Below are 114,659 nucleotides of genomic sequence, written 5' to 3'. Positions count from 1 at the left end.
CGTTTACCGATTTCGCGCCGCCGATTCGGCCGCAAAGCACGCTGCGCCGGGCAATCACCGCCGCCTATCGCCGCCCGGAAACGGAATGCCTGCCGCCCCTTATCGAGGCGGCGACCCTGCCGAAGGAGACCCGGGATGCTGCAGCGAAGACCGCCCGCAGGCTCATTGAGGCGCTGCGCGGCAAGCAGTCGGGTTCCGGCGTCGAGGGGCTCGTGCAGGAATATTCGCTTTCGAGCCAGGAAGGCGTTGCCCTGATGTGTCTTGCGGAGGCGCTCTTGCGCATTCCCGATACCGCGACGCGCGACGCCCTGATCCGCGACAAGATCGCCGACGGAGACTGGAGGTCGCATCTCGGCGGCAGCCGCTCGCTCTTCGTCAACGCCGCGACCTGGGGGCTCGTCGTTACCGGCAAACTGACGTCCACGGTCAATGACCGCAGCCTTGCGGCGGCGCTGACGCGGCTCATTGCCCGCTGCGGCGAGCCGGTGATCCGCCGTGGCGTCGACATGGCGATGCGGATGATGGGCGAGCAGTTCGTCACTGGCGAGACGATCGACGAGGCTCTGCACCGCTCACGGGAGCTCGAACAGAAGGGCTTCCGATATTCCTACGACATGCTCGGCGAAGCGGCGACTACGGCCGCCGACGCGGAGCGCTACTACAAGGACTACGAGGCCGCCATCCACGCCATCGGCAAGGCTTCCGCTGGCCGCGGCATCTATGAAGGTCCCGGCATTTCCATCAAGCTCTCGGCGCTGCATCCACGTTATTCACGGCCGCAGGCGGCGCGCGTGATGGGTGAATTGCTGCCGAAAGTGAAGGCGCTCGCGCTTCTTGCGAAGAAATACGATATCGGCCTCAACGTCGACGCCGAGGAAGCCGACCGGCTCGAACTGTCGCTCGATCTCCTTGAGGAGCTCTGCCTCGATGCCGGCCTCGCCGGCTGGAACGGCATGGGCTTCGTTGTCCAGGCCTATGGCAAACGCTGCCCCTTCGTGCTCGATTTCATCATCGACCTCGCGCGGCGTTCCGGCCGGCGCATCATGGTACGCCTCGTCAAGGGCGCTTATTGGGATGCCGAGATCAAGCGCGCACAGCTCGATGGTCTCGAGGATTTTCCGGTCTTCACCCGCAAGGTCTACACCGACGTTTCCTATGTCGCCTGCGCCCGCAAGCTGCTTTCCGCGACCGACGTGATCTTCCCGCAGTTCGCGACCCACAACGCCCAGACGCTCGCCACCATTTACCACATGGCAGGCAAGGATTTTCAGGTCGGGAAATACGAGTTCCAATGCCTGCACGGCATGGGCGAGCCGCTTTACGAAGAGGTTGTCGGCCGCGGCAAGCTCGACCGCCCCTGCCGCATCTATGCGCCGGTCGGCACGCATGAGACGCTGCTTGCCTATCTCGTCCGCCGCCTGCTCGAGAACGGCGCCAACTCTTCCTTCGTCCATCGCATCAACGACCCCAAGGTCTCCGTCGACGAACTAATCGCCGATCCGGTCGAAATCGTGCGCTCCATGCCGGTCGTCGGCGCCAAGCATGACAAGATTGCGCTGCCGGCCGATCTCTTCGGCCAGGCACGCAGGAATTCGGCCGGCCTCGACCTTTCCAACGAAGAGACGCTTGCTTCCCTGATGGAGGCGATGAAGGCAAGCGCCACGATCGGCTGGACGGCTGCGCCGCAACTCGCAACGGGCGTCGCCGGCGGCGAAACGCGACCTGTCATGAACCCCGGCGACCACCGCGACGTCGTCGGGTCGGTGACCGAAACTTCGGACGAGGATGCGAGGCGCGCCGTGCGCCTTGCCGCAGAAGCGGCGCCCGGCTGGGCCGCAGTTTCCCCGGCCGAACGGGCGGCCTCACTCGAAAGGGCTGCCGATCTGATGCAGGCGCGCATGCCGACGCTTCTCGGGCTGATCATGCGCGAGGCGGGCAAATCGGTGCTGAACGCCATTGCCGAGGTGCGCGAAGCGGTCGATTTTCTGCGCTACTATGCCGAACAGACGCGCCGCACGCTGGGGCCCGCCCATAAGGCGCTCGGCCCCGTCGTCTGCATCAGCCCGTGGAACTTCCCGCTGGCGATCTTCACCGGTCAGGTCGCCGCCGCCCTCGTCGCCGGCAATCCGGTGCTTGCCAAGCCGGCGGAAGAGACGCCGCTGATCGCAGCCGAGGCTGTGCGCATCCTGCACGAGGCCGGCGTTCCGGCAAGCGTGCTGCAGCTTCTCCCCGGCGACGGCCGCGTCGGTGCTGCGCTGGTCGCCGCGCCCGAGACCGCGGGCGTGATGTTCACCGGCTCGACCGAGGTCGCGCGGCTCATCCAGGCGCAGCTCGCTGAGCGGCTGTCGCCCAGCGGGCGGCCGGTCCCGCTCATCGCCGAAACCGGCGGCCAGAACGCAATGATCGTCGATTCCTCGGCGCTCGCCGAGCAGGTCGTCGGCGACGTGATAACTTCGGCCTTCGACAGCGCCGGCCAGCGCTGCTCGGCGCTGCGCGTGCTCTGCCTGCAGGAGGACGTCGCCGATCGTATCCTGACCATGCTCAAGGGGGCGCTCCGCGAACTGAACATCGGCCGCACCGATCGCCTGTCGGTGGATGTCGGCCCGGTCATCACGGCCGAGGCCAAGGAGATCATCGAAAAGCACATCGAGCGGATGCGCGGGCTCGGCCGCAAGGTGGAGCAGATCGGCCTTGCCGCCGAGACCGGCCAGGGCACTTTCGTGCCGCCGACGATCATCGAACTGGAAAAGCTTTCGGATCTGAAACGCGAGGTCTTCGGGCCGGTGCTGCATGTCATCCGCTACCGCCGCGACGATCTCGACCGGCTGATCGACGACATCAATGCCACGGGCTACGGACTGACCTTCGGCCTGCACACGCGCCTCGACGAGACGATCGCGCATGTGACGAGCCGCATCAAAGCCGGCAATCTTTATGTCAACCGTAACATCATCGGCGCGGTCGTCGGCGTACAGCCTTTCGGCGGGCGCGGCCTTTCCGGCACGGGCCCCAAGGCGGGCGGCCCGCTCTATCTCGGTCGCCTGGTGATGACCGCACCCGTGCCGCCGCAGCACAGCTCAGTGCATACCGATCCCACGCTCCTCGACTTCGCAAAGTGGCTCGACGGCAAAGGCGCGCGGGCGGAGGCGGAAGCCGCCCGCAATGCCGGCAGCAACTCGGCGCTCGGTCTCGATTTGGAGCTTCCCGGCCCTGTCGGCGAGCGCAACGTCTATGCGCTTCATCCGCGCGGCCGCATCCTCCTCGTGCCGGCGACCGAAAGCGGCCTCTATCACCAGCTCGCGGCAGCGCTCGCGACCGGCAACAGCGTCGTCGTAGACGCGGCCTCCGGCCTCCAGACTTCGCTGAAGGGCCTGCCGCAGAGCATTGCGCTCCGCGTCTCCTGGTCGAAGGACTGGGCGGCCGACGGCCCCTTTGCCGGCGCCCTCGTCGAAGGCGATGCGGAACGCATCCGCGAGGTCAACAAGGCGATCGCCGCGCTCCCCGGTCCGCTGATGCTCGTCCAGGCCGCATCGGGCGAGGAGCTCGCCCGCAATCCGAACGCCTATTGCCTCAACTGGCTCGTGGAAGAGGTCTCCGCCTCCATCAATACGGCGGCGGCCGGCGGCAATGCCAGCCTGATGGCGATAGGCTGAGAGCAACATCGGCGCTCCGGATGTGCCCCCTCACCCTACCTTCTCCCCGCGCGGGGAGAGGGTCGCACAGCGGATGAGGCGCGACCCCGCATAACGCGCGCACCGCTGGCGCACCCTTGCCCATTCCGCTGTCACCGCTCCAAAACGGAAGAAGCGGATGTTCACCCTCAAAAGCATCGAAACCGCGACACGGGACATCAAGAAAAGCCGGTTTCGGGCGGTCGCCGCCCCGATCGAGGACGAGCAGTCGGCAAAGGCATTCTTCGCCGCGCATTCCGACCCGTCAGCCAATCACAATTGCTGGGCCTGGCGCATCGGCCAGAACTACCGCTTCAGCGACGACGGCGAGCCGAGCGGTACGGCGGGGAGACCGATCCTCGCGGCGATCGACGGCCAGTCCCTCGACCGCGTCGCGGTCATCGTCACCCGCTGGTTCGGCGGCATCCTGCTTGGCAGCGGCGGACTGGTCCGCGCCTATGGCGGCACGCCGCGCTCTGCCTCTAATGCGGCGGACAAGATCGAACTCGTCGAAAGAGTACGTGCCACGATAGCCTGCGACTTTGCCGATCTCGCTCTGATTAAGGCGCGGCTCACCGCTCACGGCGTCATGATCGCCGGCGAGAGCTTCACCGATACCGGTGCGGTGCTGACGATCGACCTGCGGAAGGATGTGGCAGATGAGATGCTTGTCCTCGTCGCGGATATCAGTCGCGGCAAGGCGATCGTATCGATGGAGAACTGAGCCCTGCTTTTCATGAGTGTGACAATCGTCATACAAATGCTCGAGACGACAACCGACACCGGCACGCGAAGGAGATTTGAGATGAAGACGAGGGTTTTGGGGCGGACGGGCGCGACGATTTCGGAGGTCGGTTTCGGTGCCTGGCAGATCGGCGGTTCCTGGGGCGATGTCAGCGAGGAAGACGGCAGGCGCGCGCTCCACGCCGCGCTCGACAGCGGCATCACCTTCATCGACACGGCGGATGTCTACGGCGACGGGCGGTCCGAAAAAATCATCGCAGCGGTGCTGAAGGAACGGGGCGGAGAAAAACCATTCGTCGCTACGAAGGCGGGGCGCCGGCTCAATCCGCACGTGGCGGACGGCTATACCGGCGCCAATATCGAGGCCTTCATCGACCGCAGCCTCGCAAATCTCGGCGTCGAAACGCTCGATCTCGTCCAGCTCCACTGCCCACCGACGGAGGTCTACTACCGGCCCGAGGTCTTCGGCGCGCTCGACCGGCTGGTGACCAAGGGCAAGATCCGCCACTACGGCGTCTCGGTCGAGAAGGTCGAAGAGGCCTTGAAGGCAATCGAATATCCGGGTGTGAGCACGGTCCAGATCATCTACAACATCTTCCGCCAGCGGCCGCACGACCTCTTCTTCGCCGAAGCGAAAAAGAAGAATGTCGGCGTCATCGTGCGCGTGCCGCTCGCCTCTGGGCTGCTTTCGGGCAGGATCGGCAAGGAAACCGTCTTTGCCGCAGACGACCACCGCAACTTCAACCGCCATGGCGACGCCTTCGACGTCGGCGAGACCTTCGCCGGCGTGCCCTTCGAGGTGGCGCTGGAGGCTGTGGACGAGCTGCGCGCGCTCGTGCCCGCCGATATGCCGATGGCGCAGTTCGCGCTTCGGTGGATCCTCGAGCAGGACGCCGTTTCCGTCGTCATCCCCGGCGCCCGCAATGCCGCCCAGGCGCAATCCAACGCCGCCGCCAGCGCGCTGGCGCCGATCGACGACGCCACCATGGGCGCGATCGCCGCGCTTTACGAGCGCCTCATCAAGGTTCATGTTCATCAGCGCTGGTGACACATGAGCGGAGGCCGGACGGGCTTCCGCCAGCCGGCCGGGGAAAACCGATGACGAGCGAGGCCTTCGATCTCGAGCGCTTCGTCCAGGCGCAGGAAAGCACCTATGCGACCGCACTCGCCGAACTGCGTGCCGGCGCCAAGCGGACGCATTGGATGTGGTTCATCTTTCCGCAGATTGCGGGTCTCGGCCATTCGCCGACGGCGCAATATTACGCCCTATCCGGCCTCGACGAGGCGCGCGCCTATCTCGGGCATCCGCTCCTCGGCCGCCGCATCCTCGAATGCACGGAGGCTGTCAATGCAGTCAGCGGAAAAAGCGCGCTCGAGATCTTCGGCCGGCCGGACGATCTGAAATTCCGCTCGTCCATGACGCTGTTCGAGGCGGCCGCGCCGACCGTCGGCGCTTTTGCCAGAGCGCTCGACCTCTATTTCGACGGGGTTCGCGATGCGCGAACCATCGAAATTCTCGGCAGGGTTTGACCTTCGGCGCCTTTCAGCGCGGGATGAGGAAAAGTGTGCGCGGTTTCCGCCCGCATCCCGCGCTAACTTATCAGAGTCGATCACGTTTATGATTTTAGGTCGATCCGACCTAAAATCATCGTGATCTAGAGAGATGCGGCGGGTGCTTGGGAGAGGACGACGAGGAACAGCACCGCGCAGACCGTCAGCCCGGCGATGATGAGCATCAGCTCCTTCATCATGTAACGATACATCGCGAGCCCTCCTCCTGCGGAGACGATTAGCACTCGAATCGATATGGGCATCGGGCCGTGCGGTTTTAAGGCGCGTCCCGAGCACAAGACTGTGAGGTTCGACGGGAGTTGCGATCCGAGGCCTGGGCACTATCTCAGAGGTCGACGCGCCCGCTCGCCGCGGCGCCCTCGAGATCGAGACTAGGCAAGGAGCTCGCTCATGCTCGTCCGACTGATCGTGCAGACCGTCGCCTGGTTCGGGTTCATCGGAGCCGTCCTCTTCCTCTCCGCCGGGACCCTTGCCTGGCCGGCCGCGTGGACCTACCTCGCCATCATGCTTGCGCTTTCGCTGGTCACCGGGCTGTTGCTTGCCCGGCACGATCCGGCGCTCCTGAAAGAAAGACTGTCGCCGCCCATCCAGAAGGGCCAGCCTTTAGCCGACAAGGTGCTTCTTTCCGTGATCCTGCTGTTCCTCTTCGGCGCCTATGTGCTGATGGCGCTCGATGCGGTGCGGTTCAAATGGTCGTCGATGCCCGAATGGGTGCAGGCCGTGGGGGCGCTGCTCGTCATCCTCTCCATTGGATTCAGCTATCGGACGTTGCGCGAAAACAGCTTCGCATCGCCGGTGGTCAAGGTGCAGATGGAGCGTGCGCAAAGGGTAGTCACCAGCGGACCCTACCGCTATGTCCGCCACCCTTTCTATGCCGGCAGCCTTCTCTTCGTCGCCGGCACGTCGTTGCTTCTCGGCTCCTGGTGGGGCCTTATCGCTGCATTCGGACTGGCGGGATTGCTCGCCATCCGCATAGGCATCGAGGAGAAGGCGCTGCGCACCGGCCTTGCCGGCTATGACACCTATGCGGAACGGGTCCGCTACCGGCTCGTTCCCTTCGTGTGGTAGCACGCCAGCGGAGGCCCCGGTTTTCGGCTGTCAAGACTTCAGGCCGATCATCGTTGACTCCGCAGGCGATCAGAGGAGAATGTTTGTCTTCCGCGTCGCTACTCAGCAGAAGGGGCGCCACGATGACGATCGCCAAGAAACTTCAGGATTATATCGACAGCGAAGGTGTGACCTACGACACCGTCGCCCATCACCGCACCGCAACCACCAGCCAGACCGCCGAGGCCGCTCACGTCCCAGGCAACAGGCTTGCCAAGTCCGTGGTCGTGCACCACGAGATGGGCTATGTTTTAGCCGTCGTACCGGCTACGCACCGTGTCGAACTCTCGACATTGCAGGACGTCATGAACCGGCGTCTCGGCCTCGCCTCGGAGGAGGAGGTCAGCGAACTTTTCAACGATTGCGAGGTTGGCGCGGTCCCGCCGATCGGATCGGCCTATGGCGTACCGGTCATTCTCGACGAAAGCCTCGACAGGGCCAGCGACATCTATTTCGAGGGCGGCGACCATAGGACGCTCGTACATATGAGCGGCAGCAATTTCCGCAACCTGACGAAGGATGCGCGAGTCGCGCGGTTCAGCCACCCGTCGTAAGCGGATGCCGGCATGGCTTCCGGCGGCGTGGGAGCGATGCGGCAATCGGAGGGGCGATAGTCTTGTCGCTCACAGCGCCGCGCGTCCAATCGGACGCACGGCGCTGTAGATGCCAGTCAATCTCCACGCGGGCCTGCGCGTCGTAATGCCCAAGGCGCGATGAACGGCCACTGTACGTTCCTTAAATCCTACCCGATTTAAGGATAAAAACGTCCAGCAATTCAAAGTGCCACAGCGACCTTTGTGCGTCTGATAACACGCGCGGCGCTGTAGGTACGCTACGCCATCAATAGTAGGGCGAGACGCACGGCCGCCGCGGACCGTAATAGGGCTGGAACGTGTTGTCATAAGCTCTGTACGAGCGGTAGCGGGCATAGCACCAGCGCGCATGCGCATTGCCGCCATAATAGGTCTGGCGGTAATAACTCGGCGCATAGTAGCGCGGCGCGTAGTAGTAGCGTGGCGCGTAGTAGGCTGGCGCATAGTAGCGCGGCCGGTAATAGGTCGGGCCGTGGTAGTAGCCCTCATCGTAGTAGCTCGGGCCGTAATACCTCGGGCCGTAATATCTCGGCTGCGTCAGCAGTCCCCCTATGATCGTGCCGGCGGCGAGCCCGCCAAGCGCCCAGGCCCAATCGTCGTCACCGTTGCGGTGGCTGACCGGCTGCGCCTGCGGTACCTCGACCTTCAGTGGGACAACGGGGGGAAACGCCATGGCCGGCCCAACGCTCGTCAGCGCCGTCGCCAGCGACAAGGCAACAATTGCTAGCCTCTTCATTGGCTTCACCTTTCCTCTACAGCGCCGCACTTGGAATATGACGCGCAAAGGACGCTGTAGCCTTTTGTACTTGCTGGATAACTTTGTGCTCAAACCGACGTCGGTTCAACAAATTTCAAGTAGTATGAAGGCGTTCCCTTCAAATAATGCCGCCCACGGTGCAGAACCCTCTATTCGGAATAGCGCCGCTTGCTATCCGCTTGCAAGATGCTCGAGGGACCTGTTGAAAAGGGTACTCGATATGTGGAGATCGGCACTGAGTACCGCGGTTTCCTACAGTGCCGTGCGTCTTTTCAGACGCACAAAGGACGCTGTAGCACTTTGAATTACTGCACGTTTTTGTCCTTAACCGGCGACGATTTAAGGAACATGCAGTAACGCAAAGCTCTTCGTAAATAGTAGTTTACCGGTCGACTGACTTGCGGCTTGACCGACGGCGGTCGGCTGTGAACAGAAACGGCGACTTGAAGTGCGCCGTTTCCATGAGAGCTTGGCCGCGCAGGTTAAGGATCAGCCTTCCAGCCAACGCACCTCTTCCGGTGTCAGCGTGACCTGAATGGCAGAGAGGCTATCTTCCAGTTCCGCCACGGTGCGCGGGCCGATAAGCGGGATCACCGGGAATGGCTGGGCGATGACATAGGCGAGCGCGATGTGGATCGGGCTGCAGCCGCGCTTCCCGGCGAGTTCGATTGCGCGGTCTCGGCGTTGGAAATTGCGCTCGGAATACCAGACGCGGACGAGCTCTTCATCGTCATGCTTGTCTCGCCCTGCCCTCTCGGTGAAAAAGCCTCTCCCCTGGCTCGACCAGGCGAAGTTCGGTATCTGGCGCGTCATCAGCCAGTCTTTCCAGCGATCGTCCGACGCCGCGACGCAGCCGGGCCAGATGGGATCGAGCATTTGCGCCAGCGAGAAGTTGTTGGAAAGAGCGGCCGGTGCCGCCTTGCCGTTTTTCTCCGCATAGACGATCGCCTCGTCCATGCGTTCGCGCGTCCAGTTGGATCCGCCGAAAACGCCGCGGATGCGTCCGCGCCGGACCTCGGCGTCCATGGCGTCGACGAATTCGCCGACGGGGACGTCCGGATTGTCGCGATGCATGAAGTAGACATCGACATAATCCGTCTTCAGTCGCTCGAGCGACTGATCCAATTGTTTGGCGATCACATCCGGATAGCAGAGCGGCGAATGGGCCCCCTTGCCGATCAGGACGATGTCCTCGCGATTGAGCTTGCGGCTCGTATGCCAGTCGCCGAAGATGCTCTCGGCCTTGCCGCGCTCGTAGATGAAGGCGGTATCGAACAGGTTTCCGCCCGCCTCGTAGAACGCATCGAGCGTCAGGGAGGCGGAGGCGAAATTGGGGAAGAACTCGAAGCCCAGCGCAACCGTGAAGGCCGGCTTGGTCAGGCCCGGAACCTGCCGTTTGGGTACGTTCTTCCCGGCGACGACTGCCGCGCCCGCGATGTTGACGGTCCGCCTGGAGGCCGTCTCGATTGCGAATTCAAGACCGACGGACGCGCGCCAGAGATCGAGAACACGCAGATTGGCGCAGGTCTCTTCGGCATTCATGCCGGGGAAGGTGAACTCGGTGCGGCCGGCACGGATCGCCTCGCCCACCGCATCGACCTCGAACGAGTAGAGATGGCGTTTTTCCTCCACCTCTACCGCCTGCTGATCGTCGCCCTTGATGATCTCGATGCGACCTGTCCCGCCCTGCTTGCCGGAGGCGAACCAGAAGTCCTTCACCTCGATTCGGCCCTTGGAACCGATGATGCGCAGCACGTTGTCCTGCTCAGCCATGATCGAGCAGGACACCTCCGCGATGATGTCGTTGGGGAATTTGAGGACCGCCGACGCCCACTCGTCGACGCCGGACGGGCCCAGCCGAGCAGCGCCAGACACCGTCAGCGGCTCAAGGAAAGGCTTTCTCTCGGCAGCACCGGCGAGCATGCACACCATCGAGACGGGGTAGCCGCCGACATCGAGAATGCCACCGCCGGCGAGATTATTGGCAAAGAGGCGATGCTCCGGCCGATAACCGCCCATGTCGAAGCCGAAACTCGAGCGGATGATCCGCACTTCGCCGATCGTCCCATGCCGCACCAGCTCGACGAGACGGGCCGTCTGCGGATGGAATCTGTACATATAGGCTTCGCCGGCGAAGACGCCGGCCTTCGTCGCTTCGTGGAAGATCGATCGTGCATCGAAGGCGGAAAGCGCCATCGGCTTCTCGACCAGCACATGCTTGCCGGCGCGCACCGCCTTGATCGCCCATTCGGCATGGCCGGTGTGCGGCGTAGCGATATAAACCGCATCGATCTCCGGATCAGCGAGCAGCGCGTCGTAACCCTTGACGATGCGCGCCCCCGGAAAGCCTTCGCCGAGGCCGGGCTTGTCCGGGTTGCGGGTGGCGATGGCCACCAGGCGCCCGGTTGCGGAATGGGCAATGCCTTCGGCGAATGTCCGCGCGATGGTGCCGGGGCCGATGATACCCCAACGGATCCGCTGTACTGAGCTCATGCAATATCCTTTCGATCAGTCCTGGAATTGGTCAAGCGGAGGGACAGGTCGGCAGCGCCGCCACTGCCTGCGGGAAGGCCATTTCGGGCGATGGAACGAAGCGGGCCGCGAACCGATTTGCCCAAAATCGAGGAGTGCCAACATTTGAAGCACATCGAAACCTCCCTTTTCCGATTGTGGTTCTTCAGCGAACATGGGCAGATTATCGCCGGACGAAAATCTGTCTCGTGCAAAGGGAACGTGGAGTTGTCGGAAAGTAAGATTGTCGAAAGGGCGGTCTACCAGCCCAGCGCCTGCAGCATCGAAGGCATGCCTACGCAGCTGCATTTCTTCCACGCCCACCCCGCGATCATGCTGCACCCGCATTGGCATGCGCAGGTCGAAGTGAACTACGTGGTGCGCGGCTCGGTGCATTACCGCATGGCCGGCCATGATCTCAGGCTCGACGCTGGACAGATGTGTCTCTTCTGGGGCGGACAGCCCCACAGGATGGACGAGTCCTCCGATGATTCCCTTTATGCGGGCGCCCATCTGCCGTTGGTGCATTTCTTCCGCATGCGGCTGCCGCCGGCGATATCGGCAATGCTCATGGGCGGCGCCACGATGCTGACATCCGAAACCGATTGTGCCGACGACCGGAACTTTCCGCGCTGGCGTAGCTGGGCCAATTCCGGAGATGAGGTGAAGGCCCGGCACGCCGTGGAAGAGCTGCTGCTGCGCGTTGAACGAATGTTCCTGGAGCCTTACACGATCATTGCGTTGGGCAAGGAAGGCAATGCCGGAGCTGCTTCGGCTTCGCCTTCGCCCGCCGTCGAGCGCATGTGCGATTTCATCGCTGCCAATTTTCTCGAGGAGATCGATGCGGTTGATATCGCCGCCGCCGCTGGATTGCATCCGAAATACGCCATGAACCTGTTTCGCAAGTCGACAGGCATGACGCTGATCAAGTATGTGACCCTGCTGCGCCTTTCGCGGGCGCAAGCCATGCTGATGAACGGCAATGACAGCATTCTACAGGTGGCGCTCGATAGCGGCTTCGGCTCGGTGAGCGCCTTCAACAAGGCTTTCCGGCAGATCGCCGGCATGCCGCCTTCGGATTTCCGCCGCGACGTCCGCGCCGCGGCAGCTGCATGTGTCCTTAAATCACACCCGATTTGTGGCCGGCGCTCCCAAGAGGAAAACTTCAGTGCAGTCCGAACAGATTGAGCAGCTCCTCGCGGTGTCGGACAAACTCGCGCGCGCTACGGTCGCGCGGACGGGGCATGTCGATCTCGATCAGCCGCGGCTCACCGCCCTTTTCGCGCGGCAGGATCAGAATGCGGTCGGCCAGATAGATCGCCTCCTCGAGGTCATGGGTGACGAGAACGGTCGTCACGTCCTCGTCGCGCCAGATCCGTGCGAGCTCCTGCTGCATGCTGATCTTGGTCATGGCGTCGAGCGCGCCAAGCGGTTCATCGAGCAACAGGATCTCGGGCTGGACGACGAGAGCTCGGGCAATGCCGACGCGTTGCGCCATGCCGCCTGAAAGCTGGCGCGGATAGGCGTTCTCGAACTGCTGCAGGCCGACAAGCTGAACATAGCGCCGCGCACGGGTCTTCGCCTCCTCGCGACTAACGCCACGTGTTTCCAGGCCGAAGGCGACGTTGTCGATCACCGTCAACCAGGGGAGGAGCCGGGGTTCCTGGAAGATGACGGCGCGCTCGGCGCCGACACCTCTGACAGCCTTTCCGTCGATCAGGACCTCTCCGGCATCGGCCTCATCCAGCCCGGCCATAACTCGCAGCAAGGTCGTCTTGCCCGAACCGCTGGCACCGACAATCGCCAGGCTTTCGCCGGAGCGGATGTGGAGATTGACGTCTTTCAAGACGGGCAAGGGTCTGCCATTCAGGGTGAAGGACTTGGAGAGATGACGGATGGTCACCTCTCCACGGCGGATTTCCGGCGCAAAGCTCATCGCGGTTCCTCAGTTGCTCGCTGAAGCGCCGTCGGTGGTGAACAGGACGTCCTTGGCAGCCAACTGCCCTTCCTTCAGCTTGCCCTCGCGGACGAGCACGTCGATCCAGAACTGGACGTCGCGCTCAACCGCGAGGCCGCCGGCTCGTACGCCATAACCGCGGAAGTACTGAGCGATATCCGGATTTTCGCCGCGCTGCTTCAGCGCCTCGGCCAAGAGCTGCTTGGTTTCCTCCGGATGTTCGCGCGCATAGTCGAGAGCGCGCGCCGACTGTTCGACAAAGGTTTTGGCGGCTTCCGGGTGCGCCTTCACGAAATCCCGTCGCAGTACGACGAAACCGCCGACGATTTCGCCGAGCACGTCGGTGTCATCGAAGATCGCGCGCAAGCCACCATTTTTCCTGGCGGCCCCCTCGAAGGTCGTCTGCCAATAACCGAAGGCCGCGATGTCGACCTGGCCGGAGCGGAGAACCTGCTCAAGCTGCGGGCCGGGTACGACGACCTGATTGGCGGCATCCGATGCCAGTCCGACCGAATGCAGCGCTTCGCGAATGGTGTAGTCGAGATGCGCACCGAGCGTGTTGACCGCCACGCTCTTGCCGGCGATGTCCTTGATTTCCTTTATGGGACTGTCTTCCAGAACATAGAAGATCGACTGCACCTCGTCATTGATGCCGTTCGACGGATAGGCGGCGACGAAGTCGTTGCCGCTGATGATCGAGTTCAATACAGCGGAGGTCGCGGCGCTGCCGATTTCGACGTCGCCCGAGGCCAGCGCGATCAACGAGGCCGGGCCGCCCGTCGCATAGCCAACATTCTCGAAGGTGATGCCGGTACCGTCGAAATAGCCGAGTTCGGCGGCAAGCTCATGCGCAGAGAGACCGCCCTGGCTCGCCAGGTAGCGGAGCTTGACGGCATCCGCCGCCGCGGCAGCGCCGGTGAGACCAAGGAAGAGAGCTGCGGACAGCAGCAGCTTGCGGGAATGGAAGGTCATATCGTTATCCTTTCAAGGGAGAAGCATGTCAGGGGCTGGGCTGAGACCAGCGGCAGAGCCTGCGTTGAAGAAGAACGAGCACGGCGTTGGCGGCGAGTCCAAGCAACGCGAGCAGCAGGATCGCCGCGAACATCAGCGGGATCTGGAAGTTGTATTGGGCGTTCATGACCTGGAAGCCGATACCCTTGTTCGCGCCGATCATTTCGGCCGCGATCAGGAGCAGCAGCGCCGTTGTGGCAGAGAGACGCAGACCGACAAAGATCGCCGGCACCGACGCGGGCAGCACCACGCGACGGAAGGTTGTGAGCCGCCCGGCGCCGTAGGTGCGCGCCATCTCGATCAGCTTGGTATCGACCTCTTTGACGCCACCGATCGTCGACAACAAGGTCGGGAAGAGCGTGGCCCAGAAGATCACGAAGACTTTGGAGGTCTCCCCGAGACCGAGCAGCAGGATGAAGACCGGATAGAGCGCCAGCGCAGAAGTCTGCCGGAAGAACTGCAGCAGCGGATCGAGCGCCTGCTCGATGGCCTTGACCTGTCCCATGAAGAGGCCGAGGGGAATGCCGATCGCGACGGCCGATGCGAATGCAATGCCCGAGCGCTGCAGGCTTATCGCGATATCGTCCAGCAGCGCGCCGCTGGCAATACCGTCCCACAAGGCGGCGAGGATCACGTCGAGTGACGGAAACACCGCCGGATTAACCCAGCCTTGGCTGCTCGATACCTGCCACAGGACGAGAAAACTTAGAACCAGGCCATAGCGGGACAGAAGCGGACCGATCAGCGCGCGCAGACGTGGCGCCATGGTCACACCTGTCCGCCCCGCGCTCGCAAGCCGGAAATTCGTTGTCAGCGGTGGGTTGACGTTTTCGAGGGTCATGGTCGCTTCTCACTCGGCGGCCTGGACGGCCGAGCGCGCGGCTGTCCAGCGGTTGACGGGAAAAGGCAGGCCGAGATTTTCCCGGAGCGTCCTGCCTTCATATGCCGTGCGGAACAGACCGCGCCGCTGCAGTTCCGGGATCACAAGATCGACAAAGTCGTCGAGCGCAGTCGGAAGCCAGGGCGGCAAGATGTTGAAGCCGTCGGCGGCTTCGTTTTCGAACCACTCCTGCAGCGTGTCGGCAATCTTCTCGGCCGTGCCGACGATCGTGTAATGGCCACGGGCGGAAGCGACCCACTGATAGAGCTGGCGGATGGTGAAGTTGTTCTCGTCCGCGATCTGGCGGATAAGCGCCTGCCGGCTCTTCATCCCCTCCGTCGGCGGCGCCGGCGGCAGCGGTCCGTCCACGTCGTAGCCACGCAGGTCGAGCGTGCCGCCGGTCAGACCGTTCAGAAGGCCGATGCCATCCTCTTCGACGATCAACGAGGTCAGGCGGTCGTACTTCTCGCGTGCCTCGGCTTCTGTCCTGCCGACGAAAGGAGAGACGCCGGGCATGACGAGGACATGGTCCGGGTTGCGGCCGAGGCCGCGGGCGCGCGCCTTGATGTCGCGATAAAACTCCTGGGCGGTTTCAAGGTGTTGATGCGCAGTGAAGATGACCTCGGCGGTGGCGGCCGCAAGCCCGCGTCCATCCTCGGACTGGCCGGCCTGGACGATGACGGGGTAACCCTGGGGCGATCGCGAGACATTGAGCGGGCCGCGCACCTGGAAGTGCTCGCCGCGATGATGGCTTTCGTGCAGCTTCTGCGAATCGTAGAAGACGCCGCTTCCCTTGTTGCGGATGAAAGCGTCGTCTTCGAAGCTGTCCCAGAGCTTCTTGACGACTTCGACATGTTCGGCGGCGCGACGATAGCGTGCCGCATGAGGAAGCTGCGTGTCGCGATTGAAGTTCTGCGCCGACAGGTCGCCTGTCGTGGTGACGACGTTCCAGCCGGCACGGCCGCCGGAGATCAAATCGAGGGAAGCGAACTTGCGTGCCGTCGTGTAGGGCTCTTCATAAGTCGTCGACGACGTGGCGATAAAGCCGAGATGGGTGGTGAAGGGCGCGAGAGCCGAAAACAGCGTCACCGGCTCGAATCCGGCCACGCGGGCATTGCCGCCCTCGCGCGCACCGCCAAAGCCGACCGCCAGATTGTCTGCGAGGAAATAAGCGTCGAAAAGGCCGCGTTCGGCCGTCTGGGCCAGACGCTTGTGAAACTCGAAGCTCGTTGCCCCATCGGCGGGCTGATCTGGATGCCGCCATGCCGCAATATGTTGCCCGCCACCGGGGAGAAATGCTCCAAGCCTGATCTTGCGTGCCATTTCAATTCCTTCCCTCATCAATTCATCCAAACAAGCCTTGCTGTTTGCCGACGAGCGGCCGCCACCCTCATTCCGCCGCGGCCGCGGGCCGCGCTAGCACCGGAAAGAACGCCTCCAATTCATCCACCGCCTGGACGATCCGCTGACGCAGCGATTCCGCCGTAATGCGGGAGTCGGAAAAGTCACGATCGGAAGCGTAGATCGCGGTCGGCAGCGTATGGGCCATGAAGAACCCGAAGAGCGGCCGCAGCTGGTGCTCGACCATTAGGGCGTGCCGATCGCCGCCACCGGTTGCGGTGACGACGATCGGCTTGCCGCGCAATGCCAGCGGTTCGATCAGGTCGATCAGATGCTTGAACAAGCCCGGATAGCTGCCTTTGTATGTCGGCGATCCGACGACCAGGACATCGGCGGCGATGATGTCTTCTATGAGCTGGCGCCCATTGGGATCCAAGTCTTCAAAGCGCTGGGCCTGGCCCAGAAAAGGACCGGCATCGTGAAGATCATAGATGCGACGGCGAAATCCGTAGCGTTCAGACGCGAGCGCCGAAACCTCCTCGACCAATGTTCGAGATTTGGAGGGCCGGCTATAGCTTCCGGCAAGACCGACAAGTTTAAGAGGGGGCATTTTTTCTCCTTTCGGCAAGCGGAATGGCACACCAGCGCTGATCGGCGGGGCTTAATACATATTATCTACGGTTTTAATCAGCTAAAGGAAAATTCGGGTCGCTCTACCAGGAGTACGGAAAAAGTTTGCCTCCCGAGAGCGCTACTATAACGTTAACGCGTCAGGCGTCGTACTCGTCGATCGGAGCCGAAGGGTATTTGGGCAACCGGATAAAATGAGGAGTTCTGCCATGAAGCCGCGTATTTCCGTACTGACCATCGGCGTCGCCGACCTCGAACAATCCCTCGCCTTCTATCGCGACGGTTTGCAACTGCCAACGGAAGGGATCATCGGCCGCGAGTTCGAGCATGGCGCCGTCGCATTCTTCACGTTGGCTGGCGGGCTAAAGCTCGCGATCTGGGCGCAGGACGACCTCGCCCACGACACCGGCCTACCGAAAACGCCGATCAGCTCCACCTCGTTCACGATCGGGCATAACGTTATGCGCCGGGAAGAAGTCGATGAGGTAATGAATCAAGCAGCTCGCGCTGGAGCCGAGATCGTCAAGCCTGCTCAGGACACGTTCTATGGCGGTTATGCCGGATATTTCCGCGACCCGAACGGACACCTGTGGGAGGTTGTCTGGAACCCAGCCAACTTACCGGCTGACAGTCTCGGATGAGCATGCGGCGTCAGCGAGCGAGCAAACCGTTGATCTTGCCGTCGCAGGGCTTTCCGACAGCAGAAACCGATTCGGCCAGGGGCGGCGCATCAGAGCGCGGCGCTCCTAGAGGGCCGATAAACGGGATCCTTTTTGCCCCTACCCTCTCCTAAATCATTTGAAAGGTATGGATGCAGATTTCAGCGCATGCAGCAAAGTTACCTTTTTTGCCACGCTATTTGCCCCGACGGAATTTTGTATGAACTAAATCAACGGTCACAACAGTCGGGGAAACAGCCATTCGGCTTGCTTCCGCCGAACGGAATAATGGCGGACTTTCCGAATGTTCAGTAAGCAGCATGACCGGTGATGGCCTGGACCATCTCGTCAATGTCCCGATCGTGGATTTCGTGCCCTCCCCCTTCGACCCGGTGCAACCGTACATTTCGGATGACTTTGGTGAAGGCCTCCCCGTGCTCGATAGGAAACAGCGGATCGGCTGTGCCGTGGATCACAAGAACCGGGATTTTGATATCGGATGCCTGCAGCCTTGCAGGCTCCTCCTCACTCACCAGCGCGAAATGGTTCGTGGCGCTGGCAAATGACGGCGCCCGGGCCATGTCGCGGGTGATCAACACGCTTGCAGCCTCGGCATCGTGTGGATGCCTGATGCCGGCGAGCATGGCCGTATCGCGACGCAGGAAATCGGCGATGGCTCTAAGGTCAGACCAGTCGATCCTCTCGGCCGCCATAGAGTGCTCCCGATAGGCCTTGGTCGAGGACGGCAAGCCCTCGACCGCGAGCGGTGACGTGCTGATCAGCGTGAGCGTCCGCACACGCTGGGGATGGCGCAATGCGGCCTCCTGCGCGATGAAGCCGCCCATCGACATGCCGGCCAGATGCGCCGTTTCCAAGCCGTAGCTGTCTAGAATACCCATGGCATCGTCGGCCAAGTCGCTAAACGAGTAACCGGGCTCGCCTTGCGGATAGTGCGTGGAAAGGCCGGTGTCGCGCTGGTCGTATCGGATCACGTAGCGTTCTTGAGCGGCTAGTTCTTCACAGAACCTGTCCGGCCACCACAACATCGAAGACATCATCCCCATGATCAGCAACAAGGGTGGGCTGGAGGGGTCGCCGAAAGCCTGAGTCTGCAGCGCCGCGCCCCCGATCTCAACAATCTTATCGGTGACGGGCAATGATCCGGTCTGCGCCATTGACTGATCCTTCCGATTGCAAATTGAAACCAGATTCTTCTTGCATATCCGCTCCTGTTATGCAACCAGTTTCCTGAGAGAATAGGGACCGCAGCGACGATTCCAGTCATGGCTGCAATAGGAGCATGGAGGGTGCAGGTACCTGCCCGCGACCTGGAGCTCAGCGTTCGGGCAGTTGCTGGAAGGGGCGGGCCAAAGTTATGCGGAACAGGTCATGGGCGAACTGCGCGTCCTGCACCTTACAGCTTCGCCGACGAGCAAATTTTCGGTGCTGCAAAAACTGACCAAGGCTTACCAGGCCACGGTGGAAACGGACGAGGGACGAACTCCATCCGTAGCCAAGAACAGAACGGGGTGATTCTCATGGCGCTGCAGTGTGCTGATTTCTACGACGCAGAGTTGTCACGGCACAACCGGCATTTGCGGGCCGCTGCCAGTGTCGGAATGCGCGACCGAGTGCTCGATGTCGGTTGCGGTGCAGGCCAAACCACCCGTGAAGCCGCCTGCATCGCGGTGGAAGGAGACGTGGTCGGTGTGGATACTTCTGCTGAGATGCTTGAGATTGCGCGGCGTCGTTGCGTAGATGCAGGGCTTCGGAATGTCGCGTTTGAACTGGGCGACGCACAACACCACAACTTTCCGGCTGCCAGCTTCGATCTATGCATTAGCCGGTTCGGAGTAATGTTCTTTGCTGATCCGGCGGCGGCATTTGCCAACATCGCCCGAGCGATGCGCCCAGGCGCGCGTCTTGCGTGGATGGTGTGGCAGAGCCAGGAGCGCAATGAATGGTCTGGTGCCATTAGGCAGGCGTTGGCTCCGGGGCGCGCGATTTCAGAGGATGCCGGCAAGGCGTTTTCACTTAACGATCCCGCCATCGCCGCAGAACTTCTCAGCACTGCCGGCTTCGCCTCAATCGACTTTGTCGAGGTGCAAGAGCCGGTCTTCTATGGGCCGGATGTTGATGCCGCTTTTGATGCTCTCACCGGCCTCTATCTGGTGAAGGACGCGCTTGCGCGCTCCGATGAACCACCGGACCAGCCACAGCAGCGGCTGCGTAATTTGCTGGAGGCGCACATGACTGCCGAAGGTGTGTTTTTCGACTCGCGTGCATGGATCATCAGCGCTGTGCGGGCGACTGATTAGTCGGGTCGACTGTGCAGTGGCAGCAATGGAAGATGGCGCACCCGAAGAGATTCGAACTCCTGACCCCCAGATTCGTAGTCTGGTGCTCTATCCAGCTGAGCTACGGGTGCTTGCCTAGAAAGCGGCGACCACCGCTTGCGTGGCGATCCTCTAAAGGGTCCTTCCGGCGATTGCAAGCGCCTTTCGGCAAAAAATTTCATTTTTGCGACGAGGGTGGACGAAGGCCGGAGTTGCCGGCCCCCGAGGGCGAAGCGACGGAAGATCAGGGGCGCCCCTTCGCGCGGAAGGCGTCGAGCCGCACCGGACGGTCAGGGAGCTCGATGCGGAACAGCGTGCCGGGCGTGGGCTTTTCCACAAGCGCGATCGTGCCTCCATGGGCAAGCACCAGCTCGCGGGCGATCGCGAGCCCGAGGCCCGTACCGCCTGAGCGCGCCGAGCCGCGGAAGGCGGCGAAGAGGTTTTCGCGCGCCTTGGCCGGCATGCCGGGACCGGTGTCGTCGATCGAAATCGTCACCACGCTTCCGGTGCGCACCGCCGAGACGGTAACCCTCCTGGCGCGACCGTCTTCCGGCTCGTGATTGATCAGTGCTTCGACCGCGTTGCGGCAGATATTATGGACGATGCGGAACAGCTGCTCGCCGTCCGCATCGACCTCGACATCGTCGCGGATCTGGATATCGAAATCGATGCCGCTCTGGCGATCGACCGCCAGGAGTTCGGCTACATCCTCGACGAGGGGCTTGAGCGCGACGAAGCGGCGGCGCGGCTCGGCCTCGGCGGTGCGCCCGTAAGAGAGAACTTCGCGCGTATAGCCGACGGCGCGGTCGATGGTTCTGAGCAACGTCGGCGCGAAGCGCTTGACCACGGGATCGTCGACATCCGCGAGCCGGTCGGAAATGAGCTGCGCCGAGGAAAGAATGTTGCGCATGTCGTGGTTGATCTTGGAAACGGCAAGGCCGAGCTCGGCAAGGCTCTTCTGTTGCTTCAGGGTCTTCTGCAGCTCGCGCTGCATGCTGGCGAGATGCTGGCCGGCAACCGCGAGCTCGTCGCTGCCCTCCGGCGGCACGAGGACGCGTTCGGGGCTCGACGGCTCGTCCGAAAACTCCTGCATGCTGGTCGTCAGACGCCGGATCGGGACGATCAGCATGCGATTGATGGCGAGAAAGATCAGCGCCGCGGTAATGAGCGAGATGACGATCGACAGCAGAAAGACGTTGCGCGAATAGACAAGCATGGCCTTGCGCAGGTTGGCGTCCTTCATCACCAGTTCGATCGTCGCGTCGCCTTCGCCGAGCGGGCCGTAGACGCGCACCACCCGATTGCCGCCGAAGATCAGCGTATCGAAGGCGTTGCGGATCGCACCGAGCGCCGTGAAGTTGGCTATGTCGTATTCGCCGTCGATCGCGGGAGGCATGTCGACGGTGGCGATCATCCGCGAGGCATCCTTGCGGCGGATAACGATGGCCTTGGTCCCGGTCGCCATCAAGGTCTCGCGCTGCACGGCGCGCGGGAGCTCGATGTTCTGCAGCCCGTCGACGACGACGGCGGCCGCGGCAACCGTGTTCAGCCGATCCTGCAGCCAGCGGATGCGCATGTTGGCGACGGAGGGCACGAAGATCAGCACCTCCGCCAGCATGACGAAGGTGATGGTCAGCAACAGGAGCTTGCCGGAGAGCCCGCGAAGAAAGCCGACTGCCGCTCTTGGTGCCGCATTCGGGTTGGCCGGACGCGCGTCTTCTACCATAAGTTTTACAACATTCCCTGCCGTCAGCCGAAATAGCGCAGGACCCGGATCGCGGACCGCAAGAGGCGATTTCGTGCCACAGGCGAATAATAGGAGATCGCCGCCTGTTTTCCAATCTCGGCGAGCGTCGGATAGGGTGCAACATAGTTGTGGAAGTGCTTCAATGTCAGCCGGTTGGCAACGGCGAAGGCCCAGATGGCGATCATCTCTCCTGCGCCGGCGCCGGCAATACCGGCTCCGAGAATCCGCCCTCGCCGGCCGACCACGACCTTGATCAACCCGCGGCCGAGCTCATCGGTACGGGCGCGATCGTTTCGGGAATAATCCCAACGGACGACCTCGATCCCGGCGAATCCACAGCGTGCCTGCCGCTCGGTCAGGCCGACCTCTGCCAGTTCCGGATCCGTGAAGATCACGCGCGGAACGACATCAGATTTCTCGCGAGCGGGTAGACGAAAGAGGATCTGCTGCAGCACCAGCCGCGCATGGTAGCTTGCCTGATGGGTGAATTGGCCGCCCGCCGCGTCGCCGATGGCGTAGACGCGGCGGTTGCTCGTCCTCAGATCGGCTCCGACCTCGATGTGCTTGGCGTCGTGGCGAATGCCGGCGAGATCGAGATCGAGCGATGCGTGATTGGCGGCGCGACCGGCGGCAATGAGCAGATCGCTTCCGTCGATCTGGAAAGCTCCGTTTCCATTTTCGCAAAGCAACCGGATGCCGCCGTCCGTCTGCCCGATCGAACGGATCGTCGTGCGCTCATGGAGAACGATGCGCTCCGCGGCGATAGCCTCGAGCACGATCGCCGCCAGTTCCGGATCGACCTGCGACAGGGCGGCCGCATTCTCGACCATCGTGACGCGGGCGCCGAGCCGGCGATGGGCGAGAGCCATCTCGAGGCCGACTGCCCCGGCACCGATCACGACGAGGTGCTGCGGCAAGTGCTTCAGCTCGAAGAGTGTCTCATTGGTGAGAAACGGCGTCTCCGCCAGCCCCGGGATCGGGGGAACGGCGGGAGATGATCCTGTCGCGATCACGAAGCGGCGCGCGCGGATGAGGCGGTCACCGGCGGCCACCGTGCGCTCGTCGATGAAGCGGGCCTTTTCTCCGATCACCTCAACGCCGAGGCGGGTGAAGCGCTCGACCGAATCATGCGGCGCGATGCCCGCGATGACCGAGCGGATGCGTGCCTGCAGCCGCTCATGGTCGACGCCCGGCTCGGAGGCGGTGATGCCGAACTCTGCGGCCCCGCGGATTGCCTCCGCATACTTCGCCGCTGCGATCAGTGCCTTCGACGGCACGCAGCCATAGTTCAGGCAATCCCCGCCCATCCGGCCATGCTCGACAAGAACGACCGGTACGCCGAAGGCGGCGGCGCCTGCGGCCACGGAGAGGCCGGCCGCCCCGCCGCCGATCACACAGATATCGGGAGTGAGTATCTTCGCCACGCCGCACGCCCTTCCCACCGTCAGGCATTCCTATGGCGTAACTGTATTAGCCTGTAGGCCAGAGGCAATGCCGCAATCAGCGCCAGTGCGAGAAGCGCCAACGAAACATCCGTCGTGGCGAAATCCGAAAGGGACAGCGCACGGCCGCTGTGGGCCGCGCCGGCGATCACCTCGTCGAGCCCGCAACCAAGCCAGGCGTAGGCGAAGGTTGCCGGCACGATGCCGATCAGCGTCGCGACGACAAAGGTGCGCAGCTTCACGTCGAAAAAGGCGGGCGCGATATTGACGATGAAAAACGGAAAGATCGGCGCCAGCCGCAGGATCAGGAGGTAGAGAAAAGCGTTTCGCCGAAATCCTTCGGCAAGGCGCTCCAGAAACCGTCCGGCACGCCGACGCAACAGATCGCTGAGGACGCCGCGTGCCGCGAGGAACAGAAGGCTAGACCCCAATGTGGCGGCAAGGACCGTAATGGCTCCCCCGAGAAGCGGACCGAACAGAAATCCCGCGAACATGGTTAGAACCGATGCCGCGGGAATCGAGAAGATCACGACCGCTACATAGACGGCAAAGAAAAGCAGGCCGGAGCGGAGCGGAAAGGCCTCGACGTAGCCACCGAGAGCCTGACGGTGATCGACGAGCGTCGACAGGGAAACATAATGATGCAGCCCGAGCGCGTAGGACGCGAGACCGCCCGCCAGGAGAAACGCAAACGGCAGGAATCGCCAGGGCGAGCGCGGCAGAGGCTTGCGGGCCTGCCGATCGGACGGCGGTGTCACGGTCGCGCCTTCTTCCGCCTTGCCTCTGACGTCATGGCTCATTGAGCTCTGCCTTCCTCGGGGTTCGGCCCTGCATCATATCGCGATGATCCCCGGATCGTATCGGCGCGGACCATCGTGATCGATTCTTTAGCCGTATGCGGGCGCACCTTTCCTCATCCCGCTTTACAGCGCCGCGTGTCCGATCGGACGCGCAAAGGTCGCTGTAGCACTTTGAGCTGCTGCATGATTTTGTCCTTAAATCGATTCCGACTTAAGGAACCATGCAGTAGTGAGAATCGGGACGCGGAACCAATAACGAATGGTCGCGTCCTCCAACGACAGCGTGAACGGACAAGCGTGACAACTCACGTTGCCGTGAGACGAAAGAGCCTACCGGATGGCAGGCTCTTCGCTTACATCGGTAGCGTTCACCGTGAAGGCTCAGAACTCCTCCCACTCGTCCCGGGCGGCGGCCGAGCCTCCGAAAGCACGCGAAACCGTGCCCATCATGCGCCTGGCCGGCGAACCGACCGGGCGGCTCGCCCCCTTGACCGGTGCGACGGCGCGTGCCTGATCGCGTTCGACCTTGAAGTAAGCGATGAGGCTCGCGAGATTGTCCGCTTCGGCGGAGAGCTTGTGCGTCGCCGCATTCGCCTCCTCGACCATCGCGGCATTGCGCTGGGTGACCTGGTCCATCTGGTTGACCGCCGTGCTGACCTCGCCGAGGCCCGTCGACTGCTCGCGTGCGGCGGTCGCGATCGAATGGATGTGGTCGTTGATCTTCAAGACGCGCGTTTCGATCTCGCCGAGTGCCGCTCCGGTCGCCTGCACGAGCTTGACGCCTGTCGCCACCTCGCCGCCGGACTTCGAAATGAGCGCCTTGATGTCCTTGGCGGCGCTGGCGGCGCGCTGCGCGAGCTCGCGGACCTCTTGCGCGACGACGGCGAAGCCCTTGCCGGCGTCACCGGCCCGCGCCGCCTCGACGCCGGCGTTCAACGCCAGCAGGTTTGTCTGGAAGGCGATCTCGTCGATGACGTTGGTGATCTGGCCGATCTCGCTCGAAGCCTGCTCGATGCGGCCCATCGCGTCGATCGCGCTGCGCACCACCGACGCGGACTCGGCGGCATTTTCCTTCGCCTCCGTGACCATCACCGTCGCTTCGTGCGCCCGCTCGGTCGAGCTGCGCACGGCGGCGGTGATCTCGTCGAGGGCGGCGGAAGTCTCCTCGAGCGAGGCGGCCTGCTGCTCGGTGCGCTTAGACAGGTCGTCGGCGGCCGTGCGCAATTCCGAAGCATTGCCGTTGATCGAGTCCGTGGTCAGGCGGATCTCACGGAGCGTCTTCTGCAGGGTCGAAAGCGTGTCGTTGACGTTTTTCTGCAGTTCGGCGAAAGCGCCCTGGAACTGGCCGTTCATGTTTTGCGTCAGATCGCCGGCGGCAAGGCTCGCGATGACGCGGCGCGTCTCGGCAATGCCGCTGTCGACGCTTCCGACGAGTTCGTTCACGCTCGCTGCAAAGCGGTTGAGGTCTTCGTTGTCGTAGTCCTTGCCGATGCGCTTGGTGAAATCGCCGGCGGCCGCGGCCGACACGACGATGGCGATGCTCGATTGCAGATCGGCGCTTTTCTCGCGCAGAGCCGCCTCCTGTGCATTCAGCTCACGCACCGCGAGACCGTTCTGCTTGAAGACCTCGACGGCTGCCGCCATGTCACCGATCTCGTCGTTGCGCCCGGCAAGGGGCACATCGACCGAAAGATCGCCGCCGGCCAGCCGCTTCATCCCGTCCGTGAGGTCAAGGATCGGGCGGCTGAGCTGATTGGTGCCGATGTAGAAGGCCGTGCCGATGCCGGCGGCCATGCCGATCCCGGCGATGCCTAGGACGATGAGGACGATCGAGCGTTCGAATGCGGCGATCTCGGCGGTGATCGCGTCAAGGGATTCGCGATCGGCATCGACCACCACATCGATCTCGGCCTGGAAAGCCTTGCGGTTGGCGCGATTGGCGTCGTTATTGCCCTGCTCGTTGGCGGCCTGGGGCGAAACCTCCAGTCCGAGGCGCGCCGTTTCGGTGCGGAAGGTCTTGAACTCTTCCGCGCGTTTTGCCAGCGCATCGAAGGCCGAAAGCCTGTCGGCCGGAACCAGCGGGCGCCAATCCTTCAAAAGCACGTCGATCTTGTCGAGGTTTTTCCGGAGGCCCTCTGCAAAGGACTTCGCCTTCTCGATGGTCGGCGCGGCGTAGATGCCGCGCGATTCCATGACGACTGCGGTGACCAGACGGTTGAGACGCTCGCCCTTGAATGCCCGCTCGGAAGCGCTCTGGAACTGACGGAGCTTGCCGTTGTACTCGGATACGATCAGCAACGACATGCCGGTGATGGCGATCGCCAGCAGACTCATGATGCCTACGATCAAATATATCTTTCCGCGAATTTTCATTTCCTGCCCCTCCCCCGCGCACTCGCCCAAAACGGGAAGTTGATTGCGGTTTGCACGTATTTGATTAAATTCTAAAATACATGTGGTTAACAAAGGCCTCATCGGCTTCACTAAATTTCAAGCGCGCGTCCCGGCAGGTGCGGGTTCGGGGCTCCTATTGCAGCTGGGTATGGATCCTCGGGTCGAGCCCGAGGATGACTGCTGGAATGGGCTCCGTGCATAGCGAAACCGGCTGCGACGGCGAGATGCCTGCCGCCACAAAGCGACTTCCAACGTCGCTGGTTTGCTTGATCCCCAGTACTTCCGTCATCCTCGGGCTTGACCCGAGGATCCACGCACAAGCACCCCGAGTTCTGTCCTTCGGCGCGAAGCCGTCGAGCAGCAATTGACTTTCTCGGACTTTTATTCTTATAAGCCGCGCACGTCCGGTCAGCCCGCGTAAAGGCGGAGCCGTGCCCGGTCGCGTAAACGCTCTTGCACTATGCAAACTCAAGAAGGGCCGCACACCGCGGTATTTAAATAAATGAAGCGTACCTACCAACCGTCCAAGCTTGTTCGCAAGCGCCGTCACGGCTTCCGTGCACGCATGTCCACCAAGGGTGGACGCAAGGTTCTCGCAGCCCGCCGGGCTCGTGGCCGCAAGCGTCTCTCGGCCTGAGCCGAGCTTGCCCGAAATATGTGTCCGGGCAAATGACGTCAGACAAAGACAAAACGACTGTCGGACGGCTGAAAAGCCGTCCGCAGTTTTTGGCCGTTCGGGCTGGAGAAAGCCGCAAAGGACCGCTATTTCTCCTCGAAGTGCTTGACCGGAACGATCCGGAAAGCGAGGCGCGAGTCGGCTTCACAGTTACCAAGAAACACGGCAATGCCGTCGAGCGAAATCGAATGCGCCGACGCCTCAAAGAAGCCGTGCGGCTGTCCGCCGGGTTTGCAATGAAACCCGGACACGACTATGTGATTGTCGCCCGACGCGATCTCCTCAACGCTCCCTTTGACGCATTGATCCGGGCGCTTCGGGATCGCATCGAAAACAAGCCGAAACAGAAGCGGCCGTCGGCCGGTTCCAGGAAACCATGATGGAAAACAACCGCAATTATTTCGTGGCGATTGCCCTATCCGTGCTGATCCTCGTCGCCTGGCAGTTCTTCTATGTCAATCCGAGGATGGAGAAGGACCGCATCGCCGCGGAAAAGGCCCAGCAGACACAGCAAGTCCAGCCGCAGCCGGGCGCTCAGCCAGCGGCACCGGGACAGGCGCTGCCGGGCAGCGGGACGATCCCCGGCGCGGGCGAAAACCGAGAACAGGCCGTCGCCAAGTCTGCACGCGTCGCCATCGACACGCCGGCGCTCTCGGGCTCCATCAACCTGACCGGCGCACGCTTCGACGACCTGAAGCTCAAGGAATATCGCGAAACGGTCGATCCGAAGAGCCCGGTCATCACGCTCTTTAGCCCGGCGGAGACCGCCGACGGCTACTTTACCGAACTCGGCTATATCGGCAATGAGGCAACGGGCACCGTGCCTGGCCCGCAGACCGTCTGGACGCTGGCCAGTGGCGACAAGCTGACCGCGGCCACTCCGGTAACGCTCACCTACACGAACGACAAGGGCATCACCTTCAACCGGACGATCTCGGTCGACGAGCACTACATGTTCCAGGTCGTCGACAGCATCAAGAACGAGACCTCCGCCCCGTTAGCGCTTTCCTCCTACGGCCGCGTCACCCGCTTCAACAAACCGACGACGCCGAGCATCTACGTCCTGCACGAGGGCTTCGTCGGCGTCACCGGCGGCAGCCTGCAGGAGGTCGGCTATTCCGACGCGGAGGATGAAAAGACGGTCGAACCGGGCAAGTCGACCGGCGGCTGGCTCGGCATCACCGACAAGTACTGGGCCGCGACGATCATCCCGCCGCAGGGCACACCGTTCGACACCCGCTTCTCGCATTTCACCGATGGCCGCGCGCGCTACCAGAGCGACTACAGGAGCGAAGCGATCACCGTCGCTCCCGGTCAGACGGTGGAGGTCAAGAACCTGGTCTTCGCCGGCGCCAAGGAAGTCCCGGTCGTCGACAATTACGAGATTGCCTATTCGATCCCCAATTTCGACAAGCTGATCGACTGGGGCTGGTTCTACTTCATCACCAAGCCGATGTTCAAAATGATGGATTTCTTCTTCCGTCTCTTCGGCAATTTCGGTGTCGCGATCCTGATCACCACGATCGTCGTCAAGCTCATCTTCTTCCCGCTCGCCAACAGGCAATATGCCTCGATGGCGAACATGAAGAAGGTTCAGCCGAAGATGGAGGAACTGAAGAAGAAGTTCGGCGACGACCGCATGGGCCTGCAGCAGGCGATGATGCAGCTCTACAAGGACGAGAAGATCAATCCGCTGGCGGGCTGCTGGCCGATCCTCATCCAGATTCCGGTATTCTTCGCTCTCTACAAGGTGATCTACATCACCATCGAGATGCGCCATGCCCCGTTCTTCGGCTGGATCAAGGATCTCTCCGCACCCGATCCGACGACGATCGTCAACCTCTTCGGGCTGCTTCCCTTCGATGCGCCGGCCTTCCTGCATCTCGGCGTCTGGCCAATCATCATGGGCATCACCATGTTCCTGCAGATGCGCATGAACCCGACGCCGCCGGATCCGACGCAGGCGATGCTGTTTACCTGGATGCCGGTGGTCTTCACCTTCATGCTGGCGTCGTTCCCGGCCGGTCTCGTGATCTACTGGGCCTGGAACAACACGCTGTCGATCCTCCAGCAGGGGATCATCATGAAGCGCCAGGGCGTGAAGATCGAACTCTTCGACAATCTGAAGGGGCTGTTCACGAAGAAACCCAAGCCTGCGGAATAGCCGGCAGCGAGCTTCACGCAGAAGCCCCGGATCGAGGATCGTCCGGGGCTTTTTCTTTTTACGCCTCGCGTCGCGGAAGATCACCGCCAGACGCCGCCGCGCTTGACAAGCGGCCACAAAAGCCGGATGCGGACCCGGCAAGAAGGAACGTCGCGATATGTCCGGGAAGAACAACCAGAATGCCTCGAGCGTCTTCGGTCGGCCGTGGATCTTCATCCGCGGTGTTCCGGCGATGAAGTTCCTGCCGCCGGAAGGCCCGACGGAGATCGCCTTTGCCGGCCGCTCGAATGTCGGCAAGTCGTCGCTGATCAACGCTCTCGTGGGGCAGAAGGGCCTCGCGCGCACCTCCAACACACCCGGACGCACGCAGGAGCTCAACTACTTCGTGCCGGACGGCTATTCCGGGGAGGCCGACGACCTGCCGCCAATGGCGCTCGTCGACATGCCGGGCTACGGCTATGCCCAGGCGCCCAAGGAACAGGTCGATGCCTGGACGAAACTCGTCTTCGACTATCTGCGCGGCCGCTCGACGCTGAAGCGCGTCTATGTGCTGATCGACGCCCGTCATGGCATCAAGAAGAACGACGAGGAGGTGCTCTCGCTTCTCGACAAGGCCGCAGTTTCCTATCAGATCGTGCTGACCAAGACCGACAAGATCAAGGCGGCCGGCGTGCCGCGGCTGATCGCCGAGACGCTCGAGAAGATCAAGAAGCGCCCGGCCGCCTATCCGGAGGTGCTTTCGACCTCGTCGGAAAAAGGCGACGGCATCGAAGAGCTTCGGGCGGCGATCGAGCTCGCCGTCACGCGCTGAGCGCCAAATGAAAACTCTTTGATCTCAGTCACTACCCTGACACGCAAACCGCTCTATTTCTACCTCGCAGGTTTTGTCTGCTCTACAGCGCCGCGTGTCCAATGAGATGCGGACGCTCGCTGTAGCCCTTTGAAATCGCCGCATGACTCCGCCCTCGAATCCCCATTCGAGGCATCGTGCGGGAGGATCAGGAGAAAGACATGTCCGATTTGATCGTCGTGGGTTTCGATTCGCCGGAAGAGGCCGACAAGGTCCTCTTGAAGCTCCACAGCCTTAAGAAGGAATATCTGATCGATCTGGAAGACGCCGTCGTCGTCATACGGGACGCCGATGGCAAGGCACATCTGAAACAGAGTCTCAATCTCACCACCGTCGGTGCGGCGTCGGGCCTGCTTTCAGGCTCGCTTTGGGGCGGCCTCGTGGGCCTGCTGTTCCTGAACCCACTCGCGGGCTTCGCGATCGGCGGCGCTCTTGGTGCCGGCGCCGGAGCGCTGTCCGGCTCGTTTGCCGATTACGGCATTGACGACGATTTCATCAAGTCGCTCGGCAGCACGATCCCGAACAATTCGTCGGCTCTCTTCATTCTGGTGCGCAAGGCGCAGCCGGAGAAGGTGCTGGCCGAGCTCTCGGGACTTCGCGGTCGCGTGCTCAAGACTTCGCTTTCACCCGAGCAGGAGCAGAGGCTGCAAGCCGCGCTGACGGACGCGCAGACGCCCTCGCCGCAGGCAGGCACGTTCGGACCATAGGTGCAGCGCGGCAGCGGCATTTGCTCCGGGCGCGTCCGGCCCGCCTCAGCGATACCGAGTGGTGCCGCGTGCAATGATCGGCCCGGTGGGAGAACCGGTTGGCGAGCCGCCCAACGGCTCTACACTGACGGCAAGCGTGGAGCCGGGGGCGAATTTCGCTCGCATTCCCGGGGAGAGCAGAATCTCCCCCTGCCCGGATTGAGGCAGTACGCCGAGCGAAGTGGCAGAGTCGCTGCCCTTGATCAGCCAAAGCTCGAGAGATCTTTCCTCCCCTTGGTCCGCCGCGGTAGGCGTCAGCCTTACGCGCCCGGAACCGGTATTGAACTCGGCGACAAGGCTCACGGGAGTGCCTTGCCCGGCTAATTCTGCAACAAGCGGCGCGCCCGAGCCACCGCCGAAAACGCCGAGCATGGATATCACGAGTGCGGCGACGGCTGTAAGCGACGCGACGGCAAGGCTGCGCCAGAGCGGCAGAGAGCTCCACAGGCCGGAGGTTTCGCCGGCAGCTCCCGACGATTCGGAAATCCGCTCGATCGCGGCCAAACCGCGCGACGGAGCCGCCGGCTCGTTGGCACGATCGCGAGAGGCGAGATTTTTCCGCCAGCGCACGACCATGGCCGCGAAATTGCGATCGGTGGCGATGCGCGCCTCGACCCTTCGACGGTCCTCGGCGGACAGAACTCCCAGCACGTATTCCCCCGCGATCACTTCGTCACGGCGAGAATCCCCGCTCTCGGGCTTCTGCGGCGTCATCGTTCCATGCACTCTCTCGACATCAGGAGGCGCCCGATCTTTCCGGATCGATAACAGGATCAGCCAAATCGTCAGTCTCGTCAATCAGGTTGACGGTGGGTTTCCTGCCCTCGGGATCGATCGCGCGATTACGCGAAGGCGCTGCCGATATCCGCAACCGAGCGCCGGCCGAGCCGGGGATGGTGCACCCGTCATGATGCTCTTATGTTGCGCAGGGATCATTCCATCTGCCGGAAACTTGGGCTAAACAGCAGCCGGTATTTTTCGAGGGTCCGCCATGTCCGCATCAGAAAGTGAAATCCAGGCACGTCTGCTCACCCAGGCCCTGCCTTACATGCAGCGTTACGAGAACAAGACGATCGTCGTCAAATATGGCGGCCACGCGATGGGCAATTCTGAACTCGGGCGCGCCTTCGCAAGCGACATCGCGCTCCTCAAGCAGTCCGGCGTCAACCCCATCGTCGTGCATGGCGGTGGCCCGCAGATCGGCGCCATGCTCAACAAGATGGGTATCGAATCGAAATTCGAAGGCGGGCTGCGCGTCACCGACGAGAAGACGGTCGAGATCGTCGAAATGGTGCTCGCCGGATCGATCAACAAGGAGATCGTTGCCCTCATCAACCAGACGGGCGAGTGGGCGATCGGCCTTTGCGGCAAGGACGGCAACATGGTTTTCGCCGAAAAGGCGAAAAAGACCATTCGCGATCCGGATTCCAACATCGAACGGGTACTCGACCTCGGCTTCGTCGGCGAGGTCGTCGAAGTGGACCGCACGCTTATCGACCTGCTGGCGCGCTCGGAAATGATTCCGGTCATCGCGCCAGTGGCGCCCGGGCGCGACGGCCACACCTACAACATCAACGCCGACACTTTCGCCGGCGCCATCGCCGGCGCGCTCAACGCGACGCGCCTTTTGTTTCTGACGGACGTTCCGGGGGTTCTGGACAAACAGGGCAACCTGCTCAAGGAGCTTTCGGTCGCGCAGGCACGCGCGCTGATAGCCGACGGCACGATTTCCGGCGGCATGATCCCGAAGGTCGAGACGTGCATCGACGCGATCAAGGCCGGCGTACAGGGTGTCGTCATCCTCAACGGCAAGACGGCTCATTCTGTGCTGCTCGAAATCTTCACCGAGCACGGCGCCGGCACGCTGATCGTGCCGTAGGAGCGGCGCGACGGGCGTGATTTGCCCTCACCCTAACCCTCTCCCCGCGCGCGGGGAGAGCGGAGTGCCTGGGCTGGGTGCTCCCATCCACGGCAACGTTCGTGAGAAGCGAGGCGCCGCCCCCAATTCCTTCTCCCCGTATGTGCGGGGAGAAGGTGCCGGCAGGCGGATGAGGGCAACCGCCCTACTTACCCGCACCTCCGTACACCTTCTCCGCCTCTCCCCGCAGCCACGCGATCATCGCCCGGTAGGGGAATGGTCCGTAGCTTACCCGGCCGACACCGGCGGCGGCGAGCGTATCAAGATCCGGCGCGCCCGGCTTCATCATTACATTCACCGGCAGAGGTGATGCTGCACAGAGCCTGGCGATGAGCTCTTTGTCGGCGAGCCCCGGGGCGAAGAAGCCGCTTGCTCCCGCCTCGGCATAAGCCGCAGCTCTGGCAATCGCCTTGTCCATGAGACCTGCATGGCGTGCCGCGTCGTTCTCCTGCAGGAACAGGTCTGTGCGGGCGTTGATGAACAGCGGAACGCCTTGACGCTCCGCCATTTCGCGGATGGCGCGAATGCGCGCCGTCTGCTTGTCGATCGCATGGACACCGGCCTTGCCGACGATCTGGTCTTCGAAATTGATGCCGATCGCGCCGGCATCGATGAGCTCAGCCGCATTGGCGGCGCCCTGGGCCGGGTCCTCCGAATAGGCGCCTTCGAAATCGACCGAAAGCGGAAGCTCGGTCGCAGCAACGATCTCGCGGACGATCTCGATCAGCAGCGCCAGCGGTATTTTTTGCCCGTCGGCAAAGCCATGGGCGGCCGCGACCGACCAGCTTCCGGTCGCGAGCGCCTTGGCGCCGGCCTCGGCGACGCAGCGGGCGCTGCCCGCGTCCCAGATGTTGTAGAAAATCACCGGATCGCCCTTGCGGTGCAGCGCCGTGAAGGCGATCGCCCTTTCCTCCTGGTTCATCGCATCTCCTCCCAAACATGGATGTGAATGTGAACGACTCTTGTAGGCAAAGTGGGACGCGGACGGAAGGCCGGCCACCTTTTCCTCATCCCGCCCTGAAAAGTCCGACAGGCCTCATCTTTCCCTCGTGCCGAAGCAGCCATTGCTTACGCGCAATGCCGCCGCCATAACCGGTCAAGGATCCGTCCGCGCCGATGCAGCGGTGGCAGGGGACGACGATCGCAATGCGGTTGGAGCCATTGGCCCTGGCGACCGCACGGACCGCCTCCATGGTAGCGACCTCCCGCGCGATGTCGCCATAGGACCGCGTCTCGCCCAGAGGTATTTCAATGAGCTTCGCCCATACTTGGCGCTCGAAGGCACTGCCGTCGAGAGCCAGGGGAGTGCAAAAGTCGCCCGAGCGACCCTCGAAATAGGCCTTGAGTTCGGCCTCGATCTGCTCAATCGGCGGCGTCCTGCCCGGAACGACCGCCGATCGCACCTTTCGCTTCAGGCTTTCCAGCTCGGCCGGCAACGCCTTGCGATCGTGGAACTCGAGGAGATGAAGATGGGTCCGGTCGGCTACCGCCACCATGGGCCCGAGTGGCGTTTCTATCCAGTCGGCAAAGAGCAGTGCGCGCCCCTGCGATCTTGCCGGCGCCTCGCCGATCAGCTTCGCGAAGGCGGCGCGGAAGCCGCTAGGCGATTCATAGCCTGCGTCGATCTGCGCCTCGATGACGCTGGCGCCAGTCGAAAGCTGACGCGCCGCCTCGGCCATTCGCCTCTGTCGGGCGAGATCGAGAAAGGTCACGCCGAGGGCCCGCTTGAAGGCGCGCCGCACGGTCGACGGATCGAAGCCGCGCTCTACGAGATCCTGCTCCGTCCAGCGACGGTCCGGCTGACGGTCGAGCAGCTCCATGAGGCTCTTGACCAGCGGCTCCTTCTCGGCTGCCTGCTCCAGCGGACGGCATCGCTCGCAGGGCCGGAAGCCGGAATCGATGCAGGCGGCGATGCTATCGAAGAACAGGGTGTTTTCCCGCTTCGGCTTGCGGGCAGGACAGGAGAGCCGGCAGAAGATGCCGGTGCTCTTCACGCCTGCGAAGGCTTGGCCCTCATAGTCGGAACTGCGGGCCAGCAGCGCATCGTAAAGGACATCGTCGTTGGGCAAATCGAAAAGCATGCCGCTTTGTAGCATCCGCCGACTGCGCCGTCCGCCGAAAATCGGGCGCGTATTTCTCTTTGGACGTCCGCTTACAGCACGACGAGCATGACGACGCCGAGCACGATCAGGAGACAGCCCAGGAGTTCAAGACGATTGATCCATTCGCGGAAGATGAAGAAGGATGAGGCGAAGGTGAAGAGCATCTCCACCTGCGCCACCACCTTGACGATCGCGGCCTGCTGCAGCGTCATCGCCGCGAACCAGCCGAAGGAGGCCGACGCACCGACGAGGCCCACGACGAAGGCGGGCTTCCAGGCGGCACTGATGCGCTTCAACTCGTCCGGCTCCCGCGCGACGATCCAGGCGAGCATGATGACGGTCTGGACCAGAATGACGATGCCGAGAGTGAAGCTCGCCTGCATCAGGTAATCCGGTGCCGGCAGGCTGGGGGCGAGCGCCAGCGAGGCGGAGCGATAGGACACGGCGGAGAGCCCGAAGCAGGTGCCCGAGAGCAGGCCGATGCCGGCGGTGCGACTGAAGACCGATGTCACCAACGACCGCGCGCTGAGCGCCGTTCGAGCGACCGAGATCAGCATGACGCCGATCACCGAGATCGCGATCGCGATGAGCGCGCCCTGGCTCGCCTTCTCCCCAAGGAAGATCAGTCCGAAGAGCGCCGCCTGTGCGGGCTCGGTGCGCGAATAGGCGGTGCCGACCGCGAAATTGCGAAAGGAGAAGAGATGCACGAGCAGGAATGTCGCGGCGATCTGCGCCAATCCGCCGACGACCGCCCAGAGGAAGAAGGTCGCGTTCGGTATCGGCAGCGGATGCCCGGCGACGCGCCAGAGCATTACGAGATAGAAAAGCGCGAAGGGCAGGCCGAAACCGAAGCGCACGAATGTCGCGCCGGTCGTGCCCATGACGCCTTTCAGGTGTTTCTGCATGGCGGAGCGGACATTCTGAAGGAAGGCCGCTGCGACGGTGATGAGAACCCAGGTTTCCATATCCGCCGGCTAGCATGCGGGAGGGAGACAATCCAGCACTGCGGCGAATAATCCGTTTTCCTTCGTCGGCCCGCCATGCCATAACCCGGGCCATGAAGAAGCTCGACCGTCTCCCGTCCCATGCCGAATTCGCCCATGTCACCGACTGGGTCTTCGATCTCGACAACACGCTCTATCCGCACCACGTCAATCTCTTCGCGCAGATCGACCGCAACATGACGGCCTACGTCGCCGAGCTCCTGTCAATGGACCCGGCTGAAGCGAAGAAGCTGCAGAAGGAATATTACCGCGACCATGGCACCACGCTTCAGGGGCTGATGATCCATCACGGCGTCGATCCGAACGACTTCCTGGAACGGGCACACGCGATCGACTACAGCGTCGTTCCGGCGGATCCGGCCCTCGGCGAGGCGATCAAGGCATTGCCCGGGCGCAAGTTCATCTTCACCAACGGCAGCGTTTCCCATGCCGAGATGACGGCGCGCGCACTCGGCATCCTCGAACATTTCGACGACATATTCGACATCGTCGCCGCCGATTTCGTGCCAAAGCCCGCCGGCGACACCTACGACAAGTTCATGGGTCTTCACCGGATCGACACGCGCAATGCGGTGATGTTCGAAGATCTGCCGCGCAATCTTCTGGTGCCGAAGGCGCTCGGCATGACGACCGTGCTCCTGGTGCCGCGCAACCTCGAATACGAGTTCGCCGAAGCCTGGGAAACATCGAGCGACGCAGACGAGCAGATCGACTACGTCACCGAGGATCTCGCCGGTTTCCTGCGCCGGGTCGTTTTGCCGGTGTAATCCGAGACCTGCCGATCATCGCCGGCCGGATGCCATCGGCACCGAACGCGGGTCGATCGACTCATAGAAGCGGGCGATGATCTCCCAGGCCTCTTCGGCCGTCTCGACGAAATGCACGAGGTCGATATCGTTCGGCGAAATGGTGCCGAACTCGGCGAGCGCCTCGAAATTGATGATCGAGCGCCAGAACTTCTCGCCGAACAGAATGAGCGGCACCAGGGCGAGCCGGCCGGTCTGCATCAGCGTCACCGTCTCAAACAGCTCGTCGAGCGTTCCGAAACCGCCCGGGAACACCGTCACCGCCTTGGCGCGCAGCAGGAAGTGCATTTTGCGGATGGCGAAGTAATGGAAATTGAACGACAGATCCGGCGTGACGAAGCGGTTCGGCGCCTGCTCGTGCGGAAGCACGATATTCAGCCCGATTGAGGGTGCGCCGGCATCGGCGGCGCCGCGGTTTCCCGCCTCCATGACGCCCGGGCCGCCGCCCGTCACGATGACATATTCCTTGTAGCCAAGCTTTGCCGACTGTTCCGAGCACAGGCGAGCGAATTTGCGCGCCTCGTCGTAGTAGATTGAAGCGGCTTCCAGATTCTTGCGCTGGACATCGTTCTTGGCCGCCCAGGCCTCGCCGCCTGGCTCGGGAATGCGCGCGCCGCCGAACATGACGACGGTGGAGTTGATGCCGCGCTCCTCAAGCATCATCTCCGTCTTCAAAAGCTCAAGCTGCAGGCGGACCGGTCTCAGTTCCTCGCGGCAGAGAAAGTCGTCGTCGATATAGGCGAGGCGGTAGGTCGGCGAGGCCGACTGCGGCGTCAACGGCACGGTCGATGCGCGCTGTCTGCTCTGCGCGCTGTCTGCCAACGGATCCCAGACCCCATCCCTGCGGCGCAGATTGCGCTTTCTCATGCGTGCCATTTTCATCTTCCCGTCGCGTTTCGAACAGCCGAGACCTCGTCCGGACGCTTCCTTTCGCGGTTCCTCGGCCATAGAGGCGTCCTACTGCCGGAAACCTCGAAGCTTGCCAAGTCTTGTTGAAGGAGGGAAGGCGAAAAGGCCTTCAACTTTTCAGCATGGTAGCTCAGGGCATCGCGCGCTTTCCTGAACGCGCGAGGGCGCAGTGAGACCTTGAATCGCAGCATAATCCCTTAGGACCGGTTCCGATTCGGGGAATTATGCAGTAGAGCTTGCAGCACAACCGCCGAACCCTGCCGAACCCTAAGGAATTCCGATGACGCACTACGACCTCGCCTCCCTGTCGCAGACGATCGAGACCGCATTTGAAGATCGCGAAACCGTCAATACCGGCACCCGCAGCGCGGTTCGCGATGCCGTCGAAGCGGCGCTCAACCTGCTCGACAGCGGCAAGGTGCGCGTTGCCGAGCGCGGCGAGGACGGAACCTGGACCGTCAATCAGTGGCTCAAGAAGGCGGTCCTCCTCTCCTTCCGCCTGAACCCGATGGAGCTCGTCAAGGGCGGCCCCGGCGACTCGGTCTGGTGGGACAAGGTCCCGTCGAAATTCGACGGCTGGAGCGTGAACGAATTCGAGAAGGCCGGCTTTCGCGCCGTGCCGAACTGCGTCGTCCGTCGCTCGGCCTATATCGCCCCCAACGCGATCCTGATGCCCTCCTTCGTCAATCTCGGCGCCTATGTCGGTGAAGGAACGATGGTCGACACCTGGGCGACCGTCGGCTCCTGTGCCCAGATCGGCAAGAACGTCCATCTTTCCGGCGGCGTCGGTATCGGCGGCGTGCTGGAGCCGATGCAGGCGGGGCCGACGATCATCGAGGACAATTGCTTCATCGGCGCGCGCTCGGAGGTCGTCGAAGGCTGCATCGTCCGCGAGGGCTCGGTGCTCGGCATGGGCGTCTTCATCGGCAAGTCCACCAAGATCGTCGATCGCGCAACGGGCGAAGTGATGTATGGCGAAGTCCCGCCCTATTCCGTCGTCGTCGCCGGCTCGATGGCGTCGGGCGCGACCATGGCCAACGGCCAGCCGGCGCCGAACCTTTATTGCGCCGTCATCGTCAAGCGGGTCGACGAGAAGACCCGCGCCAAGACCGGCATCAACGAACTGCTCCGGGATTGATCATGGCCGAGGAAGGGCGGCAGCCGAGCATGACCTGGCTGTTCTTCAGCCCCTCGGGCCGCATCGGCCGCCTGCCCTTCCTATTCTCCTGGCTGTTCTGGTTCGTCGTCGGCTCGATCTTTCTCATGCAGGTGCTGAAGAATGAGGCTGAGGAGACAGCACTCGCGCTCTGGACCCTGGCGCTGATCGTCTCCGGCGTGCTTTCCACCGTCTCCATCGCCATGCTGGCGATCAAGCGCCTGCATGACATCGGCTATCCCGGGCCTTTGGCGCTCTGTCTCTTCATCCCGGTGCTGAGCCCGATCGTCTTCATCGCGCTCTGCCTCTGGCCGGGCGCGGACGGAGCAAACGAATATGGCAGCCGCCGCAACGCCCCGCGGCTGTAGCGATTCCGCCTGTACATTCTCCTTAACGCCCGGTATGTAGCGCGGCAACGAACAGGGCCGCGACATGTTGGCCGCGGCAATCGACGCCTGATGAGGACCCGATCCGAGGTCCGCTCCTCTGCCGGCGTGAAAACCGAAATCCGAAAGACGAGAGATGACAGAGTTTGAAGGGATCGCGCCTGCGATCGCCGAGGCGTTGGCAAAACGCGGTTACGATGCGCTGACCCCGGTTCAAAAGGCAATGCTCGACCCGGCGCTCGATGGCGCCGACGCACTGGTTTCGGCCCAGACCGGTTCCGGTAAGACGGTGGCCTTCGGCCTCGCGCTCGCGCCGACGCTTATCGGCACGAGTGGACGGTTCGATGCGGCCGAAGCGCCGCTGGCGCTCATCATCGCGCCGACGCGCGAACTGGCGCTGCAGGTCAAGCGCGAGCTCGAATGGCTTTACGACATCGGGGGCGCCACCATCGCCTCCTGCGTCGGCGGCATGGACATGCGCCGCGAGCGGCGGGCGCTCGAACGCGGCGCCCACATCGTCGTCGGTACGCCGGGGCGGATCTGCGATCACATCCGACGGGGCTCGCTCGATATCGCGGCGCTGCGCGCCGTCGTGCTCGACGAGGCGGACGAGATGCTCGATCTCGGCTTCCGCGAGGATCTGGAATTCATTCTCGAGGCGGCGCCGACCGAACGCCGTACGTTGATGTTCTCGGCGACGGTGCCGCGCTCGATCGCGACGCTCGCGAAGAACTATCAGCGCGACGCCGTCCGCATCGGCATCGCGTCGGAACAGAAGCAGCATGGCGACATCGAATACCGTGCCCTCGTCGTTGCGCCGAGCGATCGCGAGAACGCCATCATCAACGTGCTTCGCTATTACGAGGCGAAGAACGCGATCGTCTTCTGCTCGACCCGCGCGGCCGTCAACCACCTGACCGCGCGGTTCAACAATCGCGGCTTTTCCGTCGTCGCGCTTTCGGGCGAGCTCAGCCAAAACGAACGCACCCATGCGCTGCAGGCCATGCGCGACGGCCGCGCCCGGGTCTGCATCGCGACCGATGTCGCGGCCCGTGGGATCGACCTGCCGGGCCTGGAGCTCGTGATCCACGCCGATCTGCCGACCAATTCGGAAACGCTGCTGCATCGTAGCGGCCGCACCGGCCGCGCGGGCCGGAAAGGCGTCAGCGCACTGATCGTGCCGGTCAATCAACGACGGAAGGCCGAGCGACTGCTCGATGGCGCCCGCATCACCGCTGCCTGGGCAAAGCCGCCCTCGGCAGACGAGGTGACGCGCCGCGACGACGAGCGGCTGCTGGCCGATCCGGCATTCGACGAACCTCTCGCCGATGACGAGCGGCCAATCGTAGAGATGCTGATCGAGCGGCACGGGTTGGAGAAGGTCGCTGCCGCCTTTGTGCGGCAGTTCCGCGCCGGCCGCTCGGCGCCTGAAGATCTGTCGGATGTTGCAATTGCCGGCGATCGCGGGACGCGGCGCGACCGCCCGGTCACCGAACGCGAAACAGCCGCCGTGCCGCGAGCCGACTTCACCGACGGCAGCTGGTTTTCGCTTTCCGTCGGGCGCAAGCAGAGTGCCGAACCACGCTGGCTCATTCCCATGCTCTGCCGCCACGGCAAGCTCACCAAACGCGATATCGGCGCAATCCGCATGCAGGCGGAAGAGACCTATGTCGAATTGACCTCCGAGGGGGCGGAACGCTTTCTGTCGGCGATCGGACCCAACCGGATGCTGGAAAAGGGCATTCGCATCAAGGCGCTTTCAGGCGCGCCCGACCTTTCGCAGCCACGGCAGGAGAAGCCGGACTTGGAAAAGAAGCGGCCGCGGTCCGATGACACCGGACCGGTGCGCGAGAAAAAGGATTTCGGGCCGAAGCGCAAGTTCGAAAAGAAGCCTGCCTTTGCTCAGGACTCCGACGTTGCAAAGCGCGACGAGAAGCCGTGGACCAAGAAGAAGGGAAAATCCGAGGCGAAGAAAGAGGGCGGCGGCATCAAGCCGAAGGGCAAGCGCAACAATGCCAAGAGCCGGCAGGCCTGAGCTCTTTGCTAGACCGCCGGGGCGGAAACCCCGTTTCCGCGAGCGCGACGCCGCGGGCGCGTTACGACGCCGAACGGACAAGTGAGACGTCCGCCTGATCGGCGTCGATTTGCGCCACCACCTTCACCACCCAATCGGCAAAGACGCGGAGCCGGCTGCTCAGATGCCGGTTCGGCGGATAGACCAGATAGATCGGCATCGGATCGACCTGCCAATCGGGCAGCACCGGAACCATTGTGCCGGCGCGAATATCCTCGCGCACCATGAAGAGCGGCGCCTGGATGATGCCGAGGCCTGCCCGTGCGGCGGCGATATAGGTCGTCGACTCGTTTGCCGCCACCGTGTAGCGGCCGTTGACCTCGATCTCCTCGTTTCCGCGCCGGAAATGGAACGGCATCTGTTGCCCCGATTTCGGCAGGAAATAGCCGACGACGTAGCAATTCTTCTCGAGATCGGAAGGGTGCTGCGGCACCGGATGCCGCTCGAGAAAATCCCGCGAGGCGCAGGCGATGAACCTCATCTCCGTGATACGGCGGGCAATCAGCGACTGGTCCGTCAGCGTCCCGGCGCGGATGGCGCAATCGACGTTCTCGGCGAGATAGTCGATCGTCCGGTCGGAAACGCCGAGATCGACCTGTATGTCCGGGTATTTCTTGTGAAATTCCGGCAGCGCCGGAATGATGATCAAGTTTGCGAAAGCGCTCGCCGTTTCGACGCGCAGCCGCCCCTTCGGCAGGCTCTGGGCGCTCGATAGGCTGCCGTCCAGTTCGTCGAGATCGGAGAGCAGGCGAGCAGCGCGTTCATAGTAGAGCGCGCCGTCCGGCGTCACCAGCACCCGTCGCGTCGTGCGGTTCAGGAGCTTCGTCCTCAGATGCGCCTCCAAGCCCTGAATGAGATTGGTGACGGTCGCCTTCGGCATGTTGAGAGAGGCGGAAGCGCGCGTGAAATTGCCGGTCTCCACCACCCGGAGAAACACGCGCATGGCCGTGAGCTGGTCCATTTTCAATAACCGAATTGTTCGAGATACCGAATAGTGTAGTCAGGACCCGCAGACTATTCCAGACGAAAGACAATGTTATATTGCAAACATGGCGGGTTGTCCCTCATCTAGGGATTCACCCCCAGTAGAGGCAAGAGATGGATATGCATTTTACGGAAGAGACGATGCAGACGAGCCACGGCTCGTGCCGCGCGCGCGTCTACCGGGGTGCATCGCTGCTCTCCCCGCCGCCGGTGGTGCTGCATCTTCACGGCGGGAGCTTCGTCGAGGATTCGATCGCGGCGGGGGAAAAGGTGGCCAATGCACTGGCAGCCGCGGGCGCTGTCGTCATTTCGCCGGAGTACCCGTCCGCGTGCCTCAACCCCTTCCCGGCGGCGCTCGAGGCCGCCTATGCCATGCTTTCTTCAATGCGCAGCCGCTGTCCGCAGTTTGCGCACAAGAAGTCCATGCTGTTCGTCGCCGGCGAGGAGGCGGGCGGAAACCTTGCGGCCGGCCTGGCGCTGATGGCGCGCGACCAGTACCTCACCGACCTCAAGGGCCAGATCCTGCTCTCGCCGATGCTCGACCCTTGTCTCGCGACGCCGTCGTTCCGAAAGTTCTGTCCGCAGAGCTCGGCGCAGTCGATCGCCGACGGTTGGCAGCAATATCTCGGCGAGCGCAGCGGGCTGACGCATCCCTATGCGGCGCCCGGCCATTGTACGCGGCTTGGCGGCCTCGTTCCGGCACTCGTCATCACCAGTGACGAATGTCCTATGCGCGACGAGACCCAGGCCTACGCCGAGCGGCTGCGCAAGGCCGGCGTTCCGGTGGAAATACACGTACTGCCAGGTCGCGCCGCCTGGCTGCCCGCCAATGCCGCGGCTGAGCAAAACTGGCCGTCGCAAGAAAAGACCATATCCGGCATCTTCGCCCGCTTCTTTGAGCAGGCGGGCGCGAAGCCGACAAAGCAGTAAACAGACAAAGCAGTATTGAAGCCGGACTCCCAACCGGCGAGGAGAGAAAAACATGACGTCGACCGTAACCCGCCGGGTCCTGTGGGGCGCCGGCCTCAGCATCCTGTTGTCCGTCGCCGGTGGAGCAGCCGTGTTCCTCGGCGTTCCAAGCCATTTCAAAGCGGACGCAGCGACTGAAGCGCCGGCAGCGGCACCTGCCGTTCCCGTCTCCGTAGCCAAGGCGGAAGCGCGCCGCATCACCACCTGGGAAAGCTTCTCGGGCCGTCTCGAGGCGATCGAGCGGGTCGAGGTTCGCCCCCGCGTTGGCGGCGCAATCCTGAGTGCGCATTTCCGCGAGGGTGCCGTGGTGCAGAAGGGCGACCTGCTCGTCACCATCGATCCCGAACCCTATGCCGCCGCAGTGGAGCGCGCGGAAGCCGACGTCGCGGCGGCCGAAGCGCGCGTCGCTCTGGCAAAGACGGAACTCGAGCGCGGCCGCAAGCTGGTCACCACCAGCGCGATCCCGCAAAGCGGCGTCGACCAGCGGCTCGCCGCCTTCGACGAAGCGCAGGCGAACGTCCGCTCGGCAAAGGCGGCGCTGCGCTCGGCCCGCCTAGACCTGCAATATACCGAGGTACGCGCACCGATCACCGGGCGCGTCGGCAGGCTGGAGGTGACGGCCGGCAACCTGGTCGCCTCTGGCTCGGCTTCGCCCATCCTGACCACGCTCGTCTCGGTCGATCCGATCTATGCGAGCTTCAACGTCAGCGAGGAAGTGGTGGCGGCAGCGCTCGCCAAGCTTTCCGCCTCCGCCGGCACCGATGCGATCGAACGCATCCCCCGTCGAGATCGGCACCGCCGCCGACGAGGGCACGCCGATCAGCGGCCATATCCAGCTCATCAACAACGAGGTGGATGCGGCGACCGGCACGATCCGTGTACGCGCGGCGCTCACCAATGCCGACGGCCGGCTGATCCCGGGCCAATTCGTGCGCATCCGGATCGGCGATCCGCAGCCTGAGGAAAAGCTGGTGATCAGCGATCGCGCCATCGGCTCGGATCAGGACAAGAAATTCGTCCTGGTCGTCGGATCGGACAACAAGGTGGAGTACCGGCATGTGACGCTCGGCCCCGTCGCCGACGGCCTCCGGATCGTCGAGAGCGGCCTCAAACCGGGCGAGAGCATCGTCGTCAACGGTCTGCAGCGCGTGCGTCCCGGCGTCGTGGTCGCCCCGCAGCCGGTCGAGCAGGCGACCGCCTCGATCGCCAAACCATAGCAAGAGAGCCCTCCTCGCCTAGAGGCGGGCGCTCAAAAAGATATTGCAACGGCATGCATCGGCGCGTGCGGCGACAAGTCTTCGCCGCAGACGCCCTGCCCTTGCCTGAAGTTCCCAAAGGGGGATCGTTATGAACTTCTCACGCTTCTTCGTCGACCGCCCGGTCTTCGCGGGCGTTCTATCCGTGCTCATCTTCGTGGCGGGGCTCATCGGCATGACCGGTCTCCCGATTTCCGAATATCCGGAAGTTGTGCCGCCGCAGATCGTCGTGCGCGCCCAATACCCTGGCGCCAACCCGGCCGTCATTGCCGAAACCGTCGCGACTCCGCTCGAAGAGCAGATCAACGGCGTCGAAGGCATGCTCTATATGCAGAGCCAGGCGACCGCCGACGGGTTGATGACGCTCACCGTCACCTTCGAGCTCGGGACCGACCCGGACCAGGCCCAGCAACTGGTGCAGAACCGCGTCTCACAGGCCGAGCCGCGGCTGCCGGAAGAGGTGCGCCGTCTTGGCGTCACGACCGTCAAGAGCTCACCCGACCTGACGCTCGTCGTGCATCTGCTTTCACCGAACGGGCAATACGATATCAACTATCTGCGCAATTACGGCGTCCTGAACGTCAAGGATCGCCTGGCGCGTGTCGAAGGCGTCGGTCAAGTGCAGATCTTCGGCGGCGGCGACTATTCGATGCGCATATGGATCGACCCGCAAAAGGCGGCCGAGCGCGGACTTGCCGCAAGTGACATCGCCAATGCCGTCCGCGGACAGAACGTCCAGGCGGCCGCCGGCGTCATCGGCGCCTCGCCGTCCGTTCCCGGCCTCGACCTGCAGCTTTCGGTCAATGCACAAGGGCGGCTCAGGACGCCGGAAGACTTCGCCGAGATCGTCGTCAAGTCCGGCGAGAACGGCGAGATCACGCGCCTCGGCGACATCGCCCGCGTCGAAATGGGCGCGGCGGACTATTCGCTGCGGTCGCTCCTCGACAACAAGGCCGCCGTCGGCATGGGCGTCTTCCAGGCGCCGGGCTCCAACGCCATCCAGATCTCCGAAAACGTCCACAAGGTCATGGCCGAGCTGAAGCAGACCATGCCGGAAGGCGTGGACTACGAGATCGTCTACGACACGACGCAGTTCGTCAGAGCGTCGATCGAATCGGTGATCCATACGCTGCTCGAAGCGATCGCGCTCGTGGTCGTCGTCGTCATCGTCTTCCTGCAGACCTGGCGGGCCTCGATCATTCCGCTCGTCGCCGTGCCGGTTTCGATCGTCGGCACCTTCGCGGTGATGTATGTCTTCGGCTTCTCGATCAATGCGCTGAGCCTCTTCGGCCTGGTGCTGGCGATCGGCATCGTCGTCGATGACGCCATCGTCGTCGTCGAGAACGTCGAACGCAACATCGAGCAAGGGCTGTCGCCGATCCAGGCGACCTATCGCGCAATGTCGGAGGTTTCCGGTCCGATCATCGCGATCGCGCTGGTGCTCGTCGCGGTCTTCGTGCCGCTCGCCTTCATCACCGGGCTTACCGGCCAGTTCTACCGCCAGTTCGCACTGACCATCGCGATTTCGACGGTGATCTCGGCCTTCAACTCGCTGACGCTGTCGCCGGCACTCGCCGCCCTGCTTCTGAAGGACCACCACGCGCCGAAGGATAGGCTGACGCGGATCATGGACGCCCTGTTCGGCTGGTTCTTCCGTGGCTTCAACCGCTTCTTCGGAGCGAGTTCCGAAGCCTATGGCCGCGGCGTCGGCGGCATTCTCACGCGCAAGTCGTTGATCATGGGCCTCTATGTCGTCCTCCTCGGCGTCACTTTCGCATTGTTCCGCGCGGTGCCCGGCGGCTTCGTTCCGGCGCAGGACAAGCAGTATCTGATCGGTTTCGCGCAGCTGCCGGACGCAGCGACGCTTGACCGCTCGGAGGACGTCATCCGGCGCATGAGCGAGATAGCGCTCAAGCACCCGGGCGTCGAGCACGCCATCGCCTTCCCCGGCCTGTCGATCAACGGCTTCACCAACTCGTCAAACTCGGGCATCGTCTTCGTGTCGCTGAAGCCCTTCGAGGAGCGCAAGACGCCGGAACTCTCAGGTGGCGCGATCGCGATGCAGCTGAACCAGGAGTTCGGCGCGATCCAGGATGCGTTCATCGCCATGTTCCCGCCGCCGCCCGTACAGGGCCTCGGCACGACGGGCGGCTTCAAGCTGCAGATCGAGGACCGGAACGGCCTCGGCTATCGTACGCTCGACGACGCGGCCAAGGCCTTCCTCGAGAAGGCGATGGCAACACCGGAGCTCGCCGGGCTTTATTCGAGCTTCCAGATCAACGTGCCGCAGCTCTATGCCGACCTCGACCGCGTCAAGGCGCGCCAGCTCGGCGTAGCGGTGACGGACGTGTTCGAGACGCTGCAGATCTATCTGGGTTCGCTCTACGTCAACGACTTCAACGCCTTCGGCCGCACTTACAGCGTGCGCATCCAGGCCGATGCGAACTACCGGGCGCATGCCGACGACATCGGCAAGCTGAAGGTCCGTTCGCAATCGGGCGAGATGATCCCGCTCTCGGCGCTGCTCAAGGTGGAACAGACGGTGGGTACCGAACGGGCGATCCGCTACAACGGCTTCCTCGCCGCCGACATCAATGGCGGGCCGGCCCCGGGCTTCTCCTCCGGCCAGGCGCAGGCCGCAATAGAGCGGATCGCCGCCGAGACGCTGCCGCCCGGCATTTCCTACGAGTGGACGGACCTGACCTATCAACAGATCCTCGCCGGCAATTCGGGCATCCTCGTCTTCCCGCTGGCGCTGCTGCTCGTCTATCTCGTGCTTGCGGCCCAATATGAAAGCCTGATGCTGCCGATCGCGATCATCATGATCGTACCGATGGGCATCATGGCGGCGCTTACGGGCCTTTGGCTGACGGGTGGCGACAACAACGTGTTCACGCAGATCGGTCTCATCGTGCTCGTCGGTCTTTCGGCCAAGAACGCGATCCTGATCGTCGAGTTCGCCCGCGAACTCGAGCTTTCCGGCAAGAATGCGGTCAGCGCCGCGATCGAGGCGAGCCGGCTGCGCCTTCGGCCGATCCTGATGACCTCGATGGCCTTCATCATGGGTGTCGTGCCGCTGGTTCTGTCGACGGGCGCCGGCGCGGAGATGCGCTCGGCGATGGGCATTGCCGTGTTCGCCGGCATGATCGGCGTCACAGCCTTCGGCATCTTCATGACGCCGGTCTTCTACGTGCTGATCCGCAAGCTTTCCGGCGAGCGGCCCCTGAAGCATGCCGGCGGGCACATCGAGGCGCCGCATCTCGCCCCCGGCGAATAGCCTTCCCTGCCCAACAACGGGTATTCCCACAGGCCGGACACTTGTCCGGCCTGTGTCTTTTCGAGCCGCGCCAAAGATCCGGCCTCCCTCATCGCGCGTGACAGCCGGTGATCGATCGGATAAACCGGCAACTTCAGTTCCTTGGCCCACCGGCTTCGCAGGCATTCCGCTCGATGTTCCCGACCGATCCCGTTTCCAATCTCGCTGCCCTCATCCGCTGCCCGTCCGTCACCCCGGCCGAGGGTGGTGCGCTTTCGGCCCTGGAGGCCATGCTCGGGCCGCTCGGCTTCAAGGTCGACCGCGTGGTGGCGAAGGAGGCAGGGACACCCGACATCGAGAATCTCTATGCCCGGATCGGGACCGACGGTCCCCATCTGATGTTCGCCGGCCATACCGACGTCGTGCCGGTCGGCGACGAGGCTGCCTGGAGCCATCCCCCGTTTTCTGCGGCAATCGCCGACGGCGAAATGTACGGCCGTGGCGCCGTCGACATGAAGGGCGGCATCGCCTGCTTCGTCGCGGCCGTCGGCCGCCACATCGCAAAGCATGGCGCCCCGAAAGGGTCGATCTCCTTTCTCATCACCGGCGACGAGGAAGGCCCGGCGATCAACGGCACGGTGAAGCTCCTCGACTGGGCGGCGGAAAGCGGCGAGCGCTGGGACGCCTGTCTCGTCGGCGAGCCGACCAATCCGGAGAGTCTCGGCGACATGATCAAGATCGGCCGCCGCGGATCGCTCTCTGGCCGCATCACAGTGCACGGCGTCCAAGGCCATGCGGCCTATCCGCATCTCGCCGACAATCCGGTGCGCGGCATCCTGCAGCTTACGCGGGCGCTGATGGACCCGCCCTTCGACAACGGTACGGAGAATTTCCAGCCGTCGAACCTTGAGGTCACGACGATCGATGTCGGCAATGCCGCGGTCAACGTCATTCCAGCCAAGGCGAGCGCCGCTTTCAACATCCGCTTCAACGACCGCTGGACGGCCGAGAGCCTGATGGCCGAGATCGTAGCTCGCCTCGACCGCGCCGCGGCGGACGGGGCGCTCAGGCCCGGCCGTGCGCCGGTGAAATACGACATCGTCTGGAATGAGCGTCCGAGCCACGTCTTTCTGACGCGCAACAACGCCCTCATCGATTCTCTCTCCGGCGCGGTCGAAGCCGTGACGGGGCGCCGGCCGCAGCTTTCGACCACCGGCGGCACCTCGGACGCGCGCTTCATCAAGGACTATTGCCCGGTGGTCGAGTTCGGCCTGGTCGGAAAGACGATGCATATGGTCGACGAGCGCGTCGCGCTTGCCGATCTCGATACCCTGACCGGCATCTACGAAACCTTCATCGCCCGCTGGTTCGGCCATGTCACGGCTTGAGGAGGTCCTTGTCTATATCAAGGGACTATCGCTGTTGATCCAGGGCAACCGCGAAGGGTTTCGCTGGCTGGACATCAGCGAGGCCGGTCTCTGGCGCTCGTTCACGGCCATACTCTGGTCGCTGCCGGCGCTCGCCGTCGGCTGGGCGTCATGGCGGCTCTATTATCTTTCGGCGATGCCGAGCGGCACGACGGTCGGTCTCGGCTTCGTCGTCAAGCTTTTCGTCGTCGATCTCGCGGCCTGGCTGTTGCCGGTCGCGCTGACACTCATCCTCTCGCGCCCGCTCGACTTCACGGCCTTCGTGGTGCCGGTGATCGTCACCACCAATTGGCTCCAGGTGCCGCTGTCCTATGCCATGGCGGTGCCGGCGGCGATCCTGCTGCTGGTGCCCGGTGGCGAGGACGTCGCCGTCCTGCTGTCATTTCTTCTGCTCTTCGTTAATGTCGCCCTGCTCTTCCGCCTCTTGCGCACCGTAACCGCCAACCAGAACCTGCTCGCCGCGGCACTGGCTGCGCTCTTCCTGCTGTCCCCATTGATGATCGTGCAGTCTCTGCAGCGCCTCCTGGGAGTAATGCCGGGCTGAGCCTCTTTGTTTCGATGCATGCCGTTGTCCCAGAACCGCTACGCACTTCTGGGCGACATGCATGAGGTCAGTAGTCGACCTGCAGGAAATAGAGGCCCTCCGGCGGAGCGACGGGCCCGCAGGCCTTGCGGTCGCGCGCTTCGAGTGCGGCCTGAAGATCGTCCGGCGTCCATTTGCCCTCGCCGACGAGCTTCAGGGAGCCCGCGAAGGAGCGTATCTGGTTGTGCAGGAAGCTCTGCGCCGACGCGCGGATCTCGATCCGCTCACCGCTGCGCGTCACATCCAACCTATCGAGCGTGCGCACCGGGCTCGTGGCCTGGCAATGGGCCGAGCGGAATGTCGTAAAATCGTGATGACCGACAAGCCGCTGTGCCGCCTCGTGCATCGCCTCATGGTCCAGCGCCTTCGGCACCCACCAGGCGCGCTTTGCCTCCAGCGCCAGGGGCGAGCGCCGGGAAATGATGCGGTAGAGGTAATGCCGCCGGATCGCCGAAAAACGCGCGTCGAAATCCGCCGGCGCTTCCGCGGCCTCGAGAATCGAGACGCGCTCGCCGGCGAGCGTCAGATGCGCGTTCAACGCATTGCGCAGCGTATGCGTCTTCCACTCGCGCGTAAGGTCGAGATGCGCCACCTGCCCCACCGCGTGCACGCCGGAATCGGTGCGTCCGGCGCCGCGGATCGAGACCGTCTCGCCGGTCAGCGACAAGACCGCCTTCTCGATCGCGCCCTGAACGGAAGGACCGTTCTCCTGCCGCTGCCAGCCGACATAATCGGAGCCGTCATATTCCACGGTCAAGCGATAGCGCGGCATCAGGCGATCCTCGTGCCGGGGGCGACCGGCGTGCCGCGCAGGAAGTCGGTGGCCGCGAGCACCTTGCCGCCCGCCCTCTGGAGCCTTGTCGGCCGCACCGCGCCCTTGCCGCAGGCAATGGTCAAGGCATCGTCCAGAACCAGGCCGGCCGCACCGGTCCCTTCGACGCGCTCCGAGCCCAAGGCCTTGATGCGCTCCAGCCGCCCCGCGATTTCGAGCTCGAACCAGGCGCCCGGAAAAGGCGAGAGGCCGCGGATGTGGTTGTGCACTTCCTCAGCGACCCGTGTGAAATCGATCCGTGTCTCGTCCTTGCTGATCTTGGCGGCGTAGACAACGCCCTCGTCGGACTGCGGCGTCAGTGTCAGCTCGCCCGCCTCAAGCTTGGTCATCGCTTGCGTCATCAGTTCCGCCCCGACTTGCATCAGCCGGTCGTGCAATTCGCCTGCCGTCATCGTCTCGTCGATCGCAACGGTTCGCGCAAGCGCAACCGGGCCGGTATCGAGGCCCTTGTCCATCTTCATGATCATCATCCCGGTCTTGCGGTCGCCGGCCATGATGGCGCGCTGGATCGGCGCCGCACCGCGCCAACGCGGCAGGAGCGAGGCGTGGCCGTTATAGCAGCCGTGGCGCGTTCCCGAGAGGATCTCCTCCGGCAGGAGCAGGCCGTAGGCCACGACCACCGCCACATCGGCCTTAAAGTCGCGGAAGACCTGGCGATCCGCAGCGCCCTTGAAATTGACGGGTGTCAAAACCGGAACGCCGAGACGCTCGGCAGCCTCATGCACCGGCGACTTCTTGAGGTCGAGGCCGCGACGCCCGCCGGGACGCGGCGGTTGCGTGTAGACGGCGACGATCTCGTGACCCGCCCCGGCAAGTGCCAGAAGCGTCGGCACGGAAAATTCCGGCGTGCCCATGAAGATGATGCGAAGCGGCAAAGCGGCGGACTCCGTCTTTACTCAATTGCCCGCAAGCGGGCGGCGGCTCCAGCCCAAGCGCCGATCAGATCGCCTTGGCGCCGCGCGTCTTGGCCGCCTTGGTGAACTTGCGGATCACCATATCGCGCTTGAGCTTGGAGATATGGTCGATGAAGAGGACTCCATTCAGATGGTCGATCTCGTGCTGCAGGCAAGTGGCGAGCAGGCCGTCGGCCCCGATCGCCTGTTCCTTGCCCTCGCGATCGAGATATTCCACCGTGATCGCTGCCGGCCGCTCGACCTCGGCGTAGTAGTCCGGGATCGACAGGCAGCCCTCCTCGTAGACCGAGCGCTCCTCGGACGAGCGGACGATCTTCGGATTGATGAAGACGAGCGGCCTCTTCTCCTCGCCCTCCTTCGTCACATCCAGAACCAGGAGGCGCTTCGGCACGCCGATCTGGATCGCCGCCAAACCGATGCCCGGCGCGTCGTACATGGTTTCGAGCATATCGTCGGCAAGCCGGCGAATGTCGGCGTCGATGGTCTCCACCGGTGTCGACACCTGGCGCAGGACCGGATCGGGAAGGATGATGAGCGGCTTGATCGTCATGCTCGTCCCATAGCCGATCTTTCGGTTCGCGTGCAAGAAAATTGCCGACCGGTGGTGCTCAACCGGAACGGCTCATTTGTTCTTGTTTTGATCTGGTCTTCGGAGGCGAATCTGTTTAGGCTCATGGCCATGGAGCCCATAACCTTTTCCTTCGACGAGCCGCTGTTCCTCATCGGCACCCTGCCCGTCACGGCCGGCCATCTCGCCGCCGCGGCGCTGCTGATGGCGGTGCTCTCTGCCGTCCTCGCACGTCGCGCCCGTTCGCGTCGGGCGGTCGAGCAAGGTGAACAGATGTCGGCGCTGCTTGCCGCGCAGACGGAAATGCAGGGCCGCATCGCCGCCATGTCCGAGGTTTTCGGGGCGCGGCAGGCGGAACTCAACCAGGCGATCAGCCAGCGCATCGACGGCATGACGCACCGGATCGGCGCCTCGCTCAGTGAACAGACGAAGGCGACGCATGAGAATCTCAGGCGCCTGCAAGAGCGGCTCGCCGTGATCGACAACGCGCAAAGCAACATCCAGTCGCTCGCCAAGGACATGGCCGGGCTGCAGAACATCCTCGCCAACAAGCAGACGCGCGGCGCCTTCGGCCAGTCGCGGATGGAGGCGATCGTCGCCGACGGCCTGCCGATGGGCGCCTTCGCCTTTCAGGCGACACTCTCCAATGGCGCGCGGCCGGACTGCACGATCCGCATGCCGAACGGCCAGCCGCCACTGGTCATCGATGCGAAGTTTCCGCTCGAAGCTTGGAACGCGATGCGCGACGCCGAGAGTGCCGAGCGGAGGCAACAGGCCGCGCAAGCCTTTCGCCGCGACTTAGAAGTGCATATCCGCGATATCGCCAGCAAATACCTGCTGCCCGGCGAAACGCAGGACACGGCCTTCCTCTTCGTTCCCTCCGAATCGATCTTCGCCGAAATCCACGAGCATTTCGAAGCGATCGTACAGAAGGCACACCGCCAACGCATCGTCATCGTCTCGCCTTCGCTTCTGCTTCTGTCGATCCAGGTGATCCAGGCGATCCTGAAAGACGCCCGCATGCGCGAACAGGCCCATCTTATCCAAGGCGAGGTCGTGCGGCTGATGGAGGATCTTTCGCGGCTCGACGAACGCGTGCGCAAGCTCCAAGGCCATTTCGCCATGACCCAGAAGGACGTCGAGGAGATCCTGATCTCATCGGAGAAGCTTACCCGGCGCGGTGCCAAGATCGAGGCGCTCGAACTGCAGGGCGAAGCCGATCCCAGCCAGGGCGACAAGATCGGGCGCGCCAAGGACAGCCGCGTGGGCCAATTGAAGCTCATGGTGGTTGACGAGGACTGACGCCGTCGGGCACTCTCCGGCGAAATCACGAAGCCGACGGGACTTTCCACATGATCACTGTTTTTGGATCCATCAACATGGACCTGATCGCCACGACCGCACGCCTTCCGAAACCCGGTGAGACGGTCGCCGGGACGGGCTTTTCGACCGCAGCCGGAGGTAAGGGCGCCAACCAGGCGCTCGCCGCGCGCCGCGCCGGCGCTCAGGTAGGCATGGCGGGTGCGGTCGGATCCGACAGTTTCGCCGACGGCGCGCTCGCCCTGCTCAGGGAGGCGGGCGCCAATCTCAGCCTCACGAAGACCGTGGAGGAGCCGACCGGCACGGCGCATATCATCGTCGGTGGAGACGGCGAGAACGTCATCGTCGTCGTCGCCAGCGCCAACGGAACGGTCGGCGAGGAAGACGCCGTTTCGGCAGTCGCGGGAATGGCTCCCGGCGATACGCTGATGCTGCAGCTCGAAATCCCCGCCGCCTCGGTCGAGAAAGCGCTTTCCGAGGCCAAGCGGCAAGGCGTCCGCTCGATCATCAACATCGCACCGCTGACAGCGGATGCGGCAAGGCTCGGCCGCATGGCCGATATCGTCATTGCCAACGAGACCGAGTTCGAACTGCTTGCCGGCAAGAGCGGCATCGACGGGGCCGAGCGGGAAGCGGCGATGCGGCAGCTTCACGCCGAGACGGGCCAGACTGTCATCGTGACGCTTGGCGCCGAGGGCGTCGTCGCCGTTCACGAAGGCGAAGTCCATCGCGCCAGAGGGCTCAAGATCGAGCCCGTCGACACGGTGGGCGCAGGCGACACCTTCTGCGGTTATCTCGCGGCGAGCCTCGACGCCGGCCTCGCCTTCCCCGATGCGCTCAGGCGCGCCGCGGTCGCCGGGTCGCTCGCCTGCCTCAAGCCCGGCGCGCAGCCGGCGATCCCCACTGCCGCGGAAGTCGCCGCCCGGCTTTAGATCATGCGTCCTGAAGCGCGGTGCATTCAACCGAACTCGATGCGCCGCGTTTTAGGTCTTCGTTGCTGTGCAATGTCGCTCGTTCAAAGCCGCTGCACACTTGGCGACCGGCATTGAAGGGTCGGGGCGGTTGCGGGCGGAAACCGCTTGTTACTCCCGCTCTGACATCCCATTTCCGCGCTTTTCGCAATCTGAACAGTATAGGTCGCGGTAACGACGCTTGCGGTGTGAATTTTACTTGGGCGGCGCATGAATCGGCTTACGTGTTGGCCGTATTTTAATCTTTGATCGTCTAATCAGTTGGACGAGAAGTCCGATTACTTCGGGCCACCTCCTTCGTGCCGGTCGGCATCTGGGCTCCATGACGGGGCTTTCACCCAAACATCGGAATGCGTGACGTCGCAGGTGACACCTGCGGACCTCCAAATACGTGAGGATTTCATGTTCAAGTTCCAAGCCAAATCGCTGGCGACCAAGCTGATTGCGGTGACGGGCGGCACGATCGCCCTCGTGCTGCTCGCATCGAATTTCGTTCTCATCTCCCAGACTCAGGATCGCGTCGAGACGTTGGTCTTCGACGGCGCGCAGACGGAGGCACGCGCCATCGCTTCCGACATCGCCGGAAGCGTGGGCGAGCTGGCCGCCGCTGCTCGCACCATGTCGGGCGTGCTGGGACGCGGTCACGCCGGGCAGTCCACCGACCGGGCCGGCGCCATCAACCTCTTGAAGGCCAATCTCGACCAGCACGACTTCGCCTTCGGAAGCTGGTTCGCCGAGGAATCGAAAGCCTTCGACGGGAAGGACGTCGTCAACAATACGGAACTTGGCGGTAATGCGGAGGGCGTCTTCACGCCCTACTGGTCGAAGGATCGCAACGGCAAGGCGCAGCTCTCGACATTCAAGGCCGACTATGCGGCCGAATGGTATGCTCTCGCGGCCAAGAGCGGCAAGGGCGCCATCACCCAGCCTTACCTGGCCGAGGGGACCGACGTTCCGACAACGATGACCTCGATCGCCTATCCGGTGATGTCGAACGGCAAGATGATCGGCGTCTCGGGCGCCGACATCTCGCTTGCCTCGCTCGCCGATCGGCTCGGCAAGCTCAAGCCTTTCGGGACGGGGCGCGTCTACCTGCTTTCGCAGGGCGGCAAATGGCTCGCCGCGCCGATCCCCGAGCTTCTGATGAAGGATTACGACGGCGAAGGTGCCGACACCGTGAAGAACGCCCTCACCACGGGTGCGTCCGGCATGGTCAAGAACCTGACCTATGACAGAAACGAGCCTTTCGACCGCCTCGTCTATCCTTTCAAGCTGCCCAATGTGAATGCTAGCTGGGTCGTGCTGGTCGACGTTCCGCGCACTGCCATCAACGCGCCGGTCCGCGATCAAACCTACATGATGATCGTCGGCGGTCTGGTGGTACTCGGTGCGGTGCTCGCCGGCCTCTACTTCGCCGTACGCCGGTTCGTGCAGAAGCCGCTTGCCGGTCTTGTTCGCGATGTCGAGACGCTCAGCAACGGCGAATACACGCTGCCGATCTCCGGCCAGGACCGTGCCGACGAAACCGGCGCCGTCGCCAAGGCACTCGAAGGCTTCCGCCACCAGCTCGCCGACAACCGGCGCCTGGAAAGCGAGGCCCGCCATGAGCGCGAGCAGGCGGAACGCGAGCGCAGCCGGTCGGAAAACGAACGCGCCGAAAGCAATGCGCTCCAGCGCGACATCGTCGCGCGCCTCGGCAAGGGGTTGTCGCATCTTGCTTCCGGCGATCTCGCCTTCCGGATCACCGACGACTTTCCGGGCGAATATGCGCAGTTGAAGCGCGACTTCAACGCGACGATGGAGAGCCTCGAAGAAACGATCCGCACCGTGAACCACTCGGTCGTGAATATCGGCAGCGGCACCGGCGAGATCTCGAGCGCCGCCAACGATCTGTCGCACCGGACGGAACAGCAGGCCGCAAGCCTCGAAGAAACCGCCGCCGCACTCGACCAGTTGACCTCGCAGGTGAACGCCAGCGCCGAAAACGCCAAGGTCGCAGCGAAATCGGTCGAGGTCGCAAGCAACGATGCCGAACAATCCGGCGAAGTCGTCCAGAAGGCGATCGCTGCCATGCGGGGCATCGAGCAATCGTCGCATGAGGTCAGCCGCATCATCGGCGTCATCGACGAGATCGCCTTCCAGACCAATCTGTTGGCGCTCAATGCGGGGGTCGAGGCAGCGCGCGCCGGCGATGCCGGCAAGGGCTTCGCGGTCGTCGCACAGGAAGTCCGCGAACTCGCGCAGCGCTCGGCCAATGCCGCCAAGGAGATCAAGACGCTGATCAACACCTCGGCCGGCCAGGTACGCGAAGGCGTCGATCTCGTCGGCAAGGCGGGCGGCGCGCTCGAGAAGATCGCCGAGCAGGTGGTTGAGATCAACGGCCTCATCCGCCAGATCTCCAGCTCCGCATCGGAACAGGCCGTCGGTCTCAAGGAGATCAACTCGGCGGTCAACCAGATGGACCAGGTGACGCAGCAGAACGCCGCCATGGTGGAGGAAACGACGGCGGCGAGCATGGCGCTGAACGACGAGGCACGGGCGCTGAGTGCGCTCGTCTCCCGCTTCCGCGTCGCCGCGCAGGCGCCTGCCCAGTCCTCGGCCGAGATGCTGCGTGGCGCCGCCGACCGGATGCGGGCCGCGGAAAGCCCTGCCCCTCGCCCGGCAGCGACGGCAAAGGCGGCGCCGCGCAGCGGCGCCTATTCGGCTCCGACGCAGCGCGTACTCGCCAAGACGTCCGGCGCCAATGCGTTGGCCGAGGATAATTGGGAAGAGTTCTGACCCGGCGACATGGCGAAACGCGAAACGGCGCCCGATGCGGCGCCGTTTTGGTTTTGACGGCTTGGACCCGGATCGATCCGGATCGGGAGATTGCAATCAGCTTAAATGCGCGCCAGCCGGTCGGTCAGGAGATCGAAGAAGCCCTCGTCGTCGATGTGCCGCATGACCTTGGCATTGTGCTTGCGTCCGGTCACCTGCCACCAGTCGACCACCGTCATGCCCGCGGTCAGGGCGGAAGCCGTTTCGATCTCGACATTGCAGTCGCGGCCGGTGAAGAGTTCCGGTCGCAACAGATAGGCGATCACCGTCGGATCGTGCAGCGGGCCGCCGTCGGTACCGTATTTTTCGATGTCGAATCGCTCGAAGAATTCCAGCATCTCCGCAAGCGCAACAGCCGCCGGACTACCGATGGCGCGGATCTTCTCGACGCGGGCCTTGCGTGTAAGAACGCGGTGCGTCACGTCGAGCGGCATCATCACGATCGGAATTCCGGAGCGGAAGACGATCTCGGCGGCCTCCGGATCGACATAGATGTTGAATTCCGCCGCGGGCGTAATATTGCCGCCCTCGAAGAAGCCGCCGCCCATCAGTACGAGCTCGCGTACCGCCGGTGCGATCTCGGGCGCCTTGGTGAGGGCCAGCGCGATATTCGTCAAGGGGCCCAGCGTGCAAAGCGTGACCGCGCCTGGCGCCTCGGTGCGCAAAGTCTCGACGATGAAATCGACGGCGTGCTGCTCCTGGAGCGGCATCGTCGGCTCGGAGAGTTCGGGGCCATCGAGCCCCGTCTTGCCGTGTACGTGCTCGGCGGTAATCAGCGGGCGGGCGACCGGCCGCTCGGCGCCGGCAAAGACCTTCACGTCGGTCCTGTTGCAAAGCTCGCAGACGATCCGCGCGTTGCGCGCCGTCAGCGTGAGCGGGACATTGCCGGCGACGGTGGTGATGCCGAGGACCTCGATCTCCTCCGGGCTGCCGAAGGCCAGCATGATCGCCGCTGCATCGTCCTGCCCCGGGTCGGTGTCGATGATGATCTTTCTCGCGCTTGACACTTTACGTCTCCTGCCGGACCACGGCCGCTCGCCGGATCGAAATCACGTGGTCGCCCTTCACGGGCCGAATATCCGAGAAGCGACTATGATTTGCGTGGGCTGCGGAGGCAAGCGGCTTGCACTCGTTGCACACAGCTACCATATTGCTGCCAGGATGCTGCATGGCAGGTCCGACAAGATGGTCGCTTGAGCTGCAAGGACTTTGGGAATGAGCAGAATAACGCCATTTACGAGCCCGCTTCTCGTGGGTTTCGACAGTATGGAGAAGACCCTTGAGCGCATCGCCAAGGGCAATGATGGCTATCCACCCTACAATATCGAGCGCATTCGCGGCGACGCTTCCGGCGCGCCGGAACGCCTGCGGATAACGCTCGCGGTCGCCGGCTTCTCCGAGGAAGACCTCGACGTGACGACCGAGGAAAATCAGCTTGTCATTCGCGGCCGTCAGGTCGACACCGGCGAGCGGGAATATCTGCATCGTGGCATCGCCGCTCGGCAGTTCCAGCGCACCTTCGTGCTTGCCGACGGCATGCAGGTTCTCGGCGCGGAGCTGCGCAACGGGCTCCTTTCGGTCGATCTCGTGCGCCCGGAGCCGGTCCGCATGGTAAAGAAAATTAACATTTCGGTCCCAGAATAGGATAACCGGCGGGATTTTTCCTTGAAAGCCGGCGACCACGGAGCATCACCATGGGACTGAAAACCATCAACACATCGCTGTCGAAAAGCGACCTTGCGCATCTTGGCGCAGGCGAAGTCGGCTATATCCGCAAGATGCGTTCGGAGGAGGTCTCCCGCTGCTTTCCCGAGGCGCCCGAAATGGGTCCCGGAATCGACCTGTGGGCCCTATTCGGCGCCGACGGCACTCCGATTCTCCTGACGGATAACCGTTCCAGCACCTTCTTCAAGGCGGCCGAGGACGACCTGCGCACCGTCAGCCTGCATTGATCGGCTGGCGCGTATTAACTTGAATTTGGCCCCTCGTCCGCCCTACCGGCCACCCTCTCTCCCTCTCCGCGTGCGGGGAGAGGGTTAGTCCTCGGGTTAAACCCGAGGAGAGGGACAAATCCAAAGCATTCTAAGCGCGGCGGAAGGTGAGATAGGCCGAGCTTCGCCCTTCCCGGCGGGCCTTGGCCTCATAGCGCGTGCTCGGCCAGCCGGCAAAGGGCGTCAGCCAGTCGGCCGCCTTTTCCGCCGTCCATTCGAATGCGGCGTGGTCACGGCAATGGATGAGCGTCCAATTGACATAGCTGTCGATATCGGATGCGAAACAGAAGAGGCCGCCCGGCTTCAGAATGCGCGCGAAGCGGTCGAGATTGACCTTGGAGACGAAGCGCCGTTTCCAGTGCTTCCGTTTCGGCCAGGGATCGGGATAGAGCAGGTCGATCTGATCGACCGAGGCTGCGGGCAGCCAGTCGAGCACCTGGGTCGCATCGTCGTCGTAGAGGCGGACGTTCCTGATCCCCTTCGCCTCGATCTGACCGAGCAGCTTCGCCATCGAATTGACGAAGGGCTCCACGCCGATGAACCCGGTCGAAGAATCCTCCGCGGCACGGTGGATGAGGTGCTCGCCGCCGCCGAAGCCGATCTCCAGGCGGATTCGCTTGACGGGTTCGGGAAAAAGCGACGCCAGATGTTGCGGCGCAGCCTCAGTCAGATCGAGCTTCAGAGCAGGCAGCAGGTTTTCTAGGTGCGCGGCCTGGCGCTCCCGCAGGGGCTTGCCTTTGCGGCGGCCGAAGAAAGCCTCCGTTGCTCTTGCACGGCGCGGTTCGGTCATATCGTCCTTCCTGGATCACAATGATTTCGCGTCGGACCGGCCCGAAATCACAATGAACGAGGCGGACGCCCCTCACCGGAGCGCCCGCCCTGATTTTTTGCAGCGCCTGATAGCAGGCCGCTGCGCTATCTTCAATGCGCGGCTTCTCCGAAGCCGCATCAGCGGCGCTTACGCCGCGCGGCTGGCCGCCCTTCCGTTGACGGCCGTGGTGTCGTGCTCGATCGCTTCCTTGAGCGGCTTGACGAGGTCGAGCTTCTCCCAGGAGAAGGAACCATCGCGACCGGCCTTGCGGCCGAAGTGGCCATAGGCAGACGTCTTGGCATAGATGGGCCGGTTGAGGTCGAGATGGCGGCGGATGCCGGTCGGCGAGAGGTCCATCGTCTTGCGGATGGCCTTTTCGACCTGATCTTCCGAGACTTTGCCGGTGCCGTGCAGGTCGACATAGATCGACAGCGGCTGGGCAACGCCGATAGCGTAGGAAAGCTGGATCGTGCAGCGATCGGCGAGGCCGGCGGCAACGACATTCTTGGCGAGGTAACGGGCGGCATAGGCGGCCGAACGGTCGACCTTGGTCGTGTCCTTGCCCGAGAAGGCACCGCCGCCATGCGGCGCGGCACCGCCATAGGTGTCGACGATGATCTTGCGGCCGGTGAGGCCGGCATCGCCGTCCGGTCCACCGATGACGAACTTGCCGGTCGGGTTGATGTACCAGGTGCAGTCGTCGGCGATCTTCAGATCGGCCAGCGCCTCACGAATATAGGGTTCGACCACGGAGCGTACCTTGGCGGAATCCCAGCTGTCGTCGAGATGCTGCGTGGAAAGAACGATCGAGGTGGCCTCGGCCGGCTTGCCGTCGACATAGCGTACCGTCACCTGGCTCTTGGCATCCGGGCCGAGCTTGGCGACCTCGCCTTCGCCCTTCTTGCGGGCGGCGGCAAGCAGATTCAGGATGCGGTGCGAATAATAGATCGGCGCCGGCATGAGCTCGGCGGTCTCGCGGCAGGCATAGCCGAACATGATGCCCTGGTCGCCGGCACCTTCCTCGCCCTGCTTGTCGGCGGCACTGTCGACGCCCTGCGCGATGTGCGCGGACTGGAAGTGCAACAGCACGTCGATCTTCGCCGTCTTCCAGTGGAAGCCATCCTGTTCGTAGCCGATGTCGCGGATCGCCTTGCGGGCAGCCGACTTGAACTTCGACGGATTGATGACGTCGTTGCCGTTCTTGTCCTTCTTCAGGAGGCTCGGCGGCAGGCGGACCTCGCCGGCAATGACAACGCGATTGGTCGTAGCCAAGGTTTCACAGGCGATGCGCACGCTCCACGGGTCGACGCCGGACTTCGCCGCTTCGCGGTAAACCAGATCGACAATCTCGTCGGAGATACGGTCACACACCTTGTCCGGATGACCTTCGGCAACGGATTCACTTGTGAACAGGTAGTTTGCGCGCATGCGGGAAGTCCCCTCAATGAAAAAGCGGTGCGAACGTGTTAGTGGTTTTGCCGGCGAAAAACAAGCACACAACGACATAAATATATCTTTATATCGACATTGCTGCCACGCCCGACCTTGGCGAAATTGCCTCGTTTCGTGGAAAAATTTTCGCGTCGAGGGGCGGCTACAGTGCCGCGCATCTTATCGGACGCGCAAATGTCGCTGTGGCACTTTGAATTGCCGCATGTCTTTGTCCTTAAAGCGAGGTCGATTTAAGGAGACATGCATTCGGGGTTGCAGCGCGCAAATCGACCGCTGCCCGAAATACGAAAAAAGCGGCCGACGGCCGCTTTTTCGACACGGGGAGTGTTCCCGCTTATTCCGCCTCCGCCTCGGCAGCAAGCGCCTTGACGAGGTCCACCAGCTTGCGCCGGACCTTCGGGTCGGCGATCTTGACGAAAGCGCGGTTGAGTTGCAGCCCTTCCGACGACGACAGGAAATCGACCACGTAGTTGGAGCTCGATGCCTCGGCCATGCCGGTGCCGGCGCCCTCGCCCGGCGCGTCTTCGAAGAAGAACGACACCGGCACATTGAGAATCTGCGCAATGTTCTGCAACCGGCTCGCGCCGACGCGATTCGTTCCCTTTTCGTACTTCTGAATCTGCTGGAATGTGATCCCCAGACTCTCGCCGAGCTTCTCCTGGCTCATGCCAAGCATCGTCCGACGAAGGCGAATCCTGCTACCGACATGGATGTCGATCGGGTTCGGCTTCTTCTTGTTTTCAATCATATTCGCCTTCCTAAACTCGCTGTTCCGGTTGCCGACAACCTGGCATTGCTGCTCTTCGCGTAATGGCAACCTGTCACTCGCTCGCGGCAGGTGAAAGTTGCCGGCAAATACCACTATGCAATTTTAGGGGTTTTACGTCAATTCTTCCTAATATTAAAACCTAAGCGAGAGATTGCCGCAACCAAAAGGAGAAAACTCGCCGTCAACCAGAAGATTTTGCTTCTCATGGCGGCGTCCGTGACGCTAGGCATTTTTCCCGGCAGAATTGTGTCTACAACTCCCTTGTAATTGTACCCCAATCCTACCACTAAAACACCGCGTGCATCAACAATTGCTGATATACCGGTATTGGCAGCGCGAATCATCGGCGTCCCGGTTTCGACTGCGCGAAGCTGGGCCTGACGAAAATGTTGCCGCGGACCGGGCGTGTCGCCGAACCAGGCATCGTTGGTGATGTTCAAGAGCGCGTCGGCCAGGCGGGCGTTACCGTCGACCTCATCGGCGAAGATCGCCTCGTAGCAGATCAGCGGATACACCGTTCTTCCGCCCGGTAAGGTCAGCAGCGGACGGATCTTGGCCGCCGAGAAGCCGCCCGGCATGGAAGCGGCGACGGAACTCAGGCCCCAGGAGGAGAGCAGGTCCTCGAACGGTAGGTATTCGCCGAACGGCACCAGATGTATCTTGTCGGCCGCCCCGACGATTTGTCCGCGGTCATCGATGACGTAGATCGAATTGTAGTAGCGCGGCGGCAGGCCGGCGCCGGCGTCCTCGGCCCTGACCGCGCCGGCGACGAGAATCTGCCCCTCCTCGAGCACTTCGGCGATCCGCGCCAGTGCATCGGGGTTGTCGGTGAGGATGAAGGGGATCGACGTTTCCGGCCAGACGACGATATCCGGCCGCTTGCCACGCTCCTCCGCCGGAGCGGCGGTCAGGGAGAGATGATTCTCGAAGATCGACGAGCGCTCGCGATCGTCCATTTTCTTGGCCTGGTCGATCACCGGCTGGACGAGGCGGACGGTCATCTGCGGCGCGGGTGGCTGCGGCGCCGGCTGGCCGAGCCGGTAGAAGCCGAAGGCGACATGCGTCGCGAAGAGCGCCACGGCGATGGCGAGGCCGGGGCGCGCGCCCTTGCCCGTCCAGATGAGTGCGGGCGCGGCAAAGACGAAGACGGCGAGCATGTTGATCGTCGCGAGATTGACGACGCTCGCCGATTGCATCATCAGCGGCATCGGCATGGCCGCATAGCCTATGGCGTTCCAGGGAAAGCCGGTGAACAGGAACCCGCGCAGCCATTCCGCAAGCCCGAATCCGAGGGCAAGAGCGGCGATCCGGCCCATGCCGTCGGACCAAAGACAGCGGGCGATGACAACCGCCACGGCATAGAATAGCGCGAGCAGGGCGGGAAGGCCGACGACCGTCAATGGCAAGGCCCAGGCGAAGGCATCCGCCTCGACAAGCAGCGCATTGCCGAGCCACCAGAGCCCGCCAAGGAAATATCCGAAACCGAAAGACCAGCCGATCGACGCGGCCGGCAGAAGCCGCTTCAACAGGCCGTCGTTCGGATTGGTCGCGATCCCGTCTATCAGCCAGACCAATATCGGAAAGGAAACGAAGGCCGCCGCGAAAATGCCAAAGGGCGGCTGCGTAAGCACCGCCACGAGCCCGGCCGCGAAGCCGACGAGTGCCCGGGACACTCCGGAAAGAAGTATGATCCTGCCTGCCAGTCTCTCCATAGAGCCTCCAGTCGGCGCGGGCCTTCGACAGCCTGCGCGGGAAGAAAACCGAATCAGTCGGCGGCAGTCTTCCAAAAAAGTGGCGGCTTGTCCCGCCGCCGCGTAACCCCTCCTTTCAGAGGGTTGACAAGCTCGGGGCTCAGTTGAGAATTGTCTACTGTATGTTTCCTTAAATCCTAGCCGATTTAAGGATAAAAACATGCAGCGATTCAAAGTGCTACAGCGACCTTTGGGCGTCTGATGAGACGCGCGCGGCGCTGTAATGCATATTAACCACAGTTGCTAAATTGATGACCGAGCCGCTCCCAGTCACCCTATCTTGGCGTACGATGGAGGAAGCGGGTTCACCTCCGCCGCCTCCTGAGTGAGGAACCCCCGTAAAGATAGTCCGGACCCGTGAATGAGGAGGCCTCATTGTTCGATCCCCGCGAGAAGATCGCGCTTTTCATCGATGGCGCCAATCTCTACGCCACATCCAAGAGCTTGGGCTTCGACATCGACTACCGCAAATTGCTCGCCGCGTTCCAGAAACGGGCGTACCTCCTGCGAGCCTACTATTACACCGCGCTTATCGAAGACTTGGAGTTTTCCTCGATCCGCCCCTTGATCGACTGGCTGGACTATAACGGCTACACGGTCGTGACAAAGCCTGCCAAGGAATACACGGATGCCCAAGGTCGCCGCAAGATCAAGGGCAATATGGACATAGAACTCGCCATTGATGCAATGCAACAGGCCGAAGTGCTCGATCATTTGGTGATCTTCTCCGGCGACGGCGATTACACTACCCTGGTGGAGGCGCTGCAACGAAAAGGCCGCAAGGTTTCCGTTGTCTCGACAATGTCGACGCAGCCGCCGATGATTGCCGACGAACTACGCCGGCAGGCCGACTGTTTCATCGACCTGATCAGCCTGCGTAAGGAGATCGACCGCCATCCGCCGGATTCAGCGACACGCCCGGTGGCCCCGGCCAATGTGGACGTAAACTCATAAATTGGATTGGAAAGGATGCGTGCGATTCTTCGCCCGCATCCAGCTTAACCTTAGAAAGACAAAGCTGTTCATTCAGCCGAGGGCGGGGCCGGGAGCGCAGGAAGCTCGCCTGCCGGCGGCAACATTTCCTTTTCCTTCGGCGGGCGGCGTCGTGCAGGCGGACGTTTGCGCATGATCCGCACGCGTTTGACGCGGCGCGGATCGGCATCGAGAATTTGGAACTCGAAACCGGGGATCGCCTGAACCACTTCGCCGCGCACCGGAATCCGGCCGAGCGAGGCGAAGACGAGCCCGCCGAGCGTATCGACATCCTCCAGTTGCTCGCGCACGTCGAAATCCGGACCGATCGCGCTGGCGATCTCCTCGAGTTCCACGCGGGCATCGGCGACAAAGATGTCGTCTGACGTACGGGCGAACATCACTTCCTCGTCGTCATGCTCGTCCTCGATGTCGCCGACGACCATCTCGACGATATCCTCGAGCGATACGAGGCCGTCCGTGCCCCCATATTCATCGATGACGAGGGCCATCTGAATGCGCGCCGCCTGCATCCGCTGCATGAGATCGGAAGCTAGCATCGACGGCGGCACGAACAGGAGCTGACGGATGATGCCGGCCTCCTCCAGTGTTTTGTCGAGATCGACGCGGGAAAGATCGAAGCCCGGCTTCTGCTGGCGGGGCGCCTTCTCGCCGTTCGTCGCCGTGTGGGCCCTGCCGTTACGGCGGCGGTTGCGTGCCTGCTTGGTCACATAGGCGAGCAGGTCGCGGATATGCACCATGCCGCGCGGGTCGTCGAGGCCCTCGCTATAGACCGGCATGCGCGAGCGTCCCGATTCCTCGAAGAGGACCATGAGTTCGCCGATGGTGATGCTCTGGTCCACGGCCTCGATGTCGGCGCGCGGCACCATCACGTCCTCGACGCGGACCTCGCGGAAGCGGAGAATATTATTGAGCATCGCCCGTTCCTCGGGCGAGAAGGCCGCATTGCTGTCGGCATCCGCCGTCAGCGCGTCGGCAAGGTCCTCGCGCAGGCTCGACGGGCTGACGCCACGCAACAGGCGTGCGGCACGGCTCCAAAAGGATGAGGTGGATTTGCTGCCCTCTGTTCGGGCGGCGGTACTACTACTGCCCGCCTCGGCCTCGCCGGAAGCCTCGGCCTCCTCGGTCGCGGCCACGGCCGGCTGTGTCTTGAAGTCGCTCATCGTTCCAATCTGTCAAATCGGAGACCTGTCCCCGTAGGGATCAGATAGGCCAAGACGCGCCAAAATGCGAGTCTCCAACCCCTCCATTCTTTCCGCTTCTTCATCTTCGATATGATCATACCCGAAAAGATGCAGGAATCCATGGATGAGAAGATGCGTCAAATGGGCCTCGAACGGCTTTCCGAGCTCCTCCGCTTCACGTTTCAGCGTCTCATGGGCGACGACGATATCGCCAAGCATCGGGCCCGGCATCTTGCCCGGCGTCACCGGAAAGGCAGGAAAGGAGAGCACATTGGTCGGCTTGTCCTGGCCGCGCCATTCGGCGTTGATCGCCCTGATCGACCGATCGTCGGTGAAGAGGAGCGACAGCTCCGCCGCTTCGCCGGGAAACGGCTGCCCCTCTTCGCGGGCGAGAAAATCGGCAGCCGCATCGAGAACACTTGCCGAGAAGGACTGAAGCTCGTCCTCCGGCGGCCAATCTCCCGCATCGACGCTGACCTGAATGTCCAAAGCCGTCATGATCCACCGCGAACGCGCGTTAGCGATCGCTCTGCTCGCTCTCGTCATGGACCGCCGTGTGGCCCTCATAGGCTCGGACGATCCGCGCTACCAGCGGGTGGCGCACGACATCGGCGTCCTTGAAGCGGATGACCGAGACACCCTCCACGCCCCTGAGGATCTGCAGCGCTTCCACGAGACCCGACTTGACCCCACGCGGCAGGTCGACCTGGCTCGGATCGCCGGTGACGATCATCCGGCCGTTTTCGCCGAGGCGGGTCAGGAACATCTTCATCTGCATCGATGTCGTGTTCTGAGCCTCGTCGAGGATCACCGCGGCATTGGCAAGCGTGCGGCCACGCATGAAGGCGAGCGGGGCAATCTCGATCACGCCTGCCGTAATCGCCCGCTCGACCTTGTCTCCGGGCATCATGTCGTAGAGCGCGTCATAGAGCGGCCGCAGATAGGGATCGACCTTTTCCTTCATGTCGCCGGGCAGGAAGCCGAGACGCTCACCCGCCTCGACCGCCGGGCGCGACAGGATGATGCGATCGACCGCACCGCGCTCCAGAAGTTGGGCGGCGTGCGCGACGGCGAGATAGGTCTTGCCGGTGCCTGCCGGCCCGACGCCGAAGACGAGCTCCGCGCGCTCCATCGCCCGGATATAGGCGTCCTGCATCGGCGTGCGCGCAGCAATCGTCTTTTTGCGCGTCGAAATCTGCGCCATCGTCAGCTTGGCTTTGCGCTCCATCGTCGGCAACTGTAACTGATCGTCCGCGGCGACCGCCATACGGATCGCACCCTCGACGTCGGACGTATCGATCGAGGCACCACTCTGCAGTCTTCCATAGAGATAGTCGAGGGCGCGGCGTGCCTGGTTGGTCGCCACGACGTCACCGGAAATGGCGACGGAATTGCCGCGCGGCCGGGCGTCGATGCGCAGCCGCTCTTCAAGCAATTTCAGGTTCTGATCGAACTGACCAAAGAGTTCGCTGGCAAAGCGATTGTTCTCGAAAGTGAGCACGAAATGATTGGCGTCTGTCGCGGATGTTTTCGACTGGCGCGATGAGGAAGAAATCAGTTCGTGTCCGTTCAAGCGGTCAAGCTCCTCGCCCTCGGTTCCTCGATCATCTCGGCAAACAAGCTGTTCGGGCCGGCCTTGGTGATTCGTACTTTGATAATGTCACCGATTTGCGATGCTTTTGCATCAACATTCACGGGCTGCAGCCACGGCGAGCGTCCGACGAGTTGGCCCGGCAGACGGCCCGGCTTTTCGAGAAGCACGTCGATCTCCCGCCCGACGCAGGCCTCGGCGAAGCCGCGCTGCTGCTTCGTGAGCAGAGCCTGCAATCTTTCCAGGCGCTTGGCCTTCACGTCCTCGGGGACCTGATCCTTGAGCTCGGCGCCGGGTGTACCGGGGCGCGTCGAATATTTGAAGGAGAACGCCTGTGCATAATTCACCGCCTCGACGAGACGCAGGGTGTCCTCGAAGTCCGCCTCGGTCTCGCCGGGGAAGCCGACGATGAAATCGCCGGAGAGCGCAAGGTCAGGCTGCGCGGTGCGGATGCGTTCGACGAGCGCCAGGTATTCGGCGGCCGTGTGACGCCGGTTCATGGCTTTCAGGATACGGTCGGAGCCGGACTGCACCGGCAGGTGCAGATAGGGCATCAGCTTTGCCATCGACCGGTGCGCCTCGATCAGGCTGTCGTCCATGTCGCGCGGATGGCTGGTCGTGTAGCGCAGGCGTGCAACGCCCTCGACCTCGCCGAGGCGCCGCAAGAGATCACCGAGGCCCCACTCGCGCTCGTCCGCACCCACACCGTGCCAGGCATTGACGTTCTGCCCGAGCAGCGTGATTTCGCGCACACCCGCCTCGACCAGCTTTTCCGCCTCGGCAATGATCTGCGCCACCGGGCGGGAAACTTCCGCTCCACGGGTATAAGGCACGACGCAGAAGGTGCAGAACTTGTCGCAACCTTCCTGCACCGTCAGGAAGGCGGTGACGCCGCGTGAACGGGTCTTCGCCTTGTCCGGCGCGGGCAGATAGTCGAACTTGTCCTCGATCGCGTATTCCGTCTCGACGATGCGCTCGCCGGTTCGCGCCCGCTTCAGCGCCTCGGGAAGGCGGTGATAGGTCTGCGGACCGATGACGAGGTCGACCGCCGGAGCGCGGCGTAGGATCTCGTTGCCTTCGGCCTGCGCAACGCAGCCGGCGACGCCGATCAGCATCTCGCGGCCCTCGCGCGCCTTCTCCTTCTTCAATTCGCGCAGGCGGCCGAGCTCGGAATAGACCTTTTCGGCCGCCTTCTCGCGGATATGGCAGGTGTTGAGCAGGACGAAATCGGCCTCTTCCAGGACGTCGGTCGCGACATAGCCGTCGCGCGAGAGCGCATCCGACATGCGGTCGGAATCGTAAACGTTCATCTGGCAGCCGTAGGTCTTGACGAAAACCTTGCGTACCGGGGCGTTCATCTCGCCCGTCACGGGCGACGTCGACAGAAGAGCTGTTTCCTGGGTCATGCGGGTTCTTTAGTGCAAACCGCCCCAAAGTTGAAGCGTTTTCGGGGCGCAGCCAAGGCGCCTGTCGGGATCACAATGATCCCGAAATAAGGCAATTCAGGTTCGCTGCGGCCCTTTCTGCGAGAGAAGAGCGGGAGCGGCCGCGCTCGTCCCGCCCGTTGCCGCCCGCCCCCGCAGCCGATCCGACAGCATCTTGCGGATCCGCTGCTCGATGGTGCGGCTCACTTCCTTGCGGTTCGACTGACGATCGTAATCCAACGCCTCGCCGAAATCGACGTCCACATCGAGGGCTCCTTCCCGCAACACGCCGATGAGATGCGGAAGAAGACCGATGTCGCCCGGCCAGGCGGCGATGGGTCGATAGTAGCGCCCCATCGGCATGCCGTGGATCCCGGTGTAGGAGATCGCCAGGGGCTGGACGTGAACCACGCCCGTCGGCGATTGCGGAATGGCCGAGGCGGCGGCACCGAACAGCGATGTCTTGATATCGAGCAGGCGGTTGCCGTCGGAGGTCGTGCCTTCGGGGAAAAGCACGACGATCTCGCCATCGGCAAGGCGCCGGCCGATTTCATTGACCTGTTGGCCCGTGGTGCGCTTCTGCCCGCGCTCCACGAAGATCGAGGCCTGAAGCCTCGCGAGAACCCCGAAGATCGGCCAGGATTTGACATCCGATTTGGCGACGAAGACGACGTCGGCGACCGACGAAAGCACCAGTATGTCCTTCCAGGAGACGTGATTGGCGCTCAGGAGCAAAGGACGCCGGTGATCGAGCTCGCCATGGACGCGAACGCGGAGGCCGAGCAGCAGGCACGCCACGCGGTGCCAATAGCGCGGCAACCATCGCCGCGGCCTCAGATCCAGCCACAGGCAGATGATCTGGATCGGCATCAGCGCCAGCGAGACCAGGATGAGCAGCATGACGCAGAGCGCGACCCGCACCCAGTTGATCATCCGCAGGCACCTTCCAAGCTCGTCATTCGTCGCTCCGCCGTGGGCATCCTCAGGCGCCGGATCGGACTAGTGAAGATCAAGCCGCATGACAAGCGCCGCCGTACGCTCCCCGGGCTGCGCCTGATAATAGGCCTTGCGCTCGCCGACCTTCACAAAGCCGAGTTTCTTGTAGAGCCCGATCGCGGCCTCGTTCGTCTCGTCGACTTCCAGGAAGAGCGCCTCGGCCCCCTTGACGAGGGCCTCCCGCATCGCCGCCTGCATCAGCCGCCAGCCGAGCCCGGAGCGCGTGAAGCGCGGATCCACGCCGATCGTCAGGATCTCAGCCTCGCCCGCCACGGCGCGAGACAGCACGAAACCGCCGAAAGCAGGGCGGAACATGCCGTTGGTCTGGCGCGCCACGAAACCGAAGACCGTATCCTGGGTAAGAAGCGCGTGAATCTCGCCGTCGCTCCAGGAGGCGGCAAAGCGCTGGCGATGCAGCGCCGCGGCCGCGCCGAGGTCAGTCTCCTCGAGCGGAAAGATGTCGAATTCGGTGCGGCGGGTGATGTAATCGGTGAAGCTCATCGACGTCGATCTGGGAATTGATAAAAGTGCTCGCGGTTTCCGGCCCTTGTCTGATGCATTTCGTTTGGCGACATGCATCAGGCTCGAGTGACCGCGAAACCGGCCTGTGGTTTGGCATCCGGCCCGCGCAGATAGAGCGGTTTCGGCTTGGCTGCGGCCGGATCGGCGACACCGCCGAGCCGACCGACGACGCCGATGTCGATCTCGTCCGGCTTGCCGCCCGCCGCGTTGGCGGTGACCAAATGGGCGCCTGAACCCGAGACGATGCCGGAAAAGCCGGAAAAGCGTTCGTGCGCCTCGCCCGCGGACAGGATCTCCGGCGCGCCCTCGGCCCAGCCGCGGGCGTCGAACGACTGAACATAGACCTCGTCCCGTTTTGCGTCGATGACGGCGAGTACAGGCCGGCCGGGCTCTTTGAGCCGCGCGCTTTCGGCGATGACCTGAAGCGTCGTGACGCCTACCGCCGGCTTGCCAAGCGCCAGCGCGAGGCCCCGCGCGGCGGCAACGCCGACGCGGATGCCGGTAAACGACCCAGGGCCTATGGTCACCGCAATCCGCTCGATATCCGCGAGCTGTCTGTCGGCGGCAATCAAGGCCTCGTCGACGAAGTCCATGAGGCGCTCGGCATGGCCGCGGCCGATCTCCGCGCCGGCGCGCGCCAGAACCTCCTCCGCCCTGCCGTCATAGACCGCCGCGGAGCAGCCGGTCCCGGATGTGTCGATGGCAAGCACTAACATTTCCGCTGCGATCTCCTCCCTCGATTGCCTCGCAAGCGAGCTCACTGCGACGTGCGCACAGCCGCCGCACCTGCGTCCGAGGCCGCTGGCGCTTTGGAATCGCACACGATTCTAGCCCCAAACCAAATCCGATTTAAGAAATATGGAGCCGAACGGAAAGCGAAACATGCGCGGGGCCCCCACACATGTTTCCGCGTTTCGATCTGCTCCGGGTCAGACGGATTCGACCGCCTCGACTTCCGGAACGAAATGGCGCAACAGGTTCTGAACGCCGTGCCTCAAGGTCGCCGTCGAAGACGGGCAGCCGGAGCACGCCCCCTTCATATTCAGGAACACGGTACCATCCTTGAAGCCCCTGAACGTGATGTCGCCGCCGTCCTGGGCTACGGCCGGCCGTACCCGCGTTTCCAGCAATTCCTTGATCGTGGCAACGATCGCCTCGTCGCCCTCGTCATAGAATTCGCCTTCCTGATCCGTTTCTTCGGCGCGGCCCGCTCCCGACATGATCGGCTGGCCGGACATGAAATGTTCCATGATCGAGCCGAGAATGGCGGGCTTCAGATGCTGCCACTCCTGCCCTTCCTTGCTCACGGTAATGAAGTCATAGCCGAAATAGACGCCGGTAACGCCGGGGATCGAAAAGAGCCGCGCTGCAAGCGGCGATCCCGCACGTGCCTCTTCCTCGCTCCGGAATTCGGCCGTGCCGTTCTCCATCACGACCTTGCCGGGCAGGAACTTCAGGGTTGCCGGGTTCGGTGTGGCTTCGGTCTGGATGAACATGTCTCTCTCCGTTCTGCCGGGAGCGACCTCGACCGGCACTTTAGAATTGTTCAAAAATATAGGAGCCCTGCAGTGAACCCGCAAGAGCGTAATGGCGCTTCTAGCTCAGGTCAGTGCGTCGATTTCCTCGTCCGTCAGAAGGTCGGGGATGACGGTGACGGGGATTGGGAAGGCCGCAGCTTTCCCGGCGATGGACGACACGAGGGGGCCTGGTCCTTCCTTGGCCGATCCGGCCGCGAGCACCAGGATCGCGATGTCGCGATCCTCCTCGATCACGGCATGGATCTGTTCGGTCGCGATGCCTTCGCGGATAACGATTTCCGGTTCGATGCCGATTCTTTCGCGCACAGTCTGAGCGACCTTGGCGAGCGTCGCCTCGGCCTCCTCACGCGCTTCCGCGCGCATGATCTCCTCGACCCCCAACCATTGCTGGAAATCGGCGTCTGAGATCACGTAGAGCAGCACGAGGCCGCCATTGGAATTCTTCGCGCGCATGCCGGCGTAATGCACGGCACGGCCACATTCGGGCGTGTCGTCGATCACCGCCATGAACTTGCGGCGATGACCTTCCAGTCGTGAGAGTCGGGTCGAAACCATGCCGCGAACATGACATCGCCGCCGGGCGCCCGCAAGCGCTGTTTTTTACGGGTGGAGCGGGATCATGGAAATGTGTGTGCGGTTTCCCGCCCACGCCCCGCTCCAACTTTTGTCTACTGCAAGAAACCGATGATTTCGCGGACTTCGCGCATCGTCTTTTCGGCCCTTGCCCGGGCGCGCTCGCCGCCCTTGCGCAGGATGGTGTCGATATGCGTCGGGTCGTCCATCAGGTGGCGCATCTCGCCGGTGATCGGCGAAAGAACGCTGACAGCGAGGTCGGCAAGCGCCGGCTTGAACACCGAGAATTGCTGCCCGCCGAACTCCGCCAGCACCTTTTCCTTCGACGTGTCGGAGAGTGCCGCATAGATGCCGACGAGGTTCTCGGCCTCCGGGCGGCCCGCAAGGCCGTCCACTTCGCTCGGCAGCGCGTCCGGGTCGGTCTTGGCCTTGCGGATCTTCTTCGAGATCGTGTCGGCATCGTCCATCAAGTTGATGCGCGACAGATCGGAAGGATCGGATTTCGACATCTTCTTCGTGCCGTCGCGCAGCGACATCACGCGCGGCGCCGGCCCGCCGATCAGAGGCTCCACCGGCGGGAAATAGGCGTGAATGGGTTCTTCGCCAACGATGATGTCGACGCCGTAGCCGTGCCGCCGGATCTGCTCCATGAAGTCGATATTGAACTTCTGGGCAATGTCGCGCGTGAGTTCCAGGTGCTGTTTCTGGTCATCGCCGACGGGAACGTGCGTGGCGCGATAGACGAGGATGTCGGCCGCCATCAGGCTCGGATAGGCAAGCAGGCCTAGAGAGGCGTTTTCGCGGTCCTTGCCGGCCTTGTCCTTGAACTGGGTCATCCGGTTCATCCAGCCGATGCGGGCGACGCAGTTGAAGATCCAGGCGAGCTCGGCGTGCTGCGGCACGGCCGACTGATTGAAGACGATGTGTTTCTCCGGATCGATGCCGGAGGCGATGAAGGCGGCTGCGATCGAGCGTATCTGGCCCGGCAGATCCTCATGCACGAGTTGCGCCGTGATCGAGTGGAGATCGACCACGCAATAGATGCAGTCGTTGTTCTCCTGCAGGGCGACGAACTTGCGGATCGCGCCGAGATAGTTGCCGAGATGCAGGTTGCCGGTCGGTTGAACGCCGGAAAATACGAGCGGCTTGAATTCGTTCATGTCGTTCCCAATCGGGCTTGTGGAGGGCCCGGCTCCAGTTGATGTCCGCCGCGCTTATGCACGGTGGGGCAGATGCAATCAAGAGGCAGGATCAAGCGGGCTGCAGGAGGTCCCAGCGGTTGCCGAAGGGATCGGCGAAGACGGCAACCGTCCCATAGGCCTCGTGGCGCGGCTCTTCGAGAAACGCGATTCCGGCGGCAAGCATCGCCGCATGGTCGCGGGCGAAATCGTCGGTGAAGAGGAAGAAGCCGACCCGCCCGCCGGTCTGGTTGCCGATGGCGGCCCGCTGGCGTTCGCCGTCGGCGTTGGCGAGCAGAAGGGCGGTTTCCGTCGCGCCTTTCGGACGAACCAGCACCCAGCGCTTGCCGTCGCCGAGTTCCGTGTCCTCGACGAGATCGAAACCGAGCCTGCCGCAGTAGAAGGCGATGGCCGCGTCGTAGTCCGGCACGACGAGGGCCACATGGGCGATCACCTGCTTCATGGCGCGTCCGCCCCATCGCCCGAGGCGGGTTCCGCCGCCGACGCGGCCTTCCGCCTCAGATTGCGGCGGATCATCGACAAGCTGGCGCCGCCGAGGCCGAAGGCGAGTGCGAAATAAATCACCATCGCCGCGGCGATGAGCCCGCACAAAGCGACGGCACGCATTGCGAGCGGCGCGGCCGAGGAAAGCGGAACTGCCAGCCATTGAACAGCGAAATGCAATGCGAGCGCCATGATCGCAGCCGCGATGACGAGGCGCGGGATTCTGGTCAGCAACGGAATATCGCGCCCCCAATGCCCCCGCCAGACGAGCGTCGCGAAGAGTAGGACCGCATTCACCCAGCCGGCAACGATCTCGGCGGTGGCGATGCCGCTTGCGGCAAGCGAGGGAAACAACGCCAGCGCAAGAGAGACGTTCACCGCCACCGAAATGCCGGCGAAGACCATAGGCGTGCGCGTGTCTTCGCGCGCGAAAAAGCCCGGAATGAAGGCCTTGATCAGCACGAAAGCCGGCAGCCCGAGACCGTAGATCGCCAGGATCTGGCCGACGATGACGGTGGACTCCGGCGAAAACTTGCCGCGTTCGAAGAGAAGCCGGACGATCGGCTCGGACATGACGAGGAGTGCTGCCGCCGCAGGCAGAGTCAGAAACAGCGTGAACTCGACGGAGCGGTTCTGCAGGTTCCCAGCCTCATTAAGGTTGCCGGCGCGCAATGCGCGCGAGAGCTCCGGCAGAAGCACGGTCGCGACCGCAATGCCAACGACGCCGAGCGGAAGCTGGTAGATACGGTCGGCATAGACGAGCGAGGAGACCGCCCCTTCCTTGGCTGAGGCGATATTGGTGTTGATCAGGAGGTTGATCTGAGTGATGCCGCCGGTGATCGCCGCCGGCAGCGCGAGCACCAGCAGCCGTTTGACGTTCGCCGTCAGCCGCGGGCGACGGAAGCCGATCCTCATTCCGGCGTTGCGCACGGCGAACCAGACGATCGCGAGCTGCACCAACCCTGCGACCAGCACGCCCCAGGAGAGGTCGTAGCCGACGGCAACGGCATCCTGGCCGCTCAGCCAGGCATAGACCAGTACGCCGATCAGAATGATGTTCAGGAAGACCGGAGCGATCGCTGCCGCGAAGTAGCGATGCAGCGAATTGAGCATGCCCGCCATCATCGCCGCCAGCGACATGCAGGCGAGATAGGGGAACATGATCGTCGCGAAGGTCACGGTGCTTGCGAATTTCGCGGGATCGTCAGCGAAACCGGGGGCGATCAGTTCCCTGACGATGAAGGGCATCGCCAGTTCCATGCCGATCGTCAGAAGAAGGAGGACGGTGAAGAGCACGCCGAAGACCTCTTCCGAGAAGCGGCGGGCCCCATCCATGCCATGCGCCTCGATCTCCTTGGCGAAGAGCGGAACGAAGGCCGAATTGAAGGCGCCTTCGGCGAAGAGCCGGCGAAAGGTGTTCGGCAGGCGGAAGGCGGTGTTGAAGGCGTCGGCCACCGGCCCGGTGCCAAGTGCAGCCGCCATGAAGGTTTCCCGGATGAAACCGAAAACACGGCTGCCGAGCGTCGCGCCGCCGACGGTGGCGAATTTCTTGACCAGGCTCATGTTTCAGCTTTTGTCGTCTTGGCGCCGTGCGATGTCCGCGGCGCTGGAACCGGGGCGATGATGCCGGAGGGCATGCGCTCGCGCGCCTCGTCGACCTCGCCCGCCAACACCGCCTTCAGGCGCGCGGCAATGTTTACCTGCCGGTTCTCGTTGGTGATCTTCGCGCCGACCAGGTCGGTCACATAGAAGGTGTCGATCACCTTCTCTCCGAAGGTGGTGATATGGGCCGACGCGATATCGAGCGACAGGTCGGACAGCACCGCCGTGATCTCCGAAAGCAGACCCGTGCGGTCGAGGCCCTCGACCTCGATGACGGTGAACTTGTTCGACAGCGTGTTGCTGATCGTCACTTCCGGCGTCACGGTGAAGGCCTTGCTGCGCTTCTTCACCCGGGTTCGGCTGGCAATCACCTCCGGCAGCCGCTTGCGGCCGGAAAGCACGTCTTCAATCAGCCGGCCGATGCTTGCGGCCCGGCGCATCTCGTCCTCGTCCACCGAGAACTCGCGGTTGACGAGGATCGTATCCAGCGCCCGGCCGTCGGCGGTGGTGTGGATTTGCGCATCGACGATGTTGGCGCCCGCTGCGGCGCAGGCGCCGGCGATGACTGTCAAAAGGCGCGGATGGTCCGGCGAAAGCACCGTGATCTCGGTAATGGCGTGGAAATGGTGGGTGCGGACCATCGTCGCCAAGGTCTTGCCGGCGCGATCCGCCTCGCGAATGAACGCGGCGTGCCGGACCTGATCCTCGACCGCTACCGTCAGCAGGTAGGGCTGATAGTGCAGCCGCACATAGGCCTCCCGCTCCTTGCGCGGCCAGTCTTTAAGTGCCTCCTCCAGCATATGAGCGGCGTGCTTGGCGCGCTCCTTGCGCGACAGTTCCGAGAAGCCGCCCGAGAGCAGAAGCTCGGTCTCGTAATAGAGCGTGCGCAGCAACTGGCCCTTCCAGCCGTTCCAGACGCCCGGGCCGACGGCGCGGATGTCGCATACCGTCAGGATGAGCAGCATCTTCAGCCGTTCGAGCGATTGCACGTGCTCGGCGAAGTCGACGATGGTCTTGCGGTCGTTCAAGTCGCGGGTCTGCGCCACCATCGACATCACCAGGTGTTCCTCGACCAGCCAGACCACCGTTTCCGTCTGCTTCGGCGAAAGCCCCAGGCGCGGGCAAAGCTTGCGGGCGACCTTTGCGCCGGCGACCGAATGATCCTCCGGACGGCCTTTGGCGATATCGTGCAGCAGCACGGCGACGTAGAGCGCTTCGCGATCCTCGATGCCCGGCATCAGCATCGCCGTAAGTGGATGCGCCTCCTCCTCCAGGCCCCGCTCGATCCGCGAGAGGACGTCGACCGTGCGCAGGAGATGCTCGTCCACCGTGTAGTGGTGGTACATGTTGAACTGCATCATCGAGACGATCTTGCCGAAATCCGGAATGAACCGTCCGAGAACGCCCGATTCATTCATGCGTCTTAGGATCAGCTCCGGATTGCGCCTCGAGGTCAGAATCGAGAGGAAAAGCCGGTTGGCTTCCTCGTTTTCGCGCAAGTGCGGCGTGATCAGGCTGAGCGAGCGCGTCACCTGCTTCAGCGCGGCCGGATGGAACTCCAGGCCGTTGATATCGGCGATATGGAACAGGCGAAGCAGATTGACCGGGTCGCGCCTGAAGACGTCGGGACTTGCGAGCGCGATGCGCCCGCCATCATCGACAAAGTCGAGCGTGCCGGCGATCTTGCGGGTGCGATTGCGGAAGCGGCTGAAGACGCCGGAGATACCGGGCGTGTCCTTGGCCTGCTGGTCCTCGAGCGCCGCGCAGAAGATGCGGGTGAGATCACCGACGTCCTTCGCGACGAGGAAGTAATGCTTCATGAAGCGTTCGACGGCCGAGAGGCCGGGATGGTCGTGATAGCCGAGCGCTTCGGCGATCTCGCGCTGGATGTCGAAGGAAAGCCGTTCCTCCGCCTTGCCGGTCAAGAAATGCATGTGGCAGCGCACTGCCCAGAGGAAATCCTCCGACTTCTGGAACAGTTTGTATTCCTGCTTCGAAAGCACGCCGAGCTTCACGAGGTCGGCCGGATCCTTGACCCGGTAGAAATATTTGGCGATCCAGAACAGCGTGTGCAGGTCACGCAAGCCCCCCTTGCCTTCTTTGATATTCGGCTCGACGAGGTAGCGTGTGTCGCCCGCCTTTCGATGGCGCTCGTCCCGCTCAGCGAGCTTGGCAGCGATGAAATCGGGACCGGTGTTGCGGATGATCTCGCGGTCGAAGCGCGCTTCCAGCTCGTTCGCCAGGGCTTCGGAGCCGCAGATGTAACGGCATTCGAGAATCGCCGTGCGGATCGTCATATCGGCGCGCGACAGCCGGATGCATTCCTCGATCGTCCGTGTCGCGTGGCCGACCTTAAAGCCCAGATCCCAAAGGATATAGAGCATGAACTCGATTGCCGGCTCCGCCCAGACCGCCTTCTTTGCCGGCAGCAGGAAGAGGAGATCGATGTCCGAGCCCGGCGCCAGCGTCCCGCGACCGTAGCCGCCGACGGCGGTCACGGCTATACGGGCGGCCTCCGGCGCATTGGCCGCATCGAACACCTGGTTCAGCACGAAGTCGTGCAGCACCGTGATGAGTTGATCCTGCAGCCAAGATATACGCTCGGCACATCTTATCCCCGCACCGTCGACGCCAAGCAGTTCGCGCGCCTTGGCGCGGCCCGCCACATTCGCCTCCTTGAAGGCGGCGAGCAAGGCCCGGCGCATCGGTTCGCGCTGCTCGGCGTGGGCGGAGGCGATGAAATCGCACTTCGCCCGGAGGCCAGCGATGTCGAGAATTTCGGGAAAGGAAGTTTCGTGTCTGGCCATGAAGTGCCGAGGGGCGTCCTGGTGATCTCGCGTGCCGGATGGAGAGGCACGCGGCGCTGTATAGCCTTTTTGCCCGTCGATTGACAGGAAAAATCCGCCGGAATGGAGCGACGAAAACGTGCGATTTGCGGTCGCATCCCGACCGCATCGGTCAGCGGCCGGCAAGTTCCTTCTTCAGCGCGTATAGCGCTTCGAGCGCCTCGCGCGGCGTCATGTCGTCCGGGTTCAGGGCCTTCAGCGCCTCCTCCACCTTGGAGGGGCCGGAGGCCCTCGCCGCCTCCTCGCGTCTCACCGCGACCTGGAAGAGCGGCAGGTCGTCGATAAGCTGGCTGGCCGGGTTCTTGCGGTCGGCATCCTCAAGCTTGGCGAGCACGTCCCTCGCCCGGGCGACAACCGACGCCGGGAGGCCGGCGAGACGGGCGACCTGGATGCCGTAAGAACGATCGGCGGCGCCGGGGCCGACCTCGTGCAGGAAGATCACGTCGCCGTCCCATTCCTTGACGCGCATCGTCGCGTTGGAGAGCCGGCCGAGCTTTTCCGAAAGCACCGTCAATTCGTGGAAATGCGTGGCGAAAAGCCCGCGGCAGCGATTGACCTCGTGCAGATGCTCGACCGCCGCCCAGGCGATCGAGAGACCGTCGAAGGTCGCCGTGCCGCGGCCGATCTCGTCGAGGATCACCAGCGAGCGGTCGGTCGCCTGATTGAGGATCGCCGCCGTCTCGACCATCTCGACCATGAAGGTTGAGCGGCCGCGCGCCAGATCGTCCGAAGCCCCGACACGAGAGAAGAGCCGGTCGACGACGCCGATATGCGCGGCGGCCGCTGGCACGAAGGAGCCCATCTGCGCCATGATCGCGATCAACGCGTTCTGGCGAAGGAAGGTCGACTTACCGCCCATGTTCGGACCGGTAAGCAACCAGATCGAGCCGCCTTCCTGACCGTCGGGCGGAGACAGGTCGCAGCCATTGGCGACGAAGGGATTGGCAGCCTGGCGCCTCAGCGCCTGCTCGACGACGGGATGGCGGCCGCCGTCGATCGCAAACATCCGCGACCGATCGACCATCGGGCGAGCATAGTTCTGCTCTTCCGCAAGCACCGCCAGCCCGGCCGAAACGTCGATGGTGGCGAGCGCCAGCGCCGCCGCCTTAATCGCCTCGGCATGCGCGACGACCTCGCGCGTCATCGCTTCGAAGGCCTCGAGCTCGAGCGCCAGCGCCCGGTCGGCGGCATTGGCGATCTTGGTTTCGAGCGCGGCGAGTTCGGTAGTGGTGAAGCGCATGGCGTTCGCCATGGTCTGGCGGTGGATGAAACGGGCGCGACCGGGATCCGTGTCGGTCATCGCGCCGGCATTGCCGGCGGTCACCTCAATGAAGTAGCCCAGTACATTGTTGTGCTTGATCTTCAGCGACTTGATGCCGGTCTCTTCGCAATATTGAAGTTGCAGGCCGGCGATGACACGGCGCGACTGGTCGCGCAGCGCCCGCATCTCGTCGAGTTCGGCACTCGCGCCTTCGCGCAGAAAGCCGCCGTCTCGCTTCAGAAGCGGCAGTTCCTCGGCGAGCGTCGAATCGAGACGCGCGAGCAAGTCCGCCGGCAATGCGGCGATCGCGTCCCGCGCTTCGGTCAGTTCCGCCGAAAGAGGCGCGCTCGAAAGCAGCGCCGAGATTGCCGCCGCTGCGCGCAGACCCGCCTGAATCGCGCCGAGGTCGCGCGGGCCGCCGCGGCCGAGCGCCAGCCGCGACAGAGCCCGCGGCATATCCGGCGCACGCCGGAGCGCATCGCGGACGTCCGCGGCAAAACTCGGCTGGTCGACCAGGACCTCGATGGAATCGAGCCGTTCATTGATCCGCTCGGGGTCGGTCAGCGGCGACATCAGCCGCTCGGCAAGGAGCCGGGCGCCGCCGCTGGTGACGGTCCGGTCGAGGGCTCTCAGCAGGCTTCCTTCGCGGGAGCCGGAGAGCGTCTTGACCAATTCCAGATTGGCGCGGGTCGCCGGATCGATGAAGAGCGTCGAGGCGACGCTTTCCCTTTCGGGAGTGCCGAGCGCCGGACGCTCCTGAAGCTGCGTCTTCTCAACGTAAGAGATCGCCGCCGACGCCGCCGCGAGCTCGGCGCGCGAGAAGCTGCCGAAGCCGTCGAGCGTCTTCACGCCGTAGTAGCGGGAAATGCGTCCCTCCGCCGTCGCGCTGTCGAAGAGGACGGCGGGTTGAGGCACGGCGACGCGGCCGAGAACGTCGAAGACCGGGCGCAGCTCCGGATCGTGGAAGACGGTATCCGGCAGGATCAGTTCGCTCGGCTCTATCCGCAATATGTCGGCAAGCAAACGGCTCTGCGCTGTCTCGGCGAGGCGGAAGATGCCGGTCGAAATGTCGATCCATGCCAGGGCATAGGCGGGTTCGGCGCCGCTGCTGCGGATGCGTGCGAGCGCCATAAGATAGTTCGATTCCGAGGGCGAAAGCAGCTTGTCCTCGGTGATCGTCCCGGGCGTCACCAGCCGCACCACATCGCGACGCACGACCGACTTGCCGCCGCGCTTCTTGGCTTCCGCCGGATCTTCCACCTGCTCGCAGACGGCGACCCGATAGCCGAGCGCAATCAGCTTCTGCAGATAGTCGTCGGCGGCATGGACCGGCACGCCGCACATCGGGATTTCCTGGCCTAAGTGCTGGCCGCGCTTCGTCAGCGTGATCCCGAGGGCGCGCGAGGCTTCGACCGCGTCCTGGAAAAACAGCTCGTAGAAATCGCCCATGCGGTAGAACAGCAGCGAATCCGGGTTGTTCGCCTTGATCTCGATGAACTGCTCCATCATCGGCGTGGCGGCGGAGCGGCTCACCTCGCTGGCGAGGTCGGACACGGAAAGGACGTCGCCCGTGGGGTTCGATGCATCCATCAGGAAATTCATGATTGTTCCAAAAAAAGAGATGTCACACTATCCGCAAGCATTTATAGACGACAACACCAAAGAGGCGGACCGGAGGGGTCGCCCACAGGAGGTTGAGGAAACATGCCGGCTACCGACAAGTCCGACCGCACGATGACGAGCGTCACCGCGCAGGAGGCGCTCGATTTTCACTCTCAGGGACGCCCCGGAAAGCTGGAGATCTCGCCGACGAAGCCGATGGCAACGCAGCGCGACCTGTCACTCGCCTATTCCCCCGGCGTCGCCGTTCCCGTCAAAGCGATCGCCGAGGATCCGGCGACGGCCTACGACTACACCTCGCGCGGCAACATGGTGGCGGTGATCTCCAACGGCACCGCGATCCTCGGCCTCGGCAATCTCGGTGCGCTCGCCTCGAAGCCGGTGATGGAAGGCAAATCCGTCCTCTTCAAGCGCTTCGCCGATGTCGATTCGATCGACCTCGAAGTGGATACCGAGAATGTCGACGAATTCGTCAATTGCGTCCGCTTCCTCGGTCCCTCCTTCGGCGGCATCAATCTCGAGGATATCAAGGCGCCGGACTGCTTCATCATCGAGCAGCGGCTGCGCGAGGTGATGGACATCCCGGTCTTCCATGACGACCAGCACGGCACCGCGATCATCGCGGCCGCCGGCCTCATCAACGCGCTGACGCTGACGGGCCGCGACTTCAAGACGACGAAGCTCGTCTGCAACGGCGCGGGTGCTGCGGCGATCGCCTGCGTCGAGCTCATCAAGGCCATGGGCTTCAACCCGGAAAACGTCATCCTCTGCGACACCAAGGGCGTGATCTACAAGGGTCGCACCGAAGGCATGAACCAGTGGAAGTCTGCTCATGCGGTCGAGACCGATCGCCGGACGCTCGCCGAGGCGCTAGAGGGCTCGGATGTGTTCTTCGGCCTTTCGGCGAAGGGCGCGCTCTCCGCGGACATGGTGCGCTCCATGGCTGCGAGACCGATCATCTTCGCCATGGCCAATCCGGACCCGGAAATCACGCCGGAGGAAGTCGCCCAGATCCGCGACGACGCTATCGTCGCGACCGGCCGCTCGGATTATCCGAACCAAGTGAACAATGTGCTTGGCTTCCCCTATATCTTCCGAGGCGCGCTCGACGTGCGCGCCTCGACGATCAACGACGCTATGAAGATCGCCGCGGCCGAAGCGCTCGCTAACCTCGCGAAGGAAGATGTGCCGGACGATGTCGCCGCCGCCTACCAGGGCAACCGGCCGCGCTTCGGGCCGCAATACATCATTCCGGTTCCCTTCGATCCGCGCCTCATATCGGCCATTCCGATGGCCGTCGCCAAGGCGGCGATGGAGAGCGGCGTCGCCCGCAAGCCAATCGAGGACATCAATGCCTATGGGCAGCAGCTTTCCGCACGGCGCGACCCGATCGCCTCGACGCTGCAGCGCATTTACGAGCGCGTCCGCCGCCAGCCGAAGCGCATCGTCTTTGCCGAAGGCGAGGAAGTGCAGATGATGCGCTCCGCCATCGCCTACGCCAACCAGCAGCTCGGCACGGCGATCCTGCTCGGCCGCGAGGAGCAGATGCGCGAAACTGCGGAGCAGGAGGGCATCGACCTCGACCGCCCGGGAATCCAGATCGTCAATGCGCGGCTTTCGAAGCGCGTGGCGGCCTACACGGATTACCTCTATGCGCGGCTCCAGCGCAAAGGTTACCTGTACCGCGACGTGCAGCGGCTGATCAACAACGACCGCAACCACTTCGCCGCCTCGATGGTGGCGCTCGGCGACGCCGACGGCATGGTGACCGGTCTTACGCGAAACTATTCGACCGCGCTTGAAGACGTTCGCCGCTGCATCGACGCCAAGCCCGGCCATCGGGTGATCGGCGTGACGATCGCGCTTTGCCGCGGCCGCACCGTGCTCGTTGCCGACACGGCGGTGCACGACATGCCGACGGCCGAGGAGCTGGCCGACATCGCCGAGGAGGCCGCCGGTCTTGCAAAGCGGCTCGGTTACATGCCGCGTGTGGCGATGCTTGCCTATTCCACCTTCGGCCACCCCTCCGGTGAACGCTCTGAGCGGGTACGTGAGGCCGTCAAGATCCTCGACAAGCGCCGCGTCGATTTCGAATATGACGGCGAAATGGCTGCAGACGTGGCACTCAATCACCGGGTGATGGAGCAATATCCGTTCTGCCGGCTGTCCGGCACCGCCAATGTCCTGGTGATGCCCGCCTTCCACTCGGCTTCGATTTCGACCAAGATGCTCCAGGAACTGGGCGGCTCGACGGTTATCGGCCCGCTGCTCGTCGGCCTCGACAAGTCGGTACAGATCGCCTCCATGTCGGCAAAGGACTCCGATCTCGTCAACATGGCGGCGATCGCAGCCTATAATGCGGGCACCTGAATCCCGCTTTACTGCATGTTTCCTTAAATCGTACCCGATTTAAAGACAAAACCTGCAGCAACTCAAAGCGCTACAGCGTCCTTTGTGCGTCTGGAAAGACGCATGGCACTGTAGATGTCCCTTTTCCGAACACAATCGCGTCGCGGCTGAACATTCTTGCTGAGAGCCGTACAGTAACGACACACATACTCCAAACAAAATAAGAGCCCGCCTTCCTGTGAATGGAAGCGGGCTCAATACATAATGGCCGACCCATCTCCTACGTGATGAAAAATCCCGGGATTTGATAGCGTCGTCGACTCCCTCCAGTCGGCTAGCCCATCTTTCCCTTTATCTTTTTACATTTCTTCGTCATGAAATCCAGATCAACCACGAAGATACACTTCGCTCTTTCAAAATCGAAAGTCAAATACATCATTAACAACTGGTTAATACTACTACAGACCAAGACATGTAGCCGCGGTCGCCCTGCTGCGCGCCCTTTGTCAGAAAACGCGAAATCGAATGCCGTTCAGGCTCTCGAATTGTTTCGCTCGAGGTCGCCCGTTCAGAAGAGGACTAGGATACCGACGAGGAAAACCGCCCTGCGTCGGCACCGTAATAGTTGAGATATCGGCCGGAGATATTGCTGATCGGCAGAACGATCAGAACATCGGTCGTGCGGAAGGCGTGATCGACCACCGCGCCGTCGCCGACCATCGCGCCCAGCCGCATGTAGCCCTTGATCAGGGGCGGAAGCGCTGCAAGCGCCTTCTTGGGATTGATCGCCTCCGAGGGCATCAGATCCATCGTCCGGTGAAGTTCAGGTCGGGCGGAAACGGCCCACTCGTCCTTCGTCCGAATGTTGTGATGGAGGAAAGAAAGCGCCAGTGCATGCTCTTCGGGAACGACGCCCGGAAAGGAGCCGCAGCCGAACATGGCGTCGACACCATGCCTCAGGGCATAAGCCCAATTGCCCTGCCAGAGGAGCTCGACCGTACGCTTGGTCCGGTATTCCGGCAGCACGCAGGAGCGGCCGAGCTCCATGAAGCGTTTACCGGGGTGTCGCGCGAGCAGTTCATCGATCGCGAATTCCGAGGCGGAGTAGAAGCCAGCCGCCCGTTCGGCGACTTCCTGGCGCAGCAGGCGGTAAGTGCCGACGATCTGCTCTTCCGGATCGCCCTCGATGGATGTGTCGAGCACGAGCAGATGGTCGCAGATCGCGTCCCAGCCGTCGATGTCGCGCTTGCGTCGCTCAGCCTCGGGCGCCACCTGCGCTTTCATCTCCTCGACGAAGACCCTGTAGCGCACGGCCTGCGCCGCATCGATCTCGGCGGCCGTACGGGCAAGCCGCGTCTCGAGATTGGCGATGCGGCCGAGAACATCGGTTGCCGGCGCCGCGATCGTCTTGCGGACGCAAGGCTGTGCAGCATCAGCCACGCCTGTCGAATCCAGAAGTTCGATTGTCATACCGTGTCATCCCGAATCGCTTTCCTGCCGGGCTTAGACCACGTTTCTGCAACAAGATAGTGACACGAACAGACTATGCAACCCCGGTACGGCGCGATGCTGGTTGTGCGCCATTATAAGCTGCTGTTAATCTATATTACAACCATCAAGCGTAAGCCTGATCCAAGCCGTTGAGATGCGGGAGTGTGGGGGGACCGCTCGCGTTTTTCTCACCGCGCTTCAATGAAGCGAGCGACTTCCGCAAGGAGCCGCGCCGGTTCGGCGGGCTTGGCGAGCACCGCGTCCGCGCCGGCGGCGATGAGGCGCTGATGCAGGTCGCCGCGGACGTCCGAGGTCAGGACAACGACCGGTACGCGCCGTCGCTGGCCGATCGCCTCCATTTCGCGAAGGCGCCCGAGCATGGCGAAACCGTCGCCGCCCGGCATGTTGAGGTCTGTGACGATGAGGGCGGGCGGCGCGCCGGTGGCGTCGCCACGAAGCGCAGTCTCGAGGGCCGCAAAGTCCTCGACGTGATCGACGGCATGGCCGGCGCGTTCGAGGACCGTGCGCAAAACGAGCGCATTGACCGGGTCGTCCTCCGCAAGCAGGATGCCGGGAGCCGCTTTCGAGGAGGCGGAAGCAGCAGCCGGCACATCCCGCAGCACCGGCCCGTTGTCGTTGATCGCGTCGCGTTTCTCGATGCCACGCCGGCGGCCGAGCAGCACCTCGACCAACGACTTCTCGCGCAAGGGCCGGATCAACCAGGCCTCGTAGCCCCCCATTCGGCTGACGGGATGGTTTGCGCGCTCCTCGGGGCTGATGAGACAGGTCCTGCGCAAGCGGAGGCCTCCCGTCGCTGGCTCCGATGCGAGAAGCTCCCGAAACTCGCCCGCGTAGCGGTGGTCGACGATGATATCCGTCAGCGGCAGACGATCGGTCGCCGCACGCGCGATCACGCCCCGGGCGACGGCGACCGTCGTCGCCCGATGGCATCGGCCGCCGAGCGTCTCGATGGTCGCGGCAAGCGCGACGGAGGCTGGGCCATCCGGCGCGAGAACAAGCACGTCCGCGCCCGAAAGCACCCGGTCACGTGACGGAGCAGAGGAGAGATCGGCCCCCTCCAGCGGAAAGCGGACCTCGAAACGGCTTCCTGTTCCGGCGACGCTCGAAGCCGTCAGACTGCCGCCGAAGGCCTCCATGATCCGGCGCGATATCGCGAGCCCGAGGCCAGTACCCTTGGCGCGCTGAGCGTCGTCGCCGGCCTGCTCAAACTCCTCGAAGACGCGGGCGAGTTCGTCGGCGGACATACCCGGGCCGCTGTCGTCGATGCGGATGCACACGAAGCCCTTGCCGATATCGGCGGCGACAAGAACGCCGCCCGCTTCCGTGAATTTGACCGCATTGCCGATTACGTTGAACAGCACCTGGCGAAGGCGCGCCGCATCGAAGGCCATCAGCGAGGGCACGTCCGCGGCAACCGTCGCGCCGATTTCGATGCCCTTCTCGTGCGCGCGGGGAGACAGCATTTCCACGACGTTCTCGATCACCTGGCGCAAGTCCTGAGGCGAGGGGTGCAACAGGAATCGTCCGGCCGAGAGCGACGAAAAGTCGATCAGATCCTCGACGAGTTGCACCAGCGCGTGGCCGGACTGCTGCATGCCGGCGAGATAATTCTCTTGCTCGCTGGACAGTCGCGTCTCGGCAAGCAGGCGGCTCATGCCGAGGATGCCGGAGAGCGGCGTGCGGATCTCGTGGCTGACGGTCGCGAGCAGGCGCGATTTCGCCCTGCTTGCCTCCTCCGCGCGGCGGCGCGCCTCCTCCCTCTGGCTCGCAGCCAATGCCTCCTCGGTGATGTCGCGGGCGATGCTGTGACGCATCAGCCGGCCGCGTATCGGCTCGCGCACCACCACATCGTGCCAATCGTAAAGGCGGGTGCCCGAGGGCGTCGCGATGCGCACGAGATAGCGGTCGGGACGCGACCCCGGTTCGAAGCGCAATCCCAGCTCGGCGCAGGTCGATCCTCTGGCGTCGGCACGGCCGCTGACTTGCCGAAAGATGCCGTTGGCCTCGACGATCCTGCCGTCCATGTCGCGGACGATGGCGAGATCGCCCAGCGCGTCATGGATGGTCGAAAACAGCGCCGCAGTTTCCGAGCACTGCCACGCCGCGTCATGCGCGTCTTCGTCCCTCTTTGCCCGCTTCGGCGCCGGCGGCCCCCTATCCTCGGCAAAAAGCAGGAACGCCCCGGCAAGGCCACCGACGGCGACGAGCGCCGGCAGCAGATGGATGCCGGCGCTTGCGCCGATGGCAAGGACCAACGTTGCCGCGATGATGCTCACAAGGGCAAAGGCGGTCCGGATAACGGAAGGGCATGGAATGGTGCCGGTCGCCGAAAGGCGCAGCGGCAGGAGCGCGGCGGCGTTCCGCATCAAAGCGGCGGGCGCACGCTCTCTTGCGCGGGGAGCCGTGCCCCCGCCCGTCGCTATCGATTGCTGAATTCGTGACGGGTCGCTCATGCCCTTGGGCTAGCATGGCGAGCGTTCCGAATGCCTTCAGCGCATTTCTAAAGTTTTAGCGATCGCGCCTTTTTCGCCTGCTGCAGCTCGTCGAGGATGATTGCGCCCGCTCCGACCGTGATGAAGCTGTCCGCCAGGTTGAAGACCGCGAAGGACCATGTGGCGGTATGGAACAGGATATAGTCGATGACGTAGCCGAAGAGCAGCCGGTCGACGAGATTGCCGAGCGCGCCGGCGATGATCATGGCATAGCCGAGATGAGCGAAGAAGCGATCCTTCGGCGTGCGGCGCCACAGCCAGAGGACGAAGGCGACGACGGCCAGCCGGATGCCGACGATGAACCAGCCCTCCATTCCGGAGAGCATCGAGAAGGCGACGCCGTAATTATAGGTCCGGTAGAGGGCGAGCATCGGAATGACCGGCACCGCCTCCTGGAACGGCAGGAAGGCTTCCACCAGGTACTTGAGGAGCTGGTCGGAAGCGAGCGCGACGAGGATGAAGATCGCGATCGGCAGCGGCCGCGAGAACAGGGTCTTGCTTTCAATCATCAGCCGGCATCCAGAGACAGAAGATGACGCCGCGCCTCGAACAGCATGATGCCGGTGGCGATGGCGAGGTTGAGCGAGTCGGCGCGTCCCGCCTGCGGGATGCGCGCGAGCGCGCCCGCCTCGCGCGCGAGCTCCACCGGAAGGCCCGCCTGCTCGTTGCCCATCAAGAGCACGACCGGCTTCGACTTGTAGTCGATCGTCCGATAGTCGACAGAGCCCGCCAAATGAGTCGCCACGACCCGAACGCCGGCGGCTCTCTGCCATGCGATGAAATCCTCCGCGCTCGCCCGCGCGATCGGCACGGCGAAAACCGAGCCCATGGTCGCGCGTACCGACTCGAGCGAAAAGGGATCGGTGGTCTCGCCGACAAGGATGATGCCGGAAGCGCCGGCCGCGTCAGCCGTGCGGATGATCGTGCCGAGATTGCCGGGATCGCGCACGCGGTCGAGCGCCACATAGGTCTCGCCCTCCTGCGGGCGGATGTCCTTGAGCACCCGGTAGCGTTGTTCGAAGATGCCGACGACCATCTGCGGATTGTCGCGCCGGGTGACCGTCGAGATCACCTTCTCGCTCACCTCAAGCACGAGCCCGCCCTTGGCTACGGTCCTCGCCGCCACCTGCTCGACCTGGGGCTTGCCCTTCGCCGCCTGGGCATAGACGAGCGTCTTGATCCTCCAGCCGAGATCGAGCGCGTCGATGACGAGCTTCAGGCCTTCCGCCATGAAGGAACGCGTATCGTCCCGATGCTTCTTCTGGGCGAGCGCGCGGATATCCTTGATGATCGGATTGGTGAGACTGGTGACATCCTTCACCTGGCCGACGCGCGGCGTGCCGTGATCGTTTCTCTCATGCGTCATTTCGGTACCCAGCGGCTGAAGAGTGAGGTGGAGAGCGCCCGGCCCGGCGTGGAGCCATCGAGACCGCCCTCACGGATAATGAGCTCGCCCGATTCCACCCGGCCGCCACGCCCGCGCATCGTCTCGCGCATGAGTTCGTGGATCGAGTAGAAGCTTGCCCGGATGGAATAGGCCGTCAGCACGAGACCCCGCGCTTCAAGCGTCAGGATCTCGCGACAGATGTCCAGCATCGCCGGCAGGTGGTCGAAGAGCTGCCAGACCTCGCCATTCGGGCCGCGGCCGAACTTGGGCGGGTCGGTCAGAATGATATCGTAGCGGCTGCCGCGCCGCTCCTCGCGCTGGATGAATTTCATCGCGTCGTCGCAGATCCAGCGGATTGGCAGTTTTTCGGCGCGCGCCAGTGCCTGGTTTTCGCGCGCCCAACCGATCGCCTTCTTGGACGCGTCCACATGGGTTACCTCTGCGCCCGCCTTGGCAGCGATCAGCGAGGCGACGCCGGTATATCCGAACAGATTGAGGACCTTCAGCGGTCGGCCGGCCTCCACCTCATCCTTCATCCACGACCAATGGGCGAGCTGCTCAGGAAAGACGCCGACATGGCGAAAGGAGGTGAAACGACCGAGGAAGTCCGCGTCGAGGAGCTGCATCGGCCAGGTCTCGCCGAGCACCTCGCGCGGGAAGCGCCACCGCCCCATGCCGTCCTCGTCGGTATCGCCGGTGAAGACGGCGTCGGCCTTGTCCCAAACCGATGCCGGCAGGGCCTTCGGCCATAGCGCCTGGGCCTCGGGCCGGACGATGCGGTAAGGGCCGTACTGCTCCAGCTTCTCGCCGTCGCCGCTGTCGATCAGATGATAGCCGGCGGTTGCCGCAGTCTCCAGGATCAGCGGCACTCTCTCGGCCGGTTTCTCGCCGGTTCTGAGCTCGATGCGGCGCACGGATGCGCTCTCCTGCGTGGACGGCCGCCCGGTCTCCTGCGCCACCGCCTTCCGCGGAAGTGTTTTCGGGGGTGGCGGTCCGCCGGCCTTGCCTCTTGGCCCGGCACCCTTTGACGGCGGATGCCGCAGCTCCTGACGGCCGCCGCGTGCCTCCGCGCCTCGGCCTTTTGCCGTTGTGACGGAGGCGTTTTTCGATCGCCGATCTTTTTCCTTCACGCGCTGACCCTTGGATTTTGCTCAAACCAACCGAGCGTGTGCACTCCTGAACCGTGCAACTGCGCCTTCACGCGTCCGGATTCGACGCGTACCATGCTCAAGCGTGCAAATAGCACCGCCGACGCTCTTGGCAAAGCCGTTTCCGGTTTGCGAAGATTGCGGCGAGGAGCGGACGGGAGGAAACGGCATGGAGATGAACGGCGAGGAACGCATCGCGGCCGGCCGCGATGCGGTGTGGCAATGCTTGAACGACCCGGACATTCTGCGGCGATGCATTCCGGGTTGCCAGTCTCTCGAGATGAGATCGCCGACGGAGCTCGCCGCGGTCGTCAAGGTCAAGATCGGCCCGGTCTCTGCGACGTTCAACGGCAGCGTCACCCTCTCCAATCTGAGCCCGCCTGCGAGTTACACGATATCGGGCGAGGGAAAGGGCGGAATCGCCGGTTTCGCCAAGGGCGGCGCGGACGTCACGCTTTCCGAGGAGGGCGACGAAACGGTGCTGCGTTACGACGTCAAGGCCGAAGTCGGTGGCAAGCTGGCCCAGCTCGGTTCGCGCCTGATCGATTCGACCGCGCGCAAGCTCGCCCAGCAATTCTTCGCGGATTTTAATCTCATCGTCAGCGGCGCGGCTGAAGCGGCGAGCTGAGGCGCCCCTTCAGTTCTGCGGTGACGGCAGGCTCGCCTGCGCCGCCAGCTTCTCTGCCTGGCTGCGCTGCTTTTCGGCCTCGCGATGCCACTTCAGCGCCTCGCTGGCCTCGTTGCGTGCGCGACGGCGATATTTTCCTTGGGCGAACCAAGTCGCCGCAGCCCCGAGAACGAGGCCGAGAATGACGGCGAGAAACAGGAAGACGAAGAAGGGTGCCGAGACCGAAAGTACGCGGTCGGCAGTGTTGAAGGGATTGAGCGCGAATGTCACCGTCTGGCGATTGGCAACGCTCAAGAGGACGAGGATGATGCCCAGCGGCACAAGGACGACGATGTTGATCACTTTCTTGAGCATGCACCCGCTCCGATCGTAAGAACTAGAGGGGGATGAGGAAAAGCGCAGGCGATTTTCCGCCCTCATCCCGCTGCCGCGTCTGCTTCAGATGATTTCGGCAAAGCACGACGCGTAGATTTGAAAGAGATGCAGAGTGCCCTGCATCCGGGGAGGCCATGTGCTCCTACAGGGCTGCACAGCGCGTCAATCGTCGTCGTTGTTCTTGCCGTTCATACCGGGATTAAGCCGCTCGCGCAGTTCCTTGCCGGTCTTGAAAAACGGCACCCATTTTTCCTCGACGAAAACGGAATCGCCCGTTCGCGGGTTGCGACCGGAGCGTGAAGGCCGATTCTTGACCGAGAAGGCGCCGAAGCCGCGCAGTTCAACCCGGTTTCCAGCCGCGAGCGCATCGGTGATCTCATCGAGGACCGCATTGACGATATTCTCGACATCGCGGTGATAGAGATGCGGATTGCGCGCCGCCACAATCTGCACCAGTTCTGACTTGATCACTTTCGCCCCCTTGGTTTTTTGCTTGTTCTGTCTGCGTTTGTGAATTCGGAAGTCTCGCCTGACGCCGGCCTGCGGTTACGGCCCCAGGGGCGCAGGGCAGCACACCTTCCTCACTGCCCATCAACCTGCCAAACGGAGACAAGACCGTCAAGAAACAACTTGTCCAGGCCCATTTTTTCGAGGCCCTTCGCGCCCGGAAAAGCTTCATATCCCAACGCCTTGACCCATTCGGCGACGAGCGCTCCGAGGCCGAAGGGTAACGTGCTGCTCGGCGCCTCCCAATCGACCACCGGGAGGTCGCTCGATACTTTGCGCTCGGCCAGAAAGGCCCTGATCTCGTCGTCGCCGCCAAGCGTGTCGACAAGCTTGCCCTCGAGCGCCTGGCGCCCGGTGAATATGCGGCCGTCCGCAAGGGCGAGCGCGTCCGCTCGCGGCAGCTTACGTCGCTCGGCCACGAGGTCGACGAACCAGTCGTAGCTGTCGTCGATCATCGTCTGGATCATTGCCCTCGCCTCGGGGCTCGGGGGGTGAAACGGAGACGGTTCGGCCTTGAGCGGCCTCGATTTGATCGACTCAAGCGACACGCCGAGCTTGTCCATCAAATCCTTGACCTGCGGATACTGGAAGATGACCCCGATCGAGCCGGTGATGGATGTCTCGCCGGCGACGATCCGATCGCCGGCGAGCGCGATTAGATAACCGGCGGAGGCGGCAAGCGTCCGCACGTTCGAGACGACCGGCTTCTTCGCGGCAACCTTGCGGATCGCCTTGTAAATGATTTCGCCGCCATAGGTGGTCCCGCCCGGCGAGGATATCGTCACGATCAGGGCCTTGACGGATGGGTTGTCGGCGATCCTCTCCAGCCGCTGCACCAGTTCCCGGTCGTCCTGGATGAGGCCCGAAACGGTCACGCGGGCAACATGATCGCGGGCGCGCTCCGTCACTTCGCTCCAGCCGGAAAAGACAAACAGCGCGAGGCCGCCGGCGGCGAGGATGGCCGCCGCCGCCCAGCGCCAGAAGCTCAGCTTTCTGCGCAAGTTGCGACGGTCGACAATGGCGAGTTCGTCCATCAGCTTCTCCCGATTTTTTGGTTCCGGTCCTGTCAGTTTCCCGGGAAACATGCTATCTGCGCGAGCTGCGGCAAGCTAGCCCTACCAACAGCACCATGCGTCCTTTCGGAGGCAGAAGGCTCGCCGTAGCACTTTGAGGAAGCATGCAGTAGATAGTCGCGCGTGGCGGCGGCTCACGCCGAAGCCGGTACCATCCGCCGTCATGCAAAGTTTTGCCGCTCCATTGTCGGGCGGCAACAAAATAACCATATTCGCCGTGACTTACGCCAGTGTATGTAAATGCGGATCCTTCGGATTCGCGAAGCCCCAACGAAACTGACAGGCCCCGCATGCTGAACGAAGCGCGATCCCCCGGGATCTTTACCGACTATGGCACGAGCTCCGCCGATGCCTACGCTTCGGCCGCGCGGCACTCGGCGCGTGTCAAGCGCCTGAAAGTCATCCTGCCGGTGGCGGCTGGCGCGATCGCGCTGATCTTCGCGGCGGTTTCCTTCGTGCGTGCCTTCCTTCCCGAAGATTTGCAGCTCGAAACGGCGACGATCGAGAACGGCAAGATCGTGATGCAGAAGCCGGCGATCTCCGGCCGCAACAGGCAGGATATCAGCTATTCGATGAAGGCGGAGCGCGCGCTCCAGGATATCGCCAATCCGAACATCATCACGCTCGAGACGATACATGCCGAGATGCCGGTCAACGATACGCTGATCGCGACCGTGGATGCGGCAAGCGGCATCTACGATCGCGGCGCCAACACGCTCGACATGAACGCCCCGTTCACTATTTCCATGAATAATGGCGTCAATGCCGACTTCCAGTCGGCCTATCTGGATATCAATGCCGGCGAAATGGAAACGAAAAAGCCGATTGCCATCAGCATGAAGGGCGGATCGATCGTTGCGCAGAAGCTGCGAATGACAGATAAGGGACGTATTGTAACATTCGAAGGCATGGTAAGGGTCAATATCGAACCCACCGCCATACGCAAGAACGCAAAATAACAGGACCCGGTGCAGCCATGTCGGTCAAACCTGCCGTTTTTTTTAGAATTTCCGCCGCTCTGGCCGCTGCCGGAATTGGCGCTTTGTTGATTGCTTCGACCGCTTCGGCGCAGGCCACGTCCAGCCGCATGCAGGGGATCCAGCTCTCGAACGACAAGCCGATCCAAATCGAAAGCGACAAGCTCGAGATCAAGGATCCGGAAAGCAAGGCGATCTTTACCGGCAACGTGAAAGTTGTGCAGGGCACGACGACGCTTCAGGCCGGCAACATGACCGTCTTCTACAAGGCGGGCGGCGGCTCGGTCACCAGCGGCAATGCCGACATCGATCGGATCGAGGTCAGCAACAAGGTGTTCCTGAGCTCCGGCACGCAGCAGGCGACGGGCGACAGCGGCCTTGTCAACCTGACCGACCAGACGATCGTGCTCAAGGGTCAGAAGGTGGTCCTTTCCGAGGGCAAGAACGTCTTCGTCGGCTGCCAGTTGAACGTGCAGATGGACACGGGCGAAGCACAACTCGAGGCCTGTGGCGGCCGCGTGCAGATCCAACTCGACCCGCAGTCCCGCAAGCAGCAGCAGAATTGACACAAGATCCGCTCGTGCAGCTACCCTTTCTTCACAAACGCAAACGGGTCAAGAAACCGTCGGCGGCGGCGGCCCCTGTCCGCACGGTCGACAAGGCGCGCTATGACGGCACGCTGATCGCCCGCGGACTAACGAAAACGTACCGTTCGCGCCGTGTCGTGAACGGTGTCTCGCTCGTCGTGCGGCGCGGCGAGGCCGTCGGCCTGCTCGGCCCGAACGGCGCCGGCAAGACGACCTGCTTCTACATGATCACCGGCCTGGTGCCGGTTGACGAGGGCTCGATCGAGATCAACGGCAATGATGTTACGACGATGCCGATGTACCGCCGGGCGCGCCTCGGCGTCGGCTACCTGCCGCAGGAGGCCTCGATCTTCCGCGGGCTGACGGTCGAGGAGAATATCCGCGCCGTTCTCGAGGTGCACGACAAGAACATCGAGCGCCGCGAGAGCAAGCTCAACGACCTGCTTGGCGAATTTTCGATCACGCACCTGCGCAAATCCCCGGCCATAGCGCTTTCCGGCGGCGAGAGGCGACGCCTGGAGATCGCCCGGGCTCTCGCGACCGATCCGACCTTCATGCTGCTCGACGAGCCTTTTGCGGGGGTCGACCCGATCTCGGTCGCGGACATCCAGGCTCTCGTTCGCCACCTGACCTCGCGCGGCATCGGCGTCCTCATCACCGACCACAATGTGCGTGAGACGCTGGGGCTGATCGACCGCGCCTATATCATCCATGCCGGTGAAGTGCTGACGCATGGACGCGCCAACGACATCGTCACCAATCCGGATGTGCGCAGGCTCTATCTCGGCGATAACTTCAGCCTGTAGCTTAAGCAGAAGGGTGTTCGGCCTTCCGCCCCCTTGCCGTTCATTCGAATCGCCGTCAGACCGCCTTCACGACGACGACGTGCATGCACAGAAGATGCGACCGGCGGCTGAATCGGCGTCTCTGCTGCCGTCTGCGCTTGACCAAATCTCAGTAATAAGCAATTTTTGGGCCAATTAATAATGGCCTGTCCAACGGAAGACATGGCCAAGGAGATTTGACGGGAGCTTCAACGTCAGCATGGCCTTGTCTGCCAGCCTTCATTTGCGACAGTCACAGTCGCTGGTCATGACGCCGCAACTGATGCAGTCGATCCAGCTGCTTCAGATGACTCATTTGGAGCTTACCCAATTCATCGCGCAGGAAGTCGAGAAGAACCCGCTGCTCGAGCTTCAGTCCGGCGACGAAATGATGGTCGCGTCGGAGCGCGCCGGCGGCGAGGACCTGGGCCCGCCTTCGGTGGAGAGCGGCTTCGACGAGCCCGCCGGCCAAGGCGACCTTTACGACAATGCCATCTCGGGTCCAGGCGAGAGGCTGAGCGAAGGGCTCGATGCCGACTTCGCCAACGTCTTTCAGGACGACACGACGCCGCAGCGGGCCGATGCCCCCGAATTGCTCGGCCAATGGAAATCGATGCCGGGAGCCGGAGACGGCGACCACGGCGAGGGATACGATCTCGACGATTTCGTCGCCTGCCGGAAGACCCTCACGGAAGCGCTCGTCGAGCAGCTTCCCTTCGCCTTCCATGCGCACGCCGACCGTTTGATAGCTCAGCATCTCATCGACCAGCTCGACGACGCCGGCTATCTGCATGCCGATCTTGAGGAGACGGCGGCAAGGCTCGGGACGACAAGCGAGGACGTGATGCGCGTGCTCCTGGTCCTGCAGCAGTTCGATCCGCCGGGCGTCTTCGCGCGCTCGCTCGGCGAATGCCTCGCCATTCAACTGCGCGCCCGCGATCGGCTCGATCCGGCGATGGAGGCGCTCGTCGCCAATCTCGAGCTGCTCGCGCGCCGCGACTTCGCAAGTCTCAAGAAGATCTGCGGCGTCGACGAGGAAGATCTCGTCGAAATGCTCGCGGAGATCCGCAAGCTCGATCCGAAACCCGGCACCAGCTTCGAAACGGGCGTTACCGAGGCGATCATCCCGGACGTTGTCGTGCGCGCCGCGCCCGACGGCGGCTGGCTGGTCGAGCTCAATCCCGACGCGCTGCCCCGGGTTCTCGTCAATCACGACTATTTCGCCGAGATATCGCGCAGCAGCCAGAAGAGCAGCAGCGATCAGGCCTTCCTCAGCGAGTGCCTGCAGAATGCAAACTGGCTGACGCGCAGCCTCGACCAGCGCGCCAAGACGATCATGAAGGTGGCGAGCGAAATCGTCAGACAGCAGGACGCTTTTCTCCTCCACGGCGTCGACCATTTGCGGCCGCTGAACCTCAGGATCATTGCCGATGCGATCAAGATGCATGAATCGACGGTGAGCCGCGTCACCTCCAACAAATACATGCTGACCCCGCGTGGGCTTTTCGAGTTGAAGTACTTCTTCACGGTCTCGATCGGCTCGGCGGAAAACGGCGACGCCCATTCGGCCGAGTCCGTCCGTCATCGCATCCGCACGATGATCAGTCAGGAACGCGTCGACGCGGTGCTGTCCGACGACGACATCGTCGATATTCTCAAGCAGGCCGGCGTCGACATTGCACGGCGCACCGTCGCCAAATATCGTGAGGCAATGAATATCCCCTCCTCGGTCCAGCGCCGCCGCGAGAAGCGCGCACTCGCCAAGGCTGCCGGCTTCTGATCGGCAAAGGGGGCAGCTTTGCCTCCATGCCGCCTGCCGGCCATCTTTTCGCCGCGGGCAACGCGAAGGAGGCTCGCTGCGCCTCCCGATCTGTGCCTGTCTTGGGGATAGGGTAAGGCCGAGCCAGCTCAGATTTGCGACCGCAATGTGGAACCCCACAGACCCCACAACCGTTTATTTTCGCGGCCCGCGATTGACTCTCTGCGACACAGCGGATATGAGCCCGCCGCAATTTCCGGAGGTCGACAACTCCGCTCCGGCGATGCTTCCGCGCGGCCTTGCTGAAAAGCTTGGATGACGGAAGCGCTTGGAATAGACTGGATACGCAAGTCACGAACGAGAGAGGAAACTCCATGAGTGTGCGTGTATCCGGTAAACATATGGAAATCGGCGATTCGTTTCGCTCGCGCATCGGCGAGCAGATCCGACAGGCCGTAACCAAATATTTCGACGGAGGATATTCAAGCCAGGTCACTGTGGAAAAGTCGGGCTCGCGCTTCAGCGCCGACTGCAAGCTTCATCTCGATACGGGCGTCGTCTTGCAGGCGAATGGCCAAGCGAACGAACCGCAGGCGGCCTTCGATACGGCTGCGGACCGAATTGAGAAGCGGCTCCGGCGCTATAAGCGCAAGCTCAAGGACCATCACAACGGCAATGGTCAGAATACCGCCGAAGTGGCCTATCGGGTGATGGACTCCGTTCCCTTCGAGGACGAGGAAGTTCCCGAGGATTACGCGCCGACAATCGTCGCCGAAACCACGAAACAGTTGCGAACGATGTCCGTCGCCAACGCCGTCATGGCTTTGGACATGACGGACGAGCCGGTGCTGATGTTTCGTAGCCCCGGCAAGGAAGACCTGAACATCGTCTATCGGCGCAACGATGGAAATATTGGCTGGATCGACGCCGCCAATATCAAGGCATGAGTGGCACGAGGGGAAGGCCGGCATACCCGGACTTCCCCGCGCTCCGATCGGTGGGAAGGCGGAAAAGTTTGACTTTTCTGTGCATCAGACCCGCCCAGACAAAGATGGGTAGAGCCAGCACGACACATTTGTGCTGAGATTATCAGGCTCTAACCGGCGAACGAGGATAAAAGAATGGCATTGGCAGGCTTGCTGCATCAAAATGCGATCATCCCGGCCATGAGGGCCAACTCGAAAAAGCAACTCCTACAGGAACTGGCGGCAAAAGCAGCGAAACTCACCGGTCTGCCGGAGCGGGAAATCTTCGACGTCATCCTGCAGCGGGAGCGGCTCGGGTCGACCGGTGTGGGCAACGGCATCGCCATCCCGCACGGCAAGCTGGGCAAGCTTCCATCGATCGTCGGAATTTTCGCGCGGCTCGATACGCCGGTCGATTTCGAGGCGCTCGACGATCAGCCGGTTGACCTCGTCTTCCTTCTACTGGCTCCGGAAGGCGCCGGCGCCGACCACCTGAAGGCCCTGTCACGCATCGCGCGCGTGCTGCGTGACCACGACATGGTAACGCGGATCCGGGCGAGCGATTCTGCGAGCGCGATCTACACGCTCCTTAACGACGACGCCACCTCCCACGCCGCCTGAACGCCTACCTCGGATAGATTGCGGCGCCGTCAGTAAAGCTGGCGACGGTCGAGACGATCGATGAACGGGTGGAACAGCGCGTTCTGACCGGGAAATGCCGAGCCGTCAATTCTCTTGCCAGTACCGAATTGATGCCTGCCGCAGCCATTTTTGCGCCTCGGGAGGGAGGCGCGGGTGGCGCCGACCCGTATCTCCTATGGGATCTCGACAGGCCTCCCTTCGTCAATAATAATTCCGACGTGCAACGTGGCCGCCCGTCAAACCTTTCGGGGAGAGCGGGACGCGGAAGGAGTGAGGCGATGACGGGCAGGCTTTCGGGGAAGGTTGCGTTGATCAGCGGCGGTGCGGGTGGCTGTGGGCTCGCGGCCTCCCAACTCTTCGCCCGCGAGGGCGCCAAGGTCGGCATCGTCGACCTGCCGAAGAGCAAGGGCGAAGAGGTCGCCGCCGCCATTCGCGCCCAAGGCGGAGAGGCGGTCTTTGCGGCCGCGGACGTCTCGGTTTCGACCGAGGTCACCACCGCCGTCCAAACTGTCGAGCGTGCCTTCGGGCCGATAACGGTGCTCTTCAACCACGCGGGGATTCTCGCCGTCTGCCCCTTCCTCGAAACCGAGGAGGAGGAATGGGACCGGCTGATGGCGGTGAACGTAAAGAGCATGTTCCTGATGACCAAGGCGGTGCTTCCCGGCATGCTTCAGGCGGGCGGCGGCAGCATCATCTGCACCTCCTCGATCTCCGCGGTCGCCGCGACACCCATGGAAGTGCTCTACGACACGACCAAGGGCGCCTGCCACATGTTCGCCCGCGCGATCGCCGTCGAGTTCCGCGACCGCGGCATTCGCTGTAACGCCGTCTGCCCGGGCTTCATCGCGACCGACCATGGCAAGCGCGAAATCGCGGGCCTGACGAAATACGGCGTCGATGTTTCGGAGGCGGCGATCGCCGCCCAGCAGGGGCGGATGTGTGACCCGAAGGAGGTCGCCCATGCCGCATTGTTCCTGGCGAGCGACGAGGCGAGCTTCATCAGCGGCACGCATCTTTTCGTCGACAATTGCTTCACTGCGGTCTGAGGGGAGACAAGAATGCTGCAAGCGGGCGGCCACTGGCGAAACTGGGTCGGAAACCAATCGTGTATCGTCCGTCACAGGGGCGCGCCGGAGAGCGAAGCCATCCTCGCCGAGATGGTGCGAGAGGCAACGAGCGCCGGGCTCAACGTGCGCTGCGCCGGGTCCGGTCATTCCTTCACCCCCATCGCCCTGACGAGCGGCCTCATGCTGACGCTTTCAAGCATGCAGGGCGTGGTCAAGATCGATGAGGCGCGCAAACGGGTTTCGGTCAAGGCCGGGACGACCATCAACCGGCTCGGCAAGGCGCTGAAGGCGAACGGCCTGTCGCTGATCAACCAGGGTGACATCGACAGCCAGGCGCTTGCCGGCGCGCTCACCACCGGCACGCACGGAACCGGCGCGGCGCTTGGCAACATGGCCTCGCAGATCGTCGGCATGCGTCTCGTCCAGCCCGACGGCTCGATTCTGGTCGTCGACGAGACGACGCCGGATCTGCTGGAGGCCGCGCGGGTCTCCGTTGGCATGCTAGGCGTCATCTCGGAAATCACGCTTCAGGTGATGGACAGCTATAACCTCTATGAAAAGCTGTGGCGCTGCGATTTCGACGAATGCATGGAACAGCACGATGAGCTTGCGGCCAGGCACCGGCATTTCGGCTTCTTCTGGTGCCCCGTTCCCGAAAGCCGCCATTGCTACTGCCTTCCGGATACATCCTCTGTCTCGACGACGGAGAAGACCGCCGATGTCTGCGAAATGAAGGTGATCGACATCACCGACCGGCCGCCGATGGAAAGTGCCTTCGAAAGGATCGCCTATTCGTCGGAAATCTATCCGATCGAATACGTGCCCAACTTCCACGAATTGGAATATGCCGTGCCGGTCGCCCACGGAAAGGAAGCCGTCAAGGCGGTGCGCAGGCTCATGCTCGATAAGCATCCGACCTGCATCTATCCGATCGAATACCGCTTCACCGCCGGCGACTCCGGTTGGATCAGCCCTTTTTACAAGCAGGACTCGATAACCCTCTCCGTCTCCGGCGAGCCGGGTACCGACTACTGGGAATATCTGAAGGACGTCGACACGATCCTCAGGCAATACGGCTCGCGCCCGCACTGGGGCAAACTGCACTTCCTCGGCGCAGAGGACGTGGCGGCGCTTTACCCGCGCTCGGGGGACTTTCGCGCGCTGAGAGCCAAAGTCGATCCGGAAGGCCGGTTTCTAAACGACCACCTCCGGCAGCTGTTTGGGTAGCTCGCGGTGAAGAGAATGGTGAGAGTGGCTCACCGGCCTGCCGCATTCTCTAAGGCGATTCCAGGAAAGTGTCGTCATCCTCGGGCTTGACCCGAGGATCCACGCCGCACGCATGCACCCCCCCCGCGATATGCGAGCACCAGGTCGCGTATTCTGGGGTGGCTGGCCATGCCTTCGAATTTCCCTGCTCCTCGTGAATGGATCCTCGGGTCAAGCCCCGAGGATGACGATGACGTGAGGTGCACGGGCGATCAAAAAGCAGCTTAGAATGGGACGACGAACATTCGACGCACCGTCTAATTCCGCACAAAACAGCAAGCTCCGCGCATTCACAAGAACGCGCGGAGCTTCGACGTGATCAAGCCATCCGCGATCAGGCGGCCGGCGACTCGTTCTCGGCAGCAGCGACCTTCGGGCCGCCCTTGGCGACGCCGACCATTGCCGGGCGCAGGACCCGCTCGCCGATCGTGTAGCCGGCCTGGACGACCTGCACGACCGTGTTGTTCGGAACCTCGGTGTTGGGAACCTCGAACATCGCCTGATGGAAATTCGGATCGAACTTCTGGCCGGTCGGCTCCAGCTTCTTCACGCCATGGCGTTCGAGCGCTGCGAGCATCGAGCGTTCGGTCATCTCGACGCCTTCGATCAGCGCAGTAAGGCCGGCATCGCCGGATTCCCTCGCCTCGGCCGGAATGGCCTCCAGCGCGCGGCGTAGATTATCGGAGACCGCCAGCATGTCGCGCGCGAAACCGGCGACGGAATAGGACTTTGCATCCTTCACTTCACGCTCGGTGCGCCGGCGTAGATTGTCCATCTCGGCGGCGAGGCGAAGATATTTGTCACGCAGCTCCGCGTTTTCCGCCTTGGCGAGCTCCAGCGGGTCTGGCGCGGCCGTGGAAGCGTCGGCTTCCGTCTGTTCCGCCGCCTCCGGCGCGGCAGCCTTTTGATTTTCTTCCGGCGCCGCGGCCTCAGGTCCGTTCTTGTTCGTTTCGTCGGTCATGACGTTCTCCGAATGTGTTTTCCTTGGTGTGTTCGGCATCATCAAACCAGCGGAAGTCGCTTTGCTTGAACGTTCTGCTGCCTGGATTTGAAGCCGATATCGAGGTTTGAGCCCGAAAAATCAAGGGTCCATCGGTTCATCGGCCGAAAGGATTGTCTGAAGCGAGGAAAACGGCGGGCCGCGCTACCTGAGTAAATTCCATGCATGTCGTTATCCCAAAACCGCTCCACACTTTTGGGCGACATGCATTAGCGCGACAGCCGCGACATGAGCTGCGCGGTGTAATCCACCATGGGAACGATGCGGGAATAATTGAGCCGCGTCGGGCCGATGACACCGACGGCGCCGACGATGCGGTCGTCCTCGTCGCGGTAGGGCGCGACGATCAGCGACGACCCGGAGAGCGAAAACAGCTTGTTTTCGGAGCCGATGAAGATACGCACACCCGGGCCGCTCTCCGCAAGATTGAGGAGCTCGATCAGGCTGTCCTTCTTCTCGAGGTCGTCGAACAACATGCGCAGCCGTTCGATGTCCTCCGTCCCTTCCAATCCTTCGAGCAAATTGGCGCGGCCGCGTACAATGAGCCGCGCCGGCTGGCCGTCGCCCTCGCTGCCGGACCAGATAGCCAGCCCGCGCTCGACCAGATCCTGCGACAGGGCGTCGAGTTCGCCGCGGACCGTCTCCTTGACCTTTTCCAACTGCGTGCGCAGTTCGGCGATCGTCTGCCCGGCAAGATGAGCGTTGACGAAATTGGCGGCTTCCGTGAGCTGTGCACTGGTGATCCCGGCGGGCAGCTCGATGATGCGGTTCTCCACCTGGTCATGATCGCCGACGAGGACGGCGAGCGCCTTGGTCGGCGCCAGGCGGATGAACTCGACGTGCTTGAGGACGGGATCGCTCTTGCTGGTGATGACGAGACCGGCGCCGCGGGACATGCCGGACAGCATCTGGCTCGCCTCCGCAAGAAGGTTTTCGACCGGTTGGTTCCGATTTCCCGGGCGCACCTGCCGCTCGATCGAGGCACGCTCCTCGGCGGAGAGGTTGCCGACCTGCATGAAAGCGTCGACGAAGAAGCGCAGGCCCGTTTGCGTCGGAAGTCGGCCGGCACTGACATGGGGCGAATAGATGAGGCCCAGATCCTCGAGATCGCTCATCACGTTGCGCACTGAGGCGGGCGACAGCGACATCGGCAGGAGCCGCGAAAGGTTGCGCGAGCCGAGCGGCTCGCCGCTTTCCAGATAGCTCTCGACGATGCGGCGGAAGATCTCGCCGGAGCGCTCGTCCAGCGTCGATGCGATCCCCTTGGTTTCCGGGTTGCGCAGTACCATGTCACTCCATGCGAACGACCATACCCATGCCGCAGAATATAGTAATCCGCACCGGCTATGGCAAAAGGGAAAAAACCCTCCCGCCCTGATATCCGTTTGAGCCAACAGAATTGTTTCCATTTCGCCGGGAAACGCTCTAGAAGGCTCAGCAGAGACGATAGGAGTTGAAGATGCGGCCATCCGGCAGAAAAACCGACCAAATGCGCAAGGTGTCGTTCGAGCGCAATTTCTCCAAGCACGCGGAGGGCTCTTGCCTCGTGCGCTTCGGCGACACGCATGTCTTGTGCACGGCGAGCCTCGAAGAGAAGGTTCCCGCCTGGCTGCGCAATGGCGGCAAAGGATGGATCACCGCGGAATACGGCATGCTGCCGCGTGCAACCGGCGAGCGCATGAAGCGCGAGGCGGCGGCCGGCAAGCAAAGCGGCCGCACACAGGAGATCCAGCGGCTGATCGGACGGTCGCTGCGCGCCGTCGTCGATCTGCCGGCGCTCGGCGAGCGCCAGATTTCGATCGACTGCGACGTGATCCAGGCGGACGGCGGCACCCGTACCGCCTCGATTACCGGCGCCTGGGTCGCCCTTCACGATTGCCTGAAATGGATGGAAGCGCGCAACATGATCAAGGTGGAGCGGGTGCTGAAGGATCATGTCGCCGCTGTTTCCTGTGGCATCTTCGCCAGTCAGCCGGTGCTCGATCTCGATTATCTCGAAGACTCGGCTGCCGAAACCGATGCCAATTTCGTCATGACCGGCAGCGGCGGGCTCGTGGAAATCCAGGGAACGGCAGAAGGCCAGCCCTTCACCGAGGAAGAATTCGCAAACCTGATGCAGCTTGCAAAGAACGGCATCGCCGAGCTGATCGAGCTGCAGAGGCAGGCGATCGCCGGTTGAGTTTCCGCGGGGTTTCCCGCACAGACGCGCACAAAAGGAGCGGACTTGGCCCCGGCATTCGAAGGCATTCTGGAAACCGCGCTTTACGCAGACGATCTCGACTGTGCCGAGGCTTTCTATGGTGGCGTGCTCGGTCTGGAGCGGATCACGCGCGCGGGCAACCGGCATGTCTTCTTTCGTTGCGGCGAGGGCGTGCTTCTGATCTTCAACCCCCACGAAACGGTGAAGCCCCCGCCGGTCGGTGCCCTACCGGTGCCGCCGCACGGCACGAAAGGCAACGGGCACATGTGCTTCCGCGTCGCGGCGGAGGCGCTCGACGGCTGGAAGGCGAAACTGGAGGGCGCCGGCATTTCGATCGAGGCGGATATCCGCTGGCCGAACGGTGCCCGCTCCTTCTACTTCCGCGATCCGGCCGGGAACAGCCTCGAATGCGCGGAACCAGGCCTCTGGGCCAAAGACTGAATGCGCTTGAACGGAACGGAACAGCATGCGCAAACTGGTTGATAAGACGCTCGTAGTCGCGAGCCACAATGCCGGCAAGATCCGGGAGATCCGCGATCTCATCGGCCCGCTCGGCTTCGAGGCAAAGTCGGCGGCCGACCTCAACTTTGTCGAGCCGGACGAGACCGGTACGACCTTCGAGGAAAACGCCAGGATCAAGGCCCTCGCCTCGGCGAGGGCCTCCGGCCTGCCGGCGCTATCGGATGACTCCGGTCTTGCCGTCGACGCGCTCGATGGCGCTCCTGGCGTCTACACGGCCAATTGGGCCGAGCGCGAGGACGGCAGCCGGGACTTCGCCATGGCGATGGAGAAGGTCGAGAAGGCCTTGCGCGAGAAGGGAGCTACAACGCCCGAAAGCCGCGCCGCGCGCTTCGTTTCCGTGCTCTGCCTCGCCTGGCCAGACGGCCATGTGGAGCTTTTTCGCGGCGAGGTCGAAGGCCACGTGGTCTGGCCGCCGCGTGGAACGAGCGGTTTCGGCTATGATCCGGTCTTCCAGCCCAAGGGCTATAAGACCACATTCGGTGAAATGAGCGCGGAAGAAAAGCACGGCTGGAAGCCGGGCGACGCGAAAGCGCTCTCGCACCGCGCTCGCGCCTTCAAGCTGTTCGCCGAGACCTGCCTCGGCGCGTGAGAAAACGATGATCTTGCAGACGGCCCCGCTTTCGGTGATCGGTGACGGCATGGATCCCGGCTTCGGAGTCTATGTGCATTGGCCGTTCTGCGCGGCCAAATGCCCCTATTGCGACTTCAACAGCCATGTGCGCCACCAGCCGGTGGACCAGCCGCGCTTCGTCGCGGCGTTCCTGAAAGAGATGGCCGCGGTGCGCGCGCTTTCCGGCCAGAGAACCGTGACCAGCATATTCATGGGCGGCGGCACGCCGTCGCTGATGGAGCCACAGACGGTGGAAGCGATCCTCGATGGCATAGCCCGGCAATGGCATGTGCCGGGCGGTATCGAGATCACCATGGAGGCCAACCCGTCGAGCGTGGAGGCGACGCGCTTCCGCGGCTATCGGGCGGCCGGCGTCAATCGCGTCTCGCTCGGCGTCCAGGCGCTGAACGACCGCGACCTCAAATTTCTCGGCCGGTTGCACGATGTCGAGGACGCGCTGAAGGCCGTCAGGCTGGCGCGCGAGATTTTTCCGCGCATGTCTTTCGACCTGATCTATGCTCGGCCGAAGCAGACTGTGGAGGACTGGGAGCGCGAGCTAAAGGAAGCGGTTTCCTACGCCGTCGACCATCTGTCGCTCTACCAGCTCACGATCGAGGAAGGCACGCCCTTCTACGGGCTGCACAAGGCCGGCAAGCTGATTGTGCCGGACGGCGAGCAGTCGGCTCTGCTCTATGAGGCGACGCAGGAGATCACCGCGGCGATCGGCATGCCGGCCTATGAGGTCTCGAACCACGCGCGGTCGGGGGCGGAAAGCCGGCACAATCTTACCTATTGGCGCTATGGCGACTATGCGGGAATCGGCCCCGGCGCGCATGGGCGGCTCACGATCGGCGGCTCCAAGGTCGCGACTGCAACGGAACGCAATCCCGAGACATGGCTCAGTCTCGTCGAGGAGCGCGGCGACGGCATCGTCGAGCGGGAATTGCTCGACCGCGAGGCGCAGGCCGACGAGCTCCTGCTGATGGGCCTCAGGCTTCGGGAGGGCGTGGACCTGGCCCGCTGGCAGAGCCTGTCGGGCCGCGATCCCGATCCCGCCCGGGAAGAGTTCCTGATCGAGCATGGCTTCGTCGAACGCATCGGCAATTCGCGGCTGCGCTGCACGCCCGCCGGCATGCTGATCCTCGACGCGGTGGTGGCCGACCTCGCCTGCTGAGATCTCTTCTTCTTCAATCGTTCTTCTTCACCGGCGCGACGATCCCCCAGGTGATACCGAAGGGATCTCGGAGCTGGCCGTAATAGTCGCCCCAGAAGGCGATTTCGAGCGGCATCGTCACTTGCGCCCCCGCCTCCACCGCGCGCTTCCACCAGAAGTCGGCATCGTCGACGATGAGGTGCAGCACAAAGCCTTCCGGCGGCTTCCAAGGATAGCCGAATTCCGGGAAGGGGTCGTTGAGCATCAGCGCGCCGCCATTGATTGTCAGATGGCAATGGATGAGCCGCTTGCCGTCCTCGGCATATTTGCGGTCCTCCTCCTTGGCGCCGAAGGCGCGGCGGTAGAATTCCGCGGTGGCATTCGCGTCCTGCACGTTGAGATAGGCGACGACGCCGGCCATCGGCGGATGCGAGGGCGCCTGCCAGTCGACTTCGGACTTCGGGTCGAGATCGACGGCCGCCTTGAGGCTTCCATCCATGTAGAAGGGAACGGATTCGTGCTGATGGGCGATCTTCCATCCCCTGTCGGTGCGCTTCAAGCCCAAGGTCAGACGGTACCAGAGTGCCGGCTTCTGCCCGTCGTGCTTCTCGCCGGACAGATGCGCCAATGCCGTCACGAAAGCGACGTTGCCGCTTGCGGATATGTCGAGGTCCTGAAACGTGAAGCCGAGCGGTCCCTTCCACGTCGAAAACCATTGTTCGAGGCCATCGGGATCCGAGTCCGACGCCTTCAGGGGCGGCGCAAGCGAAAAGATGACCGAATCCTCCGTCCCATGGGCGAGGACACGGGAAGCATCCTTCCGGCGAATGGCTTCAGCCCAATCTTCGATTACCGCCTTGATCTCTGCCACGGCTGCAGTCCTGCTTTCGGTACCGGACATGATCGATCCTCCTCTCAGAGTTTTGCGACAAGGGCCGCAAGCTGATCGGCGCACTGGCCCCAGCCCTCATGGAATCCCATTTTCTCATGCGCTTCCCGGTCCTCGACGCTCCAGTGCAGAGCCCGGGCAGTGTAGCGGGTCTTGCCGCCCTCATCGTCGAAGGTCATGACGGCCGTCATGAACGGCTTCTCCGACGGCTTCCAGGCTTCGGTATAGGCATCGGTGACGACGATTTTCTCGTTCGGCACAACCTCGAGATAGACGCCCTGATTGGGATAGAGCTCGCCCTCCGGCGAGCGCATGACGAAACGGTTGGTGCCGCCCGGCCTGACATCGAGCTCGGCTTCCGTGATCGTCCACGGCAAGGGCGCGAACCATTGCTTCAGGAGTTCGGGATCGGTGAAGGCGCGATAGACCTTTTCGCGCGGGGCATCGATCAGGCGGGTCAGAACCAGTTCGCGTTCGCCGCCGGGCTTGGTGTCAGTCGCTGCAGTCATTTTCGAATTCCTCCATATGGTTTCGACCCAAGGACGAAGGAGGAGGCCGGTTGCCGACAGCCGCCGGAAGTTTTTTATTGTTCTTCTTCTGCGACAACCGCCGGAGCCGCTTCGCCATCCAGACGGTCGAGCTGCATGCGAATATAGGCGGCCTCCGCCGCATTGGTCGCCAAAGCGATCGCCCGATCGAAGGCGACGCGCGCTTCGCTCCTTCGCCCTATCTGCTTGAGCAGTGCGCCACGCAGGCCGTGATAGTAGAAATAGCCGGAGAGCCTGTCGCCAAGCGGCTCGACGAGCGCGAGCGCCGCCTCAGGCCCCTCGCGCTTCGATACGGCGACGGCGCGATTGAGCGTCACGACGGGCGAGGGCTGGAGGCGCTCGAGCGCCCGGTAAAGCAGGTCGATCTCCTGCCAGTCCGTCTCTTCGGGGCTCTTGGCGCGCGCGTGCAACGCGGCGATAGCCGCTTGAATCTGATAGGGACCGGGGCGGCGATGACGCATCGCCTTGTCGATCATCGCCAGCGCCTCGGTGATCTTCGGCCGACTCCACAATCTCCGGTCCTGATCATCGAGTAGGACGATGGCGCCGTCGGCGTCGAAGCGGGCTCGGGCGCGCGAATGCTGGAGGAGAAGCAGCGCCGTCAGGCCCATGATCTCGGGCTCCGCCGGAAACAGCCGCAGCAGCAGCCGGGAGAGCCGGATCGCCTCGTCGCAAAGATCGGCGGAGACGCCCTCCGGCCCGTTCATCGCCGAATAGCCCTCATTGAAGACGAGATAGATCATGGTCGCGACAGCCGCGAGCCGCTCGGCGCGATCGGCGGCATCGGGCGTCTCGAACGGAATGCCGGCGGCCGCGACCCGCGCCTTGGCGCGGGTGATGCGCTGTTCCATCGCGGCTTCGCTCACGAGAAAGGCGCGGGCGATCTGCCTGACGGAAAGGCCCGAAACGATCCGGAGCGCGAGAGCGATCTGCTGAGTTGCCGGCAAGGCCGGATTGCTGCAGACGAAGAGCAGCCGCAGGATGTCGTCGCGATAATGCGACCCGTCGAGGCGGTCGGCGAGCTCGCCTTCCCTGTCCTCGAGATCCGAGAGCAGCTCCTCCGGAGGCAGTGCGGTCTCGCGCGATCGGCGGCGCACCTGGTCGATGCCGCTGTTGCGACCGACGAAGATCAGCCATGCGGCCGCATCGCGCGGCGGCCCTGTACGCGGCCAGGTCTTCAATGCCCGGATGCAGGCCTCCTGGAAAGCTTCCTCGGCCTGGTCGAGATTGCGGAAATAGCGCAGAAGCGCGCCCATTGCCTGCGGCCGCGCTGAAACCAGGGCGAGATCGATCCAGGCTGTCTCGGTCATGAGGGAAACTCACCGGGTTTATAAAGAGCGAGGGGGCGGATTTCATAAGAGCCCGCGCTCGGATTGGCGATGCTCAGCTCGCGGGCGAAGTCGAGGGCCTCGTCGAGCGATCCGCAATCGATCAGATAGAAGCCGAGCAGTTGCTCCTTGGTTTCGGCGAAGGGCCCGTCGATCACGATCGTCTCGCCGGCACCGTGGCGCAGTGTCGTCGCTGCGGTCGTCGGCAGGAGGCGCGCCACCGGACCGAGCTTGCCGGCTTCGACGTATTTGCGTTGGACGGCAGTAAGATCACGCATGACCTTGTCGTCCTCCTCCTTGCTCCAGGCACTGGTGACGCTTTCATCGTTGTAGCAAAGCACCGCATAAAGCATTGGGAACTCTCCGCTCTGGTCTGAAGACGAATGGAGCAAGTGATAGCCGACAAGCGAGACGAAAAAAATGCCTGGACGCTCTTTGTCTGAAATTGACGAGCGGCGGCGGGCCTTCTCCGCAGCCAGGCTTGCGCCGCGCTCAAGCGCCTGCGCAACAAAAAGCCCGGCGGAGCCGGGCCTTCGTAACCTTCTGCTTACCTACCGATCACGCTATTCGTTGATCAGACGCTTCAGGAGCTCGATCTCGTGACTGAGCTTCGTGTCCGCGGCGATCAGCTCCTCGATCTTGCGCACCGCGTGGAGCACGGTCGTGTGATCGCGGCCGCCGAAGCGGCGGCCGATCTCCGGGAAGGAGCGCGGCGTCAGCGTCTTCGACAGGTACATGGCAATCTGGCGCGGCTTGACGATAACGCGGGTGCGCCGGTTCGAGACCAGTTCCTGGCGCGAGACGTTGTAATGCTTGGCGACGACGCGCTGAATGTCCTCGATGCGGACGCGGCGCGGCTCGCCGGCATTGACGAGATGGCCGAGCAATTCGTCGACCCGTTCGATCGAGAGCTGCGGCTCGAAGGAGCGGCGGAAGAGAAGCTGATTGAAGGCCCCCTCCAACTCGCGGCCGCTTGCCGTGACGTTACGGGCGACATGGCACAGGATCTCCTGCGGAATCTCGAGCGAGGCGTCGTCCTGGCGCGCCGCTTCGAGCCGGCGCTTCAGCATCTCGAGACGCATTTCATAGTCGGGCCCTTCCATCTCGATCGCCACACCGCCCTGGAGGCGCGAGCGAACGCGGCTGTCGAGCGATTCCAGCTCCCAGGGAGCCCGGTCGGCGGCGACGACGACCTGCTTGGCGGAGTCGAGCAGCATGTTCAGCAGATGGCAGAACTCGTGCTGGATCGACTTGCCCTGAAGGAACTGCATGTCGTCGATGACGAGCAGATCGATGTTGCGCAGCGATTCCTTGAGCGACAGCGCGTCGTTGTCGCGGATCGCGGTTGCGAAGCGCCACATGAAATACTCCGCCGTCAGATAGACGACACGCGGTGACCGCGCGCTCTGAAGCGCCGCAAGCGCGATCGCCTGCAGGAGATGCGTCTTGCCGAGGCCTACGCTCGAATGGATGAAGAGCGGATTGAAGCGCACCGCCCCGGCACCAGCCTCGGCGATCGTGCGCGCTGCCGCGAGCGCCACCCGGTTCGACGAGCCCTCGACGAAGCTGTCGAAGGTGTAGCGCTGGTCGAGCGGTGAGCCGAAAAGCGGCGCCTGCGCCGGTTTCTGGACCGTCGCCATCGTTGCCGCCGCGGCGGCGGCGATCGGTTGCGCGGCCATGGGGCGGCGGGTTGGCGCCGGCGGAGCTTCGACGGTCGCCGGCAGCGGCTCTTCCTGGGCGGCCGCCGGGCGCTGACTGCGGGTTGCGGTGCGCACGAGGATCTCCACCTTCAGGATCTCGCCGTCCTCCTGCTGGAAGAGCGTGGTGATCAGATCGAGATAACGGTTGTTGATCCAGGACTTGAGAAAGGTCGTCGGCACCGAAAGGCGCACGACGCTCTTCGATACAGAATGGAGCTTGAGGCGTCCAAACCAGCTTGCGAAGACATCCGGACCGACCTGGGCTTTCAAACGCGCACTTACCCGCTCAAAAAGTGCGTCATGCCGCATGTCGTGTTTTTCCCCCGCCGCCTGAGACTGATTGCTTCCGGCCTGAAATCCTTCAGGTGCCGTCGCCAAATTCATCTGCATGTTGCCGCCTTCCAAATATCATTCTCCGATGCCGTCATCGCTGCCGGCCTCATCTCTTATGCCCGCCTGCCACGGCTGCCTTGAAAGGCCATGCCGCGTCCGACGAACGCCCTGTCGCACCGAAACCGGGCTCCTCATATCCCGGTCGCGGTGCGCGCTACGCGCATCCGCCCGCCTTCGCTTGGTCGGATGTCCCCTCGCGCCTCGCCTTATCGATTCCGTGCGGCTGCTTTCAAGCCTTGCGGAATCATTTTCCTCGTCATCGGCCAGTCCGCACCCTCGTACGAAACGGACGGCCGCAGTCTCCTTCATCCTCCGACGCTTTACACAAACCCACGAAGGCCCCGCCCCGACAACCACAAGACGAAAGATCCTCGTTCCGGAGCGAAGGCTCGCCCGGATTTATCATCTCGACTTGTCTGATTGAACGACGTGGAGATCCCCGCCACAGGAAACGGAAAGCCCAAAGCCATCTCGTTGAAATGACCTCAAAACTTCCTCGTACAGATATGATCCGTGTCCCCTGTGGGAGCCATTTAGGCAGGATCGCTCGGCAAGATCAATCGCGATTTTTGCTCGTCTTCAAACGCTGCCAGTTGACTCTCGCGCCGCGTTTTGCATGCCGCTTTCCGAGTCCCTGAAGAATCCCTGTCGAATCAAGGGTTTTGTTTTTTGTGTTCTTGCTTAGCTGGCGAAAAAGAAAAAAATAAAAAATTCTCTTGACTCGTTTTCGACGGGAACCATCCACGCCGCGAGATGGCCCCTCGGGTGCAACCTCTCGCAAGTTGTTGATACATCACCATAAATTTTGTCACGGCATTGACACAACCGCCGCAACACGAAGCAACCGGGACGATGAATCCGAAAAGCCCGGCACTTACGCCGGGCTTTTCGTTAACAGATTTTTGTTTAGCCGGGTTAGACCGAAAGGGCCTTGACGCGCTGTGCGAGGCGGGAAACCTTGCGCGAGGCCGTGTTGGCATGCAGCACGCCCTTGGTAGCGGCGCGCATCAGTTCCGGCTGTGCTGCCTTGAGCGCTTCGGCTGCGACTGCCTGATCGCCGGAAGCGATCGCCTCTTCAACCTTGCGGACGAAGCTGCGGATACGCGAACGGCGAGCTTTGTTCACTGCGGTACGGCGTGCGATCTTGCGGGTCGCCTTTTTCGCCGAAGTTGTATTGGCCATGGATGCCTCTCTTCGAAAACTGACATGAACTCCGCCTTCGCCGTGCCGGGTCACTGCGACCTGTCATCCAAGCAAATTTGGGAGCATTATCGGAAAGCCTCGCGTGAGGGCGTTCCAAACTGAGGGCGGCGTATAGCGGGAAACCGACCTCGCGTCAACGCGCAATTTGCGAAAACCGCGCCCCGCCCACGCTCGCGGGTGCCTTGCTCACTTGTGCTTGAAGTCCGCTTTGCGCTTCGCGACGAAGGCGGCCATTCCCTCCTTCTGGTCCTCGGTCGCAAAAAGCGACTGGAAAAGCCGCCGCTCGAAGCGAAGTCCTTCGGCAAGCGTCAGCTCCAGGGCACGATTGACCGCCTCCTTGGCCATCATCGCCGCCGGCAGCGAGAAGGATGCGATCTTCTCGGCGGCGCCGAGCGCCTCGTCCAAAAGCTTCTCCGGCGGCACCACACGCGAAACGAGTCCCGAGCGCTCTGCCTCCGCCGCGTCCATCATCCGGCCGGTCAAGATGAGGTCCATCGCCTTCGCCTTGCCGACGGCGCGGATGAGTCGCTGCGACCCGCCCATGCCGGGCATGACGCCGAGCGTGATTTCCGGCTGACCGAACTTCGCCGTTTCCGACGCGATGATGAAGTCGCACATCATGGCGAGCTCGCAGCCGCCGCCGAGCGCGAAGCCGGAAACGGCTGCGATCATCGGCTTGCGGGCGCCCGCCACGTGCTCCCAGCCGCCGAGGAAGTCGCCGAGATAACTGTCGACGAAATCGAGCGCCTGCATTTCCTTGATGTCGGCGCCGGCGGCAAAGGCCTTCTCGGAGCCGGTGATGACGATCGCGCCCACCGCCTTGTCGGCATCGAAGGCCTTCAAAGCCGCGTCGAGTTCGCGCATCAGGACCGAATTCAAGGCGTTCAGCGCCTGCGGCCGATTGAGCGTGATCAGGCCCACGCGCCCGCGCGTTTCGACCAGCAGCGTCTCGTAACTCATTCCCGTCTCCTCCACTTGCGACTCTATTGCCATCAGGCGAGAGCAAATGCGCCGGCAAACGGCACGCATCCTTCCTCATGCCGCCCTATTTCTGGCAGCGCGGACAATAAAAGGTCGAGCGCCCCGCCTGAACGATGCGGGCGACCGTACCGCGACAGCCGGGCGTGCGGCAAGCCTCGCCTTCCCGATCGTAGACGGAGAAGCTGTGCTGGAAATAGCCGAGGCTGCCGTCAGCCCGGATGTGATCCTTCAAGGAGGAGCCGCCGGCCACGATCGCATCGGCGATCACCGCGCGGATCGCCTCCGTTAGCGTGAACAAGGCTTGCCTTGCGCGACCACGCTTGTCGACGAGCGTGCCGGCCGCCCTTTTCGGCGACAGGCCTGAGCGCCAAAGCGCCTCGCAGACATAGATATTGCCGAGCCCGGCGATCGTCTTCTGATCGAGAAGGGCGGCTTTCAGCGGCTGCGCCTTGCCGGCAAAGCGGGCGGCGAGATAGGCGGCGTCGAGTGCGTTGCCCGTCGGCTCAGCCCCGAGATCGCGGAAGAAGACGTGCTCGGTAATCGACTCACGCCGCGCGAGATCCATGAAGCCGAAGCGGCGCGGATCGTTGTAGATCACCCGTGCCGGGCCCGACCGCGCATCGAGATGAAAGACCACGTGATCGTGCTTCTCGTCCTTGCCGCGCGGATGGTGGAAAACACCGGGCGTCGCGGGACCAACGCCGGACTCAATCCGGAAAGAGCCGGACATGCCGAGATGCGCGACGATCACGTCGCCGCCTTCCAGATCGATCATCAGATATTTGGCTCGGCGCGAGAGCGCGAGGATCCGGCGGCCGGAAACGGCGGCGGCGAAATTCTCAGGAAACGGAAAGCGCAGATCCGGCCGGCGCAGTTCCGCCCGCACCAGAAGCGCCCCCTCCATCGTCGGCGCCAATCCTCGTTTGACCGTCTCGACCTCAGGCAATTCCGGCATCGGCCGTCTTCCCTTTATCCTTTATTCATTCCACCGCCGCGCATGCATTCCCATCTCAGGGTTGATGACCTATAGGGATGCAGCGATTCAAAGTGTCATAGCCGCCCTCGTGCGTCCGAAAGACGCACGGTGCGTGGGCCGCGGCGATATCCCTGCCGCTGAGATAGCGTGTG

At 63.1% G+C, this 114,659-nt stretch carries 102 protein-coding genes, 1 tRNA gene and 1 pseudogene (1 of these 104 running past the window's edge); 45 read left to right on the top strand and 59 right to left on the bottom strand.

Annotated features, from left to right (window positions below):
- The 6 genes from putA to AYK65_RS02330 form a co-directional block, all read left to right on the top strand.
- On the top strand, positions 1-3,653 hold the 3' portion of the coding sequence (gene putA / locus AYK65_RS02355; protein ID WP_139793110.1) for a trifunctional transcriptional regulator/proline dehydrogenase/L-glutamate gamma-semialdehyde dehydrogenase. The gene continues 49 nt to the left of window position 1, outside the view; only the last 3,653 of its 3,702 coding nucleotides appear in the window; its start codon lies beyond the left edge, outside the window; it ends in the stop codon at positions 3,651-3,653.
- Between the two features lie 157 nt (positions 3,654-3,810).
- Complete coding sequence (locus tag AYK65_RS02350; RefSeq protein ID WP_081157875.1) at positions 3,811-4,395, top strand: IMPACT family protein; 585 nt, start codon at positions 3,811-3,813, stop codon at positions 4,393-4,395.
- 81 nt (positions 4,396-4,476) lie between these two features.
- The gene (locus tag AYK65_RS02345; protein ID WP_046120095.1) at positions 4,477-5,463 is read left to right on the top strand and encodes an aldo/keto reductase; all 987 of its coding nucleotides are present in this window, start codon (positions 4,477-4,479) and stop codon (positions 5,461-5,463) included.
- 50 nt (positions 5,464-5,513) lie between these two features.
- Entirely contained in the window at positions 5,514-5,945 is a 432-nt protein-coding gene (locus tag AYK65_RS02340; RefSeq protein WP_026613386.1) for a DUF1810 domain-containing protein, read from the top strand.
- A 432-nt stretch (positions 5,946-6,377) separates the two neighbouring features.
- Complete coding sequence (locus AYK65_RS02335) at positions 6,378-7,055, top strand: methyltransferase family protein (protein ID WP_046119953.1); 678 nt, start codon at positions 6,378-6,380, stop codon at positions 7,053-7,055.
- A gap of 122 nt (positions 7,056-7,177) precedes the next feature.
- The gene (locus AYK65_RS02330; protein ID WP_026613389.1) at positions 7,178-7,648 is read left to right on the top strand and encodes an aminoacyl-tRNA deacylase; all 471 of its coding nucleotides are present in this window, start codon (positions 7,178-7,180) and stop codon (positions 7,646-7,648) included.
- Positions 7,649-7,934: 286 nt separating this feature from the next.
- Here the strand turns inward: AYK65_RS02330 and AYK65_RS02325 are convergent, their stop codons facing one another.
- Both AYK65_RS02325 and AYK65_RS02320 read right to left on the bottom strand, forming a co-directional pair.
- Positions 7,935-8,423: a BA14K family protein gene (locus tag AYK65_RS02325; RefSeq protein WP_046119955.1), complete on the bottom strand. Its 489-nt coding sequence runs from the start codon at positions 8,421-8,423 to the stop codon at positions 7,935-7,937.
- A 510-nt stretch (positions 8,424-8,933) separates the two neighbouring features.
- The gene (locus AYK65_RS02320; protein WP_081157874.1) at positions 8,934-10,937 is read right to left on the bottom strand and encodes an aldo/keto reductase; all 2,004 of its coding nucleotides are present in this window, start codon (positions 10,935-10,937) and stop codon (positions 8,934-8,936) included.
- A 240-nt stretch (positions 10,938-11,177) separates the two neighbouring features.
- Here AYK65_RS02320 and AYK65_RS02315 point away from each other — a divergent pair, with 240 nt between their 5' ends.
- Positions 11,178-12,143, top strand: coding sequence for a helix-turn-helix domain-containing protein (locus tag AYK65_RS02315; RefSeq protein WP_234706798.1), 966 nt, complete (start codon positions 11,178-11,180; stop codon positions 12,141-12,143).
- On the opposite strand, the gene AYK65_RS02310 is transcribed toward AYK65_RS02315, so the two are convergent.
- From AYK65_RS02310 to msuE, 5 genes are all read right to left on the bottom strand, one after another.
- On the bottom strand, positions 12,121-12,891 hold the full coding sequence (locus AYK65_RS02310) for an ABC transporter ATP-binding protein (protein WP_046119957.1): 771 nt from the start codon (positions 12,889-12,891) through the stop codon (positions 12,121-12,123). The genes AYK65_RS02315 and AYK65_RS02310 overlap by 23 nt on opposite strands.
- 9 nt (positions 12,892-12,900) lie before the next feature.
- On the bottom strand, positions 12,901-13,884 hold the full coding sequence (locus AYK65_RS02305) for an ABC transporter substrate-binding protein (protein ID WP_081157873.1): 984 nt from the start codon (positions 13,882-13,884) through the stop codon (positions 12,901-12,903).
- 28 nt (positions 13,885-13,912) lie between these two features.
- Positions 13,913-14,689 carry an ABC transporter permease gene (locus tag AYK65_RS02300; RefSeq protein ID WP_420810237.1) on the bottom strand — a complete coding sequence of 259 codons (777 nt, stop codon included), beginning with the start codon at positions 14,687-14,689 and terminating at the stop codon, positions 13,913-13,915.
- 84 nt (positions 14,690-14,773) lie between these two features.
- A complete protein-coding gene (locus tag AYK65_RS02295) occupies positions 14,774-16,126 on the bottom strand; it encodes an LLM class flavin-dependent oxidoreductase (protein WP_081157871.1) in 1,353 nt (450 codons plus the stop codon).
- 67 nt (positions 16,127-16,193) lie between these two features.
- A complete protein-coding gene (gene msuE / locus AYK65_RS02290) occupies positions 16,194-16,754 on the bottom strand; it encodes an FMN reductase (RefSeq protein WP_046119961.1) in 561 nt (186 codons plus the stop codon).
- Positions 16,755-16,983: 229 nt separating this feature from the next.
- Here msuE and AYK65_RS02285 point away from each other — a divergent pair, with 229 nt between their 5' ends.
- A complete protein-coding gene (locus AYK65_RS02285; RefSeq protein WP_081157870.1) occupies positions 16,984-17,415 on the top strand; it encodes a VOC family protein in 432 nt (143 codons plus the stop codon).
- Between the two features lie 326 nt (positions 17,416-17,741).
- On the opposite strand, the gene AYK65_RS02280 is transcribed toward AYK65_RS02285, so the two are convergent.
- Positions 17,742-18,608 (bottom strand): alpha/beta fold hydrolase, encoded by an 867-nt coding sequence (locus AYK65_RS02280; RefSeq protein WP_046119963.1) that lies wholly within the window; start codon positions 18,606-18,608, stop codon positions 17,742-17,744.
- A 214-nt stretch (positions 18,609-18,822) separates the two neighbouring features.
- On the opposite strand from AYK65_RS02280, the gene AYK65_RS32305 reads away from it, so the two are divergent.
- Positions 18,823-18,966 (top strand): hypothetical protein, encoded by a 144-nt coding sequence (locus AYK65_RS32305; RefSeq protein ID WP_167549654.1) that lies wholly within the window; start codon positions 18,823-18,825, stop codon positions 18,964-18,966.
- 5 nt (positions 18,967-18,971) lie between these two features.
- Complete coding sequence (locus AYK65_RS02275) at positions 18,972-19,751, top strand: class I SAM-dependent methyltransferase (RefSeq protein WP_081157934.1); 780 nt, start codon at positions 18,972-18,974, stop codon at positions 19,749-19,751.
- Positions 19,752-19,784: 33 nt separating this feature from the next.
- On the opposite strand, the gene AYK65_RS02270 is transcribed toward AYK65_RS02275, so the two are convergent.
- From AYK65_RS02270 to AYK65_RS02250, 5 genes are all read right to left on the bottom strand, one after another.
- Positions 19,785-19,861, bottom strand: a tRNA-Arg gene (locus AYK65_RS02270).
- A gap of 152 nt (positions 19,862-20,013) precedes the next feature.
- Positions 20,014-21,495 (bottom strand): sensor histidine kinase, encoded by a 1,482-nt coding sequence (locus AYK65_RS02265; RefSeq protein WP_139793108.1) that lies wholly within the window; start codon positions 21,493-21,495, stop codon positions 20,014-20,016.
- A gap of 23 nt (positions 21,496-21,518) precedes the next feature.
- Positions 21,519-22,940, bottom strand: coding sequence for a dihydrolipoyl dehydrogenase family protein (locus AYK65_RS02260; protein ID WP_046119965.1), 1,422 nt, complete (start codon positions 22,938-22,940; stop codon positions 21,519-21,521).
- Between the two features lie 20 nt (positions 22,941-22,960).
- Entirely contained in the window at positions 22,961-23,758 is a 798-nt protein-coding gene (locus AYK65_RS02255) for a TVP38/TMEM64 family protein (RefSeq protein ID WP_046119966.1), read from the bottom strand.
- A 381-nt stretch (positions 23,759-24,139) separates the two neighbouring features.
- A complete protein-coding gene (locus AYK65_RS02250) occupies positions 24,140-26,131 on the bottom strand; it encodes a methyl-accepting chemotaxis protein (RefSeq protein ID WP_046119967.1) in 1,992 nt (663 codons plus the stop codon).
- 523 nt (positions 26,132-26,654) lie between these two features.
- On the opposite strand from AYK65_RS02250, the gene rpmH reads away from it, so the two are divergent.
- The 5 genes from rpmH (at position 26,655) to AYK65_RS02220 (ending at position 30,549) form a co-directional block, all read left to right on the top strand.
- Positions 26,655-26,789 (top strand): 50S ribosomal protein L34, encoded by a 135-nt coding sequence (rpmH, locus tag AYK65_RS02240; RefSeq protein WP_077068067.1) that lies wholly within the window; start codon positions 26,655-26,657, stop codon positions 26,787-26,789.
- A 20-nt stretch (positions 26,790-26,809) separates the two neighbouring features.
- Positions 26,810-27,208, top strand: coding sequence for a ribonuclease P protein component (gene rnpA / locus AYK65_RS02235; protein WP_026613416.1), 399 nt, complete (start codon positions 26,810-26,812; stop codon positions 27,206-27,208).
- On the top strand, positions 27,208-28,992 hold the full coding sequence (gene yidC, locus AYK65_RS02230) for a membrane protein insertase YidC (RefSeq protein WP_172401973.1): 1,785 nt from the start codon (positions 27,208-27,210) through the stop codon (positions 28,990-28,992). The genes rnpA and yidC overlap by 1 nt, the downstream gene beginning before the upstream one ends.
- A 157-nt stretch (positions 28,993-29,149) precedes the next feature.
- The gene (yihA, locus tag AYK65_RS02225; protein ID WP_026613418.1) at positions 29,150-29,803 is read left to right on the top strand and encodes a ribosome biogenesis GTP-binding protein YihA/YsxC; all 654 of its coding nucleotides are present in this window, start codon (positions 29,150-29,152) and stop codon (positions 29,801-29,803) included.
- Positions 29,804-30,003: 200 nt separating this feature from the next.
- Complete coding sequence (locus AYK65_RS02220) at positions 30,004-30,549, top strand: DUF1269 domain-containing protein (RefSeq protein WP_046119970.1); 546 nt, start codon at positions 30,004-30,006, stop codon at positions 30,547-30,549.
- A gap of 45 nt (positions 30,550-30,594) precedes the next feature.
- Here AYK65_RS02220 and AYK65_RS02215 read toward each other — a convergent pair whose 3' ends face one another.
- Positions 30,595-31,302 (bottom strand): anti-sigma factor, encoded by a 708-nt coding sequence (locus tag AYK65_RS02215; RefSeq protein WP_081157867.1) that lies wholly within the window; start codon positions 31,300-31,302, stop codon positions 30,595-30,597.
- A 277-nt stretch (positions 31,303-31,579) separates the two neighbouring features.
- On the opposite strand from AYK65_RS02215, the gene argB reads away from it, so the two are divergent.
- Positions 31,580-32,467 (top strand): acetylglutamate kinase, encoded by an 888-nt coding sequence (argB, locus tag AYK65_RS02210; RefSeq protein WP_026613421.1) that lies wholly within the window; start codon positions 31,580-31,582, stop codon positions 32,465-32,467.
- 184 nt (positions 32,468-32,651) lie between these two features.
- Here the strand turns inward: argB and AYK65_RS02205 are convergent, their stop codons facing one another.
- The 3 genes from AYK65_RS02205 to AYK65_RS02195 form a co-directional block, all read right to left on the bottom strand.
- Positions 32,652-33,428: an isocitrate lyase/PEP mutase family protein gene (locus AYK65_RS02205; protein WP_046119972.1), complete on the bottom strand. Its 777-nt coding sequence runs from the start codon at positions 33,426-33,428 to the stop codon at positions 32,652-32,654.
- 85 nt (positions 33,429-33,513) lie between these two features.
- Positions 33,514-34,602 carry a bifunctional transcriptional activator/DNA repair enzyme AdaA gene (locus AYK65_RS02200; RefSeq protein WP_046119973.1) on the bottom strand — a complete coding sequence of 363 codons (1,089 nt, stop codon included), beginning with the start codon at positions 34,600-34,602 and terminating at the stop codon, positions 33,514-33,516.
- Between the two features lie 56 nt (positions 34,603-34,658).
- The gene (locus AYK65_RS02195) at positions 34,659-35,573 is read right to left on the bottom strand and encodes an EamA family transporter (protein ID WP_081157866.1); all 915 of its coding nucleotides are present in this window, start codon (positions 35,571-35,573) and stop codon (positions 34,659-34,661) included.
- A gap of 92 nt (positions 35,574-35,665) precedes the next feature.
- Here AYK65_RS02195 and AYK65_RS02190 point away from each other — a divergent pair, with 92 nt between their 5' ends.
- Entirely contained in the window at positions 35,666-36,379 is a 714-nt protein-coding gene (locus tag AYK65_RS02190) for a pyrimidine 5'-nucleotidase (protein WP_139793106.1), read from the top strand.
- 15 nt (positions 36,380-36,394) lie between these two features.
- Here AYK65_RS02190 and AYK65_RS02185 read toward each other — a convergent pair whose 3' ends face one another.
- The gene (locus tag AYK65_RS02185; protein WP_026613426.1) at positions 36,395-37,294 is read right to left on the bottom strand and encodes an LOG family protein; all 900 of its coding nucleotides are present in this window, start codon (positions 37,292-37,294) and stop codon (positions 36,395-36,397) included.
- Positions 37,295-37,607: 313 nt separating this feature from the next.
- On the opposite strand from AYK65_RS02185, the gene dapD reads away from it, so the two are divergent.
- The 3 genes from dapD (at position 37,608) to AYK65_RS02170 (ending at position 40,904) form a co-directional block, all read left to right on the top strand.
- On the top strand, positions 37,608-38,465 hold the full coding sequence (gene dapD / locus AYK65_RS02180; RefSeq protein ID WP_046119975.1) for a 2,3,4,5-tetrahydropyridine-2,6-dicarboxylate N-succinyltransferase: 858 nt from the start codon (positions 37,608-37,610) through the stop codon (positions 38,463-38,465).
- Between the two features lie 2 nt (positions 38,466-38,467).
- Positions 38,468-38,851 carry a DUF805 domain-containing protein gene (locus tag AYK65_RS02175; RefSeq protein WP_026613428.1) on the top strand — a complete coding sequence of 128 codons (384 nt, stop codon included), beginning with the start codon at positions 38,468-38,470 and terminating at the stop codon, positions 38,849-38,851.
- A 154-nt stretch (positions 38,852-39,005) separates the two neighbouring features.
- Complete coding sequence (locus AYK65_RS02170; RefSeq protein ID WP_081157865.1) at positions 39,006-40,904, top strand: DEAD/DEAH box helicase; 1,899 nt, start codon at positions 39,006-39,008, stop codon at positions 40,902-40,904.
- A gap of 61 nt (positions 40,905-40,965) precedes the next feature.
- On the opposite strand, the gene AYK65_RS02165 is transcribed toward AYK65_RS02170, so the two are convergent.
- Positions 40,966-41,904, bottom strand: a complete 939-nt coding sequence (locus AYK65_RS02165) for a LysR family transcriptional regulator (RefSeq protein ID WP_026613430.1) — start codon at positions 41,902-41,904, stop codon at positions 40,966-40,968.
- 137 nt (positions 41,905-42,041) lie between these two features.
- Here AYK65_RS02165 and AYK65_RS02160 point away from each other — a divergent pair, with 137 nt between their 5' ends.
- The 5 genes and pseudogenes from AYK65_RS02160 (at position 42,042) to AYK65_RS02140 (ending at position 49,379) form a co-directional block, all read left to right on the top strand.
- Positions 42,042-42,857 carry an alpha/beta hydrolase gene (locus AYK65_RS02160; RefSeq protein ID WP_026613431.1) on the top strand — a complete coding sequence of 272 codons (816 nt, stop codon included), beginning with the start codon at positions 42,042-42,044 and terminating at the stop codon, positions 42,855-42,857.
- A 52-nt stretch (positions 42,858-42,909) separates the two neighbouring features.
- A pseudogene (locus AYK65_RS02155) lies at positions 42,910-44,113 on the top strand (efflux RND transporter periplasmic adaptor subunit).
- A 130-nt stretch (positions 44,114-44,243) separates the two neighbouring features.
- The gene (locus AYK65_RS02150) at positions 44,244-47,429 is read left to right on the top strand and encodes an efflux RND transporter permease subunit (protein ID WP_046119978.1); all 3,186 of its coding nucleotides are present in this window, start codon (positions 44,244-44,246) and stop codon (positions 47,427-47,429) included.
- A 173-nt stretch (positions 47,430-47,602) separates the two neighbouring features.
- Positions 47,603-48,796: a succinyl-diaminopimelate desuccinylase gene (dapE, locus tag AYK65_RS02145; protein ID WP_046120099.1), complete on the top strand. Its 1,194-nt coding sequence runs from the start codon at positions 47,603-47,605 to the stop codon at positions 48,794-48,796.
- The gene (locus tag AYK65_RS02140) at positions 48,783-49,379 is read left to right on the top strand and encodes a hypothetical protein (protein ID WP_081157864.1); all 597 of its coding nucleotides are present in this window, start codon (positions 48,783-48,785) and stop codon (positions 49,377-49,379) included. The genes dapE and AYK65_RS02140 overlap by 14 nt, the downstream gene beginning before the upstream one ends.
- A 67-nt stretch (positions 49,380-49,446) precedes the next feature.
- Here AYK65_RS02140 and truA read toward each other — a convergent pair whose 3' ends face one another.
- The 3 genes from truA to def form a co-directional block, all read right to left on the bottom strand.
- Positions 49,447-50,190 carry a tRNA pseudouridine(38-40) synthase TruA gene (truA, locus tag AYK65_RS02135; protein ID WP_081157863.1) on the bottom strand — a complete coding sequence of 248 codons (744 nt, stop codon included), beginning with the start codon at positions 50,188-50,190 and terminating at the stop codon, positions 49,447-49,449.
- Positions 50,190-51,125, bottom strand: coding sequence for a methionyl-tRNA formyltransferase (gene fmt / locus AYK65_RS02130; protein ID WP_081157862.1), 936 nt, complete (start codon positions 51,123-51,125; stop codon positions 50,190-50,192). Before fmt ends, truA begins: the two co-directional genes overlap by 1 nt.
- Before the next feature lie 64 nt (positions 51,126-51,189).
- Positions 51,190-51,714, bottom strand: coding sequence for a peptide deformylase (gene def / locus AYK65_RS02125; RefSeq protein ID WP_081157933.1), 525 nt, complete (start codon positions 51,712-51,714; stop codon positions 51,190-51,192).
- A gap of 129 nt (positions 51,715-51,843) precedes the next feature.
- On the opposite strand from def, the gene AYK65_RS02120 reads away from it, so the two are divergent.
- The 3 genes from AYK65_RS02120 (at position 51,844) to AYK65_RS02110 (ending at position 56,801) form a co-directional block, all read left to right on the top strand.
- Complete coding sequence (locus tag AYK65_RS02120; RefSeq protein WP_081157932.1) at positions 51,844-53,034, top strand: DNA recombination protein RmuC; 1,191 nt, start codon at positions 51,844-51,846, stop codon at positions 53,032-53,034.
- A gap of 50 nt (positions 53,035-53,084) precedes the next feature.
- Positions 53,085-53,984 carry a ribokinase gene (locus AYK65_RS02115; protein ID WP_046119982.1) on the top strand — a complete coding sequence of 300 codons (900 nt, stop codon included), beginning with the start codon at positions 53,085-53,087 and terminating at the stop codon, positions 53,982-53,984.
- A gap of 441 nt (positions 53,985-54,425) precedes the next feature.
- A complete protein-coding gene (locus AYK65_RS02110) occupies positions 54,426-56,801 on the top strand; it encodes a methyl-accepting chemotaxis protein (protein WP_046119983.1) in 2,376 nt (791 codons plus the stop codon).
- Between the two features lie 101 nt (positions 56,802-56,902).
- On the opposite strand, the gene AYK65_RS02105 is transcribed toward AYK65_RS02110, so the two are convergent.
- A complete protein-coding gene (locus tag AYK65_RS02105; protein ID WP_046119984.1) occupies positions 56,903-57,847 on the bottom strand; it encodes a nucleoside hydrolase in 945 nt (314 codons plus the stop codon).
- Positions 57,848-58,055: 208 nt separating this feature from the next.
- On the opposite strand from AYK65_RS02105, the gene AYK65_RS02100 reads away from it, so the two are divergent.
- The gene (locus tag AYK65_RS02100) at positions 58,056-58,484 is read left to right on the top strand and encodes an Hsp20 family protein (protein WP_026613443.1); all 429 of its coding nucleotides are present in this window, start codon (positions 58,056-58,058) and stop codon (positions 58,482-58,484) included.
- Between the two features lie 50 nt (positions 58,485-58,534).
- Entirely contained in the window at positions 58,535-58,792 is a 258-nt protein-coding gene (locus tag AYK65_RS02095) for a BQ00720 family protein (RefSeq protein WP_026613444.1), read from the top strand.
- A 130-nt stretch (positions 58,793-58,922) separates the two neighbouring features.
- On the opposite strand, the gene trmB is transcribed toward AYK65_RS02095, so the two are convergent.
- From trmB to lnt, 4 genes are all read right to left on the bottom strand, one after another.
- Entirely contained in the window at positions 58,923-59,621 is a 699-nt protein-coding gene (gene trmB / locus AYK65_RS02090; RefSeq protein ID WP_081157861.1) for a tRNA (guanine(46)-N(7))-methyltransferase TrmB, read from the bottom strand.
- Between the two features lie 168 nt (positions 59,622-59,789).
- Entirely contained in the window at positions 59,790-61,070 is a 1,281-nt protein-coding gene (gene metK / locus AYK65_RS02085; protein WP_081157860.1) for a methionine adenosyltransferase, read from the bottom strand.
- Between the two features lie 358 nt (positions 61,071-61,428).
- Complete coding sequence (locus tag AYK65_RS02080; protein ID WP_026613447.1) at positions 61,429-61,842, bottom strand: helix-turn-helix domain-containing protein; 414 nt, start codon at positions 61,840-61,842, stop codon at positions 61,429-61,431.
- Positions 61,843-61,979: 137 nt separating this feature from the next.
- Positions 61,980-63,575 (bottom strand): apolipoprotein N-acyltransferase, encoded by a 1,596-nt coding sequence (gene lnt, locus AYK65_RS02075; protein ID WP_046119987.1) that lies wholly within the window; start codon positions 63,573-63,575, stop codon positions 61,980-61,982.
- A 414-nt stretch (positions 63,576-63,989) separates the two neighbouring features.
- Here lnt and AYK65_RS02070 point away from each other — a divergent pair, with 414 nt between their 5' ends.
- Positions 63,990-64,568 (top strand): LabA-like NYN domain-containing protein, encoded by a 579-nt coding sequence (locus AYK65_RS02070; RefSeq protein ID WP_026613449.1) that lies wholly within the window; start codon positions 63,990-63,992, stop codon positions 64,566-64,568.
- Positions 64,569-64,636: 68 nt separating this feature from the next.
- Here the strand turns inward: AYK65_RS02070 and AYK65_RS02065 are convergent, their stop codons facing one another.
- The 14 genes from AYK65_RS02065 to mutS all read right to left on the bottom strand — a co-directional run bounded on the left by AYK65_RS02065 (position 64,637) and on the right by mutS (position 81,428).
- Positions 64,637-65,770, bottom strand: a complete 1,134-nt coding sequence (locus AYK65_RS02065; RefSeq protein ID WP_081157859.1) for a hemolysin family protein — start codon at positions 65,768-65,770, stop codon at positions 64,637-64,639.
- Between the two features lie 12 nt (positions 65,771-65,782).
- Positions 65,783-66,289 carry an rRNA maturation RNase YbeY gene (gene ybeY, locus AYK65_RS02060; protein WP_026613451.1) on the bottom strand — a complete coding sequence of 169 codons (507 nt, stop codon included), beginning with the start codon at positions 66,287-66,289 and terminating at the stop codon, positions 65,783-65,785.
- A 19-nt stretch (positions 66,290-66,308) separates the two neighbouring features.
- On the bottom strand, positions 66,309-67,364 hold the full coding sequence (locus AYK65_RS02055) for a PhoH family protein (RefSeq protein WP_046119989.1): 1,056 nt from the start codon (positions 67,362-67,364) through the stop codon (positions 66,309-66,311).
- Complete coding sequence (gene miaB / locus AYK65_RS02050) at positions 67,361-68,788, bottom strand: tRNA (N6-isopentenyl adenosine(37)-C2)-methylthiotransferase MiaB (protein ID WP_081157858.1); 1,428 nt, start codon at positions 68,786-68,788, stop codon at positions 67,361-67,363. The genes AYK65_RS02055 and miaB overlap by 4 nt, the downstream gene beginning before the upstream one ends.
- A gap of 96 nt (positions 68,789-68,884) precedes the next feature.
- On the bottom strand, positions 68,885-69,739 hold the full coding sequence (gene olsA / locus AYK65_RS02045; RefSeq protein ID WP_081157857.1) for a lyso-ornithine lipid O-acyltransferase: 855 nt from the start codon (positions 69,737-69,739) through the stop codon (positions 68,885-68,887).
- 66 nt (positions 69,740-69,805) lie between these two features.
- Positions 69,806-70,303: a GNAT family N-acetyltransferase gene (locus AYK65_RS02040; protein WP_046119992.1), complete on the bottom strand. Its 498-nt coding sequence runs from the start codon at positions 70,301-70,303 to the stop codon at positions 69,806-69,808.
- Positions 70,304-70,380: 77 nt separating this feature from the next.
- A complete protein-coding gene (gene tsaB, locus AYK65_RS02035; RefSeq protein WP_081157856.1) occupies positions 70,381-71,040 on the bottom strand; it encodes a tRNA (adenosine(37)-N6)-threonylcarbamoyltransferase complex dimerization subunit type 1 TsaB in 660 nt (219 codons plus the stop codon).
- A gap of 213 nt (positions 71,041-71,253) precedes the next feature.
- Positions 71,254-71,820: a NifU family protein gene (locus AYK65_RS02030; RefSeq protein WP_026613456.1), complete on the bottom strand. Its 567-nt coding sequence runs from the start codon at positions 71,818-71,820 to the stop codon at positions 71,254-71,256.
- Between the two features lie 105 nt (positions 71,821-71,925).
- Positions 71,926-72,417, bottom strand: a complete 492-nt coding sequence (locus AYK65_RS02025) for a universal stress protein (protein WP_026613457.1) — start codon at positions 72,415-72,417, stop codon at positions 71,926-71,928.
- A 113-nt stretch (positions 72,418-72,530) separates the two neighbouring features.
- Positions 72,531-73,595 carry a tryptophan--tRNA ligase gene (trpS, locus tag AYK65_RS02020; protein WP_046119993.1) on the bottom strand — a complete coding sequence of 355 codons (1,065 nt, stop codon included), beginning with the start codon at positions 73,593-73,595 and terminating at the stop codon, positions 72,531-72,533.
- Positions 73,596-73,686: 91 nt separating this feature from the next.
- On the bottom strand, positions 73,687-74,076 hold the full coding sequence (locus tag AYK65_RS02015; RefSeq protein ID WP_046119994.1) for a VOC family protein: 390 nt from the start codon (positions 74,074-74,076) through the stop codon (positions 73,687-73,689).
- Complete coding sequence (gene murJ / locus AYK65_RS02010; protein ID WP_046119995.1) at positions 74,073-75,680, bottom strand: murein biosynthesis integral membrane protein MurJ; 1,608 nt, start codon at positions 75,678-75,680, stop codon at positions 74,073-74,075. Before murJ ends, AYK65_RS02015 begins: the two co-directional genes overlap by 4 nt.
- Positions 75,677-78,526 carry a [protein-PII] uridylyltransferase gene (locus AYK65_RS02005; RefSeq protein ID WP_046120100.1) on the bottom strand — a complete coding sequence of 950 codons (2,850 nt, stop codon included), beginning with the start codon at positions 78,524-78,526 and terminating at the stop codon, positions 75,677-75,679. Before AYK65_RS02005 ends, murJ begins: the two co-directional genes overlap by 4 nt.
- Before the next feature lie 151 nt (positions 78,527-78,677).
- Positions 78,678-81,428, bottom strand: a complete 2,751-nt coding sequence (gene mutS, locus AYK65_RS02000; RefSeq protein ID WP_081157855.1) for a DNA mismatch repair protein MutS — start codon at positions 81,426-81,428, stop codon at positions 78,678-78,680.
- A 102-nt stretch (positions 81,429-81,530) separates the two neighbouring features.
- Here mutS and AYK65_RS01995 point away from each other — a divergent pair, with 102 nt between their 5' ends.
- On the top strand, positions 81,531-83,816 hold the full coding sequence (locus tag AYK65_RS01995; RefSeq protein ID WP_026613463.1) for an NADP-dependent malic enzyme: 2,286 nt from the start codon (positions 81,531-81,533) through the stop codon (positions 83,814-83,816).
- A gap of 558 nt (positions 83,817-84,374) precedes the next feature.
- Here the strand turns inward: AYK65_RS01995 and olsB are convergent.
- The 5 genes from olsB to AYK65_RS01970 form a co-directional block, all read right to left on the bottom strand.
- Entirely contained in the window at positions 84,375-85,265 is an 891-nt protein-coding gene (olsB, locus tag AYK65_RS01990) for a l-ornithine N(alpha)-acyltransferase (RefSeq protein WP_046119997.1), read from the bottom strand.
- A gap of 209 nt (positions 85,266-85,474) precedes the next feature.
- Positions 85,475-87,760 (bottom strand): hybrid sensor histidine kinase/response regulator, encoded by a 2,286-nt coding sequence (locus tag AYK65_RS01985; RefSeq protein ID WP_081157854.1) that lies wholly within the window; start codon positions 87,758-87,760, stop codon positions 85,475-85,477.
- Between the two features lie 47 nt (positions 87,761-87,807).
- Positions 87,808-88,308, bottom strand: a complete 501-nt coding sequence (gene lspA / locus AYK65_RS01980; protein WP_026613466.1) for a signal peptidase II — start codon at positions 88,306-88,308, stop codon at positions 87,808-87,810.
- Positions 88,308-89,165, bottom strand: a complete 858-nt coding sequence (locus tag AYK65_RS01975) for a TrmH family RNA methyltransferase (RefSeq protein ID WP_081157853.1) — start codon at positions 89,163-89,165, stop codon at positions 88,308-88,310. The genes lspA and AYK65_RS01975 overlap by 1 nt, the downstream gene beginning before the upstream one ends.
- Positions 89,162-90,316, bottom strand: a complete 1,155-nt coding sequence (locus tag AYK65_RS01970; protein WP_081157852.1) for an RsmD family RNA methyltransferase — start codon at positions 90,314-90,316, stop codon at positions 89,162-89,164. Before AYK65_RS01970 ends, AYK65_RS01975 begins: the two co-directional genes overlap by 4 nt.
- Positions 90,317-90,503: 187 nt before the next feature.
- Between AYK65_RS01970 and AYK65_RS01965 the strand changes: the two genes are divergently transcribed.
- Positions 90,504-90,962 carry an SRPBCC family protein gene (locus AYK65_RS01965; RefSeq protein WP_046120000.1) on the top strand — a complete coding sequence of 153 codons (459 nt, stop codon included), beginning with the start codon at positions 90,504-90,506 and terminating at the stop codon, positions 90,960-90,962.
- A gap of 9 nt (positions 90,963-90,971) precedes the next feature.
- Here the strand turns inward: AYK65_RS01965 and AYK65_RS01960 are convergent, their stop codons facing one another.
- From AYK65_RS01960 to sppA, 3 genes are all read right to left on the bottom strand, one after another.
- Positions 90,972-91,316, bottom strand: a complete 345-nt coding sequence (locus AYK65_RS01960; protein ID WP_046120001.1) for a hypothetical protein — start codon at positions 91,314-91,316, stop codon at positions 90,972-90,974.
- A 183-nt stretch (positions 91,317-91,499) separates the two neighbouring features.
- On the bottom strand, positions 91,500-91,808 hold the full coding sequence (locus AYK65_RS01955; protein WP_026613471.1) for an integration host factor subunit beta: 309 nt from the start codon (positions 91,806-91,808) through the stop codon (positions 91,500-91,502).
- Positions 91,809-91,918: 110 nt separating this feature from the next.
- On the bottom strand, positions 91,919-92,878 hold the full coding sequence (gene sppA / locus AYK65_RS01950; protein WP_046120002.1) for a signal peptide peptidase SppA: 960 nt from the start codon (positions 92,876-92,878) through the stop codon (positions 91,919-91,921).
- Between the two features lie 329 nt (positions 92,879-93,207).
- Here sppA and lptC point away from each other — a divergent pair, with 329 nt between their 5' ends.
- The 8 genes from lptC to AYK65_RS01910 all read left to right on the top strand — a co-directional run bounded on the left by lptC (position 93,208) and on the right by AYK65_RS01910 (position 100,965).
- Positions 93,208-93,876: an LPS export ABC transporter periplasmic protein LptC gene (gene lptC, locus AYK65_RS01945; protein WP_026613473.1), complete on the top strand. Its 669-nt coding sequence runs from the start codon at positions 93,208-93,210 to the stop codon at positions 93,874-93,876.
- Between the two features lie 17 nt (positions 93,877-93,893).
- On the top strand, positions 93,894-94,460 hold the full coding sequence (locus AYK65_RS01940; RefSeq protein WP_026613474.1) for an LptA/OstA family protein: 567 nt from the start codon (positions 93,894-93,896) through the stop codon (positions 94,458-94,460).
- A 14-nt stretch (positions 94,461-94,474) separates the two neighbouring features.
- Positions 94,475-95,287: an LPS export ABC transporter ATP-binding protein gene (lptB, locus tag AYK65_RS01935; RefSeq protein ID WP_026613475.1), complete on the top strand. Its 813-nt coding sequence runs from the start codon at positions 94,475-94,477 to the stop codon at positions 95,285-95,287.
- A gap of 238 nt (positions 95,288-95,525) precedes the next feature.
- Entirely contained in the window at positions 95,526-97,085 is a 1,560-nt protein-coding gene (rpoN, locus tag AYK65_RS01930; RefSeq protein ID WP_046120003.1) for an RNA polymerase factor sigma-54, read from the top strand.
- Between the two features lie 353 nt (positions 97,086-97,438).
- On the top strand, positions 97,439-98,011 hold the full coding sequence (gene hpf, locus AYK65_RS01925; protein ID WP_026613477.1) for a ribosome hibernation-promoting factor, HPF/YfiA family: 573 nt from the start codon (positions 97,439-97,441) through the stop codon (positions 98,009-98,011).
- A 174-nt stretch (positions 98,012-98,185) separates the two neighbouring features.
- Positions 98,186-98,650 (top strand): PTS IIA-like nitrogen regulatory protein PtsN, encoded by a 465-nt coding sequence (gene ptsN / locus AYK65_RS01920; RefSeq protein ID WP_026613478.1) that lies wholly within the window; start codon positions 98,186-98,188, stop codon positions 98,648-98,650.
- 299 nt (positions 98,651-98,949) lie between these two features.
- Complete coding sequence (locus AYK65_RS01915) at positions 98,950-99,717, top strand: SDR family NAD(P)-dependent oxidoreductase (protein WP_081157851.1); 768 nt, start codon at positions 98,950-98,952, stop codon at positions 99,715-99,717.
- Between the two features lie 12 nt (positions 99,718-99,729).
- Positions 99,730-100,965 carry a D-arabinono-1,4-lactone oxidase gene (locus tag AYK65_RS01910; RefSeq protein WP_046120004.1) on the top strand — a complete coding sequence of 412 codons (1,236 nt, stop codon included), beginning with the start codon at positions 99,730-99,732 and terminating at the stop codon, positions 100,963-100,965.
- Positions 100,966-101,338: 373 nt separating this feature from the next.
- Here the strand turns inward: AYK65_RS01910 and grpE are convergent, their stop codons facing one another.
- Both grpE and hrcA read right to left on the bottom strand, forming a co-directional pair.
- Positions 101,339-101,965 carry a nucleotide exchange factor GrpE gene (grpE, locus tag AYK65_RS01905; RefSeq protein ID WP_026613481.1) on the bottom strand — a complete coding sequence of 209 codons (627 nt, stop codon included), beginning with the start codon at positions 101,963-101,965 and terminating at the stop codon, positions 101,339-101,341.
- Between the two features lie 248 nt (positions 101,966-102,213).
- Positions 102,214-103,293, bottom strand: coding sequence for a heat-inducible transcriptional repressor HrcA (hrcA, locus tag AYK65_RS01900; protein ID WP_026613482.1), 1,080 nt, complete (start codon positions 103,291-103,293; stop codon positions 102,214-102,216).
- Positions 103,294-103,463: 170 nt separating this feature from the next.
- Here hrcA and rph point away from each other — a divergent pair, with 170 nt between their 5' ends.
- The 4 genes from rph to hemW are packed head-to-tail and all read left to right on the top strand — an operon-like array spanning position 103,464 to position 106,510.
- Positions 103,464-104,183: a ribonuclease PH gene (rph, locus tag AYK65_RS01895; RefSeq protein ID WP_026613483.1), complete on the top strand. Its 720-nt coding sequence runs from the start codon at positions 103,464-103,466 to the stop codon at positions 104,181-104,183.
- A gap of 45 nt (positions 104,184-104,228) precedes the next feature.
- The gene (locus tag AYK65_RS01890) at positions 104,229-104,645 is read left to right on the top strand and encodes a VOC family protein (protein ID WP_081157850.1); all 417 of its coding nucleotides are present in this window, start codon (positions 104,229-104,231) and stop codon (positions 104,643-104,645) included.
- A 25-nt stretch (positions 104,646-104,670) separates the two neighbouring features.
- Positions 104,671-105,315, top strand: coding sequence for an RdgB/HAM1 family non-canonical purine NTP pyrophosphatase (gene rdgB / locus AYK65_RS01885; RefSeq protein WP_026613485.1), 645 nt, complete (start codon positions 104,671-104,673; stop codon positions 105,313-105,315).
- Positions 105,316-105,328: 13 nt separating this feature from the next.
- Positions 105,329-106,510 (top strand): radical SAM family heme chaperone HemW, encoded by a 1,182-nt coding sequence (hemW, locus tag AYK65_RS01880; RefSeq protein ID WP_026613486.1) that lies wholly within the window; start codon positions 105,329-105,331, stop codon positions 106,508-106,510.
- Positions 106,511-106,523: 13 nt separating this feature from the next.
- On the opposite strand, the gene AYK65_RS01875 is transcribed toward hemW, so the two are convergent.
- The 8 genes from AYK65_RS01875 to mutM form a co-directional block, all read right to left on the bottom strand.
- On the bottom strand, positions 106,524-107,390 hold the full coding sequence (locus AYK65_RS01875) for a nuclear transport factor 2 family protein (RefSeq protein WP_026613487.1): 867 nt from the start codon (positions 107,388-107,390) through the stop codon (positions 106,524-106,526).
- Positions 107,391-107,404: 14 nt separating this feature from the next.
- A complete protein-coding gene (locus tag AYK65_RS01870) occupies positions 107,405-107,887 on the bottom strand; it encodes an SRPBCC family protein (protein ID WP_026613488.1) in 483 nt (160 codons plus the stop codon).
- A 74-nt stretch (positions 107,888-107,961) separates the two neighbouring features.
- A complete protein-coding gene (locus AYK65_RS01865) occupies positions 107,962-109,236 on the bottom strand; it encodes an RNA polymerase sigma factor (RefSeq protein WP_081157849.1) in 1,275 nt (424 codons plus the stop codon).
- Positions 109,233-109,607, bottom strand: coding sequence for a YciI family protein (locus tag AYK65_RS01860; RefSeq protein WP_026613490.1), 375 nt, complete (start codon positions 109,605-109,607; stop codon positions 109,233-109,235). The genes AYK65_RS01865 and AYK65_RS01860 overlap by 4 nt, the downstream gene beginning before the upstream one ends.
- A gap of 210 nt (positions 109,608-109,817) precedes the next feature.
- Positions 109,818-111,263 (bottom strand): chromosomal replication initiator protein DnaA, encoded by a 1,446-nt coding sequence (dnaA, locus tag AYK65_RS01855; RefSeq protein WP_034885044.1) that lies wholly within the window; start codon positions 111,261-111,263, stop codon positions 109,818-109,820.
- A 999-nt stretch (positions 111,264-112,262) separates the two neighbouring features.
- Entirely contained in the window at positions 112,263-112,529 is a 267-nt protein-coding gene (gene rpsT / locus AYK65_RS01850; protein ID WP_026613492.1) for a 30S ribosomal protein S20, read from the bottom strand.
- 207 nt (positions 112,530-112,736) lie between these two features.
- The gene (locus AYK65_RS01845) at positions 112,737-113,510 is read right to left on the bottom strand and encodes an enoyl-CoA hydratase (protein ID WP_026613493.1); all 774 of its coding nucleotides are present in this window, start codon (positions 113,508-113,510) and stop codon (positions 112,737-112,739) included.
- An 85-nt stretch (positions 113,511-113,595) separates the two neighbouring features.
- Positions 113,596-114,486, bottom strand: a complete 891-nt coding sequence (mutM, locus tag AYK65_RS01840) for a bifunctional DNA-formamidopyrimidine glycosylase/DNA-(apurinic or apyrimidinic site) lyase (RefSeq protein WP_026613494.1) — start codon at positions 114,484-114,486, stop codon at positions 113,596-113,598.
- Positions 114,487-114,659 lie beyond the last annotated feature (173 nt).

The sequence above is a fragment of the Ensifer aridi genome (assembly GCF_002078505.1).
Classification (GTDB): domain Bacteria; phylum Pseudomonadota; class Alphaproteobacteria; order Rhizobiales; family Rhizobiaceae; genus Sinorhizobium; species Sinorhizobium aridi.
This window is presented reverse-complemented; position numbering and strand designations above follow the sequence as displayed.

Excerpts from the sequence above, each read along its gene's own strand:
- AYK65_RS02350 (WP_081157875.1), top strand. The coding sequence starts at position 3,811 with ATGTTCACCCTCAAAAGCATCGAAACCGCGACACGGGACATCAAGAAA.
- AYK65_RS02345 (WP_046120095.1), top strand. The coding sequence starts at position 4,477 with ATGAAGACGAGGGTTTTGGGGCGGACGGGCGCGACGATTTCGGAGGTC.
- AYK65_RS02340 (WP_026613386.1), top strand. The coding sequence starts at position 5,514 with ATGACGAGCGAGGCCTTCGATCTCGAGCGCTTCGTCCAGGCGCAGGAA.
- AYK65_RS02335 (WP_046119953.1), top strand. The coding sequence starts at position 6,378 with ATGCTCGTCCGACTGATCGTGCAGACCGTCGCCTGGTTCGGGTTCATC.
- AYK65_RS02330 (WP_026613389.1), top strand. The coding sequence starts at position 7,178 with ATGACGATCGCCAAGAAACTTCAGGATTATATCGACAGCGAAGGTGTG.
- AYK65_RS02325 (WP_046119955.1), bottom strand. The coding sequence starts at position 8,423 with ATGAAGAGGCTAGCAATTGTTGCCTTGTCGCTGGCGACGGCGCTGACG.
- AYK65_RS02320 (WP_081157874.1), bottom strand. The coding sequence starts at position 10,937 with ATGAGCTCAGTACAGCGGATCCGTTGGGGTATCATCGGCCCCGGCACC.
- AYK65_RS02310 (WP_046119957.1), bottom strand. The coding sequence starts at position 12,891 with ATGAGCTTTGCGCCGGAAATCCGCCGTGGAGAGGTGACCATCCGTCAT.
- AYK65_RS02305 (WP_081157873.1), bottom strand. The coding sequence starts at position 13,884 with ATGACCTTCCATTCCCGCAAGCTGCTGCTGTCCGCAGCTCTCTTCCTT.
- AYK65_RS02300 (WP_420810237.1), bottom strand. The coding sequence starts at position 14,689 with ATGGCGCCACGTCTGCGCGCGCTGATCGGTCCGCTTCTGTCCCGCTAT.
- AYK65_RS02295 (WP_081157871.1), bottom strand. The coding sequence starts at position 16,126 with ATGGCACGCAAGATCAGGCTTGGAGCATTTCTCCCCGGTGGCGGGCAA.
- msuE (WP_046119961.1), bottom strand. The coding sequence starts at position 16,754 with ATGCCCCCTCTTAAACTTGTCGGTCTTGCCGGAAGCTATAGCCGGCCC.
- AYK65_RS02285 (WP_081157870.1), top strand. The coding sequence starts at position 16,984 with ATGAAGCCGCGTATTTCCGTACTGACCATCGGCGTCGCCGACCTCGAA.
- AYK65_RS02280 (WP_046119963.1), bottom strand. The coding sequence starts at position 18,608 with ATGGCGCAGACCGGATCATTGCCCGTCACCGATAAGATTGTTGAGATC.
- AYK65_RS32305 (WP_167549654.1), top strand. The coding sequence starts at position 18,823 with ATGGGCGAACTGCGCGTCCTGCACCTTACAGCTTCGCCGACGAGCAAA.
- AYK65_RS02275 (WP_081157934.1), top strand. The coding sequence starts at position 18,972 with ATGGCGCTGCAGTGTGCTGATTTCTACGACGCAGAGTTGTCACGGCAC.
- AYK65_RS02265 (WP_139793108.1), bottom strand. The coding sequence starts at position 21,495 with ATGGTAGAAGACGCGCGTCCGGCCAACCCGAATGCGGCACCAAGAGCG.
- AYK65_RS02255 (WP_046119966.1), bottom strand. The coding sequence starts at position 23,758 with ATGAGCCATGACGTCAGAGGCAAGGCGGAAGAAGGCGCGACCGTGACA.
- AYK65_RS02250 (WP_046119967.1), bottom strand. The coding sequence starts at position 26,131 with ATGAAAATTCGCGGAAAGATATATTTGATCGTAGGCATCATGAGTCTG.
- rpmH (WP_077068067.1), top strand. The coding sequence starts at position 26,655 with ATGAAGCGTACCTACCAACCGTCCAAGCTTGTTCGCAAGCGCCGTCAC.
- yidC (WP_172401973.1), top strand. The coding sequence starts at position 27,208 with ATGGAAAACAACCGCAATTATTTCGTGGCGATTGCCCTATCCGTGCTG.
- yihA (WP_026613418.1), top strand. The coding sequence starts at position 29,150 with ATGTCCGGGAAGAACAACCAGAATGCCTCGAGCGTCTTCGGTCGGCCG.
- AYK65_RS02220 (WP_046119970.1), top strand. The coding sequence starts at position 30,004 with ATGTCCGATTTGATCGTCGTGGGTTTCGATTCGCCGGAAGAGGCCGAC.
- AYK65_RS02215 (WP_081157867.1), bottom strand. The coding sequence starts at position 31,302 with ATGACGCCGCAGAAGCCCGAGAGCGGGGATTCTCGCCGTGACGAAGTG.
- argB (WP_026613421.1), top strand. The coding sequence starts at position 31,580 with ATGTCCGCATCAGAAAGTGAAATCCAGGCACGTCTGCTCACCCAGGCC.
- AYK65_RS02205 (WP_046119972.1), bottom strand. The coding sequence starts at position 33,428 with ATGAACCAGGAGGAAAGGGCGATCGCCTTCACGGCGCTGCACCGCAAG.
- AYK65_RS02200 (WP_046119973.1), bottom strand. The coding sequence starts at position 34,602 with ATGCTACAAAGCGGCATGCTTTTCGATTTGCCCAACGACGATGTCCTT.
- AYK65_RS02195 (WP_081157866.1), bottom strand. The coding sequence starts at position 35,573 with ATGGAAACCTGGGTTCTCATCACCGTCGCAGCGGCCTTCCTTCAGAAT.
- AYK65_RS02190 (WP_139793106.1), top strand. The coding sequence starts at position 35,666 with ATGAAGAAGCTCGACCGTCTCCCGTCCCATGCCGAATTCGCCCATGTC.
- AYK65_RS02185 (WP_026613426.1), bottom strand. The coding sequence starts at position 37,294 with ATGGCACGCATGAGAAAGCGCAATCTGCGCCGCAGGGATGGGGTCTGG.
- dapD (WP_046119975.1), top strand. The coding sequence starts at position 37,608 with ATGACGCACTACGACCTCGCCTCCCTGTCGCAGACGATCGAGACCGCA.
- AYK65_RS02175 (WP_026613428.1), top strand. The coding sequence starts at position 38,468 with ATGGCCGAGGAAGGGCGGCAGCCGAGCATGACCTGGCTGTTCTTCAGC.
- AYK65_RS02170 (WP_081157865.1), top strand. The coding sequence starts at position 39,006 with ATGACAGAGTTTGAAGGGATCGCGCCTGCGATCGCCGAGGCGTTGGCA.
- AYK65_RS02165 (WP_026613430.1), bottom strand. The coding sequence starts at position 41,904 with ATGGACCAGCTCACGGCCATGCGCGTGTTTCTCCGGGTGGTGGAGACC.
- AYK65_RS02160 (WP_026613431.1), top strand. The coding sequence starts at position 42,042 with ATGGATATGCATTTTACGGAAGAGACGATGCAGACGAGCCACGGCTCG.
- AYK65_RS02150 (WP_046119978.1), top strand. The coding sequence starts at position 44,244 with ATGAACTTCTCACGCTTCTTCGTCGACCGCCCGGTCTTCGCGGGCGTT.
- dapE (WP_046120099.1), top strand. The coding sequence starts at position 47,603 with ATGTTCCCGACCGATCCCGTTTCCAATCTCGCTGCCCTCATCCGCTGC.
- AYK65_RS02140 (WP_081157864.1), top strand. The coding sequence starts at position 48,783 with ATGTCACGGCTTGAGGAGGTCCTTGTCTATATCAAGGGACTATCGCTG.
- truA (WP_081157863.1), bottom strand. The coding sequence starts at position 50,190 with ATGCCGCGCTATCGCTTGACCGTGGAATATGACGGCTCCGATTATGTC.
- def (WP_081157933.1), bottom strand. The coding sequence starts at position 51,714 with ATGACGATCAAGCCGCTCATCATCCTTCCCGATCCGGTCCTGCGCCAG.
- AYK65_RS02120 (WP_081157932.1), top strand. The coding sequence starts at position 51,844 with ATGGAGCCCATAACCTTTTCCTTCGACGAGCCGCTGTTCCTCATCGGC.
- AYK65_RS02115 (WP_046119982.1), top strand. The coding sequence starts at position 53,085 with ATGATCACTGTTTTTGGATCCATCAACATGGACCTGATCGCCACGACC.
- AYK65_RS02110 (WP_046119983.1), top strand. The coding sequence starts at position 54,426 with ATGTTCAAGTTCCAAGCCAAATCGCTGGCGACCAAGCTGATTGCGGTG.
- AYK65_RS02100 (WP_026613443.1), top strand. The coding sequence starts at position 58,056 with ATGAGCAGAATAACGCCATTTACGAGCCCGCTTCTCGTGGGTTTCGAC.
- AYK65_RS02095 (WP_026613444.1), top strand. The coding sequence starts at position 58,535 with ATGGGACTGAAAACCATCAACACATCGCTGTCGAAAAGCGACCTTGCG.
- trmB (WP_081157861.1), bottom strand. The coding sequence starts at position 59,621 with ATGACCGAACCGCGCCGTGCAAGAGCAACGGAGGCTTTCTTCGGCCGC.
- metK (WP_081157860.1), bottom strand. The coding sequence starts at position 61,070 with ATGCGCGCAAACTACCTGTTCACAAGTGAATCCGTTGCCGAAGGTCAT.
- AYK65_RS02080 (WP_026613447.1), bottom strand. The coding sequence starts at position 61,842 with ATGATTGAAAACAAGAAGAAGCCGAACCCGATCGACATCCATGTCGGT.
- lnt (WP_046119987.1), bottom strand. The coding sequence starts at position 63,575 with ATGGAGAGACTGGCAGGCAGGATCATACTTCTTTCCGGAGTGTCCCGG.
- AYK65_RS02065 (WP_081157859.1), bottom strand. The coding sequence starts at position 65,770 with ATGAGCGACTTCAAGACACAGCCGGCCGTGGCCGCGACCGAGGAGGCC.
- ybeY (WP_026613451.1), bottom strand. The coding sequence starts at position 66,289 with ATGACGGCTTTGGACATTCAGGTCAGCGTCGATGCGGGAGATTGGCCG.
- miaB (WP_081157858.1), bottom strand. The coding sequence starts at position 68,788 with ATGACCCAGGAAACAGCTCTTCTGTCGACGTCGCCCGTGACGGGCGAG.
- olsA (WP_081157857.1), bottom strand. The coding sequence starts at position 69,739 with ATGATCAACTGGGTGCGGGTCGCGCTCTGCGTCATGCTGCTCATCCTG.
- AYK65_RS02040 (WP_046119992.1), bottom strand. The coding sequence starts at position 70,303 with ATGAGCTTCACCGATTACATCACCCGCCGCACCGAATTCGACATCTTT.
- tsaB (WP_081157856.1), bottom strand. The coding sequence starts at position 71,040 with ATGTTAGTGCTTGCCATCGACACATCCGGGACCGGCTGCTCCGCGGCG.
- AYK65_RS02030 (WP_026613456.1), bottom strand. The coding sequence starts at position 71,820 with ATGTTCATCCAGACCGAAGCCACACCGAACCCGGCAACCCTGAAGTTC.
- AYK65_RS02025 (WP_026613457.1), bottom strand. The coding sequence starts at position 72,417 with ATGGTTTCGACCCGACTCTCACGACTGGAAGGTCATCGCCGCAAGTTC.
- trpS (WP_046119993.1), bottom strand. The coding sequence starts at position 73,595 with ATGAACGAATTCAAGCCGCTCGTATTTTCCGGCGTTCAACCGACCGGC.
- AYK65_RS02015 (WP_046119994.1), bottom strand. The coding sequence starts at position 74,076 with ATGAAGCAGGTGATCGCCCATGTGGCCCTCGTCGTGCCGGACTACGAC.
- murJ (WP_046119995.1), bottom strand. The coding sequence starts at position 75,680 with ATGAGCCTGGTCAAGAAATTCGCCACCGTCGGCGGCGCGACGCTCGGC.
- AYK65_RS02005 (WP_046120100.1), bottom strand. The coding sequence starts at position 78,526 with ATGGCCAGACACGAAACTTCCTTTCCCGAAATTCTCGACATCGCTGGC.
- mutS (WP_081157855.1), bottom strand. The coding sequence starts at position 81,428 with ATGAATTTCCTGATGGATGCATCGAACCCCACGGGCGACGTCCTTTCC.
- AYK65_RS01995 (WP_026613463.1), top strand. The coding sequence starts at position 81,531 with ATGCCGGCTACCGACAAGTCCGACCGCACGATGACGAGCGTCACCGCG.
- olsB (WP_046119997.1), bottom strand. The coding sequence starts at position 85,265 with ATGACAATCGAACTTCTGGATTCGACAGGCGTGGCTGATGCTGCACAG.
- AYK65_RS01985 (WP_081157854.1), bottom strand. The coding sequence starts at position 87,760 with ATGAGCGACCCGTCACGAATTCAGCAATCGATAGCGACGGGCGGGGGC.
- lspA (WP_026613466.1), bottom strand. The coding sequence starts at position 88,308 with ATGATTGAAAGCAAGACCCTGTTCTCGCGGCCGCTGCCGATCGCGATC.
- AYK65_RS01975 (WP_081157853.1), bottom strand. The coding sequence starts at position 89,165 with ATGACGCATGAGAGAAACGATCACGGCACGCCGCGCGTCGGCCAGGTG.
- AYK65_RS01965 (WP_046120000.1), top strand. The coding sequence starts at position 90,504 with ATGGAGATGAACGGCGAGGAACGCATCGCGGCCGGCCGCGATGCGGTG.
- AYK65_RS01960 (WP_046120001.1), bottom strand. The coding sequence starts at position 91,316 with ATGCTCAAGAAAGTGATCAACATCGTCGTCCTTGTGCCGCTGGGCATC.
- sppA (WP_046120002.1), bottom strand. The coding sequence starts at position 92,878 with ATGGACGAACTCGCCATTGTCGACCGTCGCAACTTGCGCAGAAAGCTG.
- lptC (WP_026613473.1), top strand. The coding sequence starts at position 93,208 with ATGCTGAACGAAGCGCGATCCCCCGGGATCTTTACCGACTATGGCACG.
- AYK65_RS01940 (WP_026613474.1), top strand. The coding sequence starts at position 93,894 with ATGTCGGTCAAACCTGCCGTTTTTTTTAGAATTTCCGCCGCTCTGGCC.
- rpoN (WP_046120003.1), top strand. The coding sequence starts at position 95,526 with ATGGCCTTGTCTGCCAGCCTTCATTTGCGACAGTCACAGTCGCTGGTC.
- hpf (WP_026613477.1), top strand. The coding sequence starts at position 97,439 with ATGAGTGTGCGTGTATCCGGTAAACATATGGAAATCGGCGATTCGTTT.
- ptsN (WP_026613478.1), top strand. The coding sequence starts at position 98,186 with ATGGCATTGGCAGGCTTGCTGCATCAAAATGCGATCATCCCGGCCATG.
- AYK65_RS01915 (WP_081157851.1), top strand. The coding sequence starts at position 98,950 with ATGACGGGCAGGCTTTCGGGGAAGGTTGCGTTGATCAGCGGCGGTGCG.
- AYK65_RS01910 (WP_046120004.1), top strand. The coding sequence starts at position 99,730 with ATGCTGCAAGCGGGCGGCCACTGGCGAAACTGGGTCGGAAACCAATCG.
- grpE (WP_026613481.1), bottom strand. The coding sequence starts at position 101,965 with ATGACCGACGAAACGAACAAGAACGGACCTGAGGCCGCGGCGCCGGAA.
- hrcA (WP_026613482.1), bottom strand. The coding sequence starts at position 103,293 with ATGGTACTGCGCAACCCGGAAACCAAGGGGATCGCATCGACGCTGGAC.
- rph (WP_026613483.1), top strand. The coding sequence starts at position 103,464 with ATGCGGCCATCCGGCAGAAAAACCGACCAAATGCGCAAGGTGTCGTTC.
- rdgB (WP_026613485.1), top strand. The coding sequence starts at position 104,671 with ATGCGCAAACTGGTTGATAAGACGCTCGTAGTCGCGAGCCACAATGCC.
- AYK65_RS01875 (WP_026613487.1), bottom strand. The coding sequence starts at position 107,390 with ATGTCCGGTACCGAAAGCAGGACTGCAGCCGTGGCAGAGATCAAGGCG.
- AYK65_RS01870 (WP_026613488.1), bottom strand. The coding sequence starts at position 107,887 with ATGACTGCAGCGACTGACACCAAGCCCGGCGGCGAACGCGAACTGGTT.
- AYK65_RS01865 (WP_081157849.1), bottom strand. The coding sequence starts at position 109,236 with ATGACCGAGACAGCCTGGATCGATCTCGCCCTGGTTTCAGCGCGGCCG.
- AYK65_RS01860 (WP_026613490.1), bottom strand. The coding sequence starts at position 109,607 with ATGCTTTATGCGGTGCTTTGCTACAACGATGAAAGCGTCACCAGTGCC.
- dnaA (WP_034885044.1), bottom strand. The coding sequence starts at position 111,263 with ATGCGGCATGACGCACTTTTTGAGCGGGTAAGTGCGCGTTTGAAAGCC.
- rpsT (WP_026613492.1), bottom strand. The coding sequence starts at position 112,529 with ATGGCCAATACAACTTCGGCGAAAAAGGCGACCCGCAAGATCGCACGC.
- AYK65_RS01845 (WP_026613493.1), bottom strand. The coding sequence starts at position 113,510 with ATGAGTTACGAGACGCTGCTGGTCGAAACGCGCGGGCGCGTGGGCCTG.
- mutM (WP_026613494.1), bottom strand. The coding sequence starts at position 114,486 with ATGCCGGAATTGCCTGAGGTCGAGACGGTCAAACGAGGATTGGCGCCG.